Annotated in this window: 122 protein-coding genes, 1 tRNA gene and 1 pseudogene (1 of these 124 running past the window's edge); 80 read left to right on the plus strand and 44 right to left on the minus strand. The window is 66.8% G+C overall.

All coding sequences use genetic code 11. The annotated features are described in order from the left end of the window. Positions 1-197, minus strand: a 197-nt coding sequence (locus tag MSZK_RS01465; protein WP_142389829.1) for a VOC family protein, incomplete at its 3' end; no start/stop codon positions are given. A gap of 2 nt (positions 198-199) precedes the next feature. Beyond that, positions 200-1,261 (minus strand): dihydrodipicolinate reductase, encoded by a 1,062-nt coding sequence (locus MSZK_RS01470; RefSeq protein WP_099244115.1) that lies wholly within the window; start codon positions 1,259-1,261, stop codon positions 200-202. 124 nt (positions 1,262-1,385) lie between these two features. Here MSZK_RS01470 and MSZK_RS01475 point away from each other — a divergent pair, with 124 nt between their 5' ends. The 26 genes from MSZK_RS01475 to rplO all read left to right on the plus strand — a co-directional run bounded on the left by MSZK_RS01475 (position 1,386) and on the right by rplO (position 18,905). Continuing rightward, on the plus strand, positions 1,386-2,054 hold the full coding sequence (locus MSZK_RS01475; protein WP_142389830.1) for a hypothetical protein: 669 nt from the start codon (positions 1,386-1,388) through the stop codon (positions 2,052-2,054). 342 nt (positions 2,055-2,396) lie between these two features. Beyond that, on the plus strand, positions 2,397-2,702 hold the full coding sequence (gene rpsJ, locus MSZK_RS01480) for a 30S ribosomal protein S10 (RefSeq protein ID WP_003883485.1): 306 nt from the start codon (positions 2,397-2,399) through the stop codon (positions 2,700-2,702). Positions 2,703-2,716: 14 nt separating this feature from the next. Continuing rightward, complete coding sequence (rplC, locus tag MSZK_RS01485) at positions 2,717-3,370, plus strand: 50S ribosomal protein L3 (protein ID WP_099244119.1); 654 nt, start codon at positions 2,717-2,719, stop codon at positions 3,368-3,370. Continuing rightward, positions 3,367-4,020 carry a 50S ribosomal protein L4 gene (gene rplD / locus MSZK_RS01490; protein WP_099244121.1) on the plus strand — a complete coding sequence of 218 codons (654 nt, stop codon included), beginning with the start codon at positions 3,367-3,369 and terminating at the stop codon, positions 4,018-4,020. Before rplC ends, rplD begins: the two co-directional genes overlap by 4 nt. Next, entirely contained in the window at positions 4,020-4,322 is a 303-nt protein-coding gene (gene rplW, locus MSZK_RS01495) for a 50S ribosomal protein L23 (RefSeq protein ID WP_099244123.1), read from the plus strand. Before rplD ends, rplW begins: the two co-directional genes overlap by 1 nt. Positions 4,323-4,352: 30 nt before the next feature. Beyond that, the gene (gene rplB / locus MSZK_RS01500; RefSeq protein WP_099244126.1) at positions 4,353-5,189 is read left to right on the plus strand and encodes a 50S ribosomal protein L2; all 837 of its coding nucleotides are present in this window, start codon (positions 4,353-4,355) and stop codon (positions 5,187-5,189) included. Between the two features lie 12 nt (positions 5,190-5,201). Next, positions 5,202-5,483 carry a 30S ribosomal protein S19 gene (gene rpsS, locus MSZK_RS01505; RefSeq protein WP_003892827.1) on the plus strand — a complete coding sequence of 94 codons (282 nt, stop codon included), beginning with the start codon at positions 5,202-5,204 and terminating at the stop codon, positions 5,481-5,483. After that, positions 5,483-5,992, plus strand: a complete 510-nt coding sequence (gene rplV, locus MSZK_RS01510) for a 50S ribosomal protein L22 (protein ID WP_099244128.1) — start codon at positions 5,483-5,485, stop codon at positions 5,990-5,992. The genes rpsS and rplV overlap by 1 nt, the downstream gene beginning before the upstream one ends. Next, a complete protein-coding gene (gene rpsC, locus MSZK_RS01515; RefSeq protein WP_099244130.1) occupies positions 5,992-6,834 on the plus strand; it encodes a 30S ribosomal protein S3 in 843 nt (280 codons plus the stop codon). Before rplV ends, rpsC begins: the two co-directional genes overlap by 1 nt. Before the next feature lie 3 nt (positions 6,835-6,837). After that, complete coding sequence (gene rplP, locus MSZK_RS01520) at positions 6,838-7,254, plus strand: 50S ribosomal protein L16 (protein ID WP_099244132.1); 417 nt, start codon at positions 6,838-6,840, stop codon at positions 7,252-7,254. Beyond that, positions 7,254-7,487, plus strand: coding sequence for a 50S ribosomal protein L29 (rpmC, locus tag MSZK_RS01525; RefSeq protein WP_099244134.1), 234 nt, complete (start codon positions 7,254-7,256; stop codon positions 7,485-7,487). Before rplP ends, rpmC begins: the two co-directional genes overlap by 1 nt. Next, complete coding sequence (gene rpsQ, locus MSZK_RS01530; protein WP_099244136.1) at positions 7,487-7,783, plus strand: 30S ribosomal protein S17; 297 nt, start codon at positions 7,487-7,489, stop codon at positions 7,781-7,783. The genes rpmC and rpsQ overlap by 1 nt, the downstream gene beginning before the upstream one ends. A gap of 111 nt (positions 7,784-7,894) precedes the next feature. Further along, complete coding sequence (locus tag MSZK_RS01535) at positions 7,895-10,015, plus strand: hypothetical protein (RefSeq protein ID WP_233211064.1); 2,121 nt, start codon at positions 7,895-7,897, stop codon at positions 10,013-10,015. 105 nt (positions 10,016-10,120) lie between these two features. Beyond that, the gene (locus tag MSZK_RS01540) at positions 10,121-12,472 is read left to right on the plus strand and encodes an arylsulfatase (protein WP_099244138.1); all 2,352 of its coding nucleotides are present in this window, start codon (positions 10,121-10,123) and stop codon (positions 12,470-12,472) included. 21 nt (positions 12,473-12,493) lie between these two features. Then, positions 12,494-13,201 (plus strand): hypothetical protein, encoded by a 708-nt coding sequence (locus MSZK_RS01545; protein ID WP_099244360.1) that lies wholly within the window; start codon positions 12,494-12,496, stop codon positions 13,199-13,201. Positions 13,202-13,211: 10 nt separating this feature from the next. Next, positions 13,212-14,129: a formylglycine-generating enzyme family protein gene (locus MSZK_RS01550; protein ID WP_099244140.1), complete on the plus strand. Its 918-nt coding sequence runs from the start codon at positions 13,212-13,214 to the stop codon at positions 14,127-14,129. A gap of 538 nt (positions 14,130-14,667) precedes the next feature. Further along, the gene (gene rplN, locus MSZK_RS01555; protein WP_024453885.1) at positions 14,668-15,036 is read left to right on the plus strand and encodes a 50S ribosomal protein L14; all 369 of its coding nucleotides are present in this window, start codon (positions 14,668-14,670) and stop codon (positions 15,034-15,036) included. Next, positions 15,037-15,354, plus strand: coding sequence for a 50S ribosomal protein L24 (gene rplX, locus MSZK_RS01560; protein ID WP_099244142.1), 318 nt, complete (start codon positions 15,037-15,039; stop codon positions 15,352-15,354). A gap of 2 nt (positions 15,355-15,356) precedes the next feature. Then, positions 15,357-15,920: a 50S ribosomal protein L5 gene (gene rplE / locus MSZK_RS01565; protein WP_099244144.1), complete on the plus strand. Its 564-nt coding sequence runs from the start codon at positions 15,357-15,359 to the stop codon at positions 15,918-15,920. Positions 15,921-15,924: 4 nt separating this feature from the next. Further along, on the plus strand, positions 15,925-16,110 hold the full coding sequence (locus MSZK_RS01570) for a type Z 30S ribosomal protein S14 (protein WP_083031301.1): 186 nt from the start codon (positions 15,925-15,927) through the stop codon (positions 16,108-16,110). A 73-nt stretch (positions 16,111-16,183) separates the two neighbouring features. Next, positions 16,184-16,582, plus strand: coding sequence for a 30S ribosomal protein S8 (gene rpsH, locus MSZK_RS01575; RefSeq protein ID WP_099244146.1), 399 nt, complete (start codon positions 16,184-16,186; stop codon positions 16,580-16,582). A 14-nt stretch (positions 16,583-16,596) separates the two neighbouring features. Next, positions 16,597-17,136 carry a 50S ribosomal protein L6 gene (rplF, locus tag MSZK_RS01580; protein ID WP_099244148.1) on the plus strand — a complete coding sequence of 180 codons (540 nt, stop codon included), beginning with the start codon at positions 16,597-16,599 and terminating at the stop codon, positions 17,134-17,136. A 3-nt stretch (positions 17,137-17,139) separates the two neighbouring features. Beyond that, entirely contained in the window at positions 17,140-17,547 is a 408-nt protein-coding gene (gene rplR / locus MSZK_RS01585) for a 50S ribosomal protein L18 (protein ID WP_099244150.1), read from the plus strand. 25 nt (positions 17,548-17,572) lie between these two features. After that, the gene (gene rpsE, locus MSZK_RS01590) at positions 17,573-18,280 is read left to right on the plus strand and encodes a 30S ribosomal protein S5 (RefSeq protein ID WP_099244152.1); all 708 of its coding nucleotides are present in this window, start codon (positions 17,573-17,575) and stop codon (positions 18,278-18,280) included. Between the two features lie 2 nt (positions 18,281-18,282). Next, the gene (gene rpmD / locus MSZK_RS01595; RefSeq protein ID WP_099244155.1) at positions 18,283-18,465 is read left to right on the plus strand and encodes a 50S ribosomal protein L30; all 183 of its coding nucleotides are present in this window, start codon (positions 18,283-18,285) and stop codon (positions 18,463-18,465) included. After that, positions 18,462-18,905 (plus strand): 50S ribosomal protein L15, encoded by a 444-nt coding sequence (gene rplO / locus MSZK_RS01600; RefSeq protein ID WP_099244157.1) that lies wholly within the window; start codon positions 18,462-18,464, stop codon positions 18,903-18,905. Before rpmD ends, rplO begins: the two co-directional genes overlap by 4 nt. A gap of 55 nt (positions 18,906-18,960) precedes the next feature. On the opposite strand, the gene MSZK_RS01605 is transcribed toward rplO, so the two are convergent. Then, positions 18,961-20,697 (minus strand): hypothetical protein, encoded by a 1,737-nt coding sequence (locus MSZK_RS01605; RefSeq protein ID WP_233211065.1) that lies wholly within the window; start codon positions 20,695-20,697, stop codon positions 18,961-18,963. On the opposite strand from MSZK_RS01605, the gene MSZK_RS01610 reads away from it, so the two are divergent. Continuing rightward, entirely contained in the window at positions 20,687-20,989 is a 303-nt protein-coding gene (locus tag MSZK_RS01610) for a hypothetical protein (protein ID WP_233211066.1), read from the plus strand. The genes MSZK_RS01605 and MSZK_RS01610 overlap by 11 nt on opposite strands. A gap of 56 nt (positions 20,990-21,045) precedes the next feature. Here MSZK_RS01610 and MSZK_RS01615 read toward each other — a convergent pair whose 3' ends face one another. Next, positions 21,046-21,972 carry an LLM class flavin-dependent oxidoreductase gene (locus MSZK_RS01615; protein WP_099244362.1) on the minus strand — a complete coding sequence of 309 codons (927 nt, stop codon included), beginning with the start codon at positions 21,970-21,972 and terminating at the stop codon, positions 21,046-21,048. 58 nt (positions 21,973-22,030) lie between these two features. On the opposite strand from MSZK_RS01615, the gene sppA reads away from it, so the two are divergent. Next, a complete protein-coding gene (gene sppA / locus MSZK_RS01620; RefSeq protein WP_099244163.1) occupies positions 22,031-23,842 on the plus strand; it encodes a signal peptide peptidase SppA in 1,812 nt (603 codons plus the stop codon). Here sppA and MSZK_RS01625 read toward each other — a convergent pair. Genes MSZK_RS01625 through MSZK_RS01640 form a run of 4 tightly spaced genes read right to left on the minus strand, consistent with a single transcriptional unit; the run spans position 23,823 to position 27,493 of the window. Beyond that, on the minus strand, positions 23,823-24,734 hold the full coding sequence (locus MSZK_RS01625; protein ID WP_099244165.1) for a class I SAM-dependent methyltransferase: 912 nt from the start codon (positions 24,732-24,734) through the stop codon (positions 23,823-23,825). The two genes, sppA and MSZK_RS01625, sit on opposite strands and share 20 nt — an antisense overlap. Next, entirely contained in the window at positions 24,734-25,666 is a 933-nt protein-coding gene (locus tag MSZK_RS01630) for a class I SAM-dependent methyltransferase (RefSeq protein WP_099244168.1), read from the minus strand. Before MSZK_RS01630 ends, MSZK_RS01625 begins: the two co-directional genes overlap by 1 nt. 4 nt (positions 25,667-25,670) lie before the next feature. Next, positions 25,671-26,576 (minus strand): class I SAM-dependent methyltransferase, encoded by a 906-nt coding sequence (locus tag MSZK_RS01635; RefSeq protein ID WP_099244170.1) that lies wholly within the window; start codon positions 26,574-26,576, stop codon positions 25,671-25,673. Further along, positions 26,573-27,493, minus strand: coding sequence for a class I SAM-dependent methyltransferase (locus MSZK_RS01640; RefSeq protein ID WP_099244172.1), 921 nt, complete (start codon positions 27,491-27,493; stop codon positions 26,573-26,575). Before MSZK_RS01640 ends, MSZK_RS01635 begins: the two co-directional genes overlap by 4 nt. Positions 27,494-27,768: 275 nt before the next feature. On the opposite strand from MSZK_RS01640, the gene secY reads away from it, so the two are divergent. The 6 genes from secY (at position 27,769) to MSZK_RS01670 (ending at position 32,281) form a co-directional block, all read left to right on the plus strand. Further along, complete coding sequence (gene secY / locus MSZK_RS01645) at positions 27,769-29,094, plus strand: preprotein translocase subunit SecY (RefSeq protein ID WP_099244174.1); 1,326 nt, start codon at positions 27,769-27,771, stop codon at positions 29,092-29,094. Then, positions 29,091-29,636 (plus strand): adenylate kinase, encoded by a 546-nt coding sequence (locus MSZK_RS01650; RefSeq protein ID WP_099244176.1) that lies wholly within the window; start codon positions 29,091-29,093, stop codon positions 29,634-29,636. The genes secY and MSZK_RS01650 overlap by 4 nt, the downstream gene beginning before the upstream one ends. Positions 29,637-29,642: 6 nt before the next feature. Next, positions 29,643-30,440, plus strand: a complete 798-nt coding sequence (gene map, locus MSZK_RS01655; RefSeq protein ID WP_099244178.1) for a type I methionyl aminopeptidase — start codon at positions 29,643-29,645, stop codon at positions 30,438-30,440. 74 nt (positions 30,441-30,514) lie between these two features. Further along, positions 30,515-31,030 (plus strand): sigma-70 family RNA polymerase sigma factor, encoded by a 516-nt coding sequence (locus MSZK_RS01660; RefSeq protein ID WP_099244180.1) that lies wholly within the window; start codon positions 30,515-30,517, stop codon positions 31,028-31,030. Further along, positions 31,027-31,740, plus strand: coding sequence for an anti-sigma factor (locus MSZK_RS01665; RefSeq protein ID WP_099244182.1), 714 nt, complete (start codon positions 31,027-31,029; stop codon positions 31,738-31,740). The genes MSZK_RS01660 and MSZK_RS01665 overlap by 4 nt, the downstream gene beginning before the upstream one ends. Before the next feature lie 28 nt (positions 31,741-31,768). Next, entirely contained in the window at positions 31,769-32,281 is a 513-nt protein-coding gene (locus MSZK_RS01670) for a MarR family transcriptional regulator (RefSeq protein WP_099244184.1), read from the plus strand. Here MSZK_RS01670 and mmsB read toward each other — a convergent pair. From mmsB to MSZK_RS01695, 5 genes are all read right to left on the minus strand, one after another. Continuing rightward, entirely contained in the window at positions 32,278-33,168 is an 891-nt protein-coding gene (gene mmsB, locus MSZK_RS01675; protein ID WP_371411270.1) for a 3-hydroxyisobutyrate dehydrogenase, read from the minus strand. The two genes, MSZK_RS01670 and mmsB, sit on opposite strands and share 4 nt — an antisense overlap. Beyond that, a complete protein-coding gene (locus MSZK_RS01680; protein ID WP_099244188.1) occupies positions 33,165-34,343 on the minus strand; it encodes an acyl-CoA dehydrogenase family protein in 1,179 nt (392 codons plus the stop codon). Before MSZK_RS01680 ends, mmsB begins: the two co-directional genes overlap by 4 nt. Positions 34,344-34,350: 7 nt before the next feature. Further along, complete coding sequence (locus MSZK_RS01685) at positions 34,351-35,871, minus strand: CoA-acylating methylmalonate-semialdehyde dehydrogenase (protein WP_099244190.1); 1,521 nt, start codon at positions 35,869-35,871, stop codon at positions 34,351-34,353. Positions 35,872-36,064: 193 nt separating this feature from the next. Continuing rightward, complete coding sequence (locus MSZK_RS01690; protein WP_099244192.1) at positions 36,065-36,748, minus strand: response regulator; 684 nt, start codon at positions 36,746-36,748, stop codon at positions 36,065-36,067. Beyond that, complete coding sequence (locus MSZK_RS01695) at positions 36,745-38,277, minus strand: sensor histidine kinase (protein ID WP_099244194.1); 1,533 nt, start codon at positions 38,275-38,277, stop codon at positions 36,745-36,747. The genes MSZK_RS01690 and MSZK_RS01695 overlap by 4 nt, the downstream gene beginning before the upstream one ends. A 106-nt stretch (positions 38,278-38,383) precedes the next feature. Between MSZK_RS01695 and MSZK_RS01700 the strand changes: the two genes are divergently transcribed. The 5 genes from MSZK_RS01700 (at position 38,384) to MSZK_RS01710 (ending at position 44,263) form a co-directional block, all read left to right on the plus strand. Next, positions 38,384-39,760, plus strand: a complete 1,377-nt coding sequence (locus MSZK_RS01700) for a cation:dicarboxylate symporter family transporter (protein WP_099244196.1) — start codon at positions 38,384-38,386, stop codon at positions 39,758-39,760. 351 nt (positions 39,761-40,111) lie between these two features. Then, positions 40,112-40,185 (plus strand) — tRNA-Leu (locus tag MSZK_RS01705). A 164-nt stretch (positions 40,186-40,349) separates the two neighbouring features. Further along, on the plus strand, positions 40,350-40,808 hold the full coding sequence (locus tag MSZK_RS31895; protein ID WP_142389832.1) for a hypothetical protein: 459 nt from the start codon (positions 40,350-40,352) through the stop codon (positions 40,806-40,808). A 2-nt stretch (positions 40,809-40,810) separates the two neighbouring features. Then, complete coding sequence (locus tag MSZK_RS31900) at positions 40,811-43,102, plus strand: NACHT domain-containing NTPase (RefSeq protein ID WP_142389833.1); 2,292 nt, start codon at positions 40,811-40,813, stop codon at positions 43,100-43,102. Positions 43,103-43,636: 534 nt separating this feature from the next. Further along, on the plus strand, positions 43,637-44,263 hold the full coding sequence (locus tag MSZK_RS01710; RefSeq protein WP_142389834.1) for a hypothetical protein: 627 nt from the start codon (positions 43,637-43,639) through the stop codon (positions 44,261-44,263). 742 nt (positions 44,264-45,005) lie between these two features. Here the strand turns inward: MSZK_RS01710 and MSZK_RS01715 are convergent. Beyond that, positions 45,006-45,554, minus strand: coding sequence for a hypothetical protein (locus tag MSZK_RS01715; protein WP_233211067.1), 549 nt, complete (start codon positions 45,552-45,554; stop codon positions 45,006-45,008). A 261-nt stretch (positions 45,555-45,815) separates the two neighbouring features. Between MSZK_RS01715 and MSZK_RS01720 the strand changes: the two genes are divergently transcribed. The 4 genes from MSZK_RS01720 to MSZK_RS01735 are packed head-to-tail and all read left to right on the plus strand — an operon-like array spanning position 45,816 to position 48,520. Next, positions 45,816-46,289, plus strand: a complete 474-nt coding sequence (locus MSZK_RS01720; protein WP_199203150.1) for a MaoC family dehydratase — start codon at positions 45,816-45,818, stop codon at positions 46,287-46,289. Positions 46,290-46,333: 44 nt separating this feature from the next. After that, a complete protein-coding gene (locus tag MSZK_RS01725) occupies positions 46,334-47,050 on the plus strand; it encodes an alpha/beta hydrolase (protein WP_099244202.1) in 717 nt (238 codons plus the stop codon). Beyond that, positions 47,050-47,718, plus strand: a complete 669-nt coding sequence (locus tag MSZK_RS01730; protein ID WP_099244204.1) for a flavin reductase family protein — start codon at positions 47,050-47,052, stop codon at positions 47,716-47,718. The genes MSZK_RS01725 and MSZK_RS01730 overlap by 1 nt, the downstream gene beginning before the upstream one ends. Then, positions 47,696-48,520 (plus strand): alpha/beta fold hydrolase, encoded by an 825-nt coding sequence (locus MSZK_RS01735; RefSeq protein WP_099244206.1) that lies wholly within the window; start codon positions 47,696-47,698, stop codon positions 48,518-48,520. The genes MSZK_RS01730 and MSZK_RS01735 overlap by 23 nt, the downstream gene beginning before the upstream one ends. A 10-nt stretch (positions 48,521-48,530) precedes the next feature. Here MSZK_RS01735 and MSZK_RS01740 read toward each other — a convergent pair whose 3' ends face one another. After that, entirely contained in the window at positions 48,531-49,430 is a 900-nt protein-coding gene (locus MSZK_RS01740; RefSeq protein ID WP_099244208.1) for a LysR family transcriptional regulator, read from the minus strand. Positions 49,431-49,488: 58 nt separating this feature from the next. On the opposite strand from MSZK_RS01740, the gene MSZK_RS01745 reads away from it, so the two are divergent. From MSZK_RS01745 to MSZK_RS01755, 3 genes are all read left to right on the plus strand, one after another. Continuing rightward, a complete protein-coding gene (locus tag MSZK_RS01745; RefSeq protein WP_099244210.1) occupies positions 49,489-50,391 on the plus strand; it encodes an NAD(P)-dependent oxidoreductase in 903 nt (300 codons plus the stop codon). A 20-nt stretch (positions 50,392-50,411) separates the two neighbouring features. After that, positions 50,412-50,801, plus strand: coding sequence for a YchJ family protein (locus tag MSZK_RS01750; RefSeq protein ID WP_099244212.1), 390 nt, complete (start codon positions 50,412-50,414; stop codon positions 50,799-50,801). Between the two features lie 64 nt (positions 50,802-50,865). Beyond that, positions 50,866-51,645: a family 16 glycosylhydrolase gene (locus MSZK_RS01755; protein ID WP_099244366.1), complete on the plus strand. Its 780-nt coding sequence runs from the start codon at positions 50,866-50,868 to the stop codon at positions 51,643-51,645. 120 nt (positions 51,646-51,765) lie between these two features. Here MSZK_RS01755 and MSZK_RS01760 read toward each other — a convergent pair whose 3' ends face one another. Further along, positions 51,766-52,497, minus strand: a complete 732-nt coding sequence (locus tag MSZK_RS01760) for a hypothetical protein (protein WP_099244214.1) — start codon at positions 52,495-52,497, stop codon at positions 51,766-51,768. A 372-nt stretch (positions 52,498-52,869) separates the two neighbouring features. On the opposite strand from MSZK_RS01760, the gene gjpA reads away from it, so the two are divergent. The 3 genes from gjpA to MSZK_RS01775 all read left to right on the plus strand — a co-directional run bounded on the left by gjpA (position 52,870) and on the right by MSZK_RS01775 (position 55,348). Continuing rightward, entirely contained in the window at positions 52,870-54,099 is a 1,230-nt protein-coding gene (gjpA, locus tag MSZK_RS01765) for an outer membrane porin GjpA (RefSeq protein ID WP_099244216.1), read from the plus strand. A gap of 254 nt (positions 54,100-54,353) precedes the next feature. Beyond that, a complete protein-coding gene (locus tag MSZK_RS01770; RefSeq protein ID WP_099244369.1) occupies positions 54,354-54,968 on the plus strand; it encodes a hypothetical protein in 615 nt (204 codons plus the stop codon). Beyond that, positions 54,965-55,348: a hypothetical protein gene (locus MSZK_RS01775; protein WP_199203151.1), complete on the plus strand. Its 384-nt coding sequence runs from the start codon at positions 54,965-54,967 to the stop codon at positions 55,346-55,348. Before MSZK_RS01770 ends, MSZK_RS01775 begins: the two co-directional genes overlap by 4 nt. Here the strand turns inward: MSZK_RS01775 and MSZK_RS01780 are convergent. The 4 genes from MSZK_RS01780 to MSZK_RS01800 are packed head-to-tail and all read right to left on the minus strand — an operon-like array spanning position 55,308 to position 59,235. Further along, on the minus strand, positions 55,308-56,891 hold the full coding sequence (locus tag MSZK_RS01780) for a radical SAM protein (RefSeq protein ID WP_099244371.1): 1,584 nt from the start codon (positions 56,889-56,891) through the stop codon (positions 55,308-55,310). The two genes, MSZK_RS01775 and MSZK_RS01780, sit on opposite strands and share 41 nt — an antisense overlap. Positions 56,892-56,902: 11 nt before the next feature. Then, a complete protein-coding gene (locus tag MSZK_RS32780; RefSeq protein ID WP_233211068.1) occupies positions 56,903-57,406 on the minus strand; it encodes a hypothetical protein in 504 nt (167 codons plus the stop codon). After that, positions 57,403-58,188 carry a prolipoprotein diacylglyceryl transferase gene (locus MSZK_RS01795; protein WP_099244218.1) on the minus strand — a complete coding sequence of 262 codons (786 nt, stop codon included), beginning with the start codon at positions 58,186-58,188 and terminating at the stop codon, positions 57,403-57,405. Before MSZK_RS01795 ends, MSZK_RS32780 begins: the two co-directional genes overlap by 4 nt. Positions 58,189-58,203: 15 nt before the next feature. After that, positions 58,204-59,235 carry an acyl-CoA dehydrogenase family protein gene (locus MSZK_RS01800; RefSeq protein ID WP_099244220.1) on the minus strand — a complete coding sequence of 344 codons (1,032 nt, stop codon included), beginning with the start codon at positions 59,233-59,235 and terminating at the stop codon, positions 58,204-58,206. 106 nt (positions 59,236-59,341) lie between these two features. Here MSZK_RS01800 and MSZK_RS01805 point away from each other — a divergent pair, with 106 nt between their 5' ends. After that, positions 59,342-60,088, plus strand: coding sequence for an SDR family oxidoreductase (locus tag MSZK_RS01805; RefSeq protein WP_099244222.1), 747 nt, complete (start codon positions 59,342-59,344; stop codon positions 60,086-60,088). Here the strand turns inward: MSZK_RS01805 and MSZK_RS01810 are convergent. Beyond that, entirely contained in the window at positions 60,085-60,573 is a 489-nt protein-coding gene (locus MSZK_RS01810) for a MarR family winged helix-turn-helix transcriptional regulator (protein WP_233211069.1), read from the minus strand. The two genes, MSZK_RS01805 and MSZK_RS01810, sit on opposite strands and share 4 nt — an antisense overlap. Before the next feature lie 109 nt (positions 60,574-60,682). On the opposite strand from MSZK_RS01810, the gene MSZK_RS01815 reads away from it, so the two are divergent. The 5 genes from MSZK_RS01815 to MSZK_RS32240 all read left to right on the plus strand — a co-directional run bounded on the left by MSZK_RS01815 (position 60,683) and on the right by MSZK_RS32240 (position 67,950). Continuing rightward, complete coding sequence (locus MSZK_RS01815) at positions 60,683-60,895, plus strand: hypothetical protein (protein WP_199203152.1); 213 nt, start codon at positions 60,683-60,685, stop codon at positions 60,893-60,895. After that, a complete protein-coding gene (locus MSZK_RS01820) occupies positions 60,892-61,353 on the plus strand; it encodes a nuclear transport factor 2 family protein (RefSeq protein WP_099244224.1) in 462 nt (153 codons plus the stop codon). Before MSZK_RS01815 ends, MSZK_RS01820 begins: the two co-directional genes overlap by 4 nt. 16 nt (positions 61,354-61,369) lie before the next feature. Further along, positions 61,370-62,005, plus strand: a complete 636-nt coding sequence (locus tag MSZK_RS01825) for a pyridoxamine 5'-phosphate oxidase family protein (RefSeq protein WP_099244226.1) — start codon at positions 61,370-61,372, stop codon at positions 62,003-62,005. Then, a complete protein-coding gene (locus MSZK_RS01830; RefSeq protein WP_099244228.1) occupies positions 62,002-63,777 on the plus strand; it encodes an MOSC domain-containing protein in 1,776 nt (591 codons plus the stop codon). Before MSZK_RS01825 ends, MSZK_RS01830 begins: the two co-directional genes overlap by 4 nt. 660 nt (positions 63,778-64,437) lie before the next feature. Then, positions 64,438-67,950 (plus strand): Ig-like domain-containing protein, encoded by a 3,513-nt coding sequence (locus MSZK_RS32240; RefSeq protein WP_158230532.1) that lies wholly within the window; start codon positions 64,438-64,440, stop codon positions 67,948-67,950. A gap of 56 nt (positions 67,951-68,006) precedes the next feature. Here MSZK_RS32240 and MSZK_RS01840 read toward each other — a convergent pair whose 3' ends face one another. Next, positions 68,007-69,047, minus strand: coding sequence for a GTP-binding protein (locus MSZK_RS01840; RefSeq protein WP_233211070.1), 1,041 nt, complete (start codon positions 69,045-69,047; stop codon positions 68,007-68,009). A 472-nt stretch (positions 69,048-69,519) separates the two neighbouring features. Here MSZK_RS01840 and MSZK_RS01845 point away from each other — a divergent pair, with 472 nt between their 5' ends. The 3 genes from MSZK_RS01845 to MSZK_RS01855 all read left to right on the plus strand — a co-directional run bounded on the left by MSZK_RS01845 (position 69,520) and on the right by MSZK_RS01855 (position 72,266). Continuing rightward, positions 69,520-71,382 (plus strand): glycoside hydrolase family 2 protein, encoded by a 1,863-nt coding sequence (locus MSZK_RS01845; protein WP_304528936.1) that lies wholly within the window; start codon positions 69,520-69,522, stop codon positions 71,380-71,382. 97 nt (positions 71,383-71,479) lie between these two features. Then, positions 71,480-71,815 (plus strand): hypothetical protein, encoded by a 336-nt coding sequence (locus MSZK_RS01850; RefSeq protein ID WP_142389835.1) that lies wholly within the window; start codon positions 71,480-71,482, stop codon positions 71,813-71,815. Positions 71,816-71,975: 160 nt separating this feature from the next. Next, a complete protein-coding gene (locus MSZK_RS01855) occupies positions 71,976-72,266 on the plus strand; it encodes a hypothetical protein (RefSeq protein WP_099244236.1) in 291 nt (96 codons plus the stop codon). 6 nt (positions 72,267-72,272) lie between these two features. Here the strand turns inward: MSZK_RS01855 and MSZK_RS01860 are convergent, their stop codons facing one another. Further along, positions 72,273-73,292: an FkbM family methyltransferase gene (locus MSZK_RS01860; protein ID WP_099244238.1), complete on the minus strand. Its 1,020-nt coding sequence runs from the start codon at positions 73,290-73,292 to the stop codon at positions 72,273-72,275. Positions 73,293-73,616: 324 nt separating this feature from the next. On the opposite strand from MSZK_RS01860, the gene MSZK_RS01865 reads away from it, so the two are divergent. After that, a complete protein-coding gene (locus MSZK_RS01865; protein WP_099244378.1) occupies positions 73,617-74,357 on the plus strand; it encodes a DUF427 domain-containing protein in 741 nt (246 codons plus the stop codon). Positions 74,358-74,361: 4 nt separating this feature from the next. Here MSZK_RS01865 and MSZK_RS01870 read toward each other — a convergent pair whose 3' ends face one another. The 3 genes from MSZK_RS01870 to MSZK_RS01880 form a co-directional block, all read right to left on the minus strand. Beyond that, the gene (locus tag MSZK_RS01870; protein WP_099244241.1) at positions 74,362-74,784 is read right to left on the minus strand and encodes an organic hydroperoxide resistance protein; all 423 of its coding nucleotides are present in this window, start codon (positions 74,782-74,784) and stop codon (positions 74,362-74,364) included. Between the two features lies 1 nt (position 74,785). Next, the gene (locus MSZK_RS01875) at positions 74,786-75,226 is read right to left on the minus strand and encodes a MarR family winged helix-turn-helix transcriptional regulator (RefSeq protein WP_099244244.1); all 441 of its coding nucleotides are present in this window, start codon (positions 75,224-75,226) and stop codon (positions 74,786-74,788) included. Positions 75,227-75,309: 83 nt separating this feature from the next. Continuing rightward, the gene (locus MSZK_RS01880; RefSeq protein ID WP_099244246.1) at positions 75,310-76,281 is read right to left on the minus strand and encodes a hypothetical protein; all 972 of its coding nucleotides are present in this window, start codon (positions 76,279-76,281) and stop codon (positions 75,310-75,312) included. Positions 76,282-76,429: 148 nt separating this feature from the next. On the opposite strand from MSZK_RS01880, the pseudogene MSZK_RS01885 reads away from it, so the two are divergent. The 5 genes and pseudogenes from MSZK_RS01885 (at position 76,430) to thpD (ending at position 81,395) form a co-directional block, all read left to right on the plus strand. Then, positions 76,430-77,905: pseudogene (locus tag MSZK_RS01885) on the plus strand (alpha-L-fucosidase). Positions 77,906-78,179: 274 nt separating this feature from the next. After that, positions 78,180-78,764, plus strand: coding sequence for a diaminobutyrate acetyltransferase (ectA, locus tag MSZK_RS01890; RefSeq protein WP_099244249.1), 585 nt, complete (start codon positions 78,180-78,182; stop codon positions 78,762-78,764). Between the two features lie 18 nt (positions 78,765-78,782). After that, positions 78,783-80,072, plus strand: coding sequence for a diaminobutyrate--2-oxoglutarate transaminase (ectB, locus tag MSZK_RS01895; protein WP_233211071.1), 1,290 nt, complete (start codon positions 78,783-78,785; stop codon positions 80,070-80,072). Between the two features lie 31 nt (positions 80,073-80,103). Further along, entirely contained in the window at positions 80,104-80,496 is a 393-nt protein-coding gene (locus tag MSZK_RS01900; RefSeq protein ID WP_099244253.1) for an ectoine synthase, read from the plus strand. Continuing rightward, positions 80,493-81,395 carry an ectoine hydroxylase gene (gene thpD, locus MSZK_RS01905; RefSeq protein WP_233211072.1) on the plus strand — a complete coding sequence of 301 codons (903 nt, stop codon included), beginning with the start codon at positions 80,493-80,495 and terminating at the stop codon, positions 81,393-81,395. The genes MSZK_RS01900 and thpD overlap by 4 nt, the downstream gene beginning before the upstream one ends. On the opposite strand, the gene MSZK_RS01910 is transcribed toward thpD, so the two are convergent. Together MSZK_RS01910 and MSZK_RS01915 are read right to left on the minus strand one after the other, a co-directional pair. Continuing rightward, on the minus strand, positions 81,396-82,166 hold the full coding sequence (locus MSZK_RS01910) for an amino acid ABC transporter ATP-binding protein (RefSeq protein ID WP_099244257.1): 771 nt from the start codon (positions 82,164-82,166) through the stop codon (positions 81,396-81,398). After that, positions 82,163-83,608: an amino acid ABC transporter substrate-binding protein/permease gene (locus tag MSZK_RS01915; protein ID WP_099244259.1), complete on the minus strand. Its 1,446-nt coding sequence runs from the start codon at positions 83,606-83,608 to the stop codon at positions 82,163-82,165. Before MSZK_RS01915 ends, MSZK_RS01910 begins: the two co-directional genes overlap by 4 nt. 178 nt (positions 83,609-83,786) lie before the next feature. On the opposite strand from MSZK_RS01915, the gene MSZK_RS01920 reads away from it, so the two are divergent. Beyond that, complete coding sequence (locus MSZK_RS01920) at positions 83,787-84,233, plus strand: cupin domain-containing protein (protein ID WP_099244261.1); 447 nt, start codon at positions 83,787-83,789, stop codon at positions 84,231-84,233. A gap of 59 nt (positions 84,234-84,292) precedes the next feature. Here MSZK_RS01920 and MSZK_RS01925 read toward each other — a convergent pair whose 3' ends face one another. Then, complete coding sequence (locus tag MSZK_RS01925) at positions 84,293-84,964, minus strand: DUF3060 domain-containing protein (RefSeq protein WP_099244263.1); 672 nt, start codon at positions 84,962-84,964, stop codon at positions 84,293-84,295. 236 nt (positions 84,965-85,200) lie between these two features. On the opposite strand from MSZK_RS01925, the gene MSZK_RS01930 reads away from it, so the two are divergent. Next, entirely contained in the window at positions 85,201-86,460 is a 1,260-nt protein-coding gene (locus MSZK_RS01930) for a hypothetical protein (RefSeq protein ID WP_099244265.1), read from the plus strand. Here MSZK_RS01930 and MSZK_RS01935 read toward each other — a convergent pair. Beyond that, the gene (locus MSZK_RS01935) at positions 86,443-87,039 is read right to left on the minus strand and encodes a TetR/AcrR family transcriptional regulator (RefSeq protein ID WP_099244267.1); all 597 of its coding nucleotides are present in this window, start codon (positions 87,037-87,039) and stop codon (positions 86,443-86,445) included. The two genes, MSZK_RS01930 and MSZK_RS01935, sit on opposite strands and share 18 nt — an antisense overlap. Positions 87,040-87,139: 100 nt before the next feature. Here MSZK_RS01935 and MSZK_RS01940 point away from each other — a divergent pair, with 100 nt between their 5' ends. From MSZK_RS01940 to MSZK_RS01950, 3 genes are all read left to right on the plus strand, one after another. Beyond that, complete coding sequence (locus MSZK_RS01940; RefSeq protein ID WP_099244380.1) at positions 87,140-88,138, plus strand: oxygenase MpaB family protein; 999 nt, start codon at positions 87,140-87,142, stop codon at positions 88,136-88,138. A gap of 497 nt (positions 88,139-88,635) precedes the next feature. Continuing rightward, positions 88,636-89,757, plus strand: a complete 1,122-nt coding sequence (locus MSZK_RS01945; RefSeq protein ID WP_099244269.1) for a YncE family protein — start codon at positions 88,636-88,638, stop codon at positions 89,755-89,757. Between the two features lie 19 nt (positions 89,758-89,776). Beyond that, positions 89,777-90,163: a nitroreductase/quinone reductase family protein gene (locus MSZK_RS01950; protein ID WP_371411271.1), complete on the plus strand. Its 387-nt coding sequence runs from the start codon at positions 89,777-89,779 to the stop codon at positions 90,161-90,163. Here MSZK_RS01950 and MSZK_RS01955 read toward each other — a convergent pair. Then, positions 90,160-90,477 (minus strand): hypothetical protein, encoded by a 318-nt coding sequence (locus MSZK_RS01955; protein ID WP_099244273.1) that lies wholly within the window; start codon positions 90,475-90,477, stop codon positions 90,160-90,162. The genes MSZK_RS01950 and MSZK_RS01955 overlap by 4 nt on opposite strands. Positions 90,478-90,760: 283 nt before the next feature. Between MSZK_RS01955 and MSZK_RS01960 the strand changes: the two genes are divergently transcribed. Further along, on the plus strand, positions 90,761-90,994 hold the full coding sequence (locus MSZK_RS01960) for a CsbD family protein (protein WP_099244275.1): 234 nt from the start codon (positions 90,761-90,763) through the stop codon (positions 90,992-90,994). A 49-nt stretch (positions 90,995-91,043) separates the two neighbouring features. Here the strand turns inward: MSZK_RS01960 and MSZK_RS01965 are convergent, their stop codons facing one another. Then, positions 91,044-91,376, minus strand: coding sequence for a YnfA family protein (locus tag MSZK_RS01965; RefSeq protein WP_099244383.1), 333 nt, complete (start codon positions 91,374-91,376; stop codon positions 91,044-91,046). A 95-nt stretch (positions 91,377-91,471) separates the two neighbouring features. Here MSZK_RS01965 and MSZK_RS01970 point away from each other — a divergent pair, with 95 nt between their 5' ends. Both MSZK_RS01970 and MSZK_RS01975 read left to right on the plus strand, forming a co-directional pair. Beyond that, complete coding sequence (locus MSZK_RS01970) at positions 91,472-92,500, plus strand: alpha/beta fold hydrolase (protein WP_099244385.1); 1,029 nt, start codon at positions 91,472-91,474, stop codon at positions 92,498-92,500. A gap of 46 nt (positions 92,501-92,546) precedes the next feature. Next, positions 92,547-94,178: a long-chain fatty acid--CoA ligase gene (locus MSZK_RS01975; protein WP_099244278.1), complete on the plus strand. Its 1,632-nt coding sequence runs from the start codon at positions 92,547-92,549 to the stop codon at positions 94,176-94,178. Between the two features lie 148 nt (positions 94,179-94,326). Here the strand turns inward: MSZK_RS01975 and MSZK_RS01980 are convergent, their stop codons facing one another. The 3 genes from MSZK_RS01980 to mrf are packed head-to-tail and all read right to left on the minus strand — an operon-like array spanning position 94,327 to position 96,049. Beyond that, positions 94,327-94,602, minus strand: coding sequence for a WhiB family transcriptional regulator (locus MSZK_RS01980; protein ID WP_233211073.1), 276 nt, complete (start codon positions 94,600-94,602; stop codon positions 94,327-94,329). Continuing rightward, the gene (locus MSZK_RS01985; protein ID WP_099244282.1) at positions 94,599-94,856 is read right to left on the minus strand and encodes a type B 50S ribosomal protein L31; all 258 of its coding nucleotides are present in this window, start codon (positions 94,854-94,856) and stop codon (positions 94,599-94,601) included. Before MSZK_RS01985 ends, MSZK_RS01980 begins: the two co-directional genes overlap by 4 nt. Further along, complete coding sequence (mrf, locus tag MSZK_RS01990) at positions 94,853-96,049, minus strand: ribosome hibernation factor-recruiting GTPase MRF (protein ID WP_099244387.1); 1,197 nt, start codon at positions 96,047-96,049, stop codon at positions 94,853-94,855. The genes MSZK_RS01985 and mrf overlap by 4 nt, the downstream gene beginning before the upstream one ends. Positions 96,050-96,155: 106 nt before the next feature. Between mrf and rpmB the strand changes: the two genes are divergently transcribed. The 4 genes from rpmB to rpsR are packed head-to-tail and all read left to right on the plus strand — an operon-like array spanning position 96,156 to position 97,120. Then, complete coding sequence (rpmB, locus tag MSZK_RS01995) at positions 96,156-96,392, plus strand: 50S ribosomal protein L28 (RefSeq protein WP_099244284.1); 237 nt, start codon at positions 96,156-96,158, stop codon at positions 96,390-96,392. Beyond that, complete coding sequence (rpmG, locus tag MSZK_RS02000; RefSeq protein WP_099244286.1) at positions 96,392-96,556, plus strand: 50S ribosomal protein L33; 165 nt, start codon at positions 96,392-96,394, stop codon at positions 96,554-96,556. Before rpmB ends, rpmG begins: the two co-directional genes overlap by 1 nt. 1 nt (position 96,557) lies before the next feature. Next, positions 96,558-96,863 (plus strand): 30S ribosomal protein S14, encoded by a 306-nt coding sequence (gene rpsN / locus MSZK_RS02005; protein ID WP_099244288.1) that lies wholly within the window; start codon positions 96,558-96,560, stop codon positions 96,861-96,863. Beyond that, a complete protein-coding gene (gene rpsR, locus MSZK_RS02010) occupies positions 96,857-97,120 on the plus strand; it encodes a 30S ribosomal protein S18 (protein ID WP_199203155.1) in 264 nt (87 codons plus the stop codon). Before rpsN ends, rpsR begins: the two co-directional genes overlap by 7 nt. A 183-nt stretch (positions 97,121-97,303) precedes the next feature. Here the strand turns inward: rpsR and MSZK_RS02015 are convergent, their stop codons facing one another. Next, complete coding sequence (locus MSZK_RS02015) at positions 97,304-98,494, minus strand: lipid-transfer protein (RefSeq protein WP_099244292.1); 1,191 nt, start codon at positions 98,492-98,494, stop codon at positions 97,304-97,306. A gap of 83 nt (positions 98,495-98,577) precedes the next feature. Between MSZK_RS02015 and MSZK_RS02020 the strand changes: the two genes are divergently transcribed. Then, complete coding sequence (locus MSZK_RS02020; protein WP_099244294.1) at positions 98,578-99,639, plus strand: dihydrodipicolinate reductase; 1,062 nt, start codon at positions 98,578-98,580, stop codon at positions 99,637-99,639. A gap of 11 nt (positions 99,640-99,650) precedes the next feature. Here MSZK_RS02020 and MSZK_RS02025 read toward each other — a convergent pair whose 3' ends face one another. The 3 genes from MSZK_RS02025 to MSZK_RS02035 all read right to left on the minus strand — a co-directional run bounded on the left by MSZK_RS02025 (position 99,651) and on the right by MSZK_RS02035 (position 103,184). Further along, on the minus strand, positions 99,651-101,513 hold the full coding sequence (locus MSZK_RS02025; RefSeq protein WP_142389837.1) for a hypothetical protein: 1,863 nt from the start codon (positions 101,511-101,513) through the stop codon (positions 99,651-99,653). Continuing rightward, positions 101,510-101,881, minus strand: coding sequence for a hypothetical protein (locus tag MSZK_RS02030; protein WP_142389838.1), 372 nt, complete (start codon positions 101,879-101,881; stop codon positions 101,510-101,512). Before MSZK_RS02030 ends, MSZK_RS02025 begins: the two co-directional genes overlap by 4 nt. Before the next feature lie 130 nt (positions 101,882-102,011). Continuing rightward, entirely contained in the window at positions 102,012-103,184 is a 1,173-nt protein-coding gene (locus MSZK_RS02035) for an acyl-CoA dehydrogenase family protein (RefSeq protein ID WP_099244300.1), read from the minus strand. Positions 103,185-103,249: 65 nt separating this feature from the next. Here MSZK_RS02035 and MSZK_RS02040 point away from each other — a divergent pair, with 65 nt between their 5' ends. Together MSZK_RS02040 and MSZK_RS02045 are read left to right on the plus strand one after the other, a co-directional pair. After that, positions 103,250-104,443, plus strand: coding sequence for an FAD-binding oxidoreductase (locus MSZK_RS02040; RefSeq protein ID WP_099244302.1), 1,194 nt, complete (start codon positions 103,250-103,252; stop codon positions 104,441-104,443). A gap of 20 nt (positions 104,444-104,463) precedes the next feature. Then, positions 104,464-104,811 carry a cupin domain-containing protein gene (locus MSZK_RS02045; protein ID WP_099244304.1) on the plus strand — a complete coding sequence of 116 codons (348 nt, stop codon included), beginning with the start codon at positions 104,464-104,466 and terminating at the stop codon, positions 104,809-104,811. A 19-nt stretch (positions 104,812-104,830) separates the two neighbouring features. On the opposite strand, the gene MSZK_RS02050 is transcribed toward MSZK_RS02045, so the two are convergent. The 4 genes from MSZK_RS02050 to xylA form a co-directional block, all read right to left on the minus strand. Further along, the gene (locus tag MSZK_RS02050; protein ID WP_099244389.1) at positions 104,831-106,108 is read right to left on the minus strand and encodes a sugar ABC transporter permease; all 1,278 of its coding nucleotides are present in this window, start codon (positions 106,106-106,108) and stop codon (positions 104,831-104,833) included. 11 nt (positions 106,109-106,119) lie between these two features. After that, a complete protein-coding gene (locus MSZK_RS02055) occupies positions 106,120-106,896 on the minus strand; it encodes an ATP-binding cassette domain-containing protein (RefSeq protein WP_099244306.1) in 777 nt (258 codons plus the stop codon). 6 nt (positions 106,897-106,902) lie between these two features. Beyond that, positions 106,903-107,973 (minus strand): sugar ABC transporter substrate-binding protein, encoded by a 1,071-nt coding sequence (locus MSZK_RS02060; protein WP_099244308.1) that lies wholly within the window; start codon positions 107,971-107,973, stop codon positions 106,903-106,905. A gap of 85 nt (positions 107,974-108,058) precedes the next feature. After that, a complete protein-coding gene (xylA, locus tag MSZK_RS02065) occupies positions 108,059-109,279 on the minus strand; it encodes a xylose isomerase (RefSeq protein ID WP_099244310.1) in 1,221 nt (406 codons plus the stop codon). Positions 109,280-109,387: 108 nt separating this feature from the next. On the opposite strand from xylA, the gene MSZK_RS02070 reads away from it, so the two are divergent. After that, a complete protein-coding gene (locus tag MSZK_RS02070; RefSeq protein ID WP_371411272.1) occupies positions 109,388-110,479 on the plus strand; it encodes an ROK family protein in 1,092 nt (363 codons plus the stop codon). Here the strand turns inward: MSZK_RS02070 and MSZK_RS02075 are convergent. Further along, on the minus strand, positions 110,476-111,215 hold the final stretch of the coding sequence (locus MSZK_RS02075) for an acetate--CoA ligase family protein (protein ID WP_099244312.1). 1,285 nt of this gene lie beyond the right edge of the window; only the last 740 of its 2,025 coding nucleotides appear in the window; its start codon lies off the right edge, out of view; the stop codon is at positions 110,476-110,478. The two genes, MSZK_RS02070 and MSZK_RS02075, sit on opposite strands and share 4 nt — an antisense overlap.

Raw genomic sequence — 111,215 nt, forward strand, 5'->3', positions numbered from 1 at the left:
CCGCCGACCAGTCCGCCCACCACCCGGCCCTGGTTTCCGGACGTGCCGCCGAGCGCGTGGTCGAACGGGTCACCGGCCATGGTCTGGTCGAACACCACGTCCATGCCCAGCAACCCGCGGTAGAACTCCAATGCCCGGTCCATGTCGGTCACGCCGACCACCAGATGGGAGAACCGCAGGTCGCTCAGCGGTGGCATGGTCAGCGGGCCAGGTCGGGCGCGGCGCGGCCGGCGATCAGCGGCAGGTCGACGTAGGTCTTGATGCCCGGGCCGGCCGCACAGACATAAGGAATGGCGCTGATGCAGTGGTTGGCGGTGACCACGACACCCGGGTTGCGCTCCAAACCCTCGGCGACGGTCTCGGGCTGCAGCCCTTTGAAGGTCAGCAGCACATCGGGATCGCCGGTGACCTGGACCTCGAAGCGCTCGCCCTTCTCGCCGATCGTCCACGGTGGATCGAGCTCGACTTCGCACATCAGCCAGTTCACCGCGGCGGTGACCACCGGCTTGTCGTCGACGATGGCCTCCCACCGGAAGCGACGTGCGGCCACGGTGCCGGCCTCCATCGGGACGACCAGCTCGTCGGTTCCGGTGACCGCGACGGCCACTTCCTGCGTGGAACGGATGCGGGGCTCGCTGCGAAAGCCGAGTTGGTCGGCGACCATGCGCACCGACTGTTTGAATCCGGCCTCCAGCAGGGCGGCCATCGGTCCGCTCATGGCCTGCTCGGGAGTGAGCCCGAATCCCATGACTTCGCGCACCACCAGCGGCGCGTTGTAGGTGCGGATGTCGGAGAACTCCTCGGCCCGGACGTGGGTGATCGCCGAGGTCAGCGCCGAGATCATCAGCGGGAAGCGTTCGGTGATGCCACCCGGGTGGATTCCGGAGCCGTGCAGCGTGGAGTTGCCGGCCGTGCAGGCCTCCTCGAGGGCCTGCACCGCGGGGCTCTGCCGGTCCGGGTAGACCCAGCCGACCGGGGTCACCACGTTCTTGCCCGATCGCAGGATCTTGGCGACGACCTGCTCGTCGGGCAGCAGGGGGGAGTACATGACGCAGTCGGCGTCGATTGCCAGCAGTTCGTCGACGTCGGTCGTCGCGGCCACGCCGATCGGGCCTTCGCCGATCAACTCACCGACGTCGCGGCCGTGCTTGTCGGCGCTGTGCACCCAGCAACCCACGAGCTCGAGCTCGGGGTGGCGCAACACCCCCTGGATAGCCGCCTTGCCCACACCGCCGGTTGCCCACTGAATCACGCGATACATGGCGGCATCGTATGCCGATATGGCAGTAACTGTCAGTTATTTGGGCGGGTTCTGGGCAATATGGGCAGCTCGCGCGCGTGCCGGGCATACGCTCGATCCCGGACGCAGATCGTCGGGGGGCACGATGAATCGCTCAGGTTTGAACCGGACCGGCGGGATCGCCGGCATCGCGTACGTCGTCGCCGCGGTGGTGGCGGCGTTTCTGACCGGCAGGCCACCGGGGCCCGAGGCCACCAACCAAGCCGTCCAGCTCTTCTTCATCGACCATCGCGCCACGGTGGTGGCCCAGGGATGGCTCTATGCCCTGGCCACGGTCCTGGTCATCTGGTTCGCGGTCGCCGTGCGACGGCTGCTGCGAACGGCATCGCACGGCGATCACCTCGGCGACCTGTTCTTCGTGGGCACCGTCGCGGTGGCCGCACTGTCGTTCGTCGCGATGGCCATCCGAATCGTCGCAGCCGGGGCGGCGGACGAACTCTCAGCCTCGGCGGTGCGGGCGGTCGGAACGGATTTCAGCCTGATCCTGCTCGCGCTGTGCGGCTTCATCATCGCCCTGGCGGCGCTGGGCTACGCCGGGTGCGTGCTCCCGGACGGAGTCCTGCCGCGGTGGACGGGCTGGCTGGCTGTCATCGCGGCGGTGATCAACCTGGCGGGAACGGCCAGCGTCTTCGTCGGGGGCGGCCCGTTCTCGATCGAGGGAGGACTGGCGACTCTGTTGCCCGTCGCGGCCACCGGCGTGTGGTATCTGGGCACCGCGGTGAGCCTGTACACGGCGGACGACAGGGCGCGCTGAGCAGGCAGTCCAGGGATTCGGCCGCCGCTACAGCCGAATTTGGCTGGTGCCGCGATCTAGGGCATACTGTTCGGGTTGCCTTGAGCCGGATTCGCCCCCATCGGGAGCGTGCCGCCCAAGGTATACGACCGGCGCCCAAACGGGCGCGTCCGGTCCCAACCTCGGAGAGCGACGGTTTTCACCGCGCTTGCGAGGCTGCGTGAGGGCGACACACCCGACCGCGGGGGCCGGAGCACCAGGACAGGTAAAGAGCGGCGGCGACAGCCAGCGCGACGCCTTGGGCGTAGCGCAGACCACCGTGTCCCCTTGCGGGGACCAAGCAGGAGTGAAGGTAGGAGAAGCGTGGCGGGACAAAAGATCCGCATCAGGCTCAAGGCCTACGACCACGAGGCCATCGATGCCTCGGCGCGCAAGATCGTGGAGACGGTCACCCGTACCGGTGCGAGCGTGGTTGGTCCAGTGCCGCTGCCGACGGAGAAGAACGTGTACTGCGTCATCCGCTCCCCGCACAAGTACAAGGACTCGCGGGAGCACTTCGAGATGCGTACGCACAAGCGCCTCATCGACATCCTCGACCCGACGCCGAAGACGGTTGACGCGCTGATGCGCATCGATCTGCCGGCCAGCGTCGACGTGAACATTCAGTAGGGGTCGGCGAAGACATGGCACGTAAAGGAATCTTGGGCACCAAGCTGGGCATGACCCAGGTGTTCGACGAAAACAACCGGGTCGTCCCGGTCACGGTCGTCAAGGCCGGACCCAACGTGGTGACCCGCATCCGCACACCCGAGCGGGACGGCTACAGCGCTGTGCAGCTTGCCTACGGCGAGATCAGCCCCCGCAAGGTCAACAAGCCGGTGACCGGTCAGTACGCCGCCGCCGGGGTCAACCCCCGCCGGCACCTGGCCGAGCTGCGTCTGGACGACGAGGCTGCGGCCGCCGCGTACGAGGTCGGCCAGGAGCTGACGGCGGAGATCTTTGCCGACGGCAGCTACGTCGACGTCACCGGCACCTCCAAGGGCAAGGGCTACGCCGGCACCATGAAGCGCCACGGTTTCCGCGGCCAGGGCGCCAGCCACGGCGCCCAGGCGGTGCACCGCCGGCCGGGTTCGATCGGTGGCTGCGCCACCCCGGGACGCGTCTTCAAGGGCACCCGGATGTCGGGCCGCATGGGCAACGACCGCGTCACCACGCAGAACCTGTTGGTGCACAAGGTCGATGCCGAAAACGGCGTGCTGCTGATCAAGGGCGCCGTCCCGGGCCGCAACGGCGGTCTCGTGATGGTTCGCACGGCAGTCAAACGAGGTGAGAAGTGACTCTGAAGATTGACGTTCGCACTCCGGACGGCAAGAAGGAAGGCAGTGTCGAACTGCCCGCCGAGCTGTTCGACGTGGAACCCAACATCGCGTTGATGCACCAGGTGGTGACCGCGCAGCTGGCCGCCAAGCGGCAGGGCACGCATGCCACCAAGACGCGCGGCCAGGTTTCTGGCGGCGGCAAGAAGCCGTACCGGCAGAAGGGCACCGGCCGTGCTCGTCAGGGCTCGACCCGCGCGCCGCAGTTCACCGGTGGTGGCACGGTCCACGGCCCGCAGCCGCGTGACTACAGCCAGCGGACCCCGAAGAAGATGATCGCCGCCGCCCTGCGCGGCGCGCTGTCGGACCGGGCCCGCAACGAGCGGATCCACGCCGTCACCGAGCTGTTGAGCGGGCAGACCCCGTCGACCAAGAGCGCCAAGGCGTTCCTGGGCACGCTGACCGACCGCCGCAAGGTGCTGGTCGTGATCGGCCGCAGCGACGAGGTCGGCGCGAAGAGCGTGCGCAACCTTCCGGGTGTGCACGTGATCTCGCCGGATCAGCTCAACACCTACGACGTGCTCAACGCCGACGACGTGGTGTTCAGCGTGGAAGCGCTGGATGCCTACATCAGCTCGAACACCAAGCAGGAGCAGGAGGTTTCGGCCTGATGGCAACCGTGACTGATCCCCGCGACATCATCCTGGCCCCGGTCATCTCCGAGAAGTCGTATGGATTGATCGAGGACAACGTCTACACGTTCATCGTCGCGCCGGGCTCGAACAAGACGCAGATCAAGATCGCGATCGAGAAGATCTTCAAGGTCAAGGTCGACTCGGTGAACACCGCCAACCGGCAGGGCAAGCGCAAGCGCACCCGCGTCGGCTACGGCCAGCGCAAGAGCACCAAGCGCGCGATCGTGACCCTGGCCCCCGGCAGCAAGCCGATCGACCTTTTCGGAGCACCGGCGTAGCCGGCGACGGATAGAACTCAGGAACAGATAATGGGAATTCGCAAGTACAAGCCGACGACCCCCGGTCGCCGCGGTGCCAGCGTCTCCGATTTCTCCGAGATCACTCGCTCGACTCCGGAGAAGTCGCTGATCCGCCCGCTGCATTCCACCGGCGGTCGCAACGCGCACGGCCGAATCACCACCCGCCACAAGGGCGGCGGGCACAAGCGTGCCTACCGGGTGATCGACTTCCGTCGCAACGACAAGGACGGCGTCAACGCCAAGGTCGCTCACATCGAGTACGACCCGAACCGCACCGCGAACATCGCGCTGCTGCACTACCTGGACGGCGAGAAGCGCTACATCATTGCGCCGCAGGGTCTTTCGCAGGGCGACGTCGTGGAGTCGGGCGCCAATGCCGACATCAAGCCCGGTAACAACCTGCCGCTGCGCAACATCCCGGCCGGTACCGTCATCCACGCGGTGGAGCTGCGTCCCGGCGGCGGTGCCAAGCTGGCCCGCTCGGCCGGCTCGAGCATCCAGCTGCTGGGCAAGGAAGGCACCTACGCCTCCCTGCGTATGCCCTCGGGTGAGATCCGTCGCGTCGACGTGCGCTGCCGCGCCACCGTCGGCGAGGTCGGCAACGCCGAGCAGGCCAACATCAACTGGGGCAAGGCCGGCCGCATGCGGTGGAAGGGCAAGCGTCCCACCGTCCGTGGCGTCGTGATGAACCCGGTCGACCACCCGCATGGTGGCGGCGAGGGCAAGACCTCCGGTGGTCGCCACCCGGTCAGCCCGTGGGGCAAGCCCGAGGGCCGTACCCGCAAGCCCAACAAGCCGAGCGACAAGCTCATCGTCCGTCGCCGGCGCACCGGCAAGAAGCGCTAGGAGTAGATAGCGATGCCACGCAGCCTGAAGAAGGGTCCGTTCGTCGACGACCATCTGCTCAAGAAGGTCGACGTCCAGAACGAGAAGAACACCAAGCAGGTCATCAAGACCTGGTCGCGTCGTTCGACCATCATCCCGGACTTCATCGGTCACACCTTCGCCGTCCACGACGGTCGCAAGCATGTGCCGGTGTTCGTCACCGAGGCGATGGTCGGCCACAAGCTGGGCGAGTTCGCCCCGACGCGCACGTTCAAGGGTCACATCAAGGACGACCGGAAGAGTAAGCGCCGCTAATGCCTACCACCACTGATACTGAATTCCCGTCGGCGACGGCCAAAGCGCGCCACATCGGGATCTCGGCGACCAAGGCTCGCCGCGTGATCAACCTGGTCCGCGGCAAGAGCGTCGAGGAAGCCCTCGACATCCTGCGCTGGGCGCCACAGCAGGCCAGCGAGCCGGTCGCCAAGGTGATCGCGAGCGCCGCCGCCAACGCGCAGAACAACGAGGGTCTGGACCCGGCCACCCTGGTGGTCGCGACCATCACCGCCGACGAGGGCCCGACCGCCAAGCGCATCCGGCCGCGCGCGCAGGGTCGCGCGTACCGGATCCGCAAGCGCACCAGTCACATCACCGTGATCGTGGAGAGCCGTCCGGAGCGCAAGGAGCGCTCTGCGGCATCGGCGCGCTCGCGGCGTGCGCAAGGCTCCAAGGCGGCCACGACGGCGCCGGCCAAGAAGGCTCCGGCCACCAAGGCTCCGGCCGCCAAGAAGACTGCCGAAGAGACGAAGGAGGGCTCGGAGTAGTGGGCCAGAAAATCAATCCCCACGGCTTCCGGCTCGGTATCACCACCGACTGGAAGTCCCGGTGGTACGCCGACAAGCAGTACGCGGACTACGTCAAGGAAGACGTGGCGATCCGGCGGCTGCTGGCCACCGGTCTCGAGCGCGCCGGCATCGCCGACGTGGAGATCGAGCGCACCCGGGACCGGGTTCGCGTTGACATCCACACCGCGCGTCCGGGCATCGTGATCGGCCGTCGCGGCACCGAGGCCGACCGCATCCGCGCCGACCTGGAGAAGCTGACCGGCAAGCAGGTTCAGCTCAACATCCTCGAGGTGAAGAACCCCGAGAGCCAGGCGCAGCTGGTCGCCCAGGGTGTCGCCGAGCAGCTGAGCAACCGGGTGGCGTTCCGCCGCGCGATGCGCAAGGCCATCCAGTCGGCCATGCGCCAGCCCAACGTCAAGGGCATCCGGGTGCAGTGCTCGGGCCGCCTCGGCGGCGCCGAGATGAGCCGCTCGGAGTTCTACCGCGAAGGCCGTGTGCCGCTGCACACCCTGCGCGCCGACATCGATTACGGACTGTACGAGGCCAAGACCACGTTCGGCCGGATCGGCGTGAAGGTGTGGATCTACAAGGGCGACATCGTCGGTGGCAAGCGTGAGCTGACCGCCGCCGCACCCGCCGCCGACCGTCCGCGCCGCGAGCGTCCGTCGGGCACCCGCCCGCGCCGCAGCGGTGCGTCGGGAACCACCGCGACGAGCACTGAAGCCGGCCGCGCCGCCAGCGAAGAGACCGCCGAATCGGCTGTGCCGGTCACGGCGGAGGCTCCCGCTGTCGAGCCCGCCGCTGAAAGCACGGAGAGCTAAACCATGTTGATTCCCCGCAGAGTCAAGCACCGCAAGCAGCACCACCCCAAGCAGCGTGGTGTGGCCAGTGGTGGCACGTCGGTGACGTTCGGTGACTACGGCATCCAGGCCCTGGAGCACGCCTACGTCACCAACCGGCAGATCGAGTCCGCTCGTATCGCCATCAACCGGCACATCAAGCGTGGCGGCAAGGTGTGGATCAACATCTTCCCGGACCGCCCGCTGACCAAGAAGCCCGCGGAAACCCGCATGGGTTCGGGTAAGGGCTCGCCGGAGTGGTGGGTGTCCAACGTCAAGCCCGGCCGCGTGCTGTTCGAGCTGAGTTACCCCGACGAGAAGATCGCCAGGGAAGCCCTGACGCGTGCGATCCACAAGTTGCCGATCAAGGCACGCATCGTGACCCGAGAGGAGCAGTTCTGATGGCAGTGGGCATCAGCGCCGGTGAACTGCGTGAGCTCACCGACGAAGAGCTGACCGACAAGCTGCGGGAATCCAAGGAAGAGCTGTTCAACCTGCGCTTCCAGATGGCGACCGGGCAGCTGGACAACAACCGCCGGCTCCGCACCGTGCGTCAGGAGATTGCGCGCATCTACACCGTGCTGCGCGAACGTGAACTGGGTCTGGCCGCCGGACCCGCTGGTGAGGAATCGTGATGGCAGAAACAAAGGGACCCAAGCACACCCCGCGCACCGACACCGCGCGTGGCCGTCGTAAGACGGTCATCGGCTACGTGGTCAGCGACAAGATGGAGAAGACCATCGTCGTCGAGCTCGAGTCGCGTGTGAAGCACCCCAAGTACGGCAAGATCATCCGGACGACCACCAAGGTCAAGGCCCACGACGAGAACGGTGTCGCCGGTGTCGGCGACCGGGTCTCGCTCATGGAGACCCGTCCGCTGTCGGCGTCCAAGCGCTGGCGGCTGGTCGACGTCCTGGAGCGGGCCAAGTAGCTAACTTTCAGCCCCTCACACCTGCGCGCCGCGGCGGTTTCGCCGTGGCGCGCAGTTATATTGCGAATCGATAACTAACGCGTTCGTCGATCGTGAGGTGGCAGCTCCAGCATGCCGGATTTGAAGTCGGGGGCGAAGGCCGTCGGAGCCATCATCGGGGTGACGGCTGCAGTGTTGTGGTCGGCGCCCTGGGCGGTCGCCGATCCCGAGCCTGCGCCTGCGGAGCCTGCACCGGCGGTGCCCGCGCCCGGCGAGCCCTCACCTGATGCGCCGGCCCCGGACGCGCCGGCACCCGACGCGCCGGCGCCCCTGGATGTCGCGCCGGGTGAGGTCATGACGGCGCCGACGCTCGCGCTCGCCGATCTGGGCGCCCCGACCGTGCTCTTTTTCTACGGCGGGACCAGCTCGACATCGCTGTCGTTCCCGGTGCCGATCGGTCTGGCGCCCGAAGCCCTCAATGTCACCCTCGACCTGCCGTTCAACGTGCGGTCGGGCATCGTGTCCGTCACTCAGGGCGACCGCCTGATCGGCAAGCTGCCGCTGCCGACCGCCGACCTCAGCCCGCTGGTCATTCCGCTGTTCGGGGTGGAGGTGGTGGACAATTCGGCCACGGTGACGCTCACCTTGTCCTCGGCGCCCGAGGACGGCTATTGCCTGGACCGGTTCAATCCGATCACCCTCATCAACGGTTCGGTCACGTTCGGCGGCGTCGAGTTGCCCCCGGCCACGGTGGCCGACTTCCTCCCCCCGATCCTGCGCAAGCTGACCGTCGCGGTGCCGGCCAACCCGTCGATCGCCGAGTCCGACGCAGCCGTGCAGCTGGTGGCCGGACTGGTGAAGCGGTACGGCGGCCAGGCGCCGGAGGTGGCGATCATTCCGCTGGCCGACGGCACCACTGCGGTCCCCACGCCGTCGACGCCGCTCGAGCGCCAGATCGTGATCAAAGAAGGCCCGGACGAAAGCCTTTCGCTGCAGGGCGCCGGTGTGCCACAGCTGTTGATCACGGCCCCCGCCGACCGGCTCACCAATGACACCCGGCTACTCACCGACGGTGGCCTGAACATGGCCGTCTCGGCTCGGGTGGTGCCTGAGAAGCTGAGCGCGGGCGGTCGCGCACAACCCATCGGCGGCCTGATCACCCTCGCGCAGCTCGACCCCACCACGCTGAGCTCTTCCGGGGTCGCCCCGCAGGTGACGATCGGCATCGATCAGACCAAGATCGGCCACTCCATCCAGGGCGTGCGGGTGCACATCACCGGTACCTACACGCCCATGCCGAGCGGATTCGGCGGCCAGCTGACCGCGTCGGTCAACGGCGAACAGATCGATTCCTGGGCGGCTGACACGGTGGGCTCGATCGACCGCTGGATCAACGTGCCCGATCGGCTGCTGACCCGCTACACCGATGTGAAGGTGGCACTGAGCACGACCGGCAATACCGGCGGGTGCAACGACTATCACTCGATGAACCTGGTGCTCGACGGCGACAGTGTGGTCGAGAGCAGTGAGGCCGCGCCGCCGATTCCGCCCGGCTTCGGCTCTTTGCCGCAAGCGTTGCTGCCGGTGCTCAAGGTCGGCATCGGCTCGGACCGATTCGCCGATACCGTGCGCGCGGTGCTGATCACCAACGGCTTGCAGCGGCTCAGTTCGCTGCCGTTGCGGACTTCCGTGACGTCGTTCGAGGACGCCCGCAAGAGCCAGGATCCGGCGATCCTGATCAGCGCCGAGGGATGGACCGACAAGTCCATCACGCTGCCGGTCAGCGCCACCGACCGTCGCATCACGGTGGAAGGCCAAACTCCCGATGCCGGGCAGACCGTGCTGGACCTGGATCCCGGTGTGCAGTTCGGCTCGCTGCAGACCGTCTTCGACGGCCATCGCACGCTGCTGATCGCAACGTCCAACGGGGCTCCCCAACAGCTCGACGAGCTGCTGGGCTGGCTCAACGCCGACCGGTCGCGTTGGCCGCAGCTGCGCGGGCCTGCCATCGTCGCCGTGGCCGGCCGCACCCCGGCGTTGGTCGCCGGGCGCACCCCGGTCAGTGTCTACGGTCCGGTCACTCCGGCGCCGACCGAGGCGGATGTCGCGGTGGCCGGTCGCTATCACTACGACCGGGCCTGGTGGGTGGCCGCCGGCGTGGTCGGCGTGGCCGCCATCGGCGCGGCGACGATCGTCGCGACCTCGCGTCGCCCGCGGGAGAACAACAGCGCCACGCACCGTCGCGACGACTGACCGTTCGTCGCCTGCGGGCAGACGCAGAATCGCGCGCCATCGGTGTTTGCGTGCGAGTCTGTGTCTGCTCGGCATTGCAGGCAATCCCGGAAACTGAGGAGCGGCATGACCACGGAGTTCACCGGCAAGATCGCGCTCGACATTCGCGATTCCGAGCCGGACTGGGGTCCCTACGCAGCGCCGAAGGCGCCCGACAACGCGCCCAACGTGCTGTATCTGGTGTGGGACGACATCGGCATCGCGACGTGGGACTGCTTCGGTGGGCTGGTGTCGATGCCGGCGATGACCCGGATCGCCGAGCGGGGGGTTCGGCTCTCGCAGTTCCACACCACCGCCTTGTGTTCGCCCACCCGGGCGTCGCTGCTGACCGGTCGTAACGCAACCACCGTCGGCATGGCGATGGTCGAGGAGTTCACCGAGGGCTTCCCCGGCAACAACGGCCGCATCCCCGACGACACTGCGCTGATCTCGGAGGTGCTCGCCGAGCGGGGCTACAACACCTACTGCGTGGGCAAGTGGCACCTCACCCCGATCGAGGAGTCCAACCTCGCGGCGACCCGTCGGCACTGGCCGCTGCAGCGGGGCTTCGAGAGGTTCTACGGGTTCATGGGCGGCGAGACCGACCAGTGGTATCCCGAGCTGGTCTACGACGGTCATCCGGTGGAGGCACCGGCCACCCCGGAGGAGGGGTATCACCTTTCGAAAGACCTGGCGGACAAGGCGATCGAGTTCATCCGCGACTCCACGATGGTGGCGCCCGACAAGCCGTGGTTCACCTATCTGTGCCCGGGCGCCGGCCATGCGCCACATCACGTGTTCGCCGAATGGGCCGACCGGTACGCCGGTGCGTTCGACATGGGGTACGAGCGGTATCGCGAGATCGTGCTGGAGAACCAGAAGAAGCTCGGCATCGTCCCGCCGGACACCGAGCTGTCGGGGGTGAATCCGTACGGGGATGTGACCGGGCCCAACGGCGAGCCGTGGCCGCAGCAGGACACGGTGCGGCCCTGGGATTCGCTCGACGACGAGGAAAAGCGGCTGTTCGCCCGGATGGCCGAGGTGTTCGCTGGATTCTTGTCCTACACCGACGCCCAGATCGGCAGGGTGCTGGACTATCTCGAGGAATCGGGGCAGCTCGACAACACCATCGTCGTGGTGATCTCTGACAACGGGGCCAGCGGCGAGGGCGGCCCCAACGGGTCGGTCAACGAGGGCAAGTTTTTCAACGGCTACGTCGACACCGTCGAGGAGAGCCTGCCCTACATCGACGAACTCGGTTCTCCGACAACCTACAACCACTACCCGATCGGGTGGGCGATGGCGTTCAACACGCCATACAAGCTCTACAAGCGCTACGCCTCGCATGAAGGCGGCATCGCCGACACCGCGATCATTTCCTGGCCCAACGGGATTGCCGCGCACGGCGAAGTCCGCGACAACTACGTCAACGTCTGTGACATCACGCCGACGATCTACGACTTGTTGGGCATCGCTGCGCCGCAGACCGTGAAGGGGATTGCGCAGCGGCCGCTCGACGGAGTGAGTTTCAAAGCGGCACTGGATGATTCGACTGCCGATACCGGAAAGGAGACTCAGTTCTACACGATGCTGGGTACCCGCGGCATCTGGCACAAGGGCTGGTTCGCCAACACGGTGCATCCGGCCGCGCCGTCGGGTTGGTCGCATTTCGACGCCGACCGCTGGGAGCTGTACCACATCGAGAACGACCGCAGTCAGTGCCACGACGTCGCCGCCGAGCATCCCGAGAAGCTCGAGGAGTTGCAGAAGCTGTGGTTCGCCGAGGCCGAGAAGTACAACGGCCTTCCGCTGTCGGATCTCAATGTGTTCGAGATGGTCGGGCGCTGGCGGCCGTCGCTGGCCGGTGACCGGTCCAGCTACGTCTACTACCCGCACACCGCGCCGGTCGCGATGGGGGCCTGCGTGTCGATCAACGGCCGCTCGTTCTCGGTGCTGGCCGAGGTGACCGTCGACAGTCCGGACGTGCGGGGCGTTCTGCTCAAGCAGGGTGCCGGTCACGGCGGGTATGTGCTGTTCGTCGCGGACGGGCGGCTGCAGTTCGTCTACAACTTCTTCGGCGAAGACGAGCAGCGGGTGATCGCCCCCGATCCGGTCCCGCTGGGGGAGCACATCCTTGGGGCGGCCTACGCCCGGACCGGAACGGTCGAGGGCAGCCACACCCCGCTCGGCGACGTCACCCTCTACGTCGACGGCACCGCGGTGGCCACGGCCACCGGGGTGAAGGCCCACCCGTTCACCTTCGGATTGGCCGGCGGCGGGGTCAGTGTCGGACGCAATCTCGGCCAGGCGGTCTCCACGGCCTACCGGGCGCCGTTCGATTTCACCGGGGGATCAATCGCCCGGGTGGTCGTCGACGTGTCGGGCGCTGCGTACGTCGACACGGAGCGCCAACTCGCGGCGGCCTTCGCCAGGGACTGACCACCACGTCATACTGAGGTGGTGACTCGGCTGGTGTGCGCCGCTACGGCGGTGGTGATGCTGGCCCTCCCGGGTGTTGCCGCATGTTCGCGGGAAAGTGCCGGAACAGCGGTCCGCATCGAGGCGTCGACCACGGCCGGGACCGCGCCGACCTCGACGTCCACGCCGACTCCCACCACCGTCACCGACGCCCCGGAGTCCTCGGAGCCGGGTGTGTTGGAGACCACCCGCGTGCCCGTTCCGGCCAACGCCACGGTGTGCCAACCCGAACAGTCCGGGCCCACCGCGGTGGCAGCCGTCGCCGACCCGGCGGCACCCAAGATCCGGGTGCGGGTCCCCGACGGGTGGTCCTCGACGCCGGGTAGCGGTGACGTCGGCGCCCTGCTGTCCGGGCCGGACGACATGGTCGCCGAGGTCACGATCGCCGCCACCCCGCTGGATGCGGCCGCCGCGTTCACCCGCTACGGCGACGACGTGATGGCCAGGTACCCGATCAGCACGCTGAGCCTGCTGCCCGGTGATTTCTGCGGTTTCAGCGGGCAGAAGCTGATGGGCACCTGGGCCAGGGATCCCGACGAATCGCTGGAATACCAGGACCGGATCGCCCACATCTGGACCAACGCCGGAAACTATCTGGTCGCCGTACATGTGGAGGCATCGTCGGGGACCCCCGGGTTCGACGCCGCCGCCACCGTGCTGACCGATGAGTTCGGCATCGTGATCCCGTAGGTCTGAAGCCATGCTCACCGAGCTCGTCGAGTTGCCCGGCGGATCGTTCCGGATGGGGTCGACCAGTTTCTATCCCGAAGAAGCACCGATTCACACCGCGACCGTGGACGCGTTCGCGATCGAACGCCACCCGGTGACCAACGCCCAGTTCGCGGCGTTCGTCGCCGACACCGGCTACGTGACCGTCGCCGAGCGGCCGCTCGATCCAGCGCTGTATCCGGGCGTCGCCGAGGCGGACCTGCTGCCCGGGGCGCTGGTGTTCCGCCCGACGCCGGGCCCGGTGGATCTGCGGGACTGGCGGCAGTGGTGGGATTGGGCGCCCGGTGCGAACTGGCGTACCCCGTTTGGTGCGGGCAGCGACATCGCCGACCGCCAGGACCATCCCGTCGTGCAGGTCGCCTACCCGGATGCGATCGCCTACGCCCGGTGGGCCGGCCGCCGATTGCCGACCGAGGCCGAGTGGGAGTACGCGGCGCGGGCGGGCAGTACTGCCACCTACGCCTGGGGCGAGGAGCCGACGGTGGGGGGAACGCTGATGGCCAACACCTGGCAGGGCCGGTTCCCGTATCGCAACGACGGCGCGCTGGGGTGGGTGGGCACCTCGCCGGTGGGGACGTTCCCGCCGAACGGATACGGCCTGGTCGACATGATCGGCAATGTCTGGGAGTGGACGATCACCCGGTTTTCCGCACACCACGTGGTTGCCGGGTCAGAAGCGCCGCGAGCCGGGGATGGGCGACGTCAGCAGAACGGCTGCTGCCCGGCGCCCACCGACCCGGACCCGAGCGTCAGTCAGACCCTCAAAGGCGGGTCGCACCTGTGCGCCCCGGAGTATTGCCACCGCTATCGGCCGGCCGCGCGGTCGCCGCAGTCGCAGGACAGCTCGACCACCCACATCGGCTTCCGGTGCGTGGCGGACGCCGGGTGAGTGACGCCGAGCCTGTCGTTGTCCACAGGTTCACTCGCACTTTCGCGCGATAACGACAGCCTCGGCGCGGTTTCCCAGGCCGACCACGCGGATCGCGGTATTCGAACGGCGGTGGCAGATTCTGCGGACCCTCGACATGGGCTGGGACGTCGTGCGGGTGATCAAGGAGGACCGCGACCAGGACATCCTGGACCGGACACATCTGGCCTTGGTCGGCCGCGGACGGGACGGCCGGCTGCATCCATCCCGGCAAAATCGCTGGTGGCGCCCTCCGGCAACAGACGGGATGCGGTGAGCCTGTAGTTGACGACACCTTCACTCGAACGATGCCGCGACAACGACAGCGTGGCCGCGGGAGGGGCGTGAACTGCGGCGATTTGGAGCTTTGGTGCTCGTCACCTAGTATTTAGGGGTTGCCCAGGGCAGACCTCGGTTATCTCCGCGTGAGAAAACCCTGCGTGCTCTTTGGGTGACGAAGACCGCGCACGTCAGGGTCGGTAATCCTGCGTGCACACAATAACCAGGTCGAGGAGATCTAGTGATTCAGCAGGAATCGCGGCTCAAGGTCGCCGATAACACGGGCGCCAAGGAGATCTTGTGCATCCGTGTTCTGGGTGGCTCGTCGCGGCGCTACGCCGGAATCGGCGACATCATCGTGGCGACCGTCAAGGACGCCATCCCGGGCGGCAACGTCAAGCGTGGTGACGTGGTCAAGGCCGTCGTGGTGCGCACCGTCAAGGAGCGTCGCCGCGCCGACGGCAGCTACATCAAGTTCGACGAGAACGCCGCGGTCATCATCAAGAACGACAACGATCCGCGTGGCACCCGCATCTTCGGCCCGGTCGGTCGCGAGCTGCGCGAGAAGCGCTTCATGAAGATCGTCTCGCTGGCTCCGGAGGTTTTGTAAATGAAGGTCCACAAGGGCGACACCGTGCTGGTCATCGCCGGCAAGGACAAGGGCGCCAAGGGCAAGGTCCTGCAGGCGTACCCCACCCGTAACCGGGTGCTGGTCGAGGGCGTCAACCGCATCAAGAAGCACACCGCGCAGTCGGCCAACGAGCGTGGCGCGTCCTCGGGCGGCATCGTCACCCAGGAAGCGCCCATCCACGTCTCCAACGTGATGGTGGTCGACTCCGACGGCAACCCGACCCGCATCGGCTACCGCGAGGATTCCGAATCCGGCAAGCGGGTTCGCATTTCCAAGCGCAACGGCAAGGACATCTGACGATGACTACTGCAGAAAAAGTTCAGCCCCGGCTGAAGGCGCGCTACCGCGAGGAAATCCGCGACGCGCTCAACAACGAGTTCAACTACGCCAACGTCATGCAGATCCCGGGCGTGGTCAAGGTCGTCGTCAACATGGGTGTCGGTGACGCCGCCCGCGACGCCAAGCTGATCAACGGCGCGGTCAACGACCTGGCGCTGATCACCGGCCAGAAGCCCGAGATCCGCAAGGCCCGCAAGTCGATCGCGCAGTTCAAGCTGCGCGAAGGCATGCCGATCGGTGCGCGGGTGACCCTGCGCGGCGACCGCATGTGGGAGTTCCTCGACCGGCTGGTGTCGATCGCGCTGCCGCGTATCCGCGACTTCCGCGGCCTGAGCGCCAAGCAGTTCGACGGCCACGGCAACTACACCTTCGGGCTCGCCGAGCAGTCGGTGTTCCACGAGATCGACGTCGACTCGATCGATCGTCCGCGCGGCATGGACATCACCGTCGTCACCTCGGCGACCAACGACGACGAAGGTCGGGCGCTGCTGCGCGCGCTGGGCTTCCCCTTCAAGGAGAACTGAGCAGATGGCAAAGAAGGCATTGGTCAACAAGGCCAACAAGAAGCCGAAGTTCGCGGTGCGGGGATACACCCGCTGCAACAAGTGCGGACGTCCGCACGCCGTCTACCGCAAGTTCGGCCTGTGCCGAATCTGCTTGCGCGAGATGGCCCATGCCGGCGAGCTGCCCGGCGTGCAGAAGTCCAGCTGGTAACAGACCCCTACAGAACAGGTGCGCAGCAGGCCCAGACCGGGAACCGTTGCGAGGAAGGTAGACAGGCCCAGTCATGACCATGACGGACCCGATCGCAGACTTCTTGACACGTCTGCGCAACGCCAATTCGGCGTATCACGACGAGGTGACTCTCCCGCACAGCAAGATCAAGGCGAACATCGCCGAGATCTTGAAGAACGAGGGTTACATCAGCGATTTCCGGACCGAGGATGCCCGGGTCGGAAAGTCGCTGGTTGTTCAGCTCAAGTACGGCCCCAACCGCGAGCGCAGTCTCGCCGGGTTGCGCCGGGTGTCCAAGCCCGGTCTGCGGGTGTACGCAAAATCCACCAATCTGCCGCGGGTGCTCGGCGGCCTGGGCGTGGCGATCATCTCCACATCCTCCGGCCTGCTGACCGACCGCCAGGCGTCCCGACAGGGCGTCGGCGGCGAAGTCCTCGCTTACGTGTGGTGAGGGAGGCTTAAGACATGTCGCGTATTGGTAAGCAGCCGGTGGCCATTCCCGCCGGTGTGGATGTGACGATCGACGGCCAGAACCTGTCGGTCAAGGGCCCCAAGGGCACGCTGGAGCTGGCGATCGCCGAGCCGATCACGGTGTCGCGCAACGATGATGGCGCGATCGTGGTCAGCCGGCCCGACGACGAGCGGCGCAGCCGCTCGCTGCACGGGCTGTCGCGCACGCTGGTCTCCAACCTGGTGACCGGTGTCACCCAGGGGTACACGACGAAGATGGAGATCTTCGGCGTCGGTTACCGCGTGCAGCTCAAGGGCAGCAACCTCGAGTTCGCGCTCGGCTACAGCCATCCCGTGGTCATCGAGGCTCCGGAGGGCATCACCTTCGCGGTGGAAACGCCCACCAAGTTCTCGATCTCGGGTATCGACAAGCAGAAGGTCGGCCAGATCTCGGCGAACATCCGTCGCCTGCGCCGCCCCGACCCCTACAAGGGTAAGGGCGTGCGGTACGAGGGTGAGCAGATCCGCCGCAAGGTCGGAAAGACAGGTAAGTAAGCCATGGCTCAAGCACAGAAAGCAGCCACCGATCGCACGCCCGTCGGCACGACTGTCTCGGCCGCGCGCCGGGTTTCGCGCCTGCGTCGGCATGCCCGGCTGCGCAAGAAGGTCGTCGGCACCGCCGAGCGGCCGCGCCTCGTGGTCAACCGCTCGTCGCGGCACATCCACGTGCAGCTGGTCAACGACGCCGACGGCACCACGGTCGCCGCGGCCTCGTCGATCGAGGCCGACGTCCGCGCGGTCGACGGTGACAAGAAGGCCCACAGCGTCCGGGTCGGTCAGCTGATCGCCGAGCGCGCCAAGGCCGCCGGTGTCGAGGCCGTCGTGTTCGACCGCGGTGGCAACACCTACGGCGGCCGGATCGCGGCGCTGGCCGACGCCGCCCGCGAGAACGGACTCAAATTCTGATGACTGCTTACAACGGAAGGACCGCATGATGTCGGAGCAGAGCGCAGCGCCGGATACCGGCGCCCCCTCCGCCGGCACCCGGACCGATGTCCAGCGCAGCGGCGGACGTGACGATCGTGGCGGCCGTGGCCGTCGCGACGACCGCGGTGACCGCGGCGGACGCGGCGGTCGCGACGGCGGTGAGAAGAGCAACTACCTCGAGCGCGTGGTCACCATCAACCGGGTGTCCAAGGTGGTCAAGGGTGGTCGTCGCTTCAGCTTCACCGCCCTGGTCATCGTCGGAGACGGCAACGGCCTGGTCGGTGTCGGCTACGGCAAGGCCAAAGAGGTGCCGGCCGCGATCGCCAAGGGTGTGGAGGAAGCCCGCAAGAACTTCTTCCGCGTCCCGCTGATCGGCGGAACCGTCACCCATCCCGTGCAGGGCGAGGCCGCGGCCGGTGTCGTGATGCTGCGCCCGGCCAGCCCCGGTACCGGTGTCATCGCCGGTGGCGCGTGCCGCGCCGTGCTGGAATGCGCCGGCGTGCACGACGTTCTGGCCAAGTCGCTGGGCAGTGACAACGCGATCAACGTGGTGCATGCCACCGTTGCCGCGCTCAAGCTGCTTCAGCGTCCCGAAGAGGTGGCCGCTCGTCGCGGGCTGCCTATCGAAGACGTCGCGCCGGCCGGCATGCTGCGCGCGCGTCGGGAAAGCGAAGCGCTGGCTGCTGCAGCCGCGCGTGAAGGAAGCGCATAACCATGGCAGAGCTGAAGATCACCCAGGTGCGGGGCATCGTCGGTGCCCGCTGGAAGCAGCGTGAAAGCCTGCGGACCCTGGGGCTGAGGAAGATTCGTCAGTCGGTGGTTCGCGAGGACAACCCGCAGACGCGCGGACTGATCAACGTCGTGCACCACCTCGTCGAAGTCGAGGAAGTCAAATGAGCGTCATCAAACTGCACGACCTGAAGCCGGCGCCCGGCTCCAAGAAAGCGAAGACTCGCGTCGGTCGCGGTGAGGGGTCCAAGGGTAAGACGGCCGGTCGTGGCACCAAGGGCACCAAGGCCCGTAAGAACGTGCCGGTGACCTTCGAGGGCGGGCAGATGCCGATCCACATGCGGCTGCCCAAGCTCAAGGGTTTCCGTAACCGGTTCCGCACCGAGTACGCCGTCGTCAACGTCGGTGACCTCGAGAAGGCCTTCCCGCAGGGCGGCACCGTCGGTGTCGAGGACCTGGTGGACAAGGGCCTGGTGCGTAAGAACGTGCTCGTCAAGGTGCTCGGTGACGGCAAGCTGACCGCCAAGGTCGACGTCACCGCTCACAAGTTCAGCGGCAGCGCCCGCGAGGCCATCACCGCCGCCGGCGGTTCGGCCACCGAACTGTAAAGCAACGCAACGAAAAAGCCCCCGCGTGATGGCGGGGGCTTTTTCGTGCGCGTAGCTAGGTGGCGGCGGGCTCGGCGGTGATCAGCGAGTAATTGCTGTACTGCCACGCCTTGGTGAATTCGTCGAGCGGTATCGGGAATCCCTGCCCGTTCTCCAGTGCGCTGTCGTTGATGTAGACGACCTTCTTCGTCATGTCGACGCTGATCACCACGACGGCATGATCGCTCTGCGGACCGTTGGGGCCCGGCTCCCTGCGAGTCTCGTTGAAGTACTTGCGGGTGTACGCATTCCAGATGACGTTACTCGAGAGGGCGACGATCACCCCTTGGTTCTGGCTGAGCGCAGAGGTCATGGTGTCCATCGCGACATCGCCCTGGCTCTTGAGGAACGTGGTCCAGTCCGCGTTGATGCCGTTCATGTTCAGCAGTTTGACCGCATCGGCGCTGTTGGTGCCCCAGTGCAGACCGTTGCGCCCGGTCCCGGTGGGTTCGTAGATCGTCTCGTCGGGATACACCCCGCTGGGTGTCGACGTCGCGAGGTCGTAGATCTGCTGGCCCAGATCGGCGGGCATCGCGCCGCCCCTGAGTTGACCGATGACCGCGGCCGTCGCCATCAGCAGGCAGGTCGGGTAGTTGCCTTGGTAGACGAAGTACGGGTAGTTCTTCGTGTAGTTGCCGTACTCGATGCTTTCCGGTGCGGGCGGGCCGATGTCGGGGTCGTTGATCCCGAAGGTGTAGCCGAGGTCGTTGGCGAGATCGCCGAGATTGGCTTGCGCGCCTTCGATCTGATGGACGACGAGCAGCGCGACGGCCTTCCCGGCGTTCTGCAGAGCCTGGCCGATCTCGTTGGGTGCGGGCAGGGCCCACGTCAGTTTGGTCGCCGGCGCCGGGAGCGGGGTCGACGACGAGGCGGCGAGTTGGGCGGTGACAAGCCGGTAGTTCTGGCTGCTCCACTCGTCGACGAAATCGTCGAAGTTCATTTCGAGGCCCTGGCCGTTGGCCTGGGTGGGGTCGTTGATCGTGACGATGTTCCGGGTGGTGTCCAGGCCGATGACGGTCACGATCTTCTCGCCCGGGGTGGTCCGCCCGTCGACCGTGCCGGTGATGGCCACGATCATCACCTTGGTCGGATCCTGCAGCCCGGCCGCCAGGTCGTTGATCGCGCGGGTCTTCTGCTCGCCGTAGTAGATGCGCGAGATGATGCGAACGTTCTTGTCCTGCAGCAGTTCGTAACTGTCGGTCCACTTGACGAACCAGTTCGCATCGACCCCGCGATAGATCTTGTAGCCGGGGTAGACCAGGCTCTCGGTGTTCAGCGCGGCGGCGGTGAATCCTGCCAGATCCGGTGCGGTGCCGGTGAGTTGGCCGTAGGCACTTGCGACGGTCGCGATCGCGGCCGAGTAGAAGTCCTGCATGCCCACGTAGTACTGCTTGTTCTGGGCCGCATTGCCGTAGACCCCCGGGGTGGTGATGGTCACCCGGGAGATGCCGAAGACGTTGGCCAGGTCGTCGCGCAGCAGGTTCAGGTTGGCCTGCGTGCCGCTGACCTGGTTGGCGACCGTCAGGTAGACGTTGTGCCCGAACTCTTCGAGGCTCTGCAGGATCTTGTTGGGCGTCGGTACGGCGAGGACACCCGGGTGGTCACTGGCCGCGGCAGTGGTCGAGGCGGCCGCGAGTGCCGTCGCGCTCGGCGTCCGGCGAACAGCCGCCGCACGCACCGTCGTCGACGGGGCGGTGACGGTGCCGGCCTCCGCCGACGGCTTCACCGACGCGGCCCGACGGGTGGAGCTCACCGGCTTGGGCCCCGCCTTGCGCGCGCTCTTGGCCTTCGCCGGCGCGGATGAAGTCGACGACGACGTGGCTGATGGCGAAGGGCCGTTCGACGATCCGGTGTCGGCGGATGCCACCGCGGCACCGGCGACCATGGCGGCGCCGACACCGAGGGTCACCGCGCCGGCGTTCAACCACATCCGCGCGCCGCGCGGGGGCCGTGCTTCGACACCGTTCAGAGGATTTGTCTCGTTCGCGCACGTCATCATCGGCTTGCCCCCGGCTCGGATCTTCGCTGCCACCTTTGCCGGTTGATGTTAACTGCGAACGGCCGAGCGGTGGGGCGATCGGCGAACTCTCGGCGAATTCGGTTAGCGCAGTTGCGGAATCACGTCGGCGGCGAGGCGTTCCATCTGTTCGCGATCCTCGGCGAGGTTCGCGCCGGTCGGGTTCAGCAGCACGGTCTGCGCTCCGGCGGCGATCACCTCCCGCAGGCCGCGCGCCACGTCCGACGGTGTGCCGGCCACCGGGACCGCGTCCACCCCGGGCATCGTCCCGTAGATCCGGCGCAGTCCGGCCAGTACCCGCTCGCGGGCTTTGGCGGCGTCATCGTCGACGATCAGATACACCCGCTTGCCAATCCGGAACGTCGCCGGGTCCCTGTCCTGCTCGGCCAGTTCGGTGCGCAGCGTCCGCACCGCCGTCGCGAAGCTCTCCGTCGTCGAGGAACCGGCCCCCATGAATGCGTCACCGTGCCGCACCGCGCGGGCGATCGCGCGAGGAGCGTTGGCGCCGAACCAGATCGGCGGGTGTGGGCGCTGCACCGGTTTCGGGGACACCGGAAGGTCGTCGACGTCGCGGAATCGGCCGTGGAAGCTGACTCGCGGTTCGTCGGACCAGGCCGCCTTCATCAGCTCCAGCCCCTCGGTGAAGCTGCTGACGAAGGTGGCCGGATCGACGCCGAACGCCGCGAACTTGCGCCGCCCGCCGCCGGGGGCGACACCGAGTTCGAGGCGGCCGTGGCTGAGCCGGTCCACGGCGGTGACCGCCGATGCCAGCTGTAGCGGGTCGTGCAGTGAGGTGACCAGCACGGCCACCCCCAGCCGCAGCGTCGTGGTGCAGGCCGCCGCCCAGGCCAGTAGTTCCATCGGTGCCAGCAGCGGCGTCGGCCCGATCACCTGTTCCAGCGTCCAGCCGCCCTCGAAGCCGAGCTCTTCGGCGCGGGCCAGGTAGCTGCGCAGGCCGTCGCCGTCGAAGCCGTCGACGTCGAGTTGTGGTATCGAGATGGAGAACGTCACCTGTTCACCGTACGAGCGTGCCGACCGGCACCGGCACCGGCGCCGGTAACCTCGAATCATGTTCGCCTTCCTGCCCGACGTTCCGGGCGCCGACGACGTCCGCGACGTGCTGCGTCGCATCGACACCGCCCGCCACCACGGCGTGCCCGACGGCTGCATCCTGGAGCTTGATCTGCAGTCCGCGCCGCCGGAGGTCGGCGGCTTCGACCCGCTGGCCTTTGTCACCGGTGGTGGCCGCACGATGCTGTTGCGCGACGCGGTCGGTGCGATCCACCGCGCGGCCGAGGATCCGCGGGTGGCGGGACTGATTGCGCGGGTGCAGCTTTCGCCTGCGCTGGCCGGGCCGGTGCAGGAGCTTCGGGCGGCGATCGCCGCTTTCACCGAGGTGAAGCCGTCCTTGGCGTGGGCCGAGACCTATCCGGGCACGCTGTCGTATTACCTGGCTTCGGCGTTTTCCGAGGTGTGGATGCAGCCGACGGGCACCGTGGGTTTGGTGGGGTTCGCCACTAATGCGCTGTTCTTGCGCGATGCCCTGGGCAAGGCCGGTATCGAGGCGCAGTTCATCACCCGCGGCGAGTACAAGTCGGCGGCCAACCTGTTCACCCAGGACCACTACACCGACGCCCACCGCGAGGCCGATTCCCGGCTGATCGCCAGCCTGCACAGTCAGGTGTGGCAGGCCATCGCCGAGTCGCGCCACCTCGACGTCGCGGCGGTGGACGAGCTGGCCAACCGGGCGCCGCTATTGCGCGATGCGGCCGTCGACGGTCGTCTGGTGGATCGCATCGGATTCCGTGACGAGGCATACAGCCGCATCGCCGAACTCACTGGAGCTCAAGGAGTTTCCCCGGAGACCGGTGACGCCGACTCCGATGACAACGCCCCGCCGCGGCTGTACTTGTCCCGCTACGCCCAGACCCGCAAGAGCGGGTCCGCGGTGCCGGTGCCGATGCCGTCCGTGCCCGGTCGTAAGAAGCGGCCGCGGATCGCGGTGGTCACCGTCGCGGGGTCGATCGTCAGCGGCCGCGGCGGCCCGCAGGGGTTTCCGCTCGGGCGCGCCAGCGCCGGCGGCGACACCATCGGCGCGGCGTTGCGCCAGGTCGCCACAGATGACGACGTGGCCGCGGTGGTGGTGCGGGTGGACAGCCCCGGTGGGTCGGTGACCGGCTCGGAGACGATCTGGCGAGAAGTGACTAGGGTTCGGGCCAAGGGCAAGCCGGTGGTGGCCTCCATGGGCGCGGTGGCTGCCTCCGGCGGCTACTACATCGCGATGGGCGCCGATGCGATCGTCGCCAACCCGGGAACCATCACCGGGTCGATCGGTGTGCTGACCGGCAAGCTGGTGGCGCGCGGGCTCAAGGAGCGGCTCGGGGTCGGCTCTGACAGCGTTCGCACCAACGACAATGCCGACGCCTGGTCGGTCAATGCGCCGTTCACCCCGGAGCAGGAGGCGCTCGTCGAGGCCGAGGCCGACCTGTTCTACACCGATTTCGTCCAGCGGGTCGCCGAGGCCCGGCACATGTCGGTCGAGGCGGTCGACGCGGTGGCCCGCGGCCGGGTCTGGACCGGGGCCGATGCGCTGGAGCGTGGGCTGGTCGACGAGTTGGGCGGATTGCGAACGGCGGTGCGCCGGGCCAAGGTGCTCGCCGGCATCGACGTGGACGCCTCGGTCGATCTGGTGAACTATCCCAGCTCGTCGCTGCGGGATTTCCTGCGCCCCAAGCCCTCGTCGCAGCCGGCGGCGGCATCGCTGTCGGAAGCGGTCACGGTGCTGCTCGGCCAGTCGGTGCGCGGCGTGCTGGATCAGGGTGAGCAGGCGCTCAGCGGCACCAGTCTGTTGTGGCTGGGGTTCAATCCAGAGTGGCGCTGACGTAGACGATTTCCCCCAGCGGGTCGTAGCCGTCCCGGTCGGGCGGCTGTAATCCGCTGCGGCGGAACAGCTCGTCGCCGGGAACGCCGGTGACATACCAGCCCTTGCCGCCGAGGTATTCCATCACGTGGCTGCGTGGTCCGGCATAGACCAGCGATGCCATGTCCAGGTCCAGTCCTTCATCGCGGACGTTGGCGGTCATGGCGGTGGCCTTCTCGGCGTCGAAATCCATGATGCCGGGGACGTATTCGGTCGCCACTGCGCTTCCGGGCACGCTCAGCGACGTGATGGTGTCGAAGAGCGTGTCCTGGGCTTCCGGCGGCAGGTAGATCAGCAGGCCTTCGGCCAGCCACGCGGTGGGCAGTTCGGGGTCGAAGCCCGCTGCTCGAAGCGCGCTGGGCCAGTCGTCTCGCAGATCGATGCCGACGGTGCGACGTTGCGCGGTCGGCTGGGCACCGATATCGTCGAGTACACCGGTCTTGAACTCGATCACCGCGGGCTGGTCGATCTCGTAGACGACGGTGCCCGACGGCCAGGGCAGTCGGTAGGCGCGCGAGTCCAGACCGGAAGCCAGGATCACCGCCTGCCGGATCCCGCTCGCCGTGGCGGTGATGAAGTAGTCGTCGAAGAACTTGGCGCGCATCGCCATTCCGGCGATCATCGACTGGATCCGCTCGGGGGTGACGTCGCCGAACGGCGAGGTGTCCAATTCGCCGTCGATCATCTTGACGAAGAATTCGATGCCGACCGCACGGACCAACGGTTCGGCGAACGGGTCGTCGATGAGGTGACGGGGATCCTTGGTGGCCATCGCGCGCCCGGCCGCCACCATTGTGGCGGTGGCGCCCACGCTGGAGGTCAGGTCCCAGCTGTCGTTGTCGGTGCGTGCCATCACTGCTCCTGGGTGCGGGTCGCGGTCAGGTAGCCGGCGGCGTCGGCGAACTGCTGGACCATCTCGTCGTCCGGCAGGCTGAACCCGTTGGCGGCGTAGGCCTCCCGGGTGGTCTGCGTGCTGACTCGCCAGCCCCGCTCGGCCAGGTAGTCGCCGACCGCGTTGCGGTCGCCCTCGTAGAACAGCGACGGCAGGTCGATGTCCGAGCCGATCCGCGCCGAATAGCTCTTGAACCGCTCCCGCCACGTGTCGGGCAGGGAGGTGCCGGCGACCATGAACTCGGTTCCGAGGCGGCTGCCGGGCGCCGACAGCGCGGTGACGTCGTCAAGCAGTCGGTCTTGGGCTTCCGGCGGGAGATAGATCAACAGACCTTCGGCGATCCACGCAGTCGGCTGGTTGGCGTCGAAGCCGTTGTCCCGCAATGCCGTCGGCCAGTCGTCGCGTAGGTCGATGCCGATGGCGCGGCGCTCGGCGGTGGGGGAGACGCCCTCGTCGGCCAGCACGCGGGATTTGAACTCGATGACCTGGGGCTGGTCGAGTTCGAACACCGTCGTCCCGGCCGGCCAGCTCATCCGATAGGCGCGGGTGTCCAGTCCGGAGGCCAGGATGACCGCTTGGCGCACCCCGTCGCGGGCCGCGTTGGTGAACAGGTCGTCGAAGAACCGCGTTCGCACCGCGATCTGCTCGATCATGCTGCGGCGGTTGAGCATCGGGTCGTCGTCTTCGACGGTCGCCTCGCCGGTCGCGACGCGGACGAGGGCCTCCACGCCGACGGCCTTGACCAGCGTGTCGGCGTACGGATCGTGGATCAGCGCGTCGGGGCCGTGGGAGGCCAGCGCGCGTGAGGCGGCCACCGAGGTGGCGGTAGCGCCCACACTGGATGCCAGGTCCCAGGTGTCGCCGTCGTAGCGGACGGATGGCGTGTCGGTCATGGTCTTACTTTCGAATCGCTGTGACGGATGACGAGTTGCTCAGCGGGGCGCTGAGGTCACCGGCGGGGAACTCACGCCCGTAGTGAGCGAACATCTCGGGGCGGCTGCGCGCGCTGACCTGCCAGCCGAGGCCCTCGAGGTAGTCGATGACGGGCTTGCGCTCACCGGCGTAGAAGAGGTCTGCCATGTTGAGATCAAGGCCCATCTCGCGCCAGCGCTCGCTGATCAGTTTCGACCGGTCGGCCAGGCCGGAGCCGCCGTCCGGGTGGTATTCGGTGGCGATGCGGCTGCCCGGTGCGGACAGCGCCGTGATGCTGTCGAACAGCCGGTCCTGGGCGTCCGGCGGCAGGTACACCAACAGTCCCTCGGCGCTCCACGCGGTGGGCGAGGTGGCGTCGAAACCGTTGTCGCGCAACGCTGCCGGCCAGTCTTCGCGCAGATCGACACTCACCGTGCGCAGCTCCGCGGTGGGGGAGGCACCCAGTCCCGAGAGCGTCTCGGTCTTGAATGCGATGACCTTGGGCTGATCGATCTCGTAGACCACGGTGCCCGCGGGCCAGTCCAGCCGGTATGACCGGGAGTCCAGCCCGGAGGCCAGGATGACGGCTTGGCGCACCCCGGCGGCGGCCGCGTCGAGGAAGAAGTCGTCGAAGAAGCGGGTGCGGACGGCCATCACGTCGGTCATCACCCGGGCGGTGCCCTCGCCGTCGACCTTGGCCATGTCGATCTCGCCGTCGACCATCTTGGTGAACACGTCGATGCCGACGGCGCGTACCAGCGGGGCGGCGAACGGATCGTCGATGAGGGCGTTGTCTTCGGTGCTGGCGACCGCACGGGCGGCAGCCACCATGGTGGCGGTGGTGCCGACGCTGGTGGCCAGGTCCCAGGAGTCGGCGTCGCTGCGGCTCATCGGCCGCCGCCGTAGACCGCGCTGAGGTAGTAGAGCTTGCCCATCGGCTCGTCGTCGTCGAGGCAGGCCCGCCCGCTGGCCGTGAGCAGCTCGTTGACCGTGGAGCTGGTGGCCCGCCAACCATGGTCGGCCAGGTAGGCGCTGGGCTCGTTGCGCTCACCGAGGAAGACCAGGGCGCCGAAGTCGAGGTCGAGGCCCTGCTCGCGCCAGCGGTCGGCGTGAGCTTTCATGTCCTCGCGGGTGCGCGCCTGTTCGTCCACCGGTGTGGGCGGAACACCGTCGATGGCCACCCGGCTGTCTGGTGCGGACAGTTCGGTGATGGTGTCCAGCAGTCGGTCCTGTGCGTCTGGCGGCAAATAGCCCAGCAGGCCTTCGGCGCTCCACGCGGTCGGTGCCTGCGGATCGAAGCCGGCTTCGCGCAGCGCACCGGCCCAGTCGTTGCGCAGATCCATCGCCACGGTCCGGCGATCACACGTGGGTGCGACGCCATGGCCGGCGAGGGTCTGGGTCTTGAATGCGATGACCTCGGGCTGGTCGATCTCGAAGACGACCATGCCGTCCGGCCAGTCCAGCCGGTAGGCGCGCGCGTCGAGACCGGAGGCGAGGATCACGGCCTGGCGTACCCCGTCGGCAGACGCCGACAAGAAGAAGTCGTCGAAGAACTTCGTCCGCACCGCGATGTTGTCGGTCATCCGGGTCACGCCCACGGCCGTCTGTTCCTCGGCGCTCGGGAGGTCGCCGGTGGCCATTCGGGTGAAGAAGTCGACGCCGACCGCGCGCACCAGCGGCTCGGCGAAGGGGTCGTCGATCAGGGGGGCGGTCTCCCGGCTCGCCGCGGCGCGAGCGGCGGCCACCAGGGTCGCGGTGGCTCCCACGCTGGACGCCAGGTCCCAGGAGTCGTTGTCGGTTCGGGTCATCGAGGGCCTCACTGCTGCAACTGATACTTAGCCGATATAACCACTGTCGACTGTACGCGATTCCCGCTGGGCGTCCGCTGTGTGCACATGCCCGGCGCCGCTCCGTGGATTCCCGCCCTGCCTGGGCCAACTGTTACTCTCGTAGACTGTTTGAGCGCGCGATGCTGCAGGTGCGAAACCCGGCGGCGATCGGTGCAAGGCAGGATTACCCGAACGCTGGCCAGACCAGCCCCATTGGCACGCTGAGACTCCCGTCCGGCTGCCCAGGAGGAAGAGTGCTCTCGGCTTTCATCTCTTCGCTCAGGACGGTCGACCTGAGGCGAAAGATCCTGTTCACCCTGGGCGTGGTGATCCTGTACCGGGTCGGCGCATCCCTGCCGTCCCCCGGGGTCAACTACAAGAACGTCCACCAGTGCATCGAGCAGGTCAGCGGTGGCAGCGGGGCGCAGATCTACTCGCTGATCAACCTGTTCTCCGGCGGCGCGCTGCTGCAACTGACGGTCTTCGCGGTCGGCGTGATGCCCTACATCACCGCCAGCATCATCGTGCAGCTGCTGACGGTGGTGATCCCGCGATTCGAACAGCTGCGTAAAGAAGGTCAGGCCGGTCAGGCCAAGATGACCCAGTACACGCGCTACCTGGCGATCGCGCTGGCCATCCTGCAGGCCACCAGCATCGTGGCGCTGGCCGCCAACGGCGGTCTGCTGCAGGGCTGCTCCCTGGACATCCTGCAGAGCACCAGCATCTTCGCCCTGGTGATCATCGTGCTGGTGATGACCGCGGGTGCCGCGCTGGTGATGTGGATGGGCGAGCTGGTCACCGAGCGCGGTGTCGGCAACGGCATGTCGCTGCTGATCTTCGCCGGCATCGCGGCCCGCATCCCGGCCGAGGGCAAGAGCATCCTGGACAGCCGCGGCGGCATGATCTTCACCGCCGTCTGCGCCGCGGCGCTGCTGATCATCATCGGCGTGGTCTTCGTCGAGCAGGGTCAGCGTCGTATCCCGGTGCAGTACGCCAAGCGCATGGTGGGCCGGCGGATGTACGGCGGAACCTCGACGTACCTACCGCTGAAGGTCAACCAGGCCGGCGTCATCCCGGTGATCTTCGCCTCGTCGCTGATCTACATCCCGCACCTGATCACCCAGCTGATCCAGAGCGGCCGGACCACCCCGAGCAACGGCTGGTGGGACCGCTTCGTCGCCAACTACCTGACCAACCCCGCCGACCCCGTCTATGTCGCCATCTACTTCGGCCTGATCATCTTCTTCACCTACTTCTACGTGTCGATCACGTTCAACCCCGACGAACGTGCCGACGAGATGAAGAAGTTCGGTGGCTTCATCCCCGGCATCCGACCCGGTAAGCCCACCGCCGACTACCTGCGCTACGTGCTGAACCGGATCACCCTGCCCGGCTCGATCTACCTGGGCGTGATCGCCGTGCTGCCGAACGTGTTCCTGCAGATGGGCAACAGTGGCGGTATCCAGAACTTGCCGTTCGGCGGCACCGCGGTTCTGATCATGATCGGCGTCGGCTTGGATACGGTCAAACAAATCGAGAGCCAGCTCATGCAGCGCAACTACGAAGGGTTCCTGAAGTGAGAATCGTTTTGCTCGGTCCGCCGGGTGCGGGCAAGGGAACCCAGGCCGCGGACCTGGCGAAGAAGTTCGGCATTCCGCACATCTCCACCGGTGACCTGTTCCGGCACAACATCAGCACCGGCACCGAGTTGGGCCTGGAGGCCAAGAAGTACCTCGACGCCGGTGACCTGGTTCCCGCGACGCTCACCAATGCGCTGGTCGACAGCCGCCTTGACGACGCCGACGTGAGCGACGGGTTCATCCTCGACGGGTTCCCCCGCTCGGTGGAGCAGGCCGAGGCGCTCAAGCAGATGCTCAGCCGCCGCAACCTCAAGCTCGACGCCGTGCTCGAGTTCCGGGTGCCCGAGGAGGAGCTGGTCAGCCGGCTCATGGGCCGCGGTCGCGCCGACGACAACGAGGACACCATCCGCAACCGGTTCAAGGTCTACCGCGACGAGACCGCGCCGCTGCTGGACTACTACGCCGACGAACTCAAGACCGTCGACGCCGTCGGCAGCCTGGACGAGGTGTTCGCGCGGGCCCTGCACGCACTCGGCCGCTGATTCTCGATGGTCTCACTGCCCGGGCTGCGCAATCGCAAAACCGTTCCCGCCCGCACGCTGGGTGAGTTGGACGCGATGGCCGCCGCCGGGGCGGTGGTGGCCGCTGCGCTGCGGGCCGTTCGGGAGGCTGCCGCACCCGGGGTGTCCACCAAGGATCTCGACGACGTCGCCGAGACGGTGATCCGGGAGGCGGGTGGCATCCCGTCGTTCCTGGGCTACCACGGATATCCGGCCAGCATCTGCTCGTCGGTGAACGACCGTGTGGTGCATGGCATCCCGACAGCGGAGGAGACGCTCGCCACCGGTGACCTGGTGTCGATCGACTGCGGTGCGATCATCGACGGCTGGCATGGCGACGCCGCGGTGACCTTCGGCATCGGCCCGCTGATCGCGATGGACGAGGCGTTGTCGGATGCGACCAGGCAGTCGATGGAGGCCGGTATCGCGGCGATGGTCCCGGGCAACCGGCTCACCGACGTCTCGCATGCCATCGAGACCGGCACCCGCGCCGCCGAACGGACCTACGGCCGGCGATTCGGCATCGTCGCCGGCTATGGCGGGCACGGCATCGGCCGGCAGATGCACATGGACCCGTTCCTGCCCAACGAGGGCCAGCCCGGCCGCGGACCGCTGTTGGTCGCCGGGTCGGTGCTGGCCATCGAGCCGATGCTGACCCTGGGCACCACCAAGACCCGGATCTTGGCCGACGAGTGGACCGTCGTCACCACCGACGGGTCGCGGGCCGCGCACTGGGAGCACACCGTCGCGGTGACCGACGACGGACCGCGGATCCTCACCGCTTAGCCGGTCGCGCCGAATGCGGCGCAGACTGTGAACCAAACACCCACCGGTTACGTGTATCCGCCGGGAGGTTGACCATGGACGACCCGGAGGCGGCGTTGGTGCGGGTGCTCTACGAGGAGCACGCGGCTGCGCTGTGGCGCTACGCGCTGCGGTTGACCGGCGACCCGGCTCGCGCCGAGGACGTGGTCCAGGAAACCCTGCTTCGGGCCTGGCAGCACCCGGAGGTGGCCGGCGACGCCGAGCGCTCCGCGCGGGCGTGGCTGTTCACCGTGGCCCGCAACATGATCATCGACGAACGGCGCAGCGCGCGGTATCGCCGGGAAACCGACTCGCTGGACACCGAGGGTGCCCCCGAGCCCACCGGCCCCGACGAGGTGAACTCGGCACTGGACCGGCTGCTCATCGGCGACGCGCTGGCCCAGTTGTCGCCCGACCACCGCGCTGTGGTGCGCCGTTCCTACTATCTTGGCTGGACCACGGCGCAGATCGCGGCCGACCTTGCGATCGCCGAGGGCACGGTGAAGTCGCGGCTGCACTACGCGGTGCGTGCGCTTCGCTTGACGCTGCAGGAGATGGGGGTGACCCGATGAACGATCCGCACGATCCGTACGAAACTTGGGACGCCGCCTATGTGCTGGGGTCACTGTCGAGCACCGAGCGCCGCGAATACGAAGCACACCTGAGCGGCTGCGCGCCGTGCCGATCCTCGGTGGGCGAGCTCAGCGGCATGCCCGCCCTGCTGGCGATGCTGAGCCCCGACGAGGTCGCCGCGATCGACAGCGGCGATATCGAACCGCCGCCGCTGCGTCCGCAGCTGCTCGACGGCGTGCTGCTCGAAGTGCGCCGCCGTCGGCGCCGCAGCCGGTGGGTCACCTGGACGGTGGCCGCGGCGGCCGCCGCGGTGCTGGCCATCGGGGTGCTCGTCGCGATCAAACCGGCGCCGTTCGGGCCGACGACACCGCCCCCGCAGGCGTCGGCCCCGGGCGTCACCATGACACCGGTGACGCCGTCCTCGTTCGAGGCGACCGTGCAGGTGACCCCGATGGGGTGGGGCACCCACGTCGAGATGACCTGCACCTACCACGACGAGATCGGGTCCGAAGCCGCCGAAGCGGGTGACAAGCTGGCCTTGTACGCGGTGGGCCGGGACGGCAGCCGGGTTCAGCTGGCGACCTGGATGGCCCGCGAAGGCGAGTCGGCCTCGCCGTCGGGCAGCACGTCGATGCCGATGGAGAAGATCGCCGCGGTGCAGGTGGTCAAGGCCCAAACCGGGGACGTGCTGCTACAGCGCAGCCTGTAGACCGCGCCGATGCGGTATGAATGGGCGGATGCCTGCCGATTCGACTCCGCCGGAGAAGCCGGACCCGATCGCCGCGGCGCGCCGGAACTGGGAGCGTGCCGGCTGGGGTGACGTCGCCGAGGGCATGGTGGCGGTGACGTCGGTGATGCGGGCTCATCAGATCCTGCTGGCCCGGGTGGAGAACGCGCTGCGCCCCTACGATCTGAGCTTCTCCCGGTTCGAGCTGTTGCGGCTGCTGGCGTTCAGCCGGACCGGCGCGCTGCCGATCACCAAAGCATCCGACCGCCTGCAGGTGCACGTCACCAGCGTCACCCACGCCATCCGCCGGTTGGAGGCCGACGGTCTGGTCCGGCGAGTGCCGCATCCCACCGACGGGCGCACCACGCTGGTGCAGATCACCGAACTCGGGCGGTCGACCGTGGAGGACGCCACCAAGACGCTCAATGCGCAGGTGTTCGCCGACGTCGGGGTGTCCGCCCAGGAAGCGCGCGCACTGGTGGCGTCCATCGAGACGTTGCGCCACCACGCAGGCGATTTCTAGCGCAGGGTGTCGATGACCGCGCTGAAGTCGAGGTCGGGGTGTTGTTCGGCGAATGCGGCGTAGATCTCGGCGGCGTGGGTGCCCAGCGGGGCGGTGGCGCCGGTCGACGACACCGCGGCCATCGCCAGGCCGAGGTCTTTGTTCATCAGCGCGGTGGCGAAGCCCGGCTTGAAGTCGTTGTTGGCCGGTGAGGTCGGAACCGGTCCGGGCACCGGGCAGTTCGTGTGCACTGCCCAGCAGTTGCCGGTCGCCCCGGTGATCACGTCGAACAGCGACTGCGCCGACAGGCCGAGTTTCTCGGCGAGCACGAACGCCTCGCCGATCGCGATCTGCTGCACCGCCAGCACCATGTTGTTGCACAGCTTGGCGGCCTGCCCGGCACCGGAGGATCCGCAGTGGATCACCTTGCTGGCCATCGGATCCAGCACCGGCCGGGCCTGCTCGAGCGCGTCGGCCTCGCCGCCGACCATGAATGCCAGCGTGCCCGCGGTGGCGCCCTTGATGCCGCCGGACACCGGCGCGTCGAGCTGGGCCATGCCAGCCGCGAAGGCCTGGGCGTTGACCTCGCGGGCGTCGTCGACGGAGATCGTGGAGGTGTCGATGAACAGTGTGCCGGCATTGGCGGCCGGAAGTGCCTCGGCGTAGCAGGCTTTCACGATCGCGCCATTGGGCAGTGAGGTGATGACGACGTCGGCCCCGGCCACCGCGGCGGCACCGGCGTCGAACACCGCCACGCCCTTGTCCTCGGCGGCCGCACGCAGGTCGGGCACCGGGTCGAAGCCGCGCACGGGGTAGCCGGCGTTGACCAGATTGGCCGCCATCGGCCCACCCATGTGGCCCAGTCCCAGGAACGCGATCGTCGTCATGTGCAGGCTCCTTTGCCTCATGCCGTTGCGCGTGCCCGGGCAGCTTCTGCTCGCCCGATGACCACGCGCATGATTTCGTTGGTGCCCTCGAGGATTCGGTGCACCCGCAGATCGCGGACGATCTTCTCCAGCCCGTACTCCCGCAGGTAGCCGTAGCCGCCGTGCAGTTGCAGCGCCTGGTCGGCGACCTCGAAGCAGGCGTCGGTGACATAGCGTTTGGCCATCGCGCACAGCGCGACCTTGTCCGGCTCGCCGTTGTCGAGGGCGACGGCCGCCCGCCACAGCATCAGCCGGGACGTCTCCAGCGCGGTGGCCATGTCGGCGAGCGTGAACCGGATGGTGGGCTCGTCGAGCAGTGCCCCGCCGAAGGCCTGGCGGTCGGCCAGATAGCTGGTGGCCTTGTCGTAGGCGGCTTGCGCGCCGCCCAGCGAGCACGCGGCGATGTTGAGCCGGCCGCCGTTGAGCCCGTTCATCGCGATGCCGAAGCCGCCGCCCTCGCCCTCGGCGCCCCCGAGCATCGCCGAGGCCGGCACCCGCACACCCTCGAGGATCACCTGTGCGGTGGGCTGCACGTTCCAGCCCATCTTCTCCTCTTGGGCGCCGAAACTGAGCCCCGGCATGCCCTTTTCGACGATGAACGCCGAGATGCCGCGCGGGCCGTCGGCACCGGTGCGGGCCATCACGATGTAGACGTCCGAGCTGCCCGCGCCGGAGATGAACTGCTTGACGCCGTCGAGCACGTAGTCCGCGTTTGGTCCTGAGCCGTCGCGGACCGCCTTGGTGCGCAACGCCGATGCGTCCGACCCGGCACCGGGCTCGGTGAGGCAATAGCTGGCGATCGCCTCCATCGAAGCCAGTCGCGGGATCCACGACTTGCGCTGATCGGCGGTGCCGTAGGTGTCGATCATCCACGCGCACATGTTGTGGATCGAGATGAACGCCGCCAGCGCGGGGTCGGCGGCCGAGAGCTGCTCGAAGATCCGCACCGCGTCCAATCGCCGCAGTCCGCTGCCGCCGACATCCTCGCCGCAATAGATGGCCGCCATGCCCAGTTCGGCGGCTGCGCGCAGCACGTCGACCGGGAACTCCTTGGTGTGATCCCACTCCAAGGCATGCGGCGCCAGGCGTTTGGCGGCGAACGCGGCCGCCGTCTCGGCGATCACGCGTTCGTCGTCGTCGAGGGTCAGAAAGCTCATGGCAGCTCTAATTCATTGTCGGGATGACGAACTCGGCGCCGTCCTTGATGCCCGACGGCCACCGCTCGGTGACGGTCTTGGTCTTGGTGTAGAACAGGATCGAGTGCGGGCCGTGCTGGTTGAGGTCGCCGAAGCCGGAGCGCTTCCAGCCGCCGAACGTGTGGTAGGACACCGGAACCGGGATCGGGACGTTCACGCCGACCATGCCGACCTGGACGCGGGAGACGAAGTCGCGGGCGGCGTCACCGTCGCGGGTGAAGATCGCCACGCCGTTGCCGTACTCGTGCTCGGTGGGCAGTCGCAGGGCTTCTTCGTAATCGTGCGCGCGCACGATGCACAGCACCGGGCCGAAGATCTCGTCGGTGTAGATCGACATGTCGGTGGTCACGTGGTCGAACAGTGTGGGGCCGATGAAGAACCCGCCTTCGAGGCTGTTGTCGTCGAACGTCAGCTCGTCACTGGCTTTTTCGCGGCCGTCGACCACGATTTCGGCTCCGGCGGCCACGCCGGCATCGATGTAGTCGCGGACCCGCTTGAGCGCGGCGCCGGTGACCAGCGGCCCGTAATCGGCTTTCGGATCGAGACTGTGGCCGACGCGCAGCCCGTTGATCCGCTCGACGAGCCTGGCGCGCAACCGGTTTGCCGTCTCCTCTCCGACGGGTACCGCGACGCTGATGGCCATGCAGCGTTCACCGGCGCTGCCGTAGCCGGCGCCGATGAGGGCGTCGACGGCCTGGTCCAGATCGGCGTCGGGCATGACGATCATGTGGTTCTTCGCGCCGCCGAAGCACTGCGAGCGCTTCCCGTTGGCGGCCGCGGTGGAGTAGATGTACTGCGCGATGTCGGAGCTGCCGACGAAGCCGACTGCCTTGATGTCGGGGTGGGCCAGGATCGCGTCGACGGCTTCCTTGTCGCCCTGCACCACCTGGAACACGCCTGCGGGCAGGCCGGCCTCCAAGAAGAGTTCGGCCAGTCGCACCGGCACCGAGGGGTCGCGCTCGGAGGGCTTGAGAATGAACGCGTTGCCGCAGGCCAGGGCGGGGCCGGCCTTCCAGAGCGGGATCATCGCGGGGAAGTTGAACGGGGTGATACCGGCGACCACGCCGAGCGGCTGGCGGATCGAGTACACGTCGATGCCGCCGCCGGCGCCCTCGGTGAACTCGCCCTTGAGCAGGTGCGGGATGCCGATGGCGAACTCGATGACCTCGATGCCGCGCTGAATGTCGCCGCGGGAGTCGGCCACGGTCTTGCCGTGCTCGATCGAGAGCAGTTCGGCCAGCTCGTCGGTGTTGGCGTTGACCAGTTCGATGAACTTCATCAGCACGCGGGCCCGGCGCTGGGGATTCCAGGCGGCCCACTCTTTCTGGGCTTCGACGGCCGAGGCCACCGCGGTGTCCACGTCGGCGGCGCTGGCCAGGAGCACCTGGGCCTGCACCTCACCGGTGCTGGGATTGAAGACGTCGGCGGTGCGGGTGCTGGCGAGATTGCTTCGCTTGCCGTCGATGAAGTGCTGGATGGTTGTGCTCATGACTGCCCCTTGGCTGACCTGGCGGCTGAATACTAGGACATCCTAGTAACGCGTTGACCGGCTCCGCAAGGGGCCTGAGGGGTCGGCGGGCGGCGGCGTCGTGGAGGCATGCAGTTCTTCCGGAACGCGATATCACGGGCGGTATCACGTTCTGGAGAAGAGCACCGTCTCCTCGCCCCTGCCGGCGTCGAGTTCACCGCCACTGGTAGCGGGTGCTGGGCCTGCCGGCTTTGCCGTACTCGGTCACGCGGGTGACGGTGCCGTCGTCGGCCAGCCGTTCCAGGTAGCGCCACGCGGTCACCCGGGAGACGCCGACGAGTTTGGCGGCGGCGTCGGCGGTCAGGCCCTCGGCGCGGTCGCGCACCGCGCGGGCGATCTCGTCGGTGGTTCCCGACGCCGCGCCCTTGGGGGTGACGGACTTGTCGGTCGTCCGAAGCTCGGCCAGCGCGCGATCCACCTCGGCCTGGCTGGCGGCTTCGGTTCCGGCCGGCAGCGCTTCGCGATAGCGGCGGTAGCGCTCCAGGCGGTCGCGGAAGGCCGCGAACGTGAACGGCTTGAGCAGGTAGGCCAGCGCGCCGTGGGCGACCGCGGCGCGCACCATCTCCAGGTCACGCTCGGAGGTGATCGCGATGATGTCGGGGGCCGGCCGCAACCCGGACAGCGCCGAGGCCAGGGCGATACCGCTGGCATCCGGCAGGCCCAGGTCGAGCAGGACCAGGTCGACGGGGGAGTCGGTGGCGGCTTCGGCGGCGATCCGCATGGCGTCGCGCGCGGTAGTGGCCAGCCCGGTCACGGTAAAGCCTTGCAGCCGAGTCAGATACGTGCGATGTGCCTCGGCGATCAGTGGCTCGTCCTCGACGATCAGCACGTTGATCATGGGATGGTCACCGTCACCACCGAGCCGTAGGTGAGGTCGGCGCGAAGCGTGCCGTCGTGCCGGTTGACGATCTGGGCGACGAGGGCGAGCCCCAGCCCCTGGTGGCCGGCATCGCTGCCGGACTTCGTCGAATAGCCGCGCTGCATCGCGCGATTGAAGGTGTCGGGGTCCATGCCGGGGCCGCTGTCGGCGACCTGGATGTGCAGCCGCTCGTCGTCCTGGGCGACGGTGACCTCGACCCACGGGTCGGCACGATCGCAGGCATCCATCGCGTTGTCGATGAGGTTGCCCAGCACGGTGACCATCTCCTGCGGGCTCAGCCGGGATTCGGCGGGCAGGCGGGTCTCCTCGGTGATGGTCAATTCGATCCCGCGTTCGTCGGCCTCGGCGGTCTTGCCCAGCAGCAGGGCGACCAGCGCGGGTTCACCGACGGCGGCCGAGACCCGGTCGACGAGCTGCTGGGACAGCGCCAGTTCCTGGGTGGCGAATTTGATCGCTTCGGACGGGCGGCCCATCTCGACCAGGGTGACCACGGTGTGCAGCTTGTTGGCCGACTCGTGGGCCTGGGCGCGCAGTGAGTCGGTGAATCCCTGCAGCGAGCTCAATTCGCCGAGGGCGCCTTGTAATTCGGTGCGATCCCGGATGGTGACCACTTCGGCGTCGGAGGTGCTGACCTGGGAGCGGTTGACCACCAGCACCCGGTCGTCGGTGAGCCGGACCTCGTCGCGCACGCCGGGGTCGTTGCCGCGCAGGAACTCTGGCAGGTCGGCGCGAGTGATGGGCCCCGCAGGCAAGGCCAGCAGCCGCCGCGCTTCGTCGTTGGCCAGGGCGACGCCGTCGCGGTCCAGGACGATGAGTCCTTCGGAGACCGAATGCAGGATCGCGTCGTGGTGGTCGTACATGACGCGGAGCTCGTCGGGTGCCAGCCCGTGGGTTTGGTGCAGGATGCGCCGGCGGATGGCCCAGACCCCGACGAAGGACAGCGCCAGTGCACCGATGCCGACGCCGACGATCAGCGGCCACTGGGCACGCCAGCGCGCAGCCAGGCTTTCCTGGGTGATGCCGGCGGCGACCAGGCCGACGATCTGGCCCTGGGTGTTGCGCACCGGAGCGATGGTGCGCACCGACGGACCCAGCGTGCCGGTGTAGACCTCGGTGTAGGTCTGCCCGTGCAATGCCGGCTCGATGGTGCCGATGTACTTCTGGCCGATCTGGCTGGGGTTGGTGTGGGTGAACCGGGTCCGGTCGGGGGCCATGATCGTGATGAAGGCGATGTTGGTGTCCTTGCGGACGGCCTCGGTCACCGGCTGGAGCACCTGAGCGGCGTTGCCGTCCTCGATCGCCGCGGCCGTCGAGGGGGAGTCGGCGAGGGCGACGGCGATCGCGGTCACCTGCTGGCGGGCGGCCTCGTCGCCGTCGCGCTTGGCGTCGAGCAAGGCCAGGGCGCTGCCGGCCAGCACCACCAGCACGATCACCACGGCCTGCAGAGCGAAGGCCTGCCCGGCCAGTGAGCGGGGCAGTACGGCCACTGCTCACCTCCGCGCTTGAACGTAATGAACTAAACCGTGACCTGCATCACGTGCTGGGTAACCATCCTTACAGACGCTCGACTGCTGAACCGGAAGGAAACCGCTCATGACCACGGTTGTGGATCGTCCAGGAGGCGATGACAAGCCCGAACTGCGTAAGCGCCGGGATCGCACGCACTGGCTGTACATCGCGGTCATCGCCGCGGTCGTCGGCGGGGTGATCGTCGGCCTGGTGGCTCCATCGGTGGGCAAGGAGGTCGGCGTCCTGGGCACGATGTTCGTCAGCCTGATCAAGATGATGATCGTCCCGGTGATCTTCTGCACGATCGTGCTGGGAATCGGGTCGGTGCGCAAAGCCGCCACCGTCGGCAAGGTCGGCGGGTTGGCGTTCGGCTACTTCCTGGTGATGTCGACGATCGCGCTGGGCATCGGCCTGGTGGTCGGCAATCTGCTGCATCCGGGCAGCAGCCTCAAGCTGTCGGACACGACGGCGGCCAAGGGTGCCGAATTGGCCGAAAAGGCGCATGAGTCGGGCGGTTTGATGGACTTCATCCAGCACATCATCCCGACGTCGCTGTTCTCGTCGCTGACCGACGGCAACGTGCTGCAGGGGTTGTTCGTGGCGCTGCTGGTCGGCTTCGCGTTGCAGGCGATGGGCACCAAGGGTGAGCCGATTCTGCGCGGGGTGGAGCACCTGCAGCGGCTGGTGTTCAAGGTGTTGTCAATGATCCTGTGGCTGGCGCCGATTGGCGCGTTCGGGGCAATGGCCAACGTGGTGGGCCAGACCGGGTGGAGTGCCGTGACGAACCTGCTGGTGCTGATGCTGGGCTTCTATCTGACGTGTGTGGTGTTCGTGTTCGGGGTCCTCGGTGCGCTGCTGCGGATGGTGTCGGGGGTGTCGATCTTCCGGCTGGTGCGTTACCTGGCCCGGGAGTACCTGCTGATCTTCGCGACGTCGTCGTCGGAGTCGGCGCTGCCCCGGCTGATCGCCAAGATGGAGCATCTGGGGGTGCAGCAGAGCACCGTGGGTGTGGTTGTGCCGACGGGATATTCGTTCAATCTGGACGGTACGGCGATCTATCTGACGATGGCGTCACTGTTCATCGCCGATGCGTTGGGCGACCCGCTGTCGGTGGGTGAGCAGATCGGTCTGCTGGTGTTCATGATCGTGGCGTCCAAGGGTGCGGCGGGGGTGAGCGGGGCCGGGCTGGCCACGCTGGCCGGCGGCCTGCAGGCGCACCGGCCCGAACTGCTGGACGGGGTGGGGTTGATCGTCGGGATCGACCGGTTCATGTCCGAGGCGCGCGCGGTCACCAACTTCTCCGGCAACGCGGTGGCCACCCTGCTGGTCGGTTCGTGGACCAAGACGGTGGACATGGCCAAGGTCGACGGGGTGCTGTCGGGTCGCGACCCGTTCGACGAGGTCACCATGCTCGACGACGGTCACGCGCCGGCCGCGCAGAAGGAGGCGGTCGCCGCCTGAATTCCCAGCTCACGACACCCCGGGCGGCCCCTTCCCCCGGGGTGTCGTGCTGGGGGTAGAGACGGAAAAAGCCCGGCTGTCGGGGGGTCCGCCGGGCCTTTCCGCGACTGGGGCCGAAGCCCAACACGTCGCTCCTCCACCATAGCGCATGATCGTGAGTGCGCTACCTGTCGCAAGCGTCAAAACTGTGAATTGACAATGCTTTTGGTCAGCACCTTCTGTGTATTGCATTTGTGGCTGTGCTGGTGGCGGCCGGTGGGCTAGGGTGCCGCGACCCGCGGGGGCGGGGCGGTGAACCAAAGCTTGACGCGGCACACGCTAACGTCAATACCGCGCCGATCGCCCGGTGCCGCCCCCATAGCCCAATTGGCAGAGGCAGCGGACTTAAAATCCGCACAGTGTGAGTTCGAGTCTCACTGGGGGCACCGAATAAGTGCTGGTAGAGGCAGGTTTTTGATTCGAACACTCGACCGGCTGGCCGCGCCGGAACCATCCGCGTCAGCGGCGCGTCAGCCATCAGTTGACTTATGTCTGTTCGGCGCGACGTAGCTTCCCAAATTTGTCGGCCCGGTATGGCAGCATCCACGGCGTGGATCCCGTATCAATCGTCGTCGCCGCTGTAGCGCTTGGAGCGCAAGAAGGCATCCGCGACACCGTGTCGACTGCAGTCAAGGACGCGTACACGTTCCTCAAGCGACTCATCGCAGACCGGTACAAGGGCGTCGATCCCAGCGCGGTGGAAAGCAAGCCAACGTCGAAAGCAAAGCGTGAGTCCCTCGAGGAAGATCTCATCGACGCAGGCGCTGGCGAGGATGCTGAGTTGCTGTCAGCTGCACAGAAGTTGATCGAGGCAGTCCGGACCACTGCCCCAGCGGCCGGGGCGGCTATCGGTGTTGATCTTGAGGACCTTGAAGCGGAAGCTCTTCGGATCCAGAGGGTGCGATCCGAAGGCGGCGCGGTACGCGTCCGTGGGGCAAAAGTAGCTGGGCCGGTCGAGATAAGCGATATTAATTCTGGGCCGCAGGGTTCAACTTCAAACCCTCAGTAGGCGTGACAGCGCCGGGGGGACTCGCTGTCACGCCCACAGTTCAGGTATCGCACAGCACCATTGGAGGCGATCTAAACTTCACGGTGCCTGAGTCCTCCATGTACGAGGCATTGGGGCGACCCGAATATCTCTTAAGGGAACTTGCGGCATCGAACGCACGTATTGCGGGGCGACGATCTGGTGCAGGCCTCACTGATGCGCAGATTGGCCGGATTCAGCACATTCTTCCGGCGGTCCCGCGCGAATTAATCACGTTCGAAAGCGGAGGTATCCGGGTCCTGGTCGGTCCGCTTGGTTCAGGGAAGTCTGATATCGCTGAGGGGTGGCTACAGGTCGCTGCCACTGCTGCGCAACAGAATGCCGACGCGCGCGTTCCGGTGTGGGTGTCTATTGATGACCTGGAGTCATCGCTGGAACGCCACATACTGAGAGCCATCGGCATGCCGGCGCTCGAAACTGCGGGTGCTGACATCGTGGTGGACGGGCTGGACGAGCGTTCAGACCGTGCCGGAACCGTTGCAATGCAAGTCAGCTCGTTAGTACATCGATGGCCACGATGCCGCGTGCTGTTGACGTCGCGCGCCGTGGACGGATTTCCCGAAAATGTGCGCGTGGAGGTCCGCCCCCTGCGCAAATCCCAAGCGGCACAGTTGATAAGTCTTGTCGCTGGCGGCCCGGTGGACGATCTAAGTAGTCAACTTGAGGAGTCTGTCGAGCGCCCGCTGTTTGCGTTGCTAGTCGGCCAGTCCTCGGTGTCCGGACAAGTGACAACGATGGCGGAGGTGCTCGATCTTGTTGTCGCGAGGGTCGTTTCTGCGCGGGGTCAGAGTCTGTACACGAGTCTTCGCCAGCTAGCAGTACATACTGTCACAGCTGGGCGTTCCGTCGACCCTGAGTCGTTCACGAGTTTTGATGTAGCTGTTGAACTCCGTCGGTCGCCATTCGTGGTCACTGTCGGCGGGAAATGCTCATTTGGACTTGCAACATTCGAACAATGGTTTGCGGCCAAGGCGCTCCTTGAAGGTGTCGTACAAATTGACGAAATCCTTAGCGACCTTAATTCGTTCAGTAGGTGGAAGTACGTACTGTCGTTAGTTCTTGGATCCGGTGATCCATCACGCGTCGACGGGCTAATGTCGAAAATTGCGCGTTGGAATCCAGGCGCGGCGGCTTGGCTCATCAAAGAAACGTCAAGAGGTGGACTAGTCCGCAATCGGTCTACTGAGTACAACTTTGATTGGCTAACGACAGGCAATCGAATTCGACTTGCGGTGGCGTCGCTTCTCGACGGTCTAGGACCGCTCTCCGCTGCATTCAACCCGTTTCGCGTTACGGGCATTGAGGAATTCGACCGGTTTTCGTTAGCAGTGCAAGCGGGACCGGATCGAATAAATGCGACTTGGTTGATTGCCGACGAAGTGCCGGGCGCGCCCTTGAACGCCGTGGAGGATGCGAGCAATAGAGAGCTGCTGACCGGGATGAATCGATCGTTTTTCATGCAGCAGTTCCCTCTACCGCCATCTCGAAACTGGGTTTGGGAAGCTGCCATGAAGGTCATATCGAGCGATTTGAGCAGCAATTTTACGGCCGTCGCGGTTGATGCGGCCACGGCCGTGGATGGTATCGCGCGTGCCGAACAAGAATCGGCTCGGCAGCGGAGGCTGCAACCGTATGATCCCAGTGCTCCAGGCCGCTCAACGTATGAAGACCTCTATCCGGGACCTGATCGTCCGCCAGTAGTGGAAGACGGCTCCTGGCCAACCTTCTCGACTAATGTCCTCTTGAGCCGCGTTACGGCGATTGTGCGTGCTCAGACAGATTGCTATCTGCAAGTATGCGACTCCGTCGCTCCGAGGTTCGGGGATACCCTCGCTCATCGTGGGTTAATGCCTTTCGAATTTTATGCTTCACTACACGTAAAGCCTCCCGAGTTCGGAGAATCGCTCTCTTACGACGGTGCTGTATTCTCGTCGATTCAGTGGGCATTAATTCCGACGGGGATGACCTTGCCGAATGGGGAACGGCACGGACAGAATACAATAAATATTGCCGTGAACGATGACACCCGTTTTGGGAACCTCGATGAAAAGCTTGATGCGCTAGCCGAGCCCTTTAAGCGTTATCTATTGACTAATCCTGCATACGAGCCCTTCGCTGATTCGTTCAGCATCACGCATGGTGCTCTTGGAATATTCGATACCAAACCAGCAATACACTCGGCGCTCGAATGGCTATGGGATGACTTGAAAAATCTCGGCTGGGTGTCCGGCTTTATGCCGAACGACAAATCCTAGAACTTGGCGACGGCGACATTGCGCATCGCTGTCGTGCAGCCAGTCAGTCATGAACTGCTCGGCTTGCGCGGGCCTCAATTGGAAGAGCGTGCTGAGGGTGTGCGCTACACCGAGCAGCGTGTGGTGATCCTGAATCGCGCCTGGTCGTTCGTTTTCTCTTATGGACATGTAGCTCAACTCTTTCCGTGCTGGACCTGGGGACTGAGTGAGCGCTCGATGAACCACACTAGCGTCAAAGATAACCAGCGTCGAGTGGGCAATGCCCCTACCTGGGTTAATGAGCCGTGGTGCAAAGACCTACAGTTTGCTGTGGAGTCCCAACAAGCAGCGTCTGTTGTTGGCGAGTTTTCTATCAGCGCAGATGTACTAGAACGTGTTCTAAAACGGCTACTTATGCGTGCCCGTGCATGGTTGCCGAGAAAATTTCTACGCCATACCTGGCGGCGGGGATGGACGCGATTCTCTGGTGCGTGCCTTGTGCGAGTGACTGCTGATTGGACGTGCTGCGACGATCTGAGCCATTACGATCCCGCCATGACACCGGTCGAAAGACCTTCGCCCACCGAGGTGCATAAGTATCTCAGCAAGTGGCGAGCGGGGGATAACGAGCGACTTGATGCCGCTCTAAGGACTCTGTTCCAGACGATGCCCCACAACACCGATGTGGGCGAGGTCGCGGTCAAGGTGGCAGCGCTGAACGGTCTCTACGGAACCGGCATCTGGGCCGTGTGGGACCTGGCAAAGCACATTGCAACTTTGGACATCGACGCCAAGCTCGCCGAGCCCACGATCAATGCCAACCTCGTTGCACACATCGCACACTTCGAGATCAAACGCAAAGTACGACACAACTATTCATTTGCAACCAAGTATTGCTCTTTCCACAGACCGGACCTCTACCCGATCTACGACTCCCTTGTGCACAAGATGCTCAACACCTTTCTGCAGCAATACGAACCGTTCGACACCTTCGTGCGCGGCGAACACTGGCGAACCGACCCCGCGACCTGCGCAGGAATCTCGCGCAATTACGCAGTCTGGTGCAGGTCGACTAAGCACTTCCGCAAGCACTACGGTCTTGAGGCATTCTCAATCCGGGACATCGACAAGTACCTTTGGACGCTGGCCAAAGAACGGCAAGCCATGCGCCACCACGCCTAGCGCGATGTCAGTAACCTTCGTGCGGACGGCTCGCGTCAGCGCCGTGTCAGCACACTCGCGCCGACCTGCCGAAATGGGCAAAGTCTCAACAGATCGGATCTAACGCCGTGGAAGCGATACTCACGTATTCTGAACTGGGCATTAGATCCGAAATAACGCGCCTGCAGACCGCTACAGCAACTCTAATCGAACACGGGACTCCGACTTAAAATCCGCCAAGTGTCGGTTCGAGTCCGACTGGGGGCACCATTATTCTCCCAGTTCAGGCGCGGTTTTTGGCCACCGCCGACGCGAGGGGAGTGAGGACCACCACCCCGCGGCGGCGCCGGCAGTCCAGGCACGTCCCCCGATCGACGGACGGCGAGTTCCTCCGGCGGTCGATCCCATCGGTGGACTGTGCGGTCGCGGGGTGGCGTCGCAGGATTTGGTTAAGGGGTTTCTCATGGGGAACGGCCAGGAGAGAAGGACAGATCGGTGAGCTCATCGGCGACGAAGCGGGCGGGATTTCTGCTGACCGCGCTGGCGGCGGGTGCCTTGAGTCTGGGCGTCGGCGCACCGGTGGCCAATGCCCGTCAGGGATGTCCCTTGGGATACCACCCAAGCCCCGATAACCCCGCACAATGCGTTGAGAATGGGACCTCTGGATTGGGGGGAAAATGCAATCCGGGACAACACGATTGGTACGACCCGCGCACCCAGCTGTGGAATCCCTGCTGACGGTGGCGCGTAACCGCCGCCGACCTCAGTCCGGGTAGCCCAGGCTCCAGCCACGATAAATCCAGCCGTTCCCCACGTGTGGGCTGGGCAGGATCTGAATGTTGTGCCCGTCGCCGTATCCGCGCTTGAGCCCTTGGACGCCGCCGGAGATGTACGTACCGTCGCCGCGAGCGATGTCGATGTGGGCGCCGTAGGGGCTCTTGGAAAACACAAGTGCACCCCGCGGCGCATCCATGTAGGTGTGAATCTGACCCTCTCGAAGCAGCGTCTGGTACATGGTCTCGGCGGCGCCGTCCCATCCGTACTGAGCCTGCGACACGTCGTACGCGTAGGCCACGAAGGCTTCGCATCCCCAGGGGCCGAACATGTCTGACCCGAGCGCACGTTCGGCCTTGGCGATCGCTGCATCGGCCCCGGGGATGGCCGCTTCGGCCCCGGGGATGGGGTCGGCGGGCCCAAGGACGGGGTCGGCGGAGACACGGGGTGCACAGACCAGCGCTGCAGCAAGCAGGGTGGCAGAAAACAACGAACACAAGCGGACGTTCAACTGGTGGCTCCGTTCCGCGACAAACATGATGGCCTCGTCAGTGGGGCCGCGACTCGATCGGCTCGAGCGAGGGTGCAACTCTCGCCACAGATAAGTTAGCGGCTCGTTCAGGTTTTGTTCAGATACCCATGACGCGACGGTCGAAACTACTGGTCAGTGCCCGACCGATTGGCAACGCCTATGGCAGCTCGCGGGCTTTCCGATTGGACATCACCAGCTGATGTCGGCAGCGTGGAGGAGTCATCAATGCGGTCAGCGTCGACCGGCTCGTCCGAAGGAGACCGCTGCGTGCCGCACTCGGAGTTCTCGGCCGACCAGTTCACCCTCGTAGAGCCCAGGACATTCGGCCAGCTCCAGGTCGGCGAGATCTTTCGCGCACCCAGCCGGACCGTCACCGACGCGCACGCCTCGGCGTTTCAGGCGGTGTCGGCCGACAACCACCCGGTGCACTACGACGTTGAGTGGGCACGCGCGCACGGCCACGTCGCCCCGGTGGTGCACGGCCTGCAGGTGCTGGCATTCACCGCTCCCGGCGCCACGCTCTTCCCCCACATCATCGGCGAGGTGTTCGTCAGCTTCGAAACCGTGTCCTGCCGATTCCTGGCCGAAGTCCACTCCGGTGACACGTTGTACCCGCAGCTCGAGATCACCGCGTTGACGGACGCCGGCGACCTGGGCCGGGTGACCACCGCGGCGACCGTGCACAATCAGCGAGGCGAACTGGTGCTCGACGGACAGCACACCTACTTGCTGCGGCGCTGAGACGACATTGATCCGGATTCCGCACCACCAAGGAGTTGCACACCATGCCCCAACCGACCGTCGTCCTGGTCCACGGTGCGTTTGCCGATGCGTCCACCTACGCCCCGGTCACCAAAGCTCTTCTCGATAAGGGCCTTTCGGTGCTGGCGCCCGCGGTGCCGAATCGCAGCCTGCTCGGCGACGCGCGCGAAATCCGGTTCGCCGTCGACCAGATCGACGGTCCCGTCCTGCTGGTCGGGCATTCCTACGGTGGTGCCGTCATCACGGTGGCCGGTGCCGCCGACAACGTCGTGGGCCTGGTGTACTTGGCCGGCTACGCACTGGAGGAGGGCGAGAGCCTCGGCGAATTGCAGGGCCGGTTTCCGGACTCCGAACTGCCGGCTGCGCTGGTGCAGACCGACGTGCCCGCATCGGTTTCCGGCGAGGCCCGAGTCGATGTCACGGTGGTACCGGAGCGCTTCGGACCGGTGATCGGAGCCGATGTCGAGGCAGAACTGATTGCGACACTGGCAGTTTCGCAACGTCCGCTGGCTGCCGCCGCCTTCACCGAACCTGCGCCCATCGCGGCCTGGCGGTCGAGGTCCTCCTGGGCCGTGGTCGCCGGCGCCGACCACGCGATCAACCCGGAGGTGCAACGGTTCGGGTATCACCGAGCCGGTGCGATCATCACCGAGGTCGATTCGTCGCACCTGGTGATGCTGTCCCACCCCGACGAGGTCGCCGCCGTGATCGGCGCGGCGGTCGCGGCGGTCACCGACTGATGGCGGCCAAGGACACACATTTCTACCGAACCGTCGACGGGCACGGGCTGCCGCACGATCCGTTCAACGCCATCGTCGGGCCGCGCCCGATCGGCTGGATCTCCACCCGCGGAGCTGACGGCATCGCCAACCTGGCGCCCTACAGCTTCTTCAACGCGTTCAGCTACACCCCGCCGCTGATCGGGTTCTCGTCGATCGGCTGGAAGGACACCGTGGCCAACGTCGAGGCAACCGGTGAGTTCGTCTGGAATCTGGCCACCCGCCCCTTGGCCGAGGCGATGAATCTGACGTCGGCTTCCGTCGCGTCCGCTGTGGACGAATTCGCTTGCAGCGGTGTGACAGCCGAGCCGAGTCGATTGATCAGCGCACCCCGGGTGGCGGAGAGCCCGGTGAACTTCGAATGCCGACTGAGCCAGCTCATCCGTCTCACCGATGTCGAGGGCCGCGAATCGGCGAGCTGGTTGGTGGTCGGACAGGTGGTCGCCGTCCACATCGACCGGACACTGTTGGTGGACGGCATCTACGACACCGCTGCCGCCCAACCGATTCTGCGCGCCGGGGGACCGGCTGCCTACGCCGCCATCACCCCCGACGCGATGTTCAGCATGACCAGACCCGACGACCGACCGAACCTCAAGGAGCGCCATGCCGACCATCACCACCAATGACGGCGTCGAGATCTACTACAAGGACTGGGGTTCGGGAGCGCCCATCGTGTTCAGCCACGGCTGGCCGCTGTCCTCTGACGACTGGGACGCTCAACTGATGTTCTTCGCCAACCACGGCTACCGGGTCGTGGCTCATGACCGGCGTGGGCACGGACGCTCGGAGCAGGTGGCCGACGGCCACGACATGGATCACTACGCCGACGACCTCGCCGCGCTGGTCAGCCACCTCGATCTGCACGATGCGGTGCACGTCGGGCACTCGACCGGCGGCGGCGAGGTGGTCCGGTATCTGGCCCGGCACGGTGAAGACCGCGCCGCCAAAGCGGCGCTGATCGCCGCCGTGCCGCCGTTGATGGTGCAGACCGACGCCAACCCCGGCGGCCTGCCGAAGTCGGTGTTCGACGACTTCCAGGTGCAGGTCGCGACCCGGCGTTCCGAGTTCTACCGGGAGGTCGCCGCCGGGCCGTTCTACGGATTCAACCGCGACGGAGCCCAATTCTCCGAGGCCGTCGTCGCGAACTGGTGGCGCCAGGGCATGACCGGCGGGGCGAAGGCCCATTACGACGGCGTGGTGGCGTTCTCGCAGACCGATTTCACCGACGACCTCAAGCGGATAACGATCCCGGTTCTGGTCATGCACGGCGACGACGACCAGATCGTGCCCTACGCCGACGCAGGCCCGCTGTCGGCGGCTCTGTTGCCCAACGGTGCGCTCAAGACGTACGCGGGCTTCCCGCACGGGATGCCCACCACCCACGCCGAGACCATCAACGCCGACCTTCTCGAATTCATCCGATCCTGACGAGGCCGGTTCACGCCGATTCGCGGGCCGCGGTGCTGAATTCCTTCCAGATGCCGAAGAAAGCCTGGGTGGCCGCGTTGGGCTCGATGTCGTTGCGCCACACCAGGATTTTCTCGAACTCGACCGGCGGTGTCAGCGTGCGGATCACGAGGTCGGGGCAATCCCGCAGGGCCGGATCGGAATCCGCGCAGACCGCCACGCCGACCCCTTGCCGGGCAAACGCAATCTGCAGCCGAACGTCGTTGGCGACGTAGTTGACGGTGACCTGGGCTCCGCTCTCGGCGATAGCCGCGTCGAGTCGTGACCGCAGGGCGCTCGAGCTCGGGTAGGTGATCACCGGTTGGCCGGCGAGCGCGCAGAGCGCAACCGGACCGTCGAAGCAGAAGGCGGCCGGGTCGAAGACGGCCACCAAGCAGCCGGAGAACATCGGCGCACTCGCAATCGTGGCGGGCAGCGTTCCGTGCGGGCGGGCGATCACCGCCGCGTGTAGCCGTCCCTGTACCACCATCTCCAGCAGTGGCGTGCTCGTCGCCTCGGTGAGGTGCACGTCGATGCCGGGGTGGGCCTTGCGGAGCGCGCCGAGCAGCGCCGGAATGGCGGTGTTCTCGACGCCGCCGCCGGTCCCGAACCGAAACTCTCCGCGAAGCAGACCGGCGCGGGCGGAGAACTCAGCCTTGGCGTTCTCGGCTGCCGCCAGGCATTGCCGGGCATAGGGCAGGAGAATGTGGCCGCCGTCGGTGAGCGTCACACTGCGCGCGGCGCGGTCGAACAGCGCCTCGCCCAGTTCGCGTTCGAGCGCATTGATCTGACCACTGATGGTCGGCTGCGTGACGTGGCAGCGCTGCGCCGCGCGGGTGAACGACAGCTCGTCCGCCACGGCGACGAAGTACTCCAAACTGCGAAGGTCCATGGGTCAAGGATGGCCCAATCCCGACATCACGAGCCGTCCAACTGCCTACCATCAGCCGATGCGCGGATCCAAAATCTTGATCACCGGGGCAACCGGCCAGGTCGGCGTCCCCGTCGCCATGGCTCTGGCAGCCGACAACGAGGTGTGGGGACTGGCCCGCTTCACCGATTCCGCGGCGCGCGAGCGTCTCGAGAAGGCCGGCGTCCGCTGCGAGAGCGCCAACATGGCGGCCGGTGACTTCACCGGGGTACCGACCGACTTCGATTACGTCCTGAACCTGGCGGTGGCCAAGAGCGGCCGATGGGACAAGGACCTCGCTGCCAACGCCGAGTCGGCCGGGCTGTTGATGGCCCACTGCCGCGACGCCAAGGCGTTCCTGCATTGTTCCTCCGGCGCCGTCTACGACCCGCCGGATGACCAACCCAGGACCGAACGCACCGCGTACGGCGACAACCACAAGCCTCTGCTGCCCACGTATTCCATCACCAAGATCGCCGGGGAGGTCGTGGTCGCGACCATGGCCCGCGCGCTCGGCGTACCGGCCACCATCGCCCGGCTCAACGTCCCCTACGGCAACAACGGCGGCTGGCCACTGTTCCAGTTCGAGATGATGCTCGCTGACTCGCCCATCGCCGTTCCGCCCGGCGGGCCTGCCGTCTACAACCCGATCCACGAGGACGACATCATCGCGATGATCCCGAAACTGCTTGAGGTGGCGTCGGTTCCGGTGACCACCGTCAACTGGGGCGGAGACCAGTTCGTCAGCATCCAGGAATGGTGTGGCTACCTCGGCTCGCTGGTCGGCAAGGAGCCGGTCTTCGAGGAAAGCGATCAGGCGCTGCGCGGGAACCCGTTGGACGTCACCAAGATGCACGACCTGATCGGGGGAACCACCGTCGACTGGCGGGACGGCATGCGCCGCATGGCAGCGACCTTCCACCCGGACTTGGTCGCCCCCTAGCCGCTCGGCACACTGACGGAGTGCAACCCACCGAAGCATGCCCTTGCGGCTCCGGCACGGCATTCGGTCGCTGCTGCCTTCCGCTGCACCGCGGCGAAAGCCAGGCGAGCACCGCCGAACAGTTGATGCGCTCCCGGTACAGCGCCTATGCCGTCGGCGATCTCGACTACGTCTGGCAGACCTGGCACCCGCGCACCAGGCCCGACGCACTGGCTCCCGCCGACGATCTGACCTGGACCGGGCTGGACATCGTCGGCACCGTCGACGGTCAGCCGGGGGACCAGGCCGGCGAGGTGGAATTCCGCGCGCGGTACCGGCAAGGCCGACACCAGCGCGTGCTGCACGAGAGGTCGCGATTCGCGGTCCGGGCTCGACGATGGTTCTACGTCGACGGGGACCTATTCGGCTGACCGACACCCCCGAACCGATTGATCGCATTATCGTCTAGCCGTGCCGGAATTCGATCGTCGCGCCATGATGCTGATGTCGGGGCTGGGCCTGCTGGCCGCCGCCATGCCGCTCCCGACCGCGCAGGCCGAGGCGCCGTACATCTTTCAGGACAACTTCGACGGGCCGGCGGGCTCGGCGCCCAACCCGGCGAACTGGTCGGTGCAGAACTGGCAGGACGACGTCTGGCCGCCGGTCGAGAGCCAGTACCGCGACGATCGGCGCAACGTCTTCCTCGACGGCAACTCGAACCTGGTGCTCCTGGCCACCCGCGAAGACGACCAATACTTCAGCGGCAAGGTGCGGGGGAACTGGCGAGTTCCGATGGGCCACACCTGGGAAGCGCGCGCCAAACTCGACTGCCTGACCTCGGGAGCCTGGCCCGCGTACTGGGCCGTCAACGAAGACCCGCTGCCCGACGGCGAGGTCGACATCTTCGAGTTCTACGGCAACCGCACGTGGGCCCCCGGCACCACGGTGCACGCCGCCTCCAACGGGAAGACTTGGGAGAGCAAGCCGATCGCCGGGCTGATCGACGGCGCCTGGCACACCTGGCGGATGCGCTGGGACGAGAACGGCTTCGCGTTCTGGCGAGACTATGTCGACGGCGCGAAGCCGTACTTCACGGTGCCGCCGAAACCCATACCGGTGCATGGCAACCCGACCGACTTGCGCTGGCCCTTCAACAATCCCGGTTACTGGATGTCGCCGATGTTCACCCTCGCGGTGGGCGGCCCCGGTGGCGGGGATCCGTCCTTGGGCACCTATCCGGCGGCAATGCTCGTCGACTGGATTCGCATCTGGTAGACCGCTGTCGGTCGGCGGCCAGACCCATCTCGATCAAGCTCACCCCCAGGACGGGAAGTAAATCCGTCCACGGTGGCGCCCGTCGACAACCCGGGCGCCACCGCGCTCGCCGGAATCCTGCTAGTTGCAGCCGCCCACTGGTGTGGTGACCACCAGGTTGTCGCCGCCGCTGGCGTCGGCGGTGGAACCGCACGACGCCGTGGCCGTGTTGTTGTTTCCGTTGCCTGCGAAGGCCACGCTGTCGGTGCCGTCCGCGGTCGCTGTGTTGCGTTCACCACCGCTCACCGTCGCGGTGCCGCCGTTCTCCGCCTCGGCGATGTTGAGCTTTCCGCCGGAAATCTTTGCGGTGCTGTTGGTTTGGGCCCGCGCGACGGCGAAGATGCCGTCTTCGGCGGTCGCGGTGCTGTTGTCGTCGGCGGAGGCCATGTTCAAGATGCCGCCGGTGGCTCTGGCGGTGCTGTTGTGGTCGGCGACCGCGACGTTGAACAGCCCACCACCGCCGGCGTAGGCGCTGCTGCCGGCACCGGCGACCGCAAGGTTGAAGCCGGGATCCGAGGTCGCCGTCGCAGAGCCGGATTGGTAGACGCTGACGCCATTGAACGACAGGGCGAAGTCGGGGGTCTGCGGCTCCGCGAACGCGCGCTTGCCCGCACTCAGGGTGGTCTTCTTGGGTCCGGGCTTGACGCTGGCGGCCGGCTTGTCGCTGGCCGAGGATTGTTTCGATGGGTTTCCGGCGCCGGTGGACGGGGCCGCCAGCGCACTCGGAGTGCCGATGCCGAGGGCGATCAGCGGCCCGCCGATGCATACCGCACAGATCTTTGCTGTTTGGGAAGGGGTGAAGCGCGTTTGCACGATGTGATCCTTAATTGCCGTGGTAGATCCCCAACCCGGCTGTGACTGTAGTCACAAAATTACGGGGAAGCAAATACCTATTCGGTTGCTGGGGTGTCGTCACCATTCGTTGCTGGTGGGCCGACTCCGTGCACGCAGGCGCAATGGTGCCGCCTCGGCCGACTGGGTGGATCGTGTGACCAGCGAAGTGTGCGGTGACGCCAGGTGTGTTGCGGTCCGTGCCACCCCACTGCCGACCCCCTTGCGAAATCGGCCGTCAGCAAGCAGCTGTGCGGAGGCGGCCGAGGTGGTCGGCCGCGAAAACGGGGGTTCGCGCGCGCGTGCTCAGCTACGGTTCTCGTGGGTCAGGGGTGACACGACGACGGAGTCGACATGCCTGCAATTCCTCGCCCCTTCATCGCAGCCGGTGTGGCGGTGGTGGGTACCAGTGCCATCGCGATGAGCCCGGTCACCGTGGCACCGCCCGTTTTGCGGGCGGCGCCGGCCGTCCACTTGACAGCGACCACCGATTGGGTGGACGTCTTCACCAGGGCCGGCGAGAGTGCCTCGGCCCTGTTCAACTCCTGGCTGGCGGCGCCGGCCCCGGTCCTGCAACAGATTCTGGCCAATCAGCAGGCCTACCTCGGCCAACTGCCCGACGTCGCCGGCATCGCCGCGCAGGTTCAGGCCAACATCGCGGCCGCACTCGCCGCCCCGCTGGCAGCCGACCTCAGCACGCTGGACACCACCCACCGAACCTTCTACCAACTGCTGCCGGCCATCGAGGCGCTGCCCGGAATCCCAGACCTGTTGCAGATCAGCATTTCTCCGACGGGCAAGCAGCTGCTGGCGCTGTCGACGACAGCGCTGAGCGGGGTACTGCTGGGCATGGCCGGTCCGGTCCTGGGGCCGCTCATCGTGTTGGCCGCCAGTCTGGAATCGGTCCGAGGCGACCTCAGCGCCGCGACTCCGGATCTGGCCGGCGCCATGAGCACCCTGGCTGACATTCCCGCGGCGATGACCGACGCGTTCCTCAACGGGGGCCAGCACGTCGACCTCACCGCGCTGATGAAAGTCGTCGGACCGGCCATCGGTGTGAGCTTCCCCAACGGTGTCCAGGTCGGCGTCGCACTCGGCGGCCTCCTGAGCCCCGGCGGCTCGGCATTCAACGCCCTCGATTTCGCCTACGACAACAACCTGCTCGATGTCCTGCATATTCACGTGCCGCTCGCGACCGGAACGCCGGTCGGGCCCATCGGGTCGATGATGGAACTGGCCAGAACCATCGCGAAGGCCATCGGGTGGCAGGGTGCCCCGAGTGTGGCCGCCGCTGCGGCCCCGGCTGGTCAGACCCCGGTTGCGCAGAAGTCGGCCCCCCAGAGCCTCGTCGCGGCCAACGAGGTGCCCCGCTCGGTATCTGATCCCGACACGGCCACGTTGAGCCGGCCGGTCACTGCGAATGCGGCCAGGACCCGGGCGCCGTTGCCGGCCAAGAGATCCGGTGCCGCGGCACAATCCAAGGCCGCCGACGCCGGGGCCAAGAGCCCCTCGGCGCCGACCGGTTCGGGCAAGGCGTCCTCGGCACGCACGAAATCGCCGGCCAAGGCCGCGGCCGCGGGTTAGCCGGCTCGGATTGCGCCCGATCCGGCGCTCCCGGGCGGAATAGGCGCTGTGTCTCGGCGCGCCAGGGCGGGGATTCACCCGGTTCGGGCGATGATACGCATGTGACTACTGATGCGAATGGGACTCAGTCGGAACCGGCAGAGGCCGCCCTGACCGACCAGGCCGTCGCCCCTCCCGCAGCCGAACCAGTGGCTCCCGAACCGTCGACCGAGCCCCAGGTCACACCCGCCGGGGCACCGCAGCGGTCCTGGTCGATGCCCAAGTCCCCGGTCACCCGACAACAAGCCGACGCGATCGGTCGGGCCGCCCTCAAGGCCGTCAAAGCCATCGCCGCCGCCGTCGCGGGCGTCGCCCGGTCGGGCGCGCGGGCAATCCGACAGGTGTGGCGCGTCGTGGAAGCGGTGCCGGCGGCGGTGCGAGTGTTCGTGGCCGCGGCGGTCCTGCTGCTGCTCGGTGTCGTCGGCGCGATCGCGCTGCACACCACGCTGGGCCTGATCTGCACCGTGGTGGTCACTCCGTTGTGCGCCGGGGTCCTGGGCGCTCTTGGGCATCGCTGGTACAGCGGTCTGGGCGACGGGCCCGCCCAGCCGTCGCGTCCGGCGACCTCCGAGCTGGAGCGGTCGGTGCACTACGTCGACAAGAAGCTGGCCGTGGCGCTCGCTTCGTTCGGCACCGACCAACACCAGCAGGCCGTCATCGCTCTGTTCCAGGCGAAGACGGCGGTCGAGCTCACCTTGGGCACCGAAGAGGACACCGGAAGCTACGACATGCCGCTTCGCGCCGACGACTATGGCCTGCGGCCGCGCATCCGCGCCGGAGCGGCGTCGACATCGGCTCTGCGAGAAGGCAATTCGTTGGCGGCGTCGTGACCGGGGAGACGATCACCGGCCAGGTCGCGCTGGTGGAGGATGACCACACGCTGGTCATCAACCGCGGCACCGAGGCCGGGGTGGTCTCGGGCATGGTGTTCGCGGTGAGCTCCCGGACGGGGCCGGTGATCACCGATCCCGAGACCGGCAGGGAATTAGGCCGACTGAGCCGAGAAAAACTGCGAGTACGGGTCTTCGATGCGCAGCCCCTGTTCGCCCGGGCGCACACCTTCGTCCCCACCGACGACTTCTACGGCCTGCTGCAGATCCCGTTCGTCGCCGGCGACGATGCCGTCACCGTCGACGTGGGCGACGCGGTCGAACTCGTCGGTCGCGACGTCAGGCGCCACCGGCAACGGCTGAGCGGGACAGACCACTAGCGTCGAGCGCGACCAACGGAAGCTGCCGGCCGGCCGCCGCCGAGAGTCGCTGGCGGCCGAGTTCCGGCCAGGCCTGCACGGCACAGAACGGCGCGCACTGATGCTGATCTGCGCTGGTCCCGACGTGCACGCAGCATTGCACCAACCGCTCTTCGAGCATGGTGGCGATGTCCATGAACGGTTTGACGGTCACCCGGACGACCCGTTCGCCGAGCAGGCGCCGTAGCTTGCGCCGTCGGCCCGGCAGAGCGGACGAGGCCATCGCCAACAGTGTGCCCATGCCCAAATCGCAACTCTCACAGATCGTTCGCCAGATGTCGCCGATGTCGGGATGGGAGAGCGACGACTGCTCGGACAACAGACCGAGCAGTGATTCCTTGACCGCGAGCCGCAATTGGTCGGGCAGTTCGCTGTCGACGATCCGGTTCGACACCAGGCCGAGTCGGGCTTTGAGACCGTCGTGGCCGAGCAGCGAGACCAGCGAGCGCCACACTCCGGCGTCGTCGCGAATCAGGTATCCCACCGAGCAGCAGTGCGGATGCGAACAGGGCAGCGCCGTCAGGTCCCGCCAGGTGACCAGGCCGTCGGTCTGCGGACCGAGGCGGGCGAGCACCCCGGTGTGGGTGAGTCGGTCGAGCGGATCGAGGGGCCCTGATCGGCCCGAACCGAACTGCGGCTGGATGCTGATCCCACCGACGTAGGGGGTGTCCAGGGCGAGTCGAACCATGGCGCCGATCTCGCGGTCGTTCACGCCCAGTGCGGTGGTCATCACCAAGGTGGTGAAGATCTCCCGCTGTGAGAGCCGGTCGAGCGCCAGCCTTTTGAGCGCGCGTAGGTCACCGCCTCGGTGATGACGATGCGCGGCCTCGGAAAGGCCGTCGTACTGCAGGTAGACCTCGACACGGTGCCGGTGCTCGGTGAGCAAGTCGAGTAGCGAGTCGTCATTGGCGATGCGAATACCGTTGCTGTTGATCAGGATCCGGGTGATCGGACGCGCGGTCAGCTCGGCGATCAGCTCGGGTAGTTCCGGGTGCAACGTCGGCTCGCCGCCGGAGAGCATCAGCACGTCCAGGCGGCCGTTCTCACGGGCCAGCCGCTGGTCGACGTTGGCCAGCACGTCGTTGACGGGCACCGCGTTGCGCAGGTCGGGTGAGGAGCCGGTGAAGCATGTGGGACAACGCAGGTTGCAGGTCTCGGCGATGTCCTCGAGCAGGATGCAGGTGTGCTGAGTCTGCATCTCGGGCAATCCGCGCAGATATGCCGACGGGACCGGATCGAAGTTCCCGGCCACGTCCGGCGTGTGCGCCTTCGTCGGTGCCGTCCATTCCTCCAGGTAGGACAGGATCTCGGGATCCTCGTCGTAGAGGGTGCACACCAATCCGTGTGTCGGGCAACCGCGCTCGAGCCAGACGCGGCCATCGCGCTCGACGAGTCGGCCACTCAGGCGCGCGACATCGGCCAGCGGTCGGTCGGGCGCCTCGGTATGGCAGGGCGGGCAGAACGCGGTGACGTACCGCAGCAGTCGGTCGCCGCGTAGCCCCATCCCGGTGTTCGTCACGTGTACATCTCGGGGTTCAGGCCGGTGCAGAACCCGAAGGAGACGACGGACAGAAACGCCCAGCCGATCATCAGTCCCAGGCCCAGCCCCTTGACCGCTGGGTTCGGTGTCGCGAGCATGGCCGCGCCACCGCCCAACGCGCCGACGGCCAGTGCCGCCGCCCCGACCGCCAGCACCGCGTTTCCGTTGCTGCCGGCCAAAGCCAGCACCCCGAACCCCGTGACGAGGTTGATGACGAAGTACAGAAACACGCCGAGGAACGCCATGCCCACCGAGATCCGCGGACGCGGTGGCCCCGGCAACGGGTAGCCGTACTGACCTGGCGCCCCGAAACCCGGTGGTGGCGGCGGATACCCGGCCGGTGGGGGATACCCGGCCGGCGGGGGATACCCGGCCGGCGGGGGATACCACGGCTGCTGGGGGAGGTAGGCCGGTGGCAGTGGCTCCTGCGGTGGCGGCAGATCGTCGTTCCGGTCATCGCCCGGTGGCGGTGTCGTCATGCGGGTACCTCCTGCCGGTGGGCGGGGAATCGGTAGTAACCGTGCCGGTATCCGTACCACACCCGAAGCCCGATGAGTGCGAGTGACGGCAGCAGAAACCATTGCGGCCGAGTCAAATCCAGCCACACCGTTTCGTTCGCCCTGGTGAATTCGACGACGAAGCGAAATACGGCATAGGCGGCAACGTAGAGCACGAACAGCTCGCCGGATTTGGTGATGCGGGGGCGCAGCCACATCAGCGTCGCGAACGCCGCGAGCTGGAAGGCGATCTCGTAAAGGAACGAGGGATGCATCGCCGCGCCGGTCAGGCATCCGGGACAATCCGGTGTACCGGCGGCGGCGTGCACCCCCCACGGCAGTGACGTGGGACGGCCGGGTGCCTCGGTGAGATGACACCCGACCCGACCGACCGCCATGCCCAATGCCACCGCCGGCGCGAACAGATCACCGGTCTTGCCCCGGTACCCGCCGACGCGCTTGGCGACCAGCACCCCGACGTAGGCCCCCAGCAAGCCGCCGAGAATGCTCTTCGCCCCGTACTGCCACGCCTGCGCGAACGTCGGGTTGGCGCTGAAATCGAGATGGCGGGCCCAGCCGGACAGCCGCATGCCGATCGCGCCGCCCACCAGCGCGCCGGCGACCGCGACCAACGACTGATCGTTGACGGCGCCACGGCGTCGCGCTTCGAGGACGAACACGACCATGGCCGTCACCACACCGAGCCCGACGAACAGGCCATGCACCGGCACAGCCACCGGTCCGACATGCCATTGGGGCGCCACGTTGGGCAACCTACGCTATTCCTCGGTATGCGACAGGTGGTTGATCAGCGCGCGTTTGAGCTCCGGTCGGCTGGCGGCGACCAGGGTGAACAAGGCCGAACGGGCCAGCAGTTGCGCGGGATCCGACCGCAGCAGGGACGGCCCGCCGTGCGCCGCGACCAGTGTGCCCGCCGCGCGGGTGGCCAACGCGCACCCGTCGGCGCGGGCCCGTAACAGCGTCGACCCGTCGGCCAGGCCGGCGTCCAGGCGCAGCCGGATCGCGTCGGCCTCGCCACGCAGGGCATCGGCCGCGGCAGTCGCGCCGGCGTCCTGAAGCAAGCGGACGCACCGACCGACCAGGCCGATCGGCAGTGTCGCATTGAGTCGTGACCCGAAGTTCTGGTGGGCCATGAACTCGGCGCGCGACACCCGGCTGACCACCCGGTCGTCCGGGATGACCAGGCCGTCCACCTCCAGCGCCACGGTCTGTGAGGCGTCGGCGACAAACAACGACTGAGCGGTCACCGCGGTGATGCCGGGTTGGACCTCGGCGTTCACCAAACCCGCCACGATGTCTCCGGTTTCGACGTCACCGGCCGAGATCTGCAGCACGTCGATGATGCCCCAACCGCTGACAAAGGGTGCGTGGCCGGACAGCCGCCAGCCGCCGGCGAGGCGCTGTGCCCTCAGCCGAGGTGGTACCGGCACGGCCGCCGCGTAGGCAACGCCGCCACGGATCTGCCCAGCGATCGCGTCGGCGACGGTCGCATCGCGCAGGGCGCGGTTGTCGCTGGCCGCCAGCGCGGCGAGCATGCCGTGGTGCTGCACCCAGGTGAACGCCGTCGCCAGGCAGCCGCCCGCCAGTGTCTCCAGGATCTCGACGATCTGCGCCAGTTCCAGCCCGGGGCCGCCGGCTTCGGCCGGGGCGGCGATGCCGTACAACCCCGCGTCAGCCAGCGTCTCCCAGTGGCTGTCGGGCACATGTCCGGTCCGGTCCACCGCCAGCGCCGCCGGGAACAGCACAGTGTCGGCGATCTCGTGGGCCCGCTCGACCAGACTCGACGTCACGGCACGACGTTAGCGCGATCATGACCGGCCGGCCGAGTCGAGGAATAACGTGACATGTCACCTAGTTCTTCTGGTCGTAGCCCGACAGCCGAACAGAGGAGAACTCATGACCCAGCTCAGCGGGAAGACAGCACTGGTCACCGGCGGCACATCAGGCATCGGCCTGGCGACCGCGCAACGTTTGGCGGCCGAGGGCGCACACGTGTTCCTCACCGGGCGGACCCAGGACAGGGTCGACGCGGCGGTGGCCACCATCGGCGACAACGCGACCGGTGTCGCGGCTGACGTCACCGACATCGCCGCTCTGGATCGTCTGGCCGACGCGGTCAGGCAACGCGGCCGCGGTCTCGATGTGCTCTTCGCCAACGCCGGCGGCGGGGAGTTCGCCACCCTGGAAGACGAGACGCCGGAACATCTGGCCGACACCTTCACCCGCAACGTCGGCGGCACTGTGTTCACCGTGCAGAAGATGCTCCCGCTGTTGCACGAGGGTGCATCGGTCGTGCTCACCGGCTCGACGTCGGCCTCCGTCGGTTTCCCGGCCTTCGGCGCCTACGCCGCATCCAAGGCCGCGATCCGCTCTTTGGGTCGGACCTGGGCCGCCGAGTTGGCCGACCGCAAGATTCGCGTCAACGTCGTCGTGCCGGGCCCGGTCCAGACACCGGGCCTCACCGGGCTGGCGCCCAGCGGCGGGGAACAGGCGCTGCTGGACGCCGAAGCGGCGAAGGTGCCGATGGGCCGCGTCGGCCGTCCCGACGAGATCGCTTCTGCCGTCCTGTTTCTCGCCTCGGATCAGAGCAGCTTCATGACCGGTTCGGAGATGTTCGTCGACGGCGGATCGGTACAGGTCTAATCGGGCCTGGGCAGCGTGCCGGCACGCAGAATGCTGCCGTAGACGGTCGCCAGGATCTCGGCCAACTGTGCCTCCCGCTGCGCGTCGAGATCGGCGAAGAACAATGTGCGGATCCACTCGGCGTGCAGCGGGGCGGCGGTGCGCAACGTGTCCCAGCCGGCGTCGCTGAGCACCACGTCGGTGGCCCGGCCGTCGGAGTCCGATCGCACCCGATCGACCAGGCCGCGGCCGGCCATCCGCTGCAGGTGATGAGACAGCCTGCTGCGCTCCCAGCCGATGGTGGTGGCCAACGAGGTCAAGCGGGTGCGGTGCCCCGGCGCCTGGGACAGTGCGTTCATGACCGTGTAATCGCTGAGCGACAGTCCGCAATCGGCCAACAGTTGCCGATTCATCTCGTATTCGAGCCGGTGATAGACCCGCATGTAGTTCAGCCAGGTGCGCTGCTGGGATGTGTTGAGCGGATAGTCCTTACGGCGTGCAGCCACCGGCCGGCCCTCCCGAGTTGGGTGATACGTCACGAATCCTACTGAGGTCCGGATGGCGATTCACAAAGCATTCACATTCTTTGCAGTCTGCGATGGCACACTTCAGCGCATGACCCCCGATCCTGTCGACACCGCTGTTGTCGTCATCGATCCGCCGCACGAAGTGACGGTGGTCCGCGACGCCACCGCGGGCCCCCGGCATCCCAGCCGCGGTGACGGATATCAGGCGGCTCTGGTGAACTTCGCGTATCTGGCGCACGCTGTTCGATATACCGACGAGGTGATCGCCGACATGACGGTCCCGACGAGAGGTCAGCAGTGACGGAACCCCGCCCGCCGTTTCCGCCGTTCGATCTGGACGCCGCGCTGCAGAAGGTGCAGGCCGCCGAGGACGCCTGGAACACTTGCGACCCGCACCAGGTCAGCCTGGCGTATACCCCCGACAGCGCCTGGCGCAACCGGGACCACTTCATCACCGGCCGCGAACAGATCGTGGAATTCCTCACCGCCAAATGGCGGCGCGAACTCGATTACGCACTGCGAAAGAGCTTGTGGGACTTTCACGGCAATCGCATCGCGGTACGTTTCCAATACGAATGCCACGACGCACAGGGGCAGTGGTGGCGCAGCTACGGCAACGAGTTGTGGGAGTTCGCCGACAACGGCCTGATGCAGCGGCGCGAGGCCAGCATCAACGACGTCGCGATCGACGAGTCGCAGCGGCGCTACTTCGGGCCGCGGCCTGAGAACGAGCGCGGCCGCGAGATCCCGCTGCTGTGACCCACGAGGAGAGCAGATGAGCAGGCACTACGGATCGATCGCCTTCACCGACGACGTCCGCGCGGTGCAGAGCGAGCACGGCAGTGCGGAATTTCACGGGCGCAAGGCCGTTGCCGGCGCGGCGACGCCGGGCCGGGATCCGCTCACCGGCGACGAGAGGGACTATCTGCGCGAGCGGGACAGTTTCTTTATCGCCTCGGTCTCGACGACCGGCTGGCCATACGTCCAATTTCGCGGTGGTAAACCAGGATTCATCCACGTACTCAACAGTCACACCATCGGCTGGGCTGATTTCCGCGGCAATCTGCAATACATCAGCACGGGCAACGTGACCGGCGACGACCGCGTCGCGATCATCGCCCTGGATTTCGCGCACCAGCGACGGTTGAAGATCTTCGGTCACGCCCGCATCGTGACCGCCGACGAAGACCCGGAACTGCTGGCGTCGTTGACCGATCCCACCTACGACGCTGTCGTCGAGCGTGCGGTGCTCGTCGACGTCGAGGCCTACGACTGGAACTGCCAGCAGCACATCACCCGCCGCTTCACCGCCGCCGAACTCGAACCCGCCTTGACGCCGTTGCGCGAGCAGATCGCCGCTCTGCAGGCGGAAAAAGCCCGGCTGCGTGATCAGCTCGGAGAGCAGCGATGACGACCGGTGCGGGCATCGTCGTGTCGGTCAACGTCGGACTCCCCAAGGACGTGGACTGGAACGGTCGCATCGTCCACACCGGGGCCTGGAAGGCGCCGGTGACCGGGCCGCGCCGGATCGGGCGGCTCAACGTGGAGGGGGACGGGCAGGGCGATCTCGCCGGACACGGCGGCGAGAACCGCGCGGTGCTGGTGTATCAGCGCGCCTCCTACGAGCATTGGGCGACAGTGCTCGGCCGTGACGACCTGACCGCAGGCGCCTTCGGGGAGAACCTGACCGTCGACGGCTTACCCGACGACGAGGTCTGCATCGGCGATCGCTACCGGATCGGCGACGTGGTGCTGGAGGTGACGCAGCCGCGGGTCACCTGCTACCGCGTCGGAATGCGACTCGGCGAGCCGCGCATGGCGGCACTGCTGGTGTCGCACCGCCGTCCCGGTTTCTACTGCCGTGTCCTGGCCGAAGGCGAGGTGGCCGCGGGTCAGGACGTGGTCAAGATCGCCGACGGACCACACCAGGTCAGCGTCGCCGAGATCGACGCACTGCTCTACCTTCCCGGGCATCCCCGCGAAGCCCTGCAACGCGCAGTCGACATCCCCGCGCTGAGCCCCGGCTGGCGGGCCTCATTGCAGAGTCTGCTCGACCAGGACCCGGCAGCCGCCGGGTCGGGCGGTAACCGCGGGCTGACCGGCCCGGCCGTACCGGCGCCCGCGTGGGCCGGGTTCCGACCGCTTCGAGTCACCGCCGTGCGCGACGAAAGCGCCTCCGTGCGCTCGGTGGTGCTGGCCGATCCCGACGGCACACCGCTGCCCAGATGGCTTGCCGGCCAGTCGATCGTGGTGCGAGTTCCCGGCAGTGCCGACGGTACGTCGCTGGTGCGCAACTACTCGCTGTCCAACAAACCGGGTTCGGCGCACTACCGCATCGGCGTCAAGCGTGAACCGCTCGGTGCGGTCAGCGCCTACTTACACGACCACGTCCAGGCCGGCGACCTCATCGAGGTGGCCGCACCGCGAGGCAGCTTCTTCCTCGACGACACCGCGGACCCGGTGGTCCTGATCTCGGCCGGGGTAGGGGTGACACCCGTGTTGGCGATGCTGTACGCCCTGGTCGCCGGAGGATCGAGCCGCCCGGTCTGGTGGCTGCACAGCGCCCGCAACGGCGCCGAGCACCCATTCGGCCGTGAGGTGCGCAGTCTTCTGGATCGCTTGCCGCACAGCCGATCTCGTATCTGCTACAGCAGCCCGGATGATGCCGATCGGCAGGGTCAGGACTATGACCAGCGGGGGCGGCTGTCCACCGAGTCGCTGGCTGCACTGGAACTGCCTGCCGACGCCGAGGTCTACGTGTGCGGCCCCGCGCCCTTCATGGATGCCGTGAGCGACGCGCTGGTGGCCTGCGGGCTGCCCGCAGCCCACATCCGCGCGGAGCGATTCGGCGCCCAGTCCGCGATCAACCCCGGTATCGCCGCGACGGCGCTGCGCGCACCCCACGTCCCGGACGGCCCGCCCGGGCCTGGGCCGACCGTACAGTTCGCCCGCAGCGCGCTGTCGGCGCCATGGCGGCCCACCGACGCCAGCCTGCTCGAGTTCGCCGAGGCGTGCGATGTGCCGACCCGTTGGTCGTGTCGCACCGGCGTGTGTCACACGTGCGAGACGGCACTGCTGTCCGGGCGGGTCCGCTACGACCCCGAGCCCCTGGAGCCACCAGCCGACGGCAACATATTGGTCTGCATCGCGACGCCGGCTGAGGACGTCGTCGTCGATCTGTGACGCCGGGTTCCGATCGCGGGTGCCATCTGCGCCGCGTCGGGCGGGGCGCCCGCGCACATTTTCACGCCGATATCGTCACGTTCGCGGACCTACGGTATCGGTATTGGTTATCCGCCGCGTAATAACCGCAGTGGGCTCAATCCGGCACAATTCAGCAACACAATGCCAAAATCTTGTCGGATGCGTAAATTTGCCGAGAGCAACCTCCGCCACCGTAGGTTCAGAGTGATCGAACGGGTGGGTAGTCGGGTAGCGGCGGCCCGTTCCCTAGGCGATATTGCCGCTATCGAGCTGTAGGCAACGAGTGGGCCGCTCGGTGAGTCGCTGAGATGTCGACGAAATCGCTGTTGCTGAAGGGTTATTTCCTGGTGGATTCCACCGCTCTATTCGAGGTAAGGAACAGCGCCTCCCCGGTGGAGTGGCACCGGCGTACCGACCTGGCGCGGCCACCCTCACGCCGGCGTGGTGTCGGGTGCTGGGCGATCGCTCGGCCAGTTAACGCGCAATGCCCAGACGGCGACGAATTCTCGACGCGATCGGACAATTTTGAGCAAATTATAGACGCGTTAGTTAGTTCGCCTTAAGCTCCACTCTGGCTGCCAGGTGTCTGTGAGTCGGCCGCCAATTCAAAGCTATGGCTACTAACGGGGAGTTGCCCATATGAGTTCGACCGACCGATTCCAGTCCGAATCCCACGAGCTGCGTATGTTGCCCGCCGAGTTCGGCGGCATGGCGGCGCCCAAGCAGTCGACACCCGGCCATCTGAGGATGCTGACCTGGGTCGGCGCTTCGGCAGTCGCCCTCGGCGTGGGTGCCGCGATCGCGTCGATGCCCGCGGTGGCCTCGGCCGACTCCACCGGCTCGGCCGGATCGAAAGGCTCGTCGGCGTCGAGCAGCTCGGCATCCGGCGACACGAAGGCGGAATCGTCGAAGTCGAAAGCCCAGGCCGGACCGGCGCGGCACAAGCCCCGGTCGACCGCGGGCAACGGACGCTCGGTCGGTAGCAGCAAGGGCGCCAAGAAGTCCGCGGTCGAGACCACCACGATCGACGCGACGCCTGCCGACACCACGGCGAGCTCGGTGTCGTCGGTGTCGCGTACCGCTGCTGCGGCGGCCTCGGTGGCCAAGACCCCGAGCTCGGCGGCGGTCGGAGTCGGCGACGGTCTGCAGACCCTGGTGAGTTTCTTCTTCGGCAACGGCACCGCCGCACATCCCAACGGCGGCATCATCATCGGTAACGGCTACTCGTGGACCGCGGAATCCTGCTCCGCGGGCGCCGCATGCAAGGGCGGCAACGGCGGCATCGTCGGCAACGGCGGCAACGGGTGGAACGGCGGAAACGGCGGTGCCGCAGGCTGGTTCGGCAACGGCGGTGATGGCGGCGACGGCGTGCTCACGGCCAACGGCGGGCGCGGCGGTAATGGCGGAGCCGGCGGTCTGCTCCAAGGCAACGGTGGCGCCGGCGGCGCCGGGGCGCAGTCGGTCGCGGGTCACATCGACGGTGGCAACGGTGGCTCGGCCGGTCTCAACGGTAACGGTGGTGCCGGCGGCGACGGCGGTGTCGCGCAGACCAACGGCGGACCGGTTCCGGAAGGGGCCCAGGGCGGAAACGGTGGCCGCGGGGGCGGTGGCGGTCTGCTGAAGGGCGATGGCGGCGCCGGCGGTGCCGGCGGGACGGGCTACGGCATCGGCGCCGATGGCGGCGACGGTGGCAGTGGCGGCAACACCGGTCTGTTGTCGTTCACCGGTTCCGGCGGCAACGGCGGCATCGGCGGCGGAGGCACCCACGGCGGAAACGGCGGAAACGGAGGCAACGGCGGACTGCTGTCGGTGTTCGCCAACGGCGGCATCGGCGGGGCCGGCGGCGAAGGCCCGCCGACCAGCGAGACGCCCGGGACCGGTGGCAACGGTGGCAACGGCGGCAACGCCGGACTCTGGATGGGCACCGGTGGTGACGGCGGGGCCGGCGGCGAAGGCGGCGGTAACGGTGGTAATGGCGGCAACGTCGGCGCCCTGTCGCTGCTCGGCGGTGGAGGTGACGGCGGGGCCGGCGGCGACGGGCAGAAGGGCGGCTTCGGCATCAACGGCGCCGTCAAGAACCCCGACGGCAGCCCCGGGAACCCCGACGGGACGGACGGCAAACCCGGTGGCGCCGGCGGCAACGGCGGCAACGGCGGCCGGGGCAGCTTCTTCATCGGTATCGGTGGTGACGGCGGGTCCGCAGGTGCCGGCGGCAACGGTGGCGACGGTGGTTCCGGCGCCAACCGCAACGAGGGCGCGAAGACCGGAGACGGACTCGACGGCGGCAACGGCGGCAACGGCGGGGCGGCCGGCGACGGCGGTCAGCATGGTGGCACCGCGGGCGTGGGCAAGTACTTCTTCGCGATCGCGTCCAACGGCGACGCGGGCGCCAGCGGTGACGGTGGCGTGGGCGGCAAGGGCGGCGCGGGTGGTCTCGGCCAGGACACCGCCGACGTCGACGGAACCGCGGGCGCCGGTGGCACCGGCGGCAAGGGTGGTAAGGGCGGCGCCGGCGGCGCTGCGACCACCTCGTCGGCGGCAGGCAACGGCGGCGACGGTGGCGTGGGCGGTGCCGGTGGTGCCGGTGGCTGGGGCGGCTGGAGCCCCGACAATTCCGACGAGCCGGCTCTCGGGACCGGCGGTGCCGCAGGGACGCCCGGCGCGGGCGGCGACGGCGGTGCCGGCGGTGCCGGCTCCACCACCCAGATCAGCGGCGGCGGCGGCAAGGGCGGCGCCGGCGGCAAGGGCGGGCGCGGTGGCTCGGGTCTGAACGCGCTCAACGGGGCCAACGGCGGCAAGGGCGGCAACGGCGGCAACGGCGGTGCCGACGGCGGCGCCGGAGTCGAAACCGGTGGCTTCGGGGGCAGCGGCGGACAGGGCGGACAGCCCGGCCAGTACGCACCTGACGGCCAGGCCGGTAAGGCCGGCGCCTTCGGCGCCAACGGAACCCCCGGGACCCCGATCCCGCCGACGTCGACCGACACGTCGTCGGCTGCGGCCAGCATCGTGCCGGCGGCTCAGACGGCGACTCCGCAGTCGGTGATGACGAACCTGGCCCGGCAGCTCAGCTACATCTTCTTCAACCGGATGCCAGGCGCCGATCCGGACATCAGTGCCAACATCGGCGATCTCAAGCAGATCATCGTGGACCTCAACAGCAAGAGCAACAACGGATTCGGCGTGACGTCCAGCGTCACGATCCAGCCGAAATACGGAACGGTCGTGCTCCGGGAAGACGGTACCTACGTCTACACCGTCGATCCGGCGCTGGTGAAGCCCGGTATCTCCGACTCGTTTGTGATCACGGTGGACAACGGTCAGGGCGCACAGCTGCCCGGGTTCGCCGGACAGGTGCAGAATTGGCTGCACTCGTGGGCGATCGAGATGGGGCTGGCCAAGCAGGACACCGATGACGTGGTGGTCAACGTCAAGATCGACGGAGACGGCTTCTACGGAAACCCGGAGATCAACTCGAAGTACTGGGTGAAGCAGAGCTACGAAAACTGCATCCTGATGGCGGCGGCCATGGTGGTCGGTCAGATGCGGGGCAGCGTCGAAGACGAGCCGACCGAGGACGAGATCGTCAACCTGGCCAAGATCACCGACAGCATCGTGATCCCGGGCAAGAAGGTGTACATCAACGAGAACACCTCGGACGGCGCCACCGTCGCTGATACGGCGATGTTGCTGCGGAAGTACTACAACCTGAACGCCGAATTCACCACCTACTCAACGCCTGCCGTGATCAACGGGGAGAACACCTCGGTTGCCACGGCCGCCGATGGCGAGCGGGCCCTGCGCGACGTCCAGGCGGCAATTGCCAGGGGTGAGGGAGTGATCGTCGGGGTCAACGCCCAGATCATGTGGGCGGCCGTGCAGTGCACCACGGGCAGCTGCCAGGGCGGCAACGGTCCGGGCATCCCGAACTATCAGGAGCCGAACCACGGCGTCGTCGTGATCGGCGTGGATGTCGAGAACGGCATCGTGTACCTCAACGACAGCGGGCCCGACACCCAGGGGCAGATGGTGAAGGACAAGGACGGCAACATGGTCAAGCGGTATCCGCTCGGCGAGCCGGTCACCCTCGGCGCGTTCATGAGCGCGTGGCAGACCGACTCCTACGAGACGATCTTCGTCTCGAAGAAGGTGTAGCCGGACCGCAGCACAACCGCGATGCCCCACCCTCGGCAGGGTGGGGCATCGTGGTGTCAGGGGCGGGTCAGGTAGCGCTGCCAGCGACGCTCGGCCGCCGCCGAGGGCGGCTCGGCGGCGGGCCGCAGCGCGTCGGCCAGTCGGCGCCGGACGGTTGCGGTGTCGAATCGCGTTCCGATCGCCACCAGGTGGCTCTGCGGTCCGCGGGCGGCGGCCCCGCGTGCGATGTGAACCGCGGGCCCGACGACGTTGACCACGTAACCCCGCGCCGCGGAACGATGTCGCACCAGCACCCGGCCTTTCATCCGGTACACACCTGCCGGCGGCGACTCGAGCAGCTCGAGCAGCCGTTCGGCGTCCACTGCCGAGTCGGTGCCGACCGTCACCGATTCGGCGTGTACATGGTGGTGTTCGGCATCGGCCTCGTCGATCAGTGCCTCGCGAAACGACAGCTGGCCTGTCTCGTCGGTCGCGGCCGCGACGTCGTAGAGCAACCTCGGGTCGATGCGCCCATCCGTCGCGCCGACCACGTGTGCACGCGAATTACGTTCCCGCACACGGGCTTCCACGCGGTGCAGTACCGCGTCATGGTCGGCCGCGGGGATCTGGTCCAGTTTGTTCACCACCACCAGGGTCGCCGCGCCGTACCGGGCGGGTGGTGCGCCGCCGCAGTCGACGGTGTCGAAGTGCCGCACCGCGTCGACCACGTCGACCACGCCACCGTCGCGTACCCCGGCGATCTCGCTGAACCCGATGATCCGGGCCAGGGCCGCCGGGTCGGCGAGGCCACTGGCTTCCACGATGATGGCGTCCAGCCGCAGCCGGGGATCGGCCAGCCGGGCCAGTGCGGCGTCCAGCTGCCCGTCGTCAGGCAGACAGCAGATGCAGCCGCCGGCGATCGAGGCCGGCTCGTCGATCTGACCGCTGATCAATCCGGCGTCCACATTGATCTCGCCGAAGTCGTTGATGATCACCCCGATCCGGGCTTGCGGGGTGCGCAGAACATGGTTGAGCAAGGTGGTCTTGCCGGCACCCAGATAGCCGGTCAGCGCGATGACCGGGATGCTCGACCGGCGGCTGCCGGCAGTCGGTGACACGTGGCGATGGTGCCACATCGGACCGATCCGCCGGCAGCGTGCCGCCCGGGGTTTGCCACCCGTTGTGAACGCGGACTCGGTCCGGTGCGGTATGCCGAGACCGCGACGCCATGCGGCGGGCTCGTCGCAGGACATCGCTGGCGGCCCGCGGCGAATGAAAGATTGCTGCGCGAAACACGTTGCCAGATCCTCGCCAACGGCGGTCCGAGCGGCTAGAGTCCCTACCGCAATCGCATCTTCCCGGTCGGTCTCGGGCCACCCCGCAGCACACCGCCGGAACACCTTGCCGCGACTGGATCGATTCGTTTGCTGTGCACAAAGCTGTTGCGCGTGGGGGCGCGCCGCGGTCGGTTTCAAGCGCGGGGGAACAATCGTGACAGAACACCAGGAACGACCGGACCGGCGAAGCCGCCGAGGCTGGATGTGGGCCGGCCGAGTCGCAGCAGTCGTTCTGAGCCTGGCCGGCTTGGTCATGATCGCGAACCCGCCGGCGAACGCGGTCGTGATGTGGAAGCCGAAGGCTGCACCGCTGCCGACCCCGTGGACCGGGTTGGTGGGGCCTGACAACGCGCTGCCCGACTATCCGCGCCCACAGATGGTGCGATCCGCCTGGCTGAACCTCAACGGCGTGTGGGGCTATATGGGCCGTTCCGCGGCAACGGTTTTGGCAGCTCCGCCGCCACCGTCGGCCTACCGCGAGCAGATCTTGGTTCCCTACCCTGTCGAGTCGGCGCTGTCGGGTGTCGAGCGTCACGACGACGAGATGTGGTACCGCAAGGTGGTCAAGCTGCCGAGCAATTGGACAGGACAGCACGTGCTGCTGCACTTCGGCGCGGTGGATCAGATCGCCACCGTCTGGGTGAACAATCAGCAAGTGGCCCGCCATCAGGGCGGCTATACCGAGTTCAGCGTCGACATCACCGGGGCGCTGCGATGGCCGGGCGCGCAGGAGATCACCGTGCGGGTGCAGGACCGCAACGAGGGCAACCCGTTCCCGGTCGGAAAGCAACGCACCGATCCAGAGGGGCTGTTCTACACCGGCGCCTCGGGGATTTGGCAGACGGTGTGGCTCGAGCCGGTGCACCGCACGTTCATCAACAAGCTCGACATCACCACGGACCTGACGAGTATGTCGGTCACCCCGCGGGTGGCCGGGAGCAAGGGCCAGCGTGCGGTGGTGTTCGTCGCCGAGCCCGGTGGCCGGGTCGTCTCGATGGCGTCCGCGGGCGCCGGGGACACGATCCGCCTGCGCGTCCCGAATCCGCGGTTGTGGACTCCCGACGACCCATACCTCTATGACCTCAAGGTCGCGTTGGTGGACCCGTCGGGCAAGGTGGTCGACGCGGTGTCCAGCTATGCCGGACTACGCACGATCGGGACCGTGCGCGATCCGCGGGGCAGGCCGCGGATCGCGCTCAACGACAAGATCACCTTCTTGCACGGCCCGCTGGACCAGGGGTACTGGCCGGACGGGATCTACACCGCGCCAACCGATGACGCGTTGAAATCCGATCTGATGAGGATCAAAGAGCTGGGAATGAACTTCGTGCGCAAGCACGGCAAGATCGAGCCGGCACGCTGGTACTACTGGGCGGACAAGCTCGGCCTGATGGTGTGGCAGGACATGCCCTCGCTGGACGTGTCGCTCGACATCCCGGTGGGTCCGGCGCCGGAGCCGGCGCCCGCGGCGAAGGCCAACTTCGAGAAAGAGCTGCTGGCGATGATCGATCAGCTTCGCAGCGTGACGTCGATCGTCGGGTGGGTGCCGTTCAACGAGGGTTGGGGGGAGTTCGACACCGCGCGTATCGCCGGTGTGGTGAAGGCCGCCGACCCGACCCGGATGGTCAACGCGAACAGCGGCGTGAACTGTTGTAAGTCGCGCGGCGACACCCGGGCCGGTGATATCTACGACGACCACACTTATGTCGGACCCGGCCGCCCCACGATGTCCAATGACCGGTCGAAGGCCCACGAGAAGGGTCCGGTGGTGGTCGACAACCGGGTGACGGTCGACGGCGAATACGGCGGCCTGGGGCTGGTGCTCGACAAGCACCGATGGCCGGGGCGTCCGCAGGCCTACGAAATGGCCGACAGCCCGGCCCGGCTGACCGACCGGTACGTCGAAGTCAGCCGCACCCTAGAGGACATCGTCCGCAGAGACGGCCTGTCCGGCGCCATCTACACCCAGACCACCGATGTGGAGAACGAGGTGAACGGATTTCTCAGCTACGACCGCTGGCAGGTCAAGATGCCGATACCGGTTGTGGCCGAACGAAATCGCGCAGTGATCGCGGCCGGAACACCGGGGAACCAGCCGCAGGACATTCGTCGCTGAGAGCGCCATGGCACCGAACAGCCCCGCTCGGGCCGCCCGGTGGTCTAGCGTGGTGTGCGCCAGATCGAAATCGCCGACCAAAAAGGGGGTGTTGTCGATGCGAAGTCGACGCCGCTGCTGGCCGGCGGTGAGTGCCGCCGCTGCGCTCATCATCGCCGGGACCGGGACCGCGCACGCCGCGCCGCCACCGCCCAGCCCCGATCAGGCCAGCGCAGAATGGACAGTCACCGACGGCTATTTCGCCAAACAGATCGGTTGCACCCCCGAAACGCCGGGAGACCCGCTTTCCATCACCTGGGATCCGCCGGGGTTCATCCCCGGTATCGGCGGTCAGGGAATGATCAACGATGCCAATCCCGCGCTGGGCGGCCACTTCTCAGCGTGGTGGAATCCCACCCCCGGCTTCTGGGACGTTCAGTACCAGTTCTGCTGATTCGGTCAGCCCGGGTGCGCCGTACGTATCGGCTGTCGGGACCCTGTCCTCGCGACCGACGACCTTCTTCTCCCGGTTGGGGACCTTCGTCCATGTTGTCGGGTACCGGTTCGGCATAGCGTCGTTGGCGACGCATCAGTTCCGCCAGGAAGGATCCGAAATGACCGATGTGACAGAAAAACCGGCCGAACCGTCCGCTGCCGGCGAGTTGCTCGACGAGGTGCATGAATCTGCGAAGGTGGGTCAGAACGCCGCGGCCGACGCTCTGCGGATCTTCCGTCAGACCGTCAACGAAGCCGTGCCCGAGGCACTGCAGCCGTTGCGCACCAAGCTCGTCGACGCCGCGATCGAGCTGGCCGACAAGCTTGTCACCGCGCAGTACCAGTTCAACCGCAACCTCATTCGTAGCGCTGACCGCGCGCTGGGCTCCGCCGAGGACGGCGAGAAGTAGGGCAGTTCAAGCGCGCGAGTCGATGGCCAGGACGTCGGCGTCGAGGCGCGACAGCACGAGGTCGAGTCGCGGCGGTCGTCTGGTCAGCGGCTCGCGCAGGCGGACTGCGTCGCTGACCTGATTGGGCCACAGATAGCGCCACGCGGAGTAGCTGTTCGTCATCTGGTAGATGTTGAAACCTGCCTCGGTGAACGGCCGGAGCACGTCCAGCGGCCGCAGTCGGCGGTCGGGCCACCATTGCGGTGAGAGTTCGACCACGATCTCCGCGTCGGAACGCATCGATCCGATCAGGTCCGCCATCCCGGCCAGCACGTCGGGTTCGGCACCTTCGACGTCGATCTTGATCAGGCGGATCGACCTGATCTCCGCGACGGTCAGCATCTGGGCCAGCGGCAGTGCCTCGACCGTGGATTCGACGTGCAGCCCCCGAGTCGACAGTGTGGTCGACATCCCGGCATTGTGGCGGGGGCCGGCGAACACCGTCAGCGTCCCCGAGGTGGCGGCAGCCGCCTTGTTCACCTCGCGGATGCGATCGCCGTGGTCGCTTGCCATGGTGTTGCGGTGCAGGTCGTCGAACATCGCCGGCGAGGCTTCGACCGCCACCACGTGGCCGCGCGTTCCCACCGACCGAGCGGCCAGCAGCGAGTAGTACCCGATGTTGGCGCCGACATCGATGAAGACATCGCCGTCGCCGAGTCTGCTTGTGATGAACCGGGTCAGATCGGGTTCCCATTCTTCGAAGACCCAGATGTAGGTGGCGATGAGGTCGGGAAGGCGACACGTCAGCGTGGCGCCGAAGCCGGTGCCGCCCGGCACCTGCAGGCCTCGGCCCAGGCGGGTGCGGACCCGCAGCAGCAACGTCAGCGCGGTGAACGCGGGCACCAGAAGTGCCGCTCGGATCATCTTCTCGACCAGCGGAACCGATGTCTTCGAGGTCCGCAGCCGCCGCACCAGCCTGCGTAGCGAATAGGCGAGGGCTACCACCGGGTCTGTTGACGGGCGGGTCGTGGACTGGGTGGCAACCATGCGCGCAACGGTGGTGCCGCCTTCTTTGAATGCACAAAGAATGTCGGCGCGTTGCTGCCCAGTCCACCCACCCAGGCCGTGCGTTGATGTCAAACAATCAGTTACGCAGGAGTTTTCGGCGTGTTACTGCCAGTGAACTCACCTGGAGTGCTCAGTCAATTGCCAGTGCGTCGGCCAGGGTGCCGGCGCGGTCGTCCCACCGCCGCGTGGTCGCCGTGGGAACACCCGCACCGGCCCTCGTCATCATGGAAGGTGACGTGATCTACGGCAGGGGAGTCCAGCGTGAGCACCACATCCGAATCGTCCGCAACCGACTATCCGCAGATGGCTGCTGCCCGTGGCCGCATAGAACCGTCGCCGCGGCGGGTCCGCGGTTTCCTGGGCAGTGACCTCGTTTTCGACACCACGTCGGCGCGCTATGTCTGGGAGGTTCCGTACTACCCGCAGTACTACATCCCGCTCGCCGACATCCGGACCGAGTTCCTGCGCGACGAGGACCATCCCCAGCATGTGCAGTTCGGCGCGTCGCGCACGTTCAGCCTCGTCGGGCCGTCGCAGACTCTTCGCCGCGCGGCGCGGGTGTTCGACGACGGCGACGGCCCGGTCGCCGGCCTGGTGCGGTTCGACTGGGCGGCCCTCACCTGGTTCGAGGAGGACGAGCCGATCTACGGTCACCCACGCAGCCCGTATGTCCGGGTGGATGCGCTGCGATCGAAGCGCCGGGTCCGGGTAGAACTCGATGGCGTGCTGCTGGCCGACACGGCCAGCCCGGTGCTGGTCTTCGAGACCGGGTTGCCGACGCGGTACTACATCGACCGCACCGACATCGCCGTCGAGCATCTGGAGGCGTCGGACACCCAGACCCTGTGCCCGTACAAGGGCGTGACGTCGCAGTACTGGTCGGTGCGGACCGGCGACACCGTGCACGCCGACTTGGCGTGGACCTACCAGACCCCGCTGCCGGCGGTGGCGCCGATCGCCAACCTCGTCGCGTTCTACAACGAGAAGCTCGACATCACCGTCGACGGCGTCACATTGGCACGTGCGCACACCCACTTCTCCTAGGTCGTCAGTCGTCGGTGACGGTGAGCTTCACGTCGATGTTGCCCCGGGTGGCGTTGGAATACGGGCACACCTGGTGGGCCTTGTCGGCCAGCGCGACCGCGGACTCATGGTCGACGTTGGGCAGCACGATCTCGAGCTCGACCGCCAGCACGAACCCGCCAGCGTCATTGCTGCCCAGCGAAACTTTGGCTCCGACAGCCGAATCGGTGACATCGGCCTTCTCCTGGCGGGCGACCAGCCGCAGCGCGGAGTGATAGCACGCGGCATAGCCGACGGCGAAGAGCTGCTCGGGGTTGGTCCCGACGCCGGTCCCGCCTAGTTCCTTCTGGATGCTCAGGTCGAGATCGAGTTTTCCATCCGAGGTCCGGCCGTGTCCGTCGCGGCCATCTCCGGTGGCCAGCGCTTCAGCGGTGTACAGCACGTTCATGTCAGTTCCCTTCTGGTGATCGGTTCAATGTGTCGCTCAGTCGCATTACCGCGTCGCGCAGCGAGGCGATGTCGTCCACGCTCATGTTCCAGGCCGCCAGCAGGCGTTCTGGGACACAGGAAGCCTTGGCCTGCAAGCGGTTACCTGCGGCAGTCAGTACCACGTCCACCCGGCGTTCGTCATCGGCGGATCGCTCCCTCGTCACGTACCCGACCGCCTCGAGGCGTTTGAGCAGTGGCGACAGTGTGCCCGAATCCAGGTGGAGCCGCTGGCAGAGCCGCCCGACGCTGGCGCGGCCCTCCTCCCACAGCACCAGGAGCACGAGGTACTGCGGGTAGGTGAGGTTCAGTTCGGCCAGCAGGGGACGGTAGGCCGCCGTGACGGCGCGCGACGCGGAGTACAGCGCGAAGCAAAGTTGGTCGTCGAGGCGGGGAGCGGTCACGACCAGAACTGTAGTCCACAATTAAGTTGTGCACAACTAATCATGGATGGTTCCGCCGCCCGCGCCGGGCGGGGTGAACGGAGCTACTTGCGCTTGCTGCCGCCCATGCCGGATCCGCCGGCGGACTTCTTGCCGCCGGCCGCGCCTGCCGACGAAGGCGAGCTCTTCTTTCCGTTGCCGGGTTTCTTGGCCTGCAGTGCCGAGGCGGCGGGCGGAATGCTCAGGCCGTTGATGTTGATCTGGCCCTTCTCGGCCACCAGCGTGGCGTTCTTCTGGAGCAGGGACGCCGCGAGGCCGAATCCGGCACCTACGACGCTGTTGCCGCTGCCGAGAATCGAGGTGGCGAAGCCGAACCCGCCTGCGCCCAGTTCGTTGTTACTTCCCCCGAGATTCACGGCCGCTCCGGCGGGGCCCGCGCCGGTGACCGAGTTGCCTCCGCCACCGACGTTGACGGCGAACCCGCCGATCGACTCGCCGTTGACCTCATTGCTGTTACCGCCCAGGTTGGCGGCGAAATTGGCGATCCCGTTGGCCGTCACCTGGAGCTGGTCGGCGGCGGTGCCGTAGCCGAACAGGTTCACCGCGAGGTTGCCGAGGCCGGCGGCCTGGATCTGGGTTCCGACCTGCTGTGCGCCCGGGGTCACGTTGAGGGCGAGGTTCAAACCCCACCCCTTGGCCTCGGACAGACCTTCGGTCGCCGCGACGCCGTTCGCGCCGATCTGGGTGGCGACGCTGAGATGGCCGTGGGCGATGGCCAGAGAATTGTCGCCGAGAGCAGTCGCGAACGTCAGGCTGTCGTTGGTGTCCGCTGACGCGCCGGTACCGGCCGCGAAGGCGACCCCGAAGAGCCCGGCTGCCTTGGCCTTGGCACCGGTGCCGATCGCGATCGCGATGCTGCTGCGTGAGCTGGTGCAGTCTGCACTGTTGCCGACGCCGAAGAAGGAGGCGCAACTGGCGCTGGCGGCGGGGGCGGATCCGAGAGCGGACGCCGTCAGCGCTCCGACCGTCAGGCTGCCGAGAATGATTGCGCTGCTGACCGTGGCCTTGGTTCGCACGTGATTCCCCCGTCTCGTCGTTCGGTAGTGGGGAGAACCTAGCGCACCGCAGCGTTCCAAGAACGATTATTTGCTAGGTGTTCAGAAATTCAGAGTCATCCAGCCACCGTGACCGCGGCGAGTGGCCGGCCGGGCGTACCCTGCGCGCATGTACGCGCCCACCTGGGAATCCGTGGCAACCCATGCACTGCCGGACTGGTACGACGACGCCAAGCTGGGCATCTTCGTGCACTGGGGCCTGTACTCGGTTCCGGGTTGGGCCCCGCAGGTCCCCGACATCCAGCAGATGCTCAAGACCAGGGGGCCCGCAGACTTGCTGCGGGACAACCCCTATGCCGAGTGGTACCTGAACACCAGCCGGCTGCCGGGCAGCCCCACCTGGTATCACCAACGCGACACCTACGGGCCCGAAGCCTGCTACGACGATTTCGTGGCGCCGTTCGACGAAGGCACCGCCGGCGCCGACATGGCGGCGATCGCCGCGGTGTGCCGCGACGCCGGCGCGGGTTACGTGGTGCTCACCACCAAACATCACGACGGTTTCTGCCTCTGGCCGACGGCGTTGGAGCACCCGCGCAAGGGCCGCTACCACGCCCGGCGCGATATCGTCGGCGACCTGCGCGACGCCGTACTGGATGCCGGAATGCGCATGGGTCTCTACTATTCGGGCGGCTACGACTGGCCATACAACGACGCGATCCTGGAGAACCCTGCCGACAGTTTCCTCGCCGTTCCGCATACCCCGGATTACCGCCACTACGCCGCAGCACATGTCAGTGAGCTGATCGCCCGCTATCGGCCCTCGGTGCTGTGGAATGACATCGGCTGGCCGGCCGGCGGCGACCTGGCGGCGTTGTTCGCCGAGTACTACAACGCGGTGCCGGACGGGGTGATCAACGACCGGTGGATCCAGCCCCCGGTGCACCGTGGCGCCGTCAGCGACTCACTGGCGCGGCTGGGCGGCTCGCTGCTGCAACGTTTCTGGTCGCTGATCCCGGACAATCGCAAATCGCTGGCATTCTCGGCCGGCCACCACTACGACTTCAGCACCCCGGAGTACGCCCGCTTCGACAGCGTTGTCGACAAGAAATGGGAGTCCACCCGCGGCGTGGGCCACTCGTTCGGGGCCAACCGCAACGAGCGGCCCTAAGACATCGTGACCACCACCGAGTTGGTGCGCTCCTTCGTCGACATCGTGGCCAAGAACGGCAACCTGCTGATCGGTATCGGCCCCGACCAGTACGGCCGTTTTCCGGACGAGCAGCTGGCACCGTTGCGCGGGCTGGGGCAATGGCTGCGGCACAACCGCGATGCGATCTACGGCACGCGCCCGTGGCAGATCGCCGAGGCGACCACGACCGAAGGGGGACCGGTCCGGTTCACCCAGCGTGACGGCGTCGTCAATGCGGTGCTGCTCGACCTGTCGGTCGCCGAGTTCGGGATCCGGGGCGTCGATGCCACCGACGTCACCGACGTGCGGATGCCTGCCCTCGGCGAGCCGCTGGACTGGCGAGTGATTGACGGGATGCTGAGGGTGCGCATGCCCGACCGACTGCCGGCGGCTCCGGCATACACGTTGATGCTGGGCGCCGGCGCGCGACCCGGGCGTGTGACCGCGCATTGAACAGCTGACCGCCATCCTTCGCTAACGGCAACTATTGCTTACTAGCAATAGTTGGGCCGCGTCGAGGATAACGATTTGATAACGGAAGCGCCGAGCGCGCCGAGCCCCGCCCTGCGCCGTTGACGCAGGTGACACCTGCCGGGATGGGCTGGTTGTCCGCGTTGCGGGCGATGCGTGCCGCTTGCCTGCGCAACATTTGCTGTCCTACGGTCACCTCGCCGAGGACTTGAACTGACGACGATCGATACCTGTTCGGTGGTGAACGTAGACACAGATGAACATGACCAACGGCGGATCGAAGGTTCCGCAATTCTCTCCTGCTAAAGACGCTGCAACACAACGGTTTCAATGGGAGACCGGGCTGCGACGCCCGACCGCCGGCGACGCCATCGCCATGCAGCGACTGGTCGCAGCGACGAGGGTGCTTGATGTCAATTCGACATATGCATACCTGCTGATGGCAACCGATTTCGCGGAGTCGTGCATCGTCGCGGAGCACGACGGCGATCTGTGCGGCCTGATCACCGGTTACCACCCGCCCGAACGGCCGCAGGTGTTGTTCGTGTGGCAGGTCGCGGTCGCCGAACGTGTCAGAAACACCGGATTGGCAGCGGCGATGCTCGATGCGCTCGTGAACCGTGTCCGCCGTTCCCGGCACGGGCACCCCATCGCCGTCGAGACGACGGTCTCTCCGGGCAACCGACCCTCGCGCGCGTTGTTCGGCGGCTTCGCCCGCCGCCACGGTGTCCCCATCACCGAACTCTCACACTTCACCTCGGACCTCCTCGACCCAGAGGGGGCACACGAGGACGAGCCGATCCTGCGGATCGGGCCCATCGCTGCGGCTCTCGCCGAGTGATCACCCCGGAAAGGAATCATGACAAGTCAGGCAATGCTGCCGTCCCGCAACGAGTCCCACCTTCCCGAGATCTATGACTCCATCGAATCTGAGGTGCGCAGCTACTGTCGCGGTTGGCCAGTGGTGATGGCCGGGGCCAGTGGCTCCTGGTTGACCGACACCACCGGCCGCCGTTATCTCGACTTCTTCGCCGGTGCCGGAGCGCTCAACTACGGTCACAACAACCCACTTCTCAAGCAGAAGCTGATCGAGTATCTGAGCAGCGACAACATTGTGCACTCGCTAGACATGGCGACTGAGGCCAAAACCGCCTTTCTGGAGGCTTTCCACGGCTTGATACTCGCTCCACGCAACATGGACTACAAGGTGCAGTTTCCCGGACCCACCGGGACGAACGCGGTAGAGGCGGCGCTGAAGCTGGCCCGGAAGGTTACCGGGCGTGAGTCAGTTATCAACTTCACCAATGCTTTTCATGGAATGACGCTGGGTTCACTTTCGGTGACCGGAAATTCCATGAAGCGGGCAGGCGCTGGTATCCCGCTGGTGCACGCAACGCCGATGCCCTACGACAACTACTTCGGTGGCGTCACCGAGGATTTCCACTGGTTCGAGCGCGTGCTCGACGACTCCGGCGGCGGCCTCAACCGCCCTGCGGCCGTCATCGTGGAGACCGTGCAGGGCGAGGGCGGTCTGAACGTGGCCAGGGTCGAGTGGCTGCGTGCGCTGGCTGAGTTGTGCACTCGCCGCGACATCCTGCTGATCATCGACGATGTGCAGATGGGGTGCGGGCGCACCGGACCGTTCTTCAGCTTCGAAGAAGCCGGCATCGTGCCCGACATCGTGACGCTCTCCAAATCCATCAGCGGGTACGGGTTGCCATTGGCGCTGACGCTCTTCCGCCGCGACTTGGACGTATGGGGGCCGGGCGAGCACAACGGCACCTTCCGCGGCAACAACCCGGCGTTCGTGACCGCTACAGCCGCGCTCGAAACCTATTGGCAAAACGCCACATTCGCAGGTCAGACTGCCATGAAAGCAAGCCTGATGTGGGAGCGGCTGAACACCATCGCGGCCACACATCCCCAGGTCAGTGCACGTGGACGTGGAATGGCACAAGGACTGAAGTTCGACGACGCCCCGGCGGCCGCCACGGTGTGCCGAGCCGCTTTCGATCGCGGTTTGCTGGTGGAAACCAGTGGCCCCGCCGACGAGGTGGTCAAGCTCCTACCGCCGCTGACCACGCCGGAGACCGAAATCGCGCTCGGCATCGACATTCTTGCCGAGTCGGTTGCGGCCACATTGTCCTGACGTCGAGCACTTCAGCCAAAGGAGTTGATCAATGATCGTCCGAACCACCGACCAGATCACCGGAACCGATCGAGACGTGTCGGCCAAGGAATGGAGATCCAAACGCATTGTGCTTGCCGGCGACGGGGTCGGATTCTCGTTTCACGAGACGACCATCAACGCCAACTCCCTCAGCGAATTCCACTACCGGCACCATGTCGAGGCGGTGTGGGTGGTCGAGGGCAGCGGGACATTGACCAACCACGAGACGGGCGAGCAGCATCCGCTGCGCCCGGGCACGATGTACCTGCTGGACGGTCATGAGCGTCATCGGGTCACCTGTGATGAACAACTGAGGATGTTATGCGTGTTCAATCCGCCGGTGACCGGCAACGAGGTACACGACGAGACCGGCACCTACCCGCCTGCGGAGCTGGTGAAATGAGCCCGGCCCGTCAGGACAACTACCCGACTCGGTTGGCCCACGCGGTCGACCCGATCGCGCGCATCGAGCCCGCAGTGTGGGGAACCGATGCCGACGGCCCGCTTACCGACAGCGATCTGCGGGCGGTCACGACCGATGGCTACCTGGTACGCCCACAGACGCTGGGGCTCGACTGGCTGGCACCGATAGGCAACGAACTCGATCGGATAGGTGGTCTTGCGAGCGAGGACGATCCTCGCATCGTCAGAGAGCGAGACGGCACCCTTCGGTCGGTGTTCGAACCGCACGTATTCAGTCACCTGATCGCTGAAATCATCAGCCTGGATACGATATTGCCCGTAGCGCGCCAGTTGCTGGGCAGCGACGTCTATCTGCATCAGGCGCGGATCAACGTGATGCCAGGTTTTCACGGTTCCGGTTTCTACTGGCACTCCGACTTCGAAACGTGGCATGCCGAGGACGGCATGCCTGCGATGCGCGCGGTCTCGTGTTCCATCGCTCTCACCGAGAACTTTGCGTACAACGGCGCGCTGATGATCATGCCCGGCTCACACAAGACCTTCTATCCTTGTGTCGGCGCCACCCCGGAGCGAAACTACACGTCATCGCTGGTTCGGCAGGAGATCGGGGTGCCTGACCACGACACCCTGACCGCCGCGGCCGGCCGGTACGGCATCGCGCAGATCACCGGTCCGGCCGGGACGGGCCTGTGGTTCGACTGCAACATCATGCACGGCTCCGGGTCGAATATCACGCCCTACCCGCGGTCCAATATCTTTCTGGTCTTCAACTCGGTTGCCAACAGGCTGGGCGATCCGTTTGCCGCCCCTGCAGCCCGTCCGGAATACCTCGCGGCACGTAGCGCGCAGCCGTACAGCGTCGCGTCTGCGACTATGTGATCACAGAACCTTCGACAGAAATTCCTGCAGCCGAGCACTTTTCGGGTTGCCGAACACCTCGTCGGGCGAGTCATCCTCCACGATGTTGCCGTCGGCCATGAAGATCACTCGCGAGGCCACCTCCCTGGCGAAGCCCATCTCGTGGGTCACCACGACCATCGTCATACCCCCCTCGGCGAGGTCCCGCAGCACCTGCAATACGTCGCCGACCATCTCCGGATCCAGTGCGCTGGTCGCCTCGTCGAACAGCATGATCGACGGATCCATCGCCAAGGCGCGGGCGATCGCGACGCGCTGCTTCTGGCCGCCGGACAGCGTCGACGGCTTCACGTGCGCCTTCTCGGCCAGGCCCACCTGCCCGAGGAGTTCCATCGCCTTCTTCTCCGCGGCGGCCTTGTTCATTTTCTTGGTCACCAGCGGTGCCAGCGTGACGTTCTGCAGCACCGTCATGTGCGGGAAGAGATTGAAGTGCTGGAACACCATGCCGATGTGCTGGCGCACCTTGTCCAGGTCGACCTTGCGGTCGGTGAGGTCGAACGTGTCGACCACCACCTTGCCCGCCGTGATGTCCTCCAGCTTGTTCAGGCAACGCAAGAACGTGGACTTACCGGACCCGGACGGCCCGATGACGCAGACCACCTCGCCCTGTTTGATGTCGGTGCTGATGCCGTCCAGGACAACCAACTCGCCGAATGCCTTCTTGAGCCCCTCGATGTGAATCATGACGGCGCCGGGCTCTGCTGCCGCGGAATCGGGAACCAGACTGGTCATTTCACGATCCTCTTCTCCAGGCGATCCGAGAGTTTGGTCAGCGCCATGATGACCACGAAATAGATGATGCCGATGATCAGCCACATCTCGAACGACTTGTAATTGCCCGCGATGATGATGCGTCCGGTCTGGGTCAGCTCGGCGATACCGATCACCGACAGGATCGAGGTGTCCTTCAAGGTGATCACGAACTGGTTGATATAGGACGGAATCATCGTCCGGATCGCTTGCGGCAGAATCACTTTTCGCATCGTCGGCAGGTAGCCGATGCCGAGGCTGCGGGCCGCCTCCATCTGCCCCTTGTCCACCGACTGGATACCGCCGCGCACGATCTCGGTCATGTAGGCGCCCGCATTGAGCGACAGCGTGATGATGCCCGCTGTCAGCGCACTCATCTGGAAGCCCAGTGCCGAGGGGATGCCGAAGTAGATGAAGAACGCTTGCACCAGAAGTGGCGTGCCACGGAAGATGTCGACGAACGTCGTGCCGATACCGCGCAGCACGATCGACCGCGACACCCGGAACAGGCCGAAGATGACGCCGAGCACCAGTGCGATGGCGATCGAGACGACCGTCAGGATGACGGTCATCTTCAGGCCCTCGAGCAGCAGCGGGTAGGTGCTCTTGATCAGCCCGAGGTACGAGGTGTCGTTGGTGCTGGCCTTCTCGCTGAGGTAGGTGTTGATGATCTCGTCGTAATGGCCGGACTTCTTCAGATTGTCCAGTCCGGTGTTGAACTTCTGGAGCAGTTCGGCATTGCGGCCCTTGTTCACCGCAAACCCGTAGCCGGTCGGGTCCTGCTTGGGCCCCACGGTCTTGAACCCACTGCCCTGCGCGATGTTGTAGAGCAGCACCGGGTAATCCTCGAAAGCAGCCTGCGAGTTGCCGGTCTTGACCTCGTCGAACATCGAGGAGGAGTCGGCGAACGAGACCACCTGGAAGCCGTACTTGTCCTTGATGGAGTCGGCGAAGGTCGCACCCTGGGTGCCGTTCTTGACCGCCACACGCTTACCGCGCAGGTCGTCGTAGGACTTGATGTCGTTGTTGGTCTTCAGGACCGCCATCTGAATGCCGGACTCGAAGTACGGTTCGGAGAAGTCGAATACCTGCTTGCGCTTGTCCGTGATCGACATGCCGGCGATCACGCCGTCGACCTGGTTGGCCTGCACAGCCTGCAGAGCGGCGTCGAAGCCCAGCGGTTTGATGTCGACGGTGAACTTCTGGTCTTCTGCGATCGCACGGATGAGATCCATGTCGATGCCGACGAAATTGCCCTTGCTGTCTTGGAATTCGAACGGAGCAAAGGTGGTGTCGGTGGCGATCACATAGTTCTCGCCGTCGGCCGAGGCTCGGGCGGGGGAGAGTAATCCGGCCGCGAACACCGTGACGAGTGCGGCCAACACCAGTGCGGCGCCTGCCCGGCCGCTACCTCGTCGAGACATCTGCCGTAACCATCTCGTCGGCATGCGTTCCCCTCCCATTTCCGGATTGTGGGCGTGGGGTTCACGCTAATGCCACGGCTTGCTGCGTGCTCGGGTAACCGCAATTCCCTGGCGCCGCGACCGGATCTGGGTCAGGCTGAGGCCCTCCATCTACGACCCATCTACGACGAGGAGTGCCATGACCGTTCGAGCGTCGATCGTCGCGGGCATCGCTGTCGCGGTCTGCGCGGTGCTGCCCACCGGGCAGGCCGCCGCGACCCCTCCCGAGGGCGATGCCGTGCGCACCGACATCGCCAAGGGCACCACCGAGACGCCGGTGTCGATCAACACCGACGGCCCCACGACGCTGATCGTCCAGAGCCTGGTCCTGCCTCCCGGCGCGGCCAGTGGCTGGCACACCCATCCAGGTACCGAACTATCGGTGATCACCGGCGGTTCGGTGGAGTTGCAGACGGCGACAGCGTGCGACCCCGTGACGTATGCCGCCGGGCAGGCGGTGTCCATTCCCGCCGGGGTGCCACACCGGGTGGCCAACGAGTCGGGATCGCAGGCGCAGGTCGTGCTCACCTACACCATCGGTGTCGACGCGCCCGTTCGCGGCGATGCTCCCGACCCGTGCGCCTAGTAGGCAGACGCTGTTCCGCAACGGTTTTCGCACGCCAGGAATCGTCCGCGGCGCTGGTCTCAGCCCTGCTCCACGGTGTTGTCGAAGCCGGACTTGGAGATCTCCGGCGCGCCATCGCGGTAGGTGACCTTGTTCTCGATCCCGGACACGTCGATGGCATCGGCCGCGTCGACGGTCACCAGGTTGTTCATCCCGGACACGGTGACGCGGGTGCAGTGCCCGGTGATCACCACCGTGTTCTCCACGCCGCTCACGGTGACGACCCCGTCGTTACAGGCGATCCTGCGGTTCTGGTCGACCCCGGCCACGCTGAGATTGCCGCCGGGCGGCGGGGTCGCCACGGTGGCCGCCGAGGTCGACGGGGCGGGCACCGGTGCAACCGGGGTGCCGCGACTCGGCCGACTGGTAATGGTGGTGAATGTGCCGCCGCCGCCTGAGATCGTCGGGGTGCCGGGTCGGTTGACGGCGAACAACGACGTAGCCAGGATTGCGCCGCCCCCGATGATGAGCCCAACGACCATCAGCGCCAGCACAATCCAGCCGATGCGCAGGCCAGACGATGGCGGCGGCACCGACAGCGGGGGCATCGGCGGGCCGTAATAGCCGGGCGGCGGCGGTGGTGGCCAGCCGCCTGGCGGTCCGGCAGTTCCCAGCTCGCTGGTCTGGGCCTGGTCGGTCAGGGGACGCTCGAGTTCCTGGATGCGTTTTTCGGGATCGTCGTCTGGATTCATCGGCTCGCGCTCCTCGATCGGTCGTCGATCAGACTAGGGCGCGCAGCCGGCCGGCCGGGCTCGATGGCCGAACTTCCCGACGGGCCTGACCCGGTGTGGGCGCACCCGGCGGGCGTCCTCAGACGGTTTCGCAACATCGAGTCGGGATCGCGGCCCTTGATCGTCGCATTTCGACCCGCCGGTCCTGGGAGTCGCGGTATACCGTCCACTCGGTGACATCCAGTGGCGGAGGGTTGATGACGGACGTAACGGCCGAGCGCGCGCCGCGCCGTGCCTACCGCGTGCTGCTGACCCAGGGCACGCTGTACACCACCGGCACCCAGCTGGCCAACGTGTCCGTGGTGCTGCCGTTCATCTGCGCCCAGGAGGGCTACTACTGGGCTGCCGGTCTGCTCTACCCCGCTTACTGCATCGGCGTCGTCGGCGGAAACTCGCTGTCGCCGTATGTCCTTGCGCGGGCGCGACAGCTCAAGCACCTCGTGATCGCGGCCACCACGCTGCTGATGGCCGCGCTGGTGGTGGTCAGTGCCTTCTCGGCGTGGACCCGATTGTTTGTCGCGGGCATCTTCATGGCGGTGTCGCTCGCCACCGGTGTGGTGTCGGGTATCTCCAAAGTCGCGTTCTCCGAGGTGGTTTCGAGCAAGCTGGAGGACCGGCGTCGCAGTGATCTGGTGCTGACCCAAGGTGCTATCGGGGCCGTCCTCGCGATCGGGACGACCTTGGTGTTGCTGCCGTTCCTGGCCCAGCGCGACCCGGCGAACAGTCGCCTCGATCTGCTCTGGCTCGGCTCGTCCGGACTGCTCGCGGCGGCGATCGCGGCGGTGTTCATCGGTCCGGTGCAGGCTTCGGAGTCCCGCCGGGTGACCTTCGCGGAGACCTACCGCGACGGTGTACGCGCGGCGAGATCCGAATCGTGGTTCCGCCGCTACGTGGTGATTCAGCTGTTGTTCGTCCCGGTCAGCCTGGGCACCTCGTTCTTCAGCATCCACGCGTCGGTGAACCACAGCGACACCGCGGGCAGCCTGCACGTGCTGGTGATCTCGTCGAGCATCGGCATGGTGGCCGGCTCGCTGTTCTGGCGCTTCGTCAATCGCACGCTGGGGGTGCGCGGGATGCTGATCAATTCCGCACTGCTGGGCACCGCGGCCGCCGCCATCTGCGTGGTGATGGAGTACCGCGACGACCTGAATCACGTCTGGATCTACGGCATCGTGTTCATCCTGGCGACGATGGCCTACCAGGCCATCTTCAGCGCCGGGCTGGCCTGGGTCGGTGCCTTCGCCGCCGAGCAGCACCGCGGCACCCTGCTGGGCTTCGGGTCACTGGTGATCGCCGTGGAGTCCTCGCTGCTCGGTGCGGCGCTGGGCGCGGTCGCCCAGAACGCGGCGGTGGTGGGCCCGATCTTGACGCTGCTGGGGCTCAACGTGGTCGCCGGGCTGGCGGCGGTGTGGGTTGCGCCGTCGATGCACCAGTTGGAATCAACGGGGGAGCAGTAGCCGAACCGCATGGGCGACGACGGCATCGACATCGTCGCCGAGCGTGCCGGCCAGCCACTGCTGCGCCAGTTCTGCCATCGCCCCGGCGTACATCGCGGCACCCACTTCGGTTGCCACCCGATCTGATTCGGGTGCGGTGCGCATCTGTTGGTCGAGCACGAGCTCACGGACGTGGTCCTGGGCGACGGCGCGGCGCGCGGCCAGGACCGGGTTGGTGCGGGCCTCGGTGAACAGGATCTTGCCGCGACGCGGATCGGCCGCACTGAAGTCCAGAACGGCCCGGATGCCCGCCCGCAGCCGCGAGCGCTCGTCGGAGGAACCGGCCATCGCTGCGGTCAGGACGGTGCCCAGTTCACCGGCCACCTCGTCGTAGACCGCGCCCAGGAGCGCGTCGGTGTCGGCGAAACTCTCGTAGAAGTAGCGGGTGTTCAATTCCGCCGCTCGGCACACCGACCGCACCGACACGGCCGCCTCCCCGCCGTCGCCGAATAGCCCGAAGGCGGCGCGGACCAGCAGCGTTCGCCGCTCGGCCTGACGATCGGCGGGGGACACCCCGGCCCACCGGGTGGCACTCGGCATTGGCCGAGGATATACCGCCGTGACGCGGGCGCCATGCTAGTTTGGTCACGTGCGTAACCAAAATGACGCACGTCGGTGAAAGGAGCCAGCCGAGATGAAACTGCTGCTGCCACACCAACTTCTCGAGCGCAAGGTGCGATCCGAGTTCGACAAGAACATCCGCAGCCAGTTCTTTCGCGGCCTTGTGTTCGCCGGCCCCGAGGGCGACCCGGGGTGGTTCGGGCCCGGCAGCGCCGTCTGGCACGTGCACTCGCACACCTCGGCGCTGATCTTCGGGTTGCAGTGCGCGGCCTTCATCGAGCGGTTCGATCCCAGCATCTTCTGGATGGGCTCCGACCATTCCCGGGTGGTGGAACACGACGAGGACGGCAATCCGACCGGACGGCTGGACCTGAAGGGCTCTGGTGTGCGGCTGGCGCACTCGGTGGCCTTCTTCATCGGCACCGCCTACGGGTCCACCGAGACCGCCGAGCGGGTGGCCCAGACGGTGCGGGCCATGCACCACACCATCAAGGGAGTCCGGCCCGACGGGCTGCCCTATGACGCCGACGACCCGGAGTGGTTGCGCTGGAACTACGCCACCGTCGTGTGGGGCATCGCGACCGCACACGAGCTCTATCACCCCGCTCCGCTGCGCGACATCGATCGCTATTACGGCGAGTTCGTGCGGGTAGGGCACGCCCTGGGGGGAACGGACCTACCTGCGACGAAGGCCGAGACGGCCGAGTGCCTGCGCTCGTACCTGCCGAAGCTGGCCCTGACCCATGGTGCCGCGATGTTCACCGGGCCCAACCTGCTGGGCAATCCCGACGTGCCGCAGGAGGCCAAGTTCTTCGACTGGGCGATCCGCGACTGCATGCCCGACTGGGCCGCGCAGATGCTCGGCCATCGCCCGCCCCATCCGATCGAGCGGGCCGCGCGACGGGCGGCCACCTGGGCGGCGATCAACGGTGCGTATGCGGCGATGGGCCCCTTGCCGGAGTTCAAGCAGGCCCAGCGGCGGGTCGCCAACGGCACCACCGTCGCCCACACCGAACCCGGCTACGTGCTGGGCAGCGATCCGATCCGGAGTCGTGACGCCGTCGAGCAGATGGTGTGATCCGCGCCACTGGCGAATTGTCGAGATCGGCTCGCTAGCCGTGCCGAACAGCGAACTTGATGGCGAGCGGGATTGTCGCGTCATCGGAACGGGCCCTGACCGCGCAATAAAATAAGGAAATTCCTTAGGAATTTAGACGCGACTGGGGCATTGTGATTTCGGCCTCTTTTGCCCGTGGCGAGGTAAGAAAATCTAAGCGCATCGCGCGTTCGCGCGGTTGATTCGTGATCTTGAATTTCGCTGAATGTGCACGTCATTCGGGGTTTGTCGGCGCCGGGCATGCAATTGCAACGAAATGATAACGGTCATCACCTTAGGGCTTGCTGAGATCTTTGAGGTGCTTGGGAATTGGGTTGCTGAAAGCCACAAATTCCCGGTGAATTCTCTCGCTACACTCGACGCAGGCTGTTACCGCCAGGTAACACACAACGACTCAAGACAAAGCTCGGCCGGACCTCGGCCGACGGAGGTACGAGATCATGGCAAACACAACGGGAGTGACGGAAGTGTCTCAAGGCACCGGTGTTGCGGTGGCCGAACGAGTCGCCCCTGCGCACCCGCTGTGGCTGTCGTCGCTGCCCTCGATCCGACGCACCCCGATCGGCGACCTGCTTCCGCAGTTGCTGGACGGCGCCGAACTGGAGCCGCTGACCGAGCCGATCGCTGCCCCCGTCGTGACGATCGCCAGCACCCTGGCCACCGGGCACGGGCCGGTCAGTGACATGGCCGTCAGCCCCGACGGCCGGTTCTTGGTCACCGCCCATTATGGCGCCGACGTGGTGTGCGTCATCGACGCGGCGACCCTGTCGGTGACCGCCACCGTCGACGGCCTGAGCGAGCCGTACGCCGCCGTCGTCGTCAAGGACCGCGCGTACGTCAGCGCGGCCTCCAACGAGCTGGACGCCGTCGTGGCCGTCGACACCCGCACCGCGGTGCCGTTGGCCGCCAAGACCTTTGAGTTGACCGCCGGCGGACTGGCGGTCAGCCCGGCCGCCGACGTGCTCTATGTGGCGCGGACCGGTGACGAAGTCGTCGACATCGCCGCCGTCGACATCGAGACCGGTGAGGTAACCGCCATCGCGATCCCGGCCGCGCCGGGAACCTCGGTCGAGGCGCTGCGCATCAGCGCCGACGGCAATCGCTTGTTCGCCGCGCTGACCACGCCGACCGGCGGCATGCTGGCGATCATCGACCCCAACGGCCGTGCGGTCGCGCAACTCGTGCCGGTCGCCGGCTCCATCGGGGATGTCGCGGTAATGCCCAACGGCCGCACAGTGTTTGCCACCGGAACCGATGTCGAGTCCGGCGGCGCCATCCACGTCATCGACGTGATCGGAGCTCGGGTCACCGACACCATCGAGATGGGCGGCGTGCCCACCGGGGTTGTGCTCGGCCGCGGCGGCAAGTGCGCCTACATCGTGGACCGCAACGAGATCGCCGTGCTGTGTACCGCCACCACCGAGATCGTCGACAGCTTCGTGATCGGGCCCCAGTTGTCCTGCCTGGCCGCCGACCCGGTGCGTCAACGGCTGTACGCGGCCGACTTCGCCGGGGTGATCACCGCGCTGCGTCTGCAGCCCGCGACGCAGCGTGCGCCGTTGGCCGCCGCGGCATCCTGACGCCTGCCACGATGGAGTCATGGGGATGACTCCGCGCCAGCGCATCGTCAACGCCGTCCAGCGCTACGTCGCCAATCCGGTGATGCGTGCTGTCCCGGCTCAGACCCTGCTGGAGACCACCGGCCGTACATCCGGCCTGCCCCGTCACACCCCGATCGGTGGCCTGCTGGACGGCAGTGAATTCTGGCTGGTCTCGGAATTCGGAGACCGATCGCAGTACGTCCGCAACATCGCGGCCAACCCGCGGGTGCGGGTGCGGGTCCGGGGACGCTGGCACAGCGGAACGGCCACCCTGCTCCCCGAGGACGACGCGCAGGCCAGGCTGGCGCAACTTCCCCGGATGAACAGTGCTGCGGTGCGTGCGATGGGCGACAACCTGCTCACCATCCGCGTCGACCTGGACTAGTGCGCGCTGCAGTCCAGTGACACCGAGATGGTCTGGCTGGTGATGACCGGCACCAAGATGGTGCGGTCGTTGCCCCGGCCCGGACCGGTATAGGGCACCCACTGGGTGACGGTCTGCGGGTTACGCACATTGGTGACCACACACTTCGACATCGGTCCCGTCCCGATCCGGTCGATGTTGACGGTGTAGCCCTGCTGCTGCAACTGGTTGATCGTGCTCTGGGCCGAATCGTCCGCCCATGCCGTCGCGGCCGGGCCCGCGATGATGCCACCCACTGCTGCCGCCACCGCGGCCAGCGTCGCTGCGGTTCGCATGACCGCGCCTCCTCGTCTTCGACCCAATGATCCTCAAGGTACATCGCCGCCACCACCCAAAACGTTCCGCGGACGGGGCTCCGTTTCGCCGGCAGAGAAACCGTGCGCCGAATTGCTTTCTGACTGAGCTTGTTTAGCCCGTGCGGGGCGGGGCAACCCGAAGCCAGGGCAGGCAGCGCGTCGCGAATCAACAACGGAGTTCGCGGCGATGGGCAGGCCCGGGGATGCATTGGTGCTCATGTGCCACATCCTGCACAGCATCCACAGCCATCGAGGAGGACCCATGGCAGACAACAGCGGACCCGAAGAGGGCATCAAGGGCGTCGTCGAAGACGTCAAGGGCAAGGCCAAGGAGGCCGTCGGCACCGTCACCGGGCGTGGCGACCTCACCGAGGAAGGCAAGGCCCAGCAGGACAAGGCCGACGCCCAGCGTGATGCCGCAGCCAAGGAGGCCGAGGCCGACAAGGCCCGCGCCGAGGCCAAAACTCAAGAAAAGCGCCAAGAGGCGCATCAGTAGCGAACACGCCACAGGCCCGGCCGGTGCATCCGGCCGGGCCTGTGCGCGATCAGGTGCCCCTCGGGGCGTACATGATCAACCCCACGCCCGCCAGGCAGATCAGCGACCCGGTCACATCCCAGCGGTCTGGCCGGAACCCGTCGGCCACCATTCCCCACAGCAACGAGCCCGCCACGAAGACACCGCCGTATGCCGCAAGAATCCGGCCGAAATGTGCATCAGGCTGCAGGGTTGCCACGAAACCATAAGCGCCCAAAGCGATTACACCGAGCCCGATCCACGCCCAGCCGCGGTGTTCGCGCACCCCCTGCCAGACCAGCCAGGCGCCCCCGATCTCCAGCAGCGCCGCGGCCACGAACAATGCGATCGATTTGCCCACCATGGCGCTCAGCATGGCACGGACGACCGGTCACAACCGCGGCGCGCAGTTGCCAACGACACAGTGTGTGCACGCGGCCAGCGGTGAACACCACGGCCATGACCACGACAGCGCCGGCACGCAACCGCATCCGGCTGTGCCACCAGGTCCTTCGCCTCGACGACGGGCACCGCGTCGGCGTCTCGGTCGGTGGTCACGGCACGCCCCTGGTCTTCCTGCACGGCTACGGGATGACCGCGGCGGCCTATCGGCGCCTGCTGCGCCGCCTCGGTGGCCTGGGATTCACGGTGATCGCTTTCGACGCCGCAGGCCACGGCAGCACCCCGACTCTTCCGGCTGACGCCACCCTGGAAGCCCGGGTCGACCTCACCCTGCGGGCCCTCGACGCGCTGGGCGTCGACCGGGCGGTGTTCCTCGGCCACTCGATGGGTGGGCGGATGATCGTCGACCTGGCGGCCCGGGCACCCGAACGCGTGGTGGCCGCGGTGCTGCTGAACGCGGCAGCCGGCGCGCCGTTCGACGAGTCGATCGCACCGGGGCGCCGGTCGCCGCGGGCGATCGTGGGTCGTCTGTTCGCCGCGGTCGTCGATGCCCAGGGTGACCCCAGGCATCTGCCGGCCGCCGAACTGCTCGGCTATGTGCGGCTGATGTCCGGCGTCCTGGCTCGAAACGTCCGGGCGCCGTGGGGCCTGACCGGAGCGCTGCGCGCGATTCTGGGCTCGGGCGACTTCGGCGCCAAGCTTGCCGCCATGCGCGACCACGCGGTGCCGACCATCGTGGTGCATGGCGACAAGGACGGCGTCGTGCCGTTCGACAATGCCTACGACATGGCCGAGCGGGCCGACGCCACGCTGTATCGAGTGCCCGGCGCACACCATTCCTGGATGCTGGCCCGGCCACGGCAGGCCGCCGACATGATGCGCCAACTTCTCGACGCCGAACTCGGCCGAATTCTGGCCGCGGCGAATCGGCCTGCCGATGCCCGCGTGCTGGGGCCCGACGAGATCGATCCGGTCGAGCTCGACCTGCTGCGGTCGCCGGCCCGCCGCTGCCCGGGCCGGCCGCAGTGGCGCCGGATCAGTCTGCGGTGGTCGCGCCGGGTCACACTGGTTGCGCTGACCGGGTAGCCCATCCCGGGGTTCTGGGCGAGCCCGCCACGATAGATTCGGGCCCATGCACAGCACCATGCAGGACTTCCCCCTGACCATCGCCGCGATCTTGCGGTACGCCGTCACCGTGCACGGTGACCGGACGGTGACCACCGCGACCGGCGACGGCGGCTTCCGGCACGCCACGTACCGGGAGGTGGGCCACCAGGCCGGCCGGCTGGCCAACGCGTTGCGCCGACTCGGCGTGACCGGAGACGACCGGGTCGCGACGTTCATGTGGAACAACCAGGAGCACCTGGAGGCGTACGTTGCGGTCCCGTCGATGGGTGCGGTGCTGCACACCCTGAACATCCGGCTGTTCCCCGAGCAGATCGAATTCGTGGCCTACGAGGCCGAGGACAAGGTGGTGATCGCCGACCTGTCTCTGGCGCCGATCCTGGCTCCGGTGTTGCCCCGGATGGAGACGGTCCACACCGTGATCGCGGTCGGCGCCGGCGATCTGGCCCCGTTCGAGGCTTCGGGCAAGCGCGTGCTGCGCTACGACGAGGTCACCGCCGCCGAATCGGACGACTTCGACTGGCCGGATGTCGACGAAAACTCGGCCGCGGCAATGTGTTACACCAGCGGGACCACCGGCCACCCGAAGGGTGTGGTGTACGGGCATCGGTCGAGCTATCTGCATTCGATGGCGGTGTGCAGCGGTAACGGGATGGGATTGAGCTTCTCGGACAAGGCTTTCCCGATCGTGCCGATGTTCCACGCCAACGCCTGGGGTCTGCCCTACGCCGCGCTGATGGCCGGAGCCGACATCGTGCTGCCCGATCGCTTCATGGACGCGACCTCGCTGGTCACCCTGATCGAGACCCAGCGCCCGACGGTGGCCGGCGCGGTCCCGACCATCTGGAACGACGTGATGAACCACCTGGACCGCAATCCCGGCCACGACATTTCGTCGCTGCGCCTGGTCGCCTGCGGCGGTTCGGCTGTCCCGGTGTCACTGATGAAGACCTTCGAAGAGAAGCACGGAGTGCAGATCCGCCAGCTGTGGGGGATGACCGAGACCTCTCCGATGGCCACCCTGGCCTGGCCGGCCCCGAATACGCCTGCCGACAAGCAGTGGGAGATCCGCGGGACGCAGGGGAGGCCGATGTGCGGGGTGGAGGCCCGCATCGTCGACGACGAGGGTGCTCAGCTGCCCAATGACGGCGAGGCGGTCGGGGAACTCGAGGTGCGCGGTCCGTGGATCACCGGGTCGTACTACCGCAACACCGACGAGTCCAAGTTCCAGTCCGGCTGGCTGCGCACCGGTGACGTCGGCCGCATCGACGAGCAGGGCTACATCACGCTCACCGACCGGGCCAAGGACGTGATCAAGTCCGGCGGCGAGTGGATCTCGTCGGTGGAGCTGGAGAACCACCTCATCGGCCACCCGGCGGTGCGCGAGGCCGCGGTGGTCGGAGTGCCCGACGAGCGCTGGCAGGAGCGCCCGCTGGCGGCCGTCGTGGTCCAGGACGGGGCTGAGGTGACACCGGAAGAACTACGGGAGTTCCTTGCGGACAAAGTCGTTCGGTGGTGGCTGCCCGAGCGGTGGACGTTCGTCGACGAGATCCCGCGGACCAGCGTCGGCAAGTACGACAAGAAGACCATCCGGGCTCGGCACGCCGACGAGGCCTACGAGGTCACCTACGTGTCCTAGCGCCGAAACCGACACACGGGCGCGAGATCGCGAGTAGATCGCGCCATTTCGTCAATCTCGGTGGGCGAACCCGACGGCTCGCCGGCCTTGGTGACCACTGAATGCCACATCATCATCCACCTAACCTCTTTTGACGATCATCGGTTGATCACGAGACGGCGCGCTTGCGCATGGCGTTGCGTTCCGCCGGCGTCGTCGCGCCCCAGACTCCATGCTGCTCGGAGATTTCCATTGCATAGGTCAAGCAACGCCGACGAACGTTGCAGGACAGGCAGATCCGCTTGGCATTCGCCTCATGCGCAGTGCGAAGCGAGCCTTTCTCGGTGGAAGCAAGAAAGAAGACCTCGATCGGCATACCGCGGCAGCGGGCCTGCAGCCGCCACTCCTGATCAGGATCGAGTGAGTGGTGTGCTCGTTCGGTCAACGGCGCTCACCGTACCGACGCCGGAACTTCTCGACCTGACCGGCGGTGTCCATGATCCGTCGCGCGCCGGTCCAAAACGGATGGGAATCCGAGCTGACTTCGACCATCACCAGCGGATAGGTCGCGTGCCCATCAGCCGTCTCGAGATCGATGGTTCGCGAGGTGGTGATGGTGGAGCGGGTCAGGAACGTCGCACCGGTCGTGGCGTCTTGGAAGACCACCGGTCGGTACTCGGGGTGGATGCCAGGCTTCATCGCTCGTCTCCGTACTTCGTTGTGGGGTTAACCAATTCGGCATGTGTGGGTGATTCGTCACACGGGTCCTCATGCCAGTCGCCAAACGGGTCACCAAAACGCGGCCAACGCTCGGGATGGGCCATTTCGTCATCGGTCAGCAACGCGGCCCGCAGCGTCGCGGTGATCTCGTCGGGGTCGGCTCCGCAGGCCAGCGCCACCATGGCGGTTCGGCGGTCGCCGTAGCGGTCGTCCCAGATCAGTCCGGCCAGTGCCCGGCGTTCGGACTCCACATAGACGAGCTCCGAATCATCCATGGCAGCAAGCCATTTGCCGCCCGAACTGACGCGCAGGCCGCCGCCGGCCGACTCCAGGTACATCATCTGATCGGGCTGGCTGGCCAGCCAGAGGCGACCACGGGTGCGCACCACCCCGGTCAGCAGGACATCGACCGCGTCGTGCAGCCGGTGCGGGTGGAAGGGCCGGTCGGCGTCGAACTCGACGAGGGCGACGTCGCCGTCGGCGTTCAGCGGGGGCTGACCGGCCAACAGCGGGCCGCACGGGTCATCACTGCCACCGCGGCGGGCGGTGGATTCCAGATTCGCCAGCGCCTCCTCGATGTGCTCCTCGGCCTGGAGGATCCACGCGCGAGGGGCAAGGCGACGGAGTACCGCCAGGGTCCTGGGGTCCAGCTGCGGTGCCAGCACGACGTCGGCGAATTCGGTCTGTCCGACCACGACTTGGGCGACGGTGCGCCCGTCGTCGAGTTCGTCGTCACCCAGCGCGCTGGGTAGCCATTCGCCGCCATCCTGGCAGGTGATCACCCCCGCGATCTCGACGTCGCGCGCGGCCGGGCCGTCGGCGAAGCCCGGACCCAGGCGTACTCGAACATGGTTGATCGCCCAGCAGATCGGCTCGGGCTCCAGCCACGGCGCCAGGTGCACCACGATCCGGTCGACATCGTCGCGACGGTGCAGCCGGCGCAAGAGGACCAACAGGTCGTTACGCACCGTGCAGGACAGGCAACCGTGGGACAGCTCGAGGGCGCAGTCCGCGGTTGTCGGGATCTGGTTTTGCATGGTGGTCACCAGGCGATGTACGACGTGACCGTCGAATCGATGCCGTACGACCAGCGTTCGCTCGTGGCGCAGTAGGACTCTGGCCGCGGCGTCGGTATCGCCTTGTCCCGTGACGAGCAGTACCGGGGTCCGCACCGCACCTCCCATAGTGAAAACGATTTCCATTAGTGCGCCTCACACGGTACAGTCCGACGCGGCACTTGTCGAAAACGATTTTCAATAATTATCGCGGGAGGTCCTCGTGTCCGCACGCTGCCAAGTCACCGGACGGGAACCGGGTTTCGGCAACTCGGTATCGCATTCGCATCGGCGCACCAGGCGACGCTGGTCGCCCAACATCCAGCTCAAGACCTACTACCTGCCGTCGGAGAGTCGTCGCGTCCGGCTACGGGTCAGCACCAAGGGCATCAAGGTCATCGACCGCGACGGGATCGAAGCCGTGGTCGCGCGGCTTCGCCGGGAAGGGCAGAAAATCTGATGGCACGCAACGAGATTCGGCCAACGATCAAACTCCGGTCGACAGCGGGAACGGGCTACACCTACGTTACCAAGAAGAACCGGCGCAACGACCCGGATCGTCTGACCCTGCGCAAGTACGACCCGGTGGTCCGCCGACATGTCGACTTTCGTGAGGAGCGCTGACATGGCCAAAAAATCCAAGATCGTCAAGAACGACCAGCGCATCGAGATCGTGGCCAAGTATGCCGAGCGCCGCGCCGAGCTCAAACGCATCATCGCCGCACCGCACAGTTCGTTCGATGAGAAAGCCAGCGCACAAAGGGAATTGGCACGTCAACCCCGCGATGCCAGCGCGGTGCGGGTGCGTAACCGCGATGCCGTCGACGGGCGTCCGCGCGGGCATCTGCGCAAGTTCGGGCTGTCCCGGGTAAGGGTGCGGGAGCTGGCCCACCAGGGTCATCTCCCCGGAGTGCGGAAGGCGAGCTGGTGAAAGCGAAGGCATCGCGGCGCCGGCCGGCTCCGGTCACCGAGGGCAAACCCAGGCGAAACCAGCTCACCAGCATGGGGCTGACCACAGTGGACTACAAGGACACCGCCGCACTGCGGGTGTTCATCTCCGAGCGGGGAAAACTCCGCTCCCGCAGGGTCACCGGGCTCACAGTCGGCCAGCAACGTCAAGTCGCGCTGGCGATCAAGAACGCCCGAGAGATGGCCTTGCTGCCCTACCCGAGCTCTGCATCGAGATAGGCGTGCACACCCGAGCGCACCCCGACCGGCCCCGCCCGCTGGGTCGGGCCGATCCTCGACGTCTGCGACCTCACCGACGTCTGCGAGTGGATCGTGCAGGGCCGGTGGGATTCAAGCGCACTTCCCGCGCGCCTGCAGAGCCCGCTGATGCAATTCAGCCACGCCAGTCGGCGAAACTGATCCCTACCGCTGCGCCCGCTGATACGCCGTGACGACGGCTGCCCCGCCGAGGCCGATGTTGTGCTGCAGCGCGGCGGTCACGTTGTCCACCTGGCGCTTGTCCGCGGTGCCGCGCAGCTGCCAGGTCAGCTCGGCGCACTGCGCCAGACCGGTCGCGCCCAGCGGATGGCCCTTGGAGATCAGCCCACCCGAGGGGTTGACCACCCAGCGTCCGCCATAGGTGGTGTCGCCTGCGTCGATCAGTTCGGGTGCTTCGCCCGCGCCGCACAGGCCGAGGGCTTCATAGAGCAGTAGCTCGTTGGCCGAAAAGCAGTCGTGCAGCTCGATCACCTGGAAGTCGGCCGGGCCCAACCCGGACTGATCGTAAACCTGCTGGGCGGCCTGCACATTCATGTCGTAACCGATGATGTTGGCCGCGCTGCCGTCGAAGGTCGACGCGAAATCGGTGGTCATCGCCTGGCCGACGATCTCGACCGCCTGATCGGCCAGCCCGTGCGTGTCGACGAACGCTTCGCTGGCCACGATCGCCGCGCCGGAACCGTCGGAGGTGGGCGAGCACTGCAGCTTGGTCAGCGGATCGGAGATCATCTTCGCGCCCAGGATGTCGTCGAGGGTGTACTCCTCCTGGAACTGCGCATACGGATTGTTCACCGAATGCTTGTGGTTCTTGTAGCCGATCTTTGCGAAATGCTCGGCGGTGGTGCCGTACTTCTTCATGTGCTCGCGACCGGCCGCACCGAACATCCACGGCGCGACGGGAAACGTCATCGAGTCGGTTTCGTTGAGAGCGACGATATGACGCATCAGCGGCGACTCGCGATCATCGGCGCCACCACCGAGTGAGCCCGGCTGCATCTTCTCGAAACCCAGCGCGATGGTGCAGTCGGCGAGGCCGCCGCGGATGGCCTGAGCGGCCAGATACAGCGCCGTCGAGCCGGTCGAACAGTTGTTGTTGACGTTGACGATCGGGATGCCGGTCATGCCGAGCTCGTAGAGTGCCCGTTGCCCGGAGGTGGAGTCCCCCGAGCAGTAACCGACGTAACCCTGCTGCACCTCGGCGTAGTCGATTCCGGCATCGGCCAGCGCCTTGGTGCCGGACTCGTTGGCCATCTGGGGGTAGTCCCAGCCCTCTCGGCGGCCCGGCTTCTCGAACTTGGTCATTCCGACCCCGACCACGAAAACCCTGTTCGGCATAGCAATCCCTTCCGTCTGCAGTGACGATCCCGCTAGTGTAGACCCGCCTGTAACACGTTCTAGTTTTCCGCGGAGGAGCACCAATGGCGTTGCGAGTCGTGCAGTGGGCAACCGGGTCGGTCGGTGTCGCGGCGATCAAGGGCGTTCTCGAACACCCCGAACTCGAACTGGCCGGATGCTGGGTGCATTCGGCCGGCAAGGCGGGCAAGGACGTCGGCGAGATCATCGGCACCGAGCCGCTGGGGGTGACCACTACCAACAGCCTCGACGACATCCTCGCTCTGGAGGCCGACGCGGTGATCTACGCGCCGCTGCTACCCAACCTGGACGAAGTGACCGCCCTGCTGCGCTCCGGCAAGAACGTCGTGAGCCCGGTGGGGTGGTTCTACCCGAGCGAATCCGAGGCCGCGCCCCTGCAGGCGGCGGCGCTCGAGGGCGACGTCACCCTGCACGGCGCCGGGATCGGACCCGGCGCGGCCACTGAACTGTTCCCGCTGCTGCTGTCGGTGATGTCGACCGGAGTGACCCATGTGCGCGCCGAGGAATACTCCGACCTGCGCACCTACGGAGCCCCCGATGTGTTGCGCCACGTGATGGGATTCGGCGGCACGCCGGAGAGCGCCCTGACCGGCCCGATGCAGAAACTGCTCAACGGTGGCTTCTTCCAGTCGGTCCGGCTGATCGTGGACCGGTTGGGCTTTGCCGCCGAACCGCAGATCCGCACCTCCCAGGAGGTCGCGGTCGCGACCGCGCCGATCGATTCGCCGATCGGGGTCATCGAGCCTGGCCAGGTTGCCGGCCGCCGCTTCCACTGGGATGCCGTGGTGACCAACACGGTCGTCGTGCGGATCACCGTCAACTGGCTGATGGGTGAGGAAAACCTGGACCCCGCATGGTCGTTCGGCCCGGCGGGGGAGCGCTACGAGATGGAGGTGCGGGGGAACCCGAATACCTTCGTCACGGTCAAGGGCTGGCAGCCCGAAAGCGTCGAAGAGGGACTCGTCAGCAACCCGGGGGTGGTGGCCACCGCCGCGCACTGCGTCAACTCGATCCCGGCGACGTGTGCAGCCGAACCGGGGATCGCCACCTTCTTCGATCTACCGCTGATCACCGGACGAGCGGCGCCCCAGCTGGCGCGGCACTAAGGCTCCCGGCGTCAGGGTCCGCCGACAACACGTGTCGCCGGCTGAAATCCACCTGCAAGCGCAGACACCGTCGCGCCCGCGATGGTGGGGATCACCGCGATGCCTTCGTCGTTCGTGGTCACGGTCACCGGACCGATCGACACCGTGGCGCCGCGCACCGGCCGGGGTTGGGGGTCCTCGGGAATGGTGGCTGTCACCAGGACGCGACCACCGCCGGCGGGAAACGAGATCGACAGCGGTGGTTGAGATCGCGCCGGACAGTTCTTCTGGGTGGGAATGCCGGCCAGCTTCACGCCGTTGATGACGGACTCGACGCCGCCCAGGTAATTGCTGTCGGGCCCAACGACGACCAGTCCCCGAAGATAGCCTTTGCGGGCCCCGGAACTCGTCAGGTTCGCGCTCCAGGTCGCAGTGAGCGGAGCCAGCACAACAAGAATTGTCTCCACACCATTCAGAAATGTCGCACCGTCATCGGAGTAGTTGGCGTACGACACCGAGAACCGGCCGGACGCGTAGGCCCCGAAGTAGGACAGCAGGGCGGTTCCGGAGTACTTGCCCTTCAGCAGTCGCACCGGCCGGATGCGTCCCATCAGCGGGTTGAAGTCCTTGACCGGAACCGACCACTGCGCGATCCTCGCCGGATCCTGATGAATCGGGGTCTGGGGTACTGTCGGGGTGCGGGCAGGAAACTTGAGAATGCTTATCCGCGTTTCTTTTCCAGAGCTGCCGGGGCCGGGTTGTTCGTTCACCAGCGCCCGCGTCGAATCGTCGAACCAGCTCCAGCCGCGGATGGTCCAGGCGGGGTCGATCACGATCGGCTGGCCGGAGTAACCGCCCTCTTGCTGGCCTATCGCGGTGTCCATCAGCCAGGGCTCGTTCATGCAGCGCCGGTTGTTCCACAAGCTGACTCGGCCGATCTGGCCGAAGCTCGCGCTGTCGATCAGTGCAGGACGGACCAACTGGGTGAAGACCGTCATCCGATTCAATCCACGAGCCGAACTGAAATAGGTGGTCTTGCCGTCGGGCGCGATGTCGCCGGCCTCGTTGTAGTCCAGGTCGCTGGTCAGCGGGCGCCGGTTACCGGTGGCGGTGTCGAGGAGCCAGATGTCGTAGTTCAGCCCGGTACTGGTGGTTTGATACTTCAGTGTGCGGCCGCCGTTGTTCCAGCTCGCACCTTCGTAAAAGTGCGCCGCGTTTGCGAGATCGGCGGCGTAGTCCGTCTTCTTGACCCACGGTGGGTTGAAGATGCGCTGGTCGGTGAGCACGTAGTGGTCACCGCTGAGGGTCAGTCGGGCGATGCTCATCCGGGTTCCCTCGATGGGGTTCACTTCGTTCCAGGTGACGTATTCGCCATACCAATCCGGTTTGGCCTCTCGGTTCTGTCCACTCAGCAAGCTCCCGCCGGCTGGGAACTGGACCTTCCTGCTCGCTTTGGTCTGGCAGTCGTAGATCGACGGCGCGCACTCCAGAATCTGGTAGTCGATGTGACCGGCCCCGCCGCCCTGCTGGCCGGAGGTGTTGGCGTACCAGACTCGCTTGCTGTCGCCCATCGCCTTGATCTTCGTTGCGTTCGTCGCCACGCCGCACGAGATGCACTGGTATCCAGCGCCGTTGAGGTCGGTGACCGCGATCTGCGAATTGCCCGAGACCATCACCTCCACGATGAGGTGCTGATCGTCCGGGGCGACATCGGCAGAGTCGACAGTCACTCCTGACGGCACCGAGAAGCTCAGTACCCGTTCGACTTCAAAGGGCTCGAGCGACGGTGACGGATCGGCCGACGCAACGGGTTGCGGGCCGATCATGACCATCGCGACCACGGTGGTCATGACGAGCAGAATCGACAGCAGTCGACGTCCGCGGCCGACGGTCACCACGTGGCAAGGTCCAGCACTGGTGCCACCATCGTTCGCAACGACCGCATCGATCGGCGAACAGTGCGCATCAGCGGTGACGGGTGTGGCGTGGGCTGGCTCAGCGCCGCTGCAGCCGCTGCCGCTTGGCCGAAATCGGGCTCGCCGTCGGGCGAAGTGCCCCACAGTTCGACAACGGTCAGCACCGGTTCCGGACGCGCGGTGCCGGTGACCCCGGCAGGCCTATCCGCTTCGGTCGCTGGTGTCACCATTGGAAGTCCCCAGATCTGCTCGACAAAGGCGACGACGACGAGCGCCAACGCAGCAACGGTGTGGCGCAGTGCGCACGTCACACTGCGCCCGCCATTGCGCTGCTCTCGATCCGTCATTTACATGCATAGTAGAACGCAACTATGTGCAATAGGGAAGTAGGCGCGCCAGAATAGGCCTTTGAAGTGCTTCTTCTGGTGTGAAGTTACCTGCGTTTTCGCATGTAGAGCGTCACGAGCTGGCGTCGGGCTAAGGCTCCAACACCGCGGCCGGACCGCGCAGCATCAGTTGACGGCCGATGATGATGCGCTGAATCTCGCTGGCGCCCTCCCAGATTCGCTCGACGCGCAGCTCGCGGAACATCCGCTCAGCGACGTTCTCCCGCATGTAGCCGCGGCCGCCGAAGATCTGCACCGCGCGGTCGGCGACCCGTCCGGCCATCTCCGAGCAGTACAGCTTGGCCATCGAGGCCTGGCCGTGGAGCACCTTGCGGTCCAGGCCGGCGTCGATGCCGCGGGCCACCTCGTAGAGCATGCTGCGGGCGGCGAACAGTTCGGTGGCGCTGTCGGCGAGCATGCCGGCGACCAGCTGATGTTCGCCGAGCGGCTTACCGTCGACGACGCGCTCCTTGGCGAACGCCGTCGTCTCGTCGACCAGCCGCTGGGCCGCGCCGACGCAGCGCGACGCGACCATGAGTCGCTCGAAGCGGAACCAATCCTGGGTGAACGTCATACCTTCGCCCTCGGCGCCGACCAGATGGCTGACCGGTACCCGCACGTCGGTGAACGACACGATCGGATGCTCGTCGGGGATGTTGTGTGAATAGTGCGGTGTGCGCACCACCTCCACCCCCGGCCAGGGCAGGTCCACCACCAGCAGGACGTGGTCACCCTCGTGGGGTCCGTCGACCAGAACGGCCTGAACGAACACGTACGAGGCCAGGTTGAACGACGTGACGTGCCACTTGATCCCGTTGATGACGTACTCGTCGCCGTCGCGTCGGGCGGTGGTTTCCAGCGCCGAGACGTCGGATCCGGCGAACTCCTCGGTGATCGCGTACGCCTCGTGCTTCTCACCGCGCACCGCCGGTAGGAGCCAGCGCTCCTTCTGGTAGTCGGTTGCCACCTCGGCCCACCACTGCGGCGGGGTGTGCATCACCCAGGCGATCGCGTTGGTCACCCGGCCGACCTGCTCTTGCACCAGAACCTGTTGCAGCGCAGTGAATCCCGGACCGCCCACCGAGGTCGGCATGTTGGTCGCGTACAACCCCAGCTCGATCGCCTTGGCATGGTGCTCGGCGGTCAGTTCTTTGGGCAGCTGTCCGCCGGCCAGTTCCGCTTCGGCCTCGTAGGGGATCAGGGTCTCGACGAACTCGCGGGCGGTGTCCCGGATCCGTCGGTCTTCGGCGGTCAACCCATGCATTCGCGGCACTCTCTGCTCACTGAGGCTATTGACTGAGCGTTCAGTCTATGTCACGGTCTTGAGGTATGACCAGCAGCAGCGCGGACGTCGTGGTGGTCGGTGGCGGCACCGTCGGAGCGTGGACGGCGGTGCAACTCGCCGAACGCGGAGCGGGCCGAGTCGTCCTACTCGAAGCCCACACACTCGGCGACGGCGCCAGCAGCCGCGCGTCGGGCATGGTCCGCGCGCAGGGCGGCACCGAGACCGCCATCCGGCTGGGGCTGCGCAGTCAGGCGTTCTACCGCACCTCCGGTGACCGTTACCCGCTCGACTGCGGATTCGTGGCACAGGGCTACCTGATGCCGTGCTTCACCGATGCCGACGTGGCAGCTGCTCACGAGCGGATTGCACTGCAGCGCAGCCTCGGACTCGAGGTGGAATGGCTCTCGTCCGCCGACATCGACAGCCGGGGCACCGGCATGGCGCAGGGGGTGAGCGCCGGTGGCTCGTATGCCCCCGGCGACGGGTACATCAATGCCCCGCGCAATGTGCTGGCCTACACCGCGGCGCTGACCGCGCACAACGTCGTCGTCCGCGAACGCTGCGCCTTCACCGGTCTGCGGATGGCGCACGGACGTGTCATCGGTGTCGACACCGCCGACGGACCGATCGACACGGATCGGGTGGTGCTCACCGGGGGGCCGCTCTTGGGTGAGGTGGGCACGGCTGCGGGCGGCCGGATCCCGGCCGGCGGGACGCGACACCAGGTCGTGGTCACCGAGCCGCTGCGTGACGCGGTCATCGACGACCTGCCCATGGTGTTCGATGTGAGCGAAGGCATCTATTGGCGGCCAGGCGAATACGGTGGGGTGCTGTGGGGGATGAGCAATCCCGACGAGCAGCCCGGCGTGGCAACAGAATTCGACTGGACCTACTACCAGAAGGCGCTGGCCCGTATCGAATCGCTGTTTCCGGCGGTGCGGGGGCTGGGTCTTCGGCGTACCTGGGCGGCGACGATCGACTATACGAATGACCACCTTCCGATTCTCGGTCCGCTGCTGACCGACGACGGGCCGGTGGACGGCACCGTGGTGGCCAGCCCGGCCGGCCACGGAATGATGTGGGGACCCGCGGTCGCCGAGGCGGCCGCCGACGTCACCCTCACCGGTCAGTGCGACTGGCTGGACCTCACCGATCTCGGGCTGGACCGTTTCGACGCCGACGGAAACAGTCGGCTGGCGCCCGAGCCGATCTCCCTCCCGTTCCCCGAACATGCCTGACCCCGAAAGGTTCTGACTCCATGACTGCTGCAGTACTCACCGCTGTGCTGGCCGGCGCCGCCGACGCCGAACTCGAGGACTGGGGCCCGCTGGCCGAGGCCACCGGTTACCCGATGGCCACCCACGGCCTCGAGGTCTGGGCCGACGGCGACAAGTCCGGCGGCATCTGGCAATGCGAACCGGGACCTTCGCACTGGACCCTGGAGACCAACGAGGTCATCTACGTGGTCTCCGGGCGGATGACGGTGACCCCCGACGGCGGAGAGCCCACCGACGTGGGTGCCGGCGATCTGGCGGTGTTCCCGCTCGGCTGGACCGGGACCTGGGTGATCCACGAAACCCTGCGCAAGGCCTACGCCATCTTCTGACGCATCGCGGCGTCGGCCCTCAGCCCACGCCCGTTGCCGAACGGCGGCGGCGCGAGATCGCGTCGACACCGGCCGCCAACAGCAGCACCGCGCCGGTGACCAGGAAGTTGATGTAGGACGACTGGTTGAGCAGACCCAGACCGTTGGCGATCGTCGCGACCACCACACCGCCGACGACCGCGTCCATGGCCCGGCCCTTGCCGCCGAACAGGCTGGTGCCCCCGATCACGGCCGCCCCCACCGCATAGAGCAGCGTGTTGCCGGCCCCCGACGACGCGGACACCTTGCCGCCGTAGGAGGCCGCGATGATTCCGCTCACCGCTGCCAGCGTCGAACACACCACGAACACCGAGATCCGGATCCGCTGCACGTTGATGCCGGCGCGGCGCGCCGCTTCGGCATTGCCGCCGACCGCGTACACGTGTCGCCCGTAACGGGTGCGGTTGAGGACGAAAGTCAGGACCACCAGCAGCACTCCGACGAGCGGCAGGACGTAAGGGACACCGCGGATTTCGACATGCGGGTTGACGCTGCGGTTGACGTTGAGCAGGTAGGTGACGCCGACGGTGACCGCGGCGACCATGCCGACTCGGGCCACCACCACGCCCAGCGGCGCGTGGTGCAGGTGCAGTGCCACCTTGCGGCGATGGTGAAACCACTCCAGTGCCGCGAAGGCGGCGACGATCAAGCCCGCGCACGCCCAGCCCGCGGCCACCGACATGTTGTCGATGGTGATGCCGCGGATCACCGGGTCATCGACCCGCACCGAGCCGCCCTCGCCGATGAGCTTGAGCGTCACCCCCTGCAAGCCGAGGAAGAACGCCAGCGTCACAACGAAAGACGGGATGCCCAAGGTGGCGCGCAGCGCACCGATGATCACCCCGATCACCGCACCGCAGGCGATGCCGGCCAGCACGCCTGCCCACCATGGCCAGCCGGTGTCCACCATCGTCAATGCCATCACGCAGGCCGACACGCCACCGGCCACGCCTGCGGACAGGTCGATGTCGCCGAGAAGCAAGACGAATACCAACCCCATGGCCAGCACGCAGATCGAGCCGGCCTGGGTGATCAGATTGGCCAGATTGAGCGCCGAGGTGAAGCGCTCGTTGGCCACGCCGAACACCACGAACAGCACGACCAGCCCGAGGACCGCGGGCAAGGAGCCCATGTCCCCGCCGCGGACCCGTCGTGCGTAACTGCGGACCGCGTCGAGAAGTGTCTCGTCCGAGCGGGCGTCGGCGGCGAAATCCGCATCGGCCAATTCGCTTGTGCGGTGGGAACTCACGGTGGTCATCCGGGGATCCTTCACATCGACTGGGCGGCCTGCGCCGGGGCGAGTCCGAGGCTGCCCGAACGACCGGCGGTGATGAGCTCGACGACTTGGCTGTGGCTGACCTCGCCGGCCTTGACCTCGGCGGCCACCCGGCCCAGGTACAGCACGCAGATCCGGTCGGCAACCTCGAAGACGTCGGCCAGATTGTGGGAGATCAGCACCACACCCAGTCCCTGGTCGGCGAGCCGGCGAACCAGGTCGATCACCTGGCGGGTCTGGGCCACTCCCAGCGCGGCCGTGGGCTCGTCGAGCAGCACCACTCGGGAGTTCCACAACACCGATTTCGCGATCGCCACGGTCTGGCGCTGGCCGCCGGACAGGCTGGACACCGTCTGCCGAACCGATCTGACCGTGCGCACCGACAACGAGGTCAGCGCCTCGGCAGCCAGGGTTTCCATCGTGGCTTCGTCCAGACTGCCGTGCTTGGTCAGTTCACGGCCGAGGAACATGTTCTGCACGATGTCGAGGTTGTCGCACAGCGCGAGGTCTTGATAGACGACCTCGATGCCCAGCGCGGCAACGTCGTTGGGGCCGTGCACGGTGACCGGAGCGCCGTCGAAGAGGTAGCTGCCGGAGTCGATCGGATAGATCCCGGCGATGGTCTTCACCAGCGTCGATTTCCCCGCTCCATTATCGCCGACCAGAGCGGTGACTTCACCGGGATAGACATCGAAGTCGACATCGTGCAGCACGTGCACGACGCCGAAACTCTTGTTGACGCCGCGAAGTTGGAGAATGGGGTCGCCCATCGGGACCTACAGTCCGGCCGCACTGCACATGGCGGCGAACTGCCCGATGCAGACCTCGTCCTTGGCCTGGCCCTTGTCGGCGAAGACGTCGCCCACGTTGGCCTTGGTGATCGACTTCGGGGTCAGCAGCACCGACGGCACGTCGCGGTTGCCCTTGTCGTCGCGGGAGGTGCTGTTGGTCTTCGGCGTGTCGCCCTTGGCCAAGGCGATCGCGGCGTCAGCGAGCGCATTGGCCTCTTCGCTGGCCGACTTGTACACCGTCATGCACTGGCTGCCGGCGAGGATGTTCTGCAGGCCCTCCACGGTGGCGTCCTGTCCGGTGACGGCCACCTGCCCGGCCCGATGGTTCTTCTGCAGGATCGAGATCACCGAGCCGGCGAGGCCGTCGTTGGCGGCGTAGACGCCGTCCACCTGACCGTCGGCGGCGGTGTACATCTGCTCGAAGATGGTGACCGCCTTGTCGTTGTCCCAATCCGGGACCGCCTGCTCGCCGGTGATCGTGATCGACGGCGTCTTGTCGACCACCGAATGGGCGCCGGTGGTGAACAGGGTGGCGTTGTTGTCGGTCGGAGAGCCGTTGAGGAACAGCACCTTCGACGGTTTACCGGCCAGGCAGTCGACGAGACCCTGGCCCTGCAGCTCGCCCACCTTGGTGCCGTCGAAGGAGATGTAGGCATCCGCCGACCCGCCCAGCGTCAACCGGTCGTAGTCGATGGTCTTCACCCCCTGGGCGGCGGCCTTCTGCTGGATGGCCGCGCCGCTGTCGGAATCCAGGTTGACGATCGCCAGCACGGTGACGCCGTCGGCGATCATGCCGTCGGCGATCGTGGCCATCTTGTCCGCGGATCCTTCGGCGTTCTGGATCGAGTAGGGGACGCCGGCCGCGGTGAATGCGGACTCCAGGGCGGGCCGGTCTTTGGTCTCCCAGCGCACCGACGACTTGGTGTCGGGCAGGATCACGCCGATCTTGCCGCTCTGGGCCTGACCGCCGCCGCCGGAACCCCCACCGCCACAGCCGGCCACCGTCAGGGCGAGACCCACTGCCACGGCGAGTGCCGGTGTGCTCAGTCTTCTCATGCCAACGCCTTTCCGCGGGGATCGCAGGAGGGTTTGTTGTTTCGGACAACATATAACGTGATGCGCATCACGTCCAGGTCGGCACTCAGCGCGCCCCCAGGAGGTGCTCGGTGGCCAGTTGCTGTAATCGCACGAAGCCGAAACCTTTTGCGCCGAAATAGGAATCCGGCTCGAAGTCTTCGTAGGCAGACCGATCGGCCAGGAGGTCGCGGTATGTTTCGCCGGAACCCAGCGTGGGCTGGCGAAGTTCGCCGACCCGGGCGGCGGCCATGGCCTCGGCGACCTCGGGGTCGGCGCGGAATGCCTGGCTGCGTTCCTTGAGCAACAGGTACATCCGCATGTTCGCCGCCGCGGAGGCCCACACCCCGTCGATGTCCTCGGTGCGGCTGGGCTTGTAGTCGAAGTGCCGTGGGCCGGGGTAGCTCGGCGAACCGTCGGCCCCGCCGTTCTCCAGCAGGTCGACGAGGGCGAAGGCGTTGGCCAGGTCGCCGTGCCCGAAAACCAGGTCCTGGTCGAACTTGATGCCGCGCTGGCCGTTGAGATCGATATGGAACAGCTTGCCGCTGTAGAGCGCCTGGCTGATGCCGTGCATGAAGTTGAGGCCGGCCATCTGCTCATGGCCGGTCTCGGGGTTGACGCCGACCAGCTGGGAGTGCGTCAGGGTCTCGATGAATGCCAGGGCGTGACCGACGGTCGGTAGCAGGATGTCGCCGCGGGGCTCGTTCGGCTTGGGCTCGATTGCCAGCCGCAGGTCGTAATCGTTGTCGATGACGTACTGGCACAACAGGTCCAAGGCCTCGCGATAACGTTCGAAGGCGGCGCGGACGTCCTTGGCGCTGTCGTATTCGCTGCCCTCGCGCCCGCCCCACAACACAAACGTCTGGGCGCCCAACTCGGCGGCAAGGTCGATGTTGCGCAGGGTCTTGCGTAGCGCGAACCGGCGGACCGCGCGATCGTTACTGGTGAACGCGCCGTCTTTGAACACCGGGTGGGTGAACAGGTTGGTGGTGACCATGGGTACGACGAGGCCGGTCGAGTGCAGCGCCCCGGTGAGCCTGCCCACGGCATCGCGGCGCTGGTCGTCGGTGGAGCCGAAGGCGAACAGGTCGTCGTCGTGGAAGGTCAGCCCGTACGCCCCGAGCTCGGCGAGGCGCTCCACGGCCTCGACGACATCGAGCGGCGGGCGGGTGGCCACCCCGAACGGGTCATTGGCCGGCCACCCGACCGTCCATAGTCCGAAGGAGAATTTGTCGGCGGGCTGGGGAATGAGCGCGGAGGTGGCGGCATGGGACTCGAGGACGGACACGGTGACTCCTGACTAGATTTGTTCTGAGACAGAACTTAAGATGTGCCGTGCATCACTGTCAATGCCCCCACGGCCGTCCGAGCGGTAGAAACCGGAAAGGTGGCATCCGTGACCCGCGCAGCCAGAATCGGCACCAACACCGACGACGTCCGCCGGCGGAACCTGTCGCTGATGCTGACGCTGGTCCACCGCCACGGTGCGCTCAGCCGGGCCGAACTGACCCGGCGCACCGGGCTCTCCCGATCGACGGTCAAGGATCTGGTCGAAGAGCTGGTCGCCTTGGGGCTGGTCGCCGAGAGTCAGGCCGCCGCGACCCAGGTGGGCCGCCCGAGTCCCCTCGTCTGCCCACAGCCCAAGACCCTGTGTGTGGCGGTCAATCCCGAAATCGACGCCGTCACCGTGGGTCTGGTCGCCCTGGGTGGGATGGTGCTGCAGACACACCGGTATCCCACCGACGGTGCACCCACCCCTGACGCCGCGGTGGCGATCGCGGCCTCGGCGGTCGACCTGCTGCGCTCGCAGCTGGACCCCGGCTGTGCCATCACTGCCATCGGCGCCGCGGTGCCCGGGCTGGTGCACGGCGGCTCGGCGGTCCGGCTGGCGCCCCACCTCGAGTGGCACGACGCGGACTTCGGGCAGATGTTGCACGCGGCAACCGATCTGCCGGTCTTCGCCGCCAACGACGCGAACGCCGGCGCGATCGCCGAGCACATCTTCGGCCGCCATCACAACGCCGACCACATGATCTATGTCAACGGTGGGGCCGGCGGCATCGGTGCGGGGTTCGTGGTGGCCGGCGAGCTACTGGCCGGACTGGCAGGTTATGCCGGGGAACTGGGCCACACCTACGTCGGCGGCGACGGACGGTGCCACTGCGGGAACATCGGCTGCCTGGAAACCCAGGTGAGCCAGAGCGGACAGGCGATCGACCGGCAGGCCAAGTACCTGGGCATCGCGCTCGGCAATGCCGTCAACATGCTCAACCCGGGATTGATCGTGCTCGGCGGATTCCTGCGGGTCTTCCCCGAGCTCGCCGGTGACCTGCTGGCCGCCGAGATGGCGCGACACAGCCTGCGGGCCGCGCGTGACCTGGTGCGAGTGGTTCCGGCATCGCTGGGCGCCGAGACACTGATGATCGGGGCGGCCGAGCTCGCCTTCGCGCCGCTGCTGGCGGACCCGGCCGCTGTGGTGCCTGCTTAACGGGCCCGGGGGATCACCAGCGCATCGACCGCCACCACCCCGGCAGCAGACGCGATGACCGGATTGGCCTCGACGGCGTCGAGGTGATCGCCGAGTTCGATTGCCAGCTGCGAGAACCCGACGACCGCGTCGGTCAGCGCCGCCATATCGACCGGTGGTGCGCCCCGCCAGCCGGCCAACAGCGGCGCGGTGTTCAGCGACCGCAACAGTCCCGCCGCGGTCTCCCGACTGACTGGTGGGCAGGCGACCGCGCGATCGGCGAGCAACTCCACCAGGGTGCCGCCGGCGGCGACGACAACCAAGGGGCCGAAGTTGTCGTCGCGGACCACGCCCAGTGAGATCTCCACCCCGGTGGGGGCCATCGCGTCGATACTGACGCCAGATCCCAGCCGGGCCGCCATCTCCTCGTAGGCGGTGCGCAGTGCACCCGGATCGGCGATGTTCAGGACCACGCCGCCGACGTCGCTCTTGTGTGCGCTGCCCAGTGTTTTCACCGCAACCGGATAACCGACCGTCGCGGCTGCGGACAACGCCTCGGCCACGCTGTGCGCGGTGCGCGAGCGGGTCACCGCGACGCCGTAGTCGGCCAGCAGGGCGAAGGCGCTCGGGGAGTCCCACCCCGGCTCGGCCAGCCTGGCCGCCCACCGTTGTGCACGTGCGTCGTCGATTCGGGGGGTCGCGGCCGAGACCGGCAGGGGCCAATGCGCCAGATGGCCCAGCGCCGCGATGCCGCTGC

This window comes from Mycobacterium sp. shizuoka-1, from assembly GCF_002723835.1.
Classification (GTDB): Bacteria; Actinomycetota; Actinomycetes; order Mycobacteriales; family Mycobacteriaceae; genus Mycobacterium.

Excerpts from the sequence above, each read along its gene's own strand:
- MSZK_RS01470 (WP_099244115.1), bottom strand. The coding sequence starts at position 1,261 with ATGTATCGCGTGATTCAGTGGGCAACCGGCGGTGTGGGCAAGGCGGCT.
- MSZK_RS01475 (WP_142389830.1), top strand. The coding sequence starts at position 1,386 with ATGAATCGCTCAGGTTTGAACCGGACCGGCGGGATCGCCGGCATCGCG.
- rplC (WP_099244119.1), top strand. The coding sequence starts at position 2,717 with ATGGCACGTAAAGGAATCTTGGGCACCAAGCTGGGCATGACCCAGGTG.
- rplW (WP_099244123.1), top strand. The coding sequence starts at position 4,020 with ATGGCAACCGTGACTGATCCCCGCGACATCATCCTGGCCCCGGTCATC.
- rplB (WP_099244126.1), top strand. The coding sequence starts at position 4,353 with ATGGGAATTCGCAAGTACAAGCCGACGACCCCCGGTCGCCGCGGTGCC.
- rpsS (WP_003892827.1), top strand. The coding sequence starts at position 5,202 with ATGCCACGCAGCCTGAAGAAGGGTCCGTTCGTCGACGACCATCTGCTC.
- rplV (WP_099244128.1), top strand. The coding sequence starts at position 5,483 with ATGCCTACCACCACTGATACTGAATTCCCGTCGGCGACGGCCAAAGCG.
- rplP (WP_099244132.1), top strand. The coding sequence starts at position 6,838 with ATGTTGATTCCCCGCAGAGTCAAGCACCGCAAGCAGCACCACCCCAAG.
- rpmC (WP_099244134.1), top strand. The coding sequence starts at position 7,254 with ATGGCAGTGGGCATCAGCGCCGGTGAACTGCGTGAGCTCACCGACGAA.
- rpsQ (WP_099244136.1), top strand. The coding sequence starts at position 7,487 with ATGGCAGAAACAAAGGGACCCAAGCACACCCCGCGCACCGACACCGCG.
- MSZK_RS01535 (WP_233211064.1), top strand. The coding sequence starts at position 7,895 with ATGCCGGATTTGAAGTCGGGGGCGAAGGCCGTCGGAGCCATCATCGGG.
- MSZK_RS01540 (WP_099244138.1), top strand. The coding sequence starts at position 10,121 with ATGACCACGGAGTTCACCGGCAAGATCGCGCTCGACATTCGCGATTCC.
- MSZK_RS01550 (WP_099244140.1), top strand. The coding sequence starts at position 13,212 with ATGCTCACCGAGCTCGTCGAGTTGCCCGGCGGATCGTTCCGGATGGGG.
- rplX (WP_099244142.1), top strand. The coding sequence starts at position 15,037 with ATGAAGGTCCACAAGGGCGACACCGTGCTGGTCATCGCCGGCAAGGAC.
- rplE (WP_099244144.1), top strand. The coding sequence starts at position 15,357 with ATGACTACTGCAGAAAAAGTTCAGCCCCGGCTGAAGGCGCGCTACCGC.
- MSZK_RS01570 (WP_083031301.1), top strand. The coding sequence starts at position 15,925 with ATGGCAAAGAAGGCATTGGTCAACAAGGCCAACAAGAAGCCGAAGTTC.
- rpsH (WP_099244146.1), top strand. The coding sequence starts at position 16,184 with ATGACCATGACGGACCCGATCGCAGACTTCTTGACACGTCTGCGCAAC.
- rplF (WP_099244148.1), top strand. The coding sequence starts at position 16,597 with ATGTCGCGTATTGGTAAGCAGCCGGTGGCCATTCCCGCCGGTGTGGAT.
- rplR (WP_099244150.1), top strand. The coding sequence starts at position 17,140 with ATGGCTCAAGCACAGAAAGCAGCCACCGATCGCACGCCCGTCGGCACG.
- rpsE (WP_099244152.1), top strand. The coding sequence starts at position 17,573 with ATGATGTCGGAGCAGAGCGCAGCGCCGGATACCGGCGCCCCCTCCGCC.
- rpmD (WP_099244155.1), top strand. The coding sequence starts at position 18,283 with ATGGCAGAGCTGAAGATCACCCAGGTGCGGGGCATCGTCGGTGCCCGC.
- rplO (WP_099244157.1), top strand. The coding sequence starts at position 18,462 with ATGAGCGTCATCAAACTGCACGACCTGAAGCCGGCGCCCGGCTCCAAG.
- sppA (WP_099244163.1), top strand. The coding sequence starts at position 22,031 with ATGTTCGCCTTCCTGCCCGACGTTCCGGGCGCCGACGACGTCCGCGAC.
- MSZK_RS01625 (WP_099244165.1), bottom strand. The coding sequence starts at position 24,734 with ATGGCACGCACCGACAACGACAGCTGGGACCTGACCTCCAGCGTGGGC.
- MSZK_RS01630 (WP_099244168.1), bottom strand. The coding sequence starts at position 25,666 with ATGACCGACACGCCATCCGTCCGCTACGACGGCGACACCTGGGACCTG.
- MSZK_RS01635 (WP_099244170.1), bottom strand. The coding sequence starts at position 26,576 with ATGAGCCGCAGCGACGCCGACTCCTGGGACCTGGCCACCAGCGTCGGC.
- MSZK_RS01640 (WP_099244172.1), bottom strand. The coding sequence starts at position 27,493 with ATGACCCGAACCGACAACGACTCCTGGGACCTGGCGTCCAGCGTGGGA.
- map (WP_099244178.1), top strand. The coding sequence starts at position 29,643 with ATGGTCTCACTGCCCGGGCTGCGCAATCGCAAAACCGTTCCCGCCCGC.
- MSZK_RS01660 (WP_099244180.1), top strand. The coding sequence starts at position 30,515 with ATGGACGACCCGGAGGCGGCGTTGGTGCGGGTGCTCTACGAGGAGCAC.
- MSZK_RS01665 (WP_099244182.1), top strand. The coding sequence starts at position 31,027 with ATGAACGATCCGCACGATCCGTACGAAACTTGGGACGCCGCCTATGTG.
- MSZK_RS01670 (WP_099244184.1), top strand. The coding sequence starts at position 31,769 with ATGCCTGCCGATTCGACTCCGCCGGAGAAGCCGGACCCGATCGCCGCG.
- mmsB (WP_371411270.1), bottom strand. The coding sequence starts at position 33,168 with ATGAGGCAAAGGAGCCTGCACATGACGACGATCGCGTTCCTGGGACTG.
- MSZK_RS01680 (WP_099244188.1), bottom strand. The coding sequence starts at position 34,343 with ATGAGCTTTCTGACCCTCGACGACGACGAACGCGTGATCGCCGAGACG.
- MSZK_RS01685 (WP_099244190.1), bottom strand. The coding sequence starts at position 35,871 with ATGAGCACAACCATCCAGCACTTCATCGACGGCAAGCGAAGCAATCTC.
- MSZK_RS01690 (WP_099244192.1), bottom strand. The coding sequence starts at position 36,748 with ATGATCAACGTGCTGATCGTCGAGGACGAGCCACTGATCGCCGAGGCA.
- MSZK_RS01700 (WP_099244196.1), top strand. The coding sequence starts at position 38,384 with ATGACCACGGTTGTGGATCGTCCAGGAGGCGATGACAAGCCCGAACTG.
- MSZK_RS01710 (WP_142389834.1), top strand. The coding sequence starts at position 43,637 with ATGACACCGGTCGAAAGACCTTCGCCCACCGAGGTGCATAAGTATCTC.
- MSZK_RS01715 (WP_233211067.1), bottom strand. The coding sequence starts at position 45,554 with ATGTTTGTCGCGGAACGGAGCCACCAGTTGAACGTCCGCTTGTGTTCG.
- MSZK_RS01725 (WP_099244202.1), top strand. The coding sequence starts at position 46,334 with ATGCCCCAACCGACCGTCGTCCTGGTCCACGGTGCGTTTGCCGATGCG.
- MSZK_RS01730 (WP_099244204.1), top strand. The coding sequence starts at position 47,050 with ATGGCGGCCAAGGACACACATTTCTACCGAACCGTCGACGGGCACGGG.
- MSZK_RS01735 (WP_099244206.1), top strand. The coding sequence starts at position 47,696 with ATGCCGACCATCACCACCAATGACGGCGTCGAGATCTACTACAAGGAC.
- MSZK_RS01740 (WP_099244208.1), bottom strand. The coding sequence starts at position 49,430 with ATGGACCTTCGCAGTTTGGAGTACTTCGTCGCCGTGGCGGACGAGCTG.
- MSZK_RS01745 (WP_099244210.1), top strand. The coding sequence starts at position 49,489 with ATGCGCGGATCCAAAATCTTGATCACCGGGGCAACCGGCCAGGTCGGC.
- MSZK_RS01755 (WP_099244366.1), top strand. The coding sequence starts at position 50,866 with ATGATGCTGATGTCGGGGCTGGGCCTGCTGGCCGCCGCCATGCCGCTC.
- gjpA (WP_099244216.1), top strand. The coding sequence starts at position 52,870 with ATGCCTGCAATTCCTCGCCCCTTCATCGCAGCCGGTGTGGCGGTGGTG.
- MSZK_RS01770 (WP_099244369.1), top strand. The coding sequence starts at position 54,354 with ATGCCCAAGTCCCCGGTCACCCGACAACAAGCCGACGCGATCGGTCGG.
- MSZK_RS01780 (WP_099244371.1), bottom strand. The coding sequence starts at position 56,891 with ATGGGGCTACGCGGCGACCGACTGCTGCGGTACGTCACCGCGTTCTGC.
- MSZK_RS32780 (WP_233211068.1), bottom strand. The coding sequence starts at position 57,406 with ATGACGACACCGCCACCGGGCGATGACCGGAACGACGATCTGCCGCCA.
- MSZK_RS01805 (WP_099244222.1), top strand. The coding sequence starts at position 59,342 with ATGACCCAGCTCAGCGGGAAGACAGCACTGGTCACCGGCGGCACATCA.
- MSZK_RS01815 (WP_199203152.1), top strand. The coding sequence starts at position 60,683 with ATGACCCCCGATCCTGTCGACACCGCTGTTGTCGTCATCGATCCGCCG.
- MSZK_RS01825 (WP_099244226.1), top strand. The coding sequence starts at position 61,370 with ATGAGCAGGCACTACGGATCGATCGCCTTCACCGACGACGTCCGCGCG.
- MSZK_RS01830 (WP_099244228.1), top strand. The coding sequence starts at position 62,002 with ATGACGACCGGTGCGGGCATCGTCGTGTCGGTCAACGTCGGACTCCCC.
- MSZK_RS32240 (WP_158230532.1), top strand. The coding sequence starts at position 64,438 with ATGAGTTCGACCGACCGATTCCAGTCCGAATCCCACGAGCTGCGTATG.
- MSZK_RS01845 (WP_304528936.1), top strand. The coding sequence starts at position 69,520 with ATGATCGCGAACCCGCCGGCGAACGCGGTCGTGATGTGGAAGCCGAAG.
- MSZK_RS01850 (WP_142389835.1), top strand. The coding sequence starts at position 71,480 with ATGCGAAGTCGACGCCGCTGCTGGCCGGCGGTGAGTGCCGCCGCTGCG.
- MSZK_RS01855 (WP_099244236.1), top strand. The coding sequence starts at position 71,976 with ATGACCGATGTGACAGAAAAACCGGCCGAACCGTCCGCTGCCGGCGAG.
- MSZK_RS01860 (WP_099244238.1), bottom strand. The coding sequence starts at position 73,292 with ATGGTTGCCACCCAGTCCACGACCCGCCCGTCAACAGACCCGGTGGTA.
- MSZK_RS01865 (WP_099244378.1), top strand. The coding sequence starts at position 73,617 with ATGGCTGCTGCCCGTGGCCGCATAGAACCGTCGCCGCGGCGGGTCCGC.
- MSZK_RS01870 (WP_099244241.1), bottom strand. The coding sequence starts at position 74,784 with ATGAACGTGCTGTACACCGCTGAAGCGCTGGCCACCGGAGATGGCCGC.
- ectA (WP_099244249.1), top strand. The coding sequence starts at position 78,180 with ATGAACATGACCAACGGCGGATCGAAGGTTCCGCAATTCTCTCCTGCT.
- ectB (WP_233211071.1), top strand. The coding sequence starts at position 78,783 with ATGACAAGTCAGGCAATGCTGCCGTCCCGCAACGAGTCCCACCTTCCC.
- MSZK_RS01900 (WP_099244253.1), top strand. The coding sequence starts at position 80,104 with ATGATCGTCCGAACCACCGACCAGATCACCGGAACCGATCGAGACGTG.
- thpD (WP_233211072.1), top strand. The coding sequence starts at position 80,493 with ATGAGCCCGGCCCGTCAGGACAACTACCCGACTCGGTTGGCCCACGCG.
- MSZK_RS01910 (WP_099244257.1), bottom strand. The coding sequence starts at position 82,166 with ATGACCAGTCTGGTTCCCGATTCCGCGGCAGCAGAGCCCGGCGCCGTC.
- MSZK_RS01915 (WP_099244259.1), bottom strand. The coding sequence starts at position 83,608 with ATGTCTCGACGAGGTAGCGGCCGGGCAGGCGCCGCACTGGTGTTGGCC.
- MSZK_RS01920 (WP_099244261.1), top strand. The coding sequence starts at position 83,787 with ATGACCGTTCGAGCGTCGATCGTCGCGGGCATCGCTGTCGCGGTCTGC.
- MSZK_RS01925 (WP_099244263.1), bottom strand. The coding sequence starts at position 84,964 with ATGAATCCAGACGACGATCCCGAAAAACGCATCCAGGAACTCGAGCGT.
- MSZK_RS01930 (WP_099244265.1), top strand. The coding sequence starts at position 85,201 with ATGACGGACGTAACGGCCGAGCGCGCGCCGCGCCGTGCCTACCGCGTG.
- MSZK_RS01935 (WP_099244267.1), bottom strand. The coding sequence starts at position 87,039 with ATGCCGAGTGCCACCCGGTGGGCCGGGGTGTCCCCCGCCGATCGTCAG.
- MSZK_RS01950 (WP_371411271.1), top strand. The coding sequence starts at position 89,777 with ATGGGGATGACTCCGCGCCAGCGCATCGTCAACGCCGTCCAGCGCTAC.
- MSZK_RS01955 (WP_099244273.1), bottom strand. The coding sequence starts at position 90,477 with ATGCGAACCGCAGCGACGCTGGCCGCGGTGGCGGCAGCAGTGGGTGGC.
- MSZK_RS01960 (WP_099244275.1), top strand. The coding sequence starts at position 90,761 with ATGGCAGACAACAGCGGACCCGAAGAGGGCATCAAGGGCGTCGTCGAA.
- MSZK_RS01965 (WP_099244383.1), bottom strand. The coding sequence starts at position 91,376 with ATGGTGGGCAAATCGATCGCATTGTTCGTGGCCGCGGCGCTGCTGGAG.
- MSZK_RS01970 (WP_099244385.1), top strand. The coding sequence starts at position 91,472 with ATGACCACGACAGCGCCGGCACGCAACCGCATCCGGCTGTGCCACCAG.
- MSZK_RS01975 (WP_099244278.1), top strand. The coding sequence starts at position 92,547 with ATGCACAGCACCATGCAGGACTTCCCCCTGACCATCGCCGCGATCTTG.
- MSZK_RS01985 (WP_099244282.1), bottom strand. The coding sequence starts at position 94,856 with ATGAAGCCTGGCATCCACCCCGAGTACCGACCGGTGGTCTTCCAAGAC.
- rpmG (WP_099244286.1), top strand. The coding sequence starts at position 96,392 with ATGGCACGCAACGAGATTCGGCCAACGATCAAACTCCGGTCGACAGCG.
- rpsN (WP_099244288.1), top strand. The coding sequence starts at position 96,558 with ATGGCCAAAAAATCCAAGATCGTCAAGAACGACCAGCGCATCGAGATC.
- MSZK_RS02015 (WP_099244292.1), bottom strand. The coding sequence starts at position 98,494 with ATGCCGAACAGGGTTTTCGTGGTCGGGGTCGGAATGACCAAGTTCGAG.
- MSZK_RS02020 (WP_099244294.1), top strand. The coding sequence starts at position 98,578 with ATGGCGTTGCGAGTCGTGCAGTGGGCAACCGGGTCGGTCGGTGTCGCG.
- MSZK_RS02030 (WP_142389838.1), bottom strand. The coding sequence starts at position 101,881 with ATGACGGATCGAGAGCAGCGCAATGGCGGGCGCAGTGTGACGTGCGCA.
- MSZK_RS02035 (WP_099244300.1), bottom strand. The coding sequence starts at position 103,184 with ATGCATGGGTTGACCGCCGAAGACCGACGGATCCGGGACACCGCCCGC.
- MSZK_RS02040 (WP_099244302.1), top strand. The coding sequence starts at position 103,250 with ATGACCAGCAGCAGCGCGGACGTCGTGGTGGTCGGTGGCGGCACCGTC.
- MSZK_RS02045 (WP_099244304.1), top strand. The coding sequence starts at position 104,464 with ATGACTGCTGCAGTACTCACCGCTGTGCTGGCCGGCGCCGCCGACGCC.
- MSZK_RS02050 (WP_099244389.1), bottom strand. The coding sequence starts at position 106,108 with ATGACCACCGTGAGTTCCCACCGCACAAGCGAATTGGCCGATGCGGAT.
- MSZK_RS02055 (WP_099244306.1), bottom strand. The coding sequence starts at position 106,896 with ATGGGCGACCCCATTCTCCAACTTCGCGGCGTCAACAAGAGTTTCGGC.
- MSZK_RS02060 (WP_099244308.1), bottom strand. The coding sequence starts at position 107,973 with ATGAGAAGACTGAGCACACCGGCACTCGCCGTGGCAGTGGGTCTCGCC.